Below are 108850 nucleotides of genomic sequence, written 5' to 3'. Positions count from 1 at the left end.
CACCCTGCTCGTGAAGTCGTCGGCGGCCGGCGGGACGACGGGTGGGCCCGGCTACTACGACTCGACGGGCCGGATCGTGCTCGAGACCTACCAGCCACACTTCGGCTCCTACGGCGAGTCCGTCCGCGTGCAGCTCAAGGACCCGCGCGCCAAGGGGATGCTCACGTACCAGGGGAACTGGCCGAAGCCGCACTACCCGGACGGCGACTACACCTGGCTGAAGACGCACCCGACGCAGCCGGTGACGATCGCCTGGATCGGCGCGCACTTCCTCAACAACGACGACCCGAGCAGCCTGCAGAAGAACCTCTGGCACGGGCACATCAACTTCGAGGTGCCCGACGCGAGCGGCGCCCTGCGCACCCGGCTCGAGGTCAAGATCATCGACCCGGTGACCGGGAAGATCGGCACCGACCGCTCGGCCGTGCGCACCAACATGGCGGACTTCGAGCTCCAGGTGGGCAGCGCCGAGGAGCAGCTGCGGATCGTCGGCTCGGACGCCCACCCGAAGGACCTGACGTTCTCGACGGAGGTCGGCGCGACCCAGCCCCGGTGGACCCTGCGGACCACCCGGACCGACGCGGACCTCGAGCTGCGGCGCTACAAGGCGGGAAACAGCTACCAGGACTCGCCCCTGAAGGTGGACCGCGACACCGGCCTGGTGCAGCTCGGCGGTGACGCGGGCACGTCCGCGGGCGTGAAGGTCGTCCAGCGCGGAGGCGTCGGGCTCACCGTCACCCCGCTGGTGGCGGGCGGTCAGGGCATCCTCGTCGCCGGCACCGACCCGACGGCCCGGATCGTCCAGGGCGAGGTCACCGGCGACGTCGCACGCCGGTTCGCCGCCCTCGTCGACGGGACCATGCAGTGGGGAACCGGAGCCACCGACCGCGACACGCAGCTCTACCGGCGAGCCCCCAACCAGCTGGGCACCGACGGCGGGGTGTTCCTGCGCAGCAGCGCGGTCCCGGCGACGGCCTCCACGGGCGGCGTCCTGTTCGTCGACGAGGGAGCGTTGAAGTTCCGGGGCGGCAACGGGACCGTCACGACGATCGCACCGGCCTGACGGGCCCCGGGCAGGCTACGACGTCGTGGCACCCCACAGGTCCGCGAGCGCCGGGTCGTCGTCGACGCCCTCGACCGCGGCTCTCAAGGGCCGGTGCGCTCCAGGTACGCGGCACCTCGGGGCGAGAGCCGGTAGCCGACCTCGAGGCTGTGCGTCAGCCCGAGCTCCTTGAGCCGGCGGACGTCGCGCTTGAACGGCAGCGTCTCGCGGCCGTGCGAGGCGGCCAGGTCCGGCGCGCGGGTGGCGGGCCGGTCGCGGATGAGCTCGAGCGTCTGCCGGGTCCACGGGGCGCGGGCGTCCCAGCGGGCGAGGGTCGCCGTCAGGGTGGCCAGCTGCTCGGCCGTGAACGACGTGTCCGCCGAGAGCGCGTCGCGCGGGTCGGGGCCTCCCCACGAGAGCTCGACCCGGAACAGCGGCAGCTCGGTCCGGCCGCCGACCACCTCGTCGACGGACGACGCGCCGGCCGCGAGAGCCTCGTCGAGCGTCGCGCCGGAGACCTCGTCGACGGAACCGACGCGCACGACCCCGACCGACGACAGGAAGGATCCGCCCGGGGTGACCCGAGGCGTGGCCCAGCGACGGAACGCCAGGGTGACGTCGCCCCTGCGGATCCCGTCGGCGGTGCGCTGGTTCAGGAGCACGCGACCACGCTACGCGCTGAGCGAACCCCGGGAACGAACGCTCCAGTCCGCCGGTTGAACGCCGATATGAACACCATGGAGACGCAACCGCTGACCACCGCCGACCGCTGCGACCGCTGCGGCGCGCGCGCCTACGTCCGTGTCACTCTCCCCGTCGGCGAGCTGCTCTTCTGCGGCCACCACGCCCGCGAGCACGCGGAGAAGTTCACCGAGATCGCCCTGCACGTCCAGGACGAGACCGACCGCCTGCGCACCGAGTTCGCCGGGGCGTCCCTCTAGGCGTAGGCGCCAGCACCGCCGGGCGCGTCGAGGATGGCCCGCTGCGTCTCGCTCTGACCGGGCCGGCGACCCCTGTGCCCGGGGCAAGGGCACTCACCTGGCCTGTCGGCAAGCGGACTGCCCGCTTCCCGGCCCGGGCCCGACATGATGGCTCCCATGGAGCTCGCGTTCACCGGCGGCATCGCCGCGATCGTCCTGTTCGGTGTCCTCGGTCAGCTCCTGGGCAAGGCCACGGGCATCCCGTCGATCATCCTGCTGCTGCTCCTGGGCCTCCTCGTCGGACCGGTGCTGGGCTGGGTGAACCCGGACGACATCCTCGGCGACGACCTCTTCCCGCTGGTCTCGATGGCCGTCTCGGTCCTGCTGTTCGAGGAGTCGCTCAAGCTCGACTTCCGGCGGCTGCACGGCGGGGCGCGACGGCCGGTGCTCGGGCTGGTCACGGTCGGGGCGGCACTGACGGGGATCGGCGCGTCGATCCTCACCTGGATGGTCTTCGACCTCCCGGCGGCCCGCGCCGCGGTGATCGGCGCGATCCTCATCGTGTCCGGACCGACCGTCGTCGGGCCCCTGCTCGCGGTGATCCGACCCAAGCAGCCGCTCGAGTCGGTACTCGCGTTCGAGGGCATCTTCATCGACCCGATCGGCGCGACCGTCGCCCTCGGCATCACCAACTACGCGCTCCACGAGCACCCGCAGGGGCTGTTCCAGACGGGGCTGACGGGGATCGCGACCGGCGTGCTCACGGCCGCGCTGTACGTGGTCCTGATCCGGTTCGCACGCGTGCCTGCATCCATGCACGTCGTCCTGGCACTCGCCCTCGCGCTGACCGCGTTCGCCGTGGCGGAGTCGTTCTTCGAGGAGTCGGGCCTCTGGGCGACCACCGCCCTCGGCGTCACGCTGGCCAACCAGCGGTTCGTGAAGCTGGGCGCGCTGCACGAGTTCGGCAGCCACATCGGCGCGCTGCTCATCGGCTCGTTGTTCATCGTGCTCGCCGCGCGCGTGGACCTCGATGCGCTCGTGACGTACGCGTTCGGCACGCTCGTCCTCGTCACTCTGCTGGTCCTCTTCCTGCGGCCGGCCGTGGCCTGGATCGCCACGTCGAGGACCGTGCTGTCCCGACGAGAACGCCTGATGGTCGGCTGGATGGCCCCCCGCGGCATCGTGGCGGCCTCGACCGCGAGCCTGTTCGCGCTCCAGTTCGAGAACGCTGGCAAGCCGTTCCCGCACCTGGTGCCGGTCGTGTTCGGCGTGGTGCTGGCCACCGCCGTGGTCTACGGATTCACCGGGCCGATCGTCGCCGACCGGCTCGGCGTGCGGTCCGACGTGGCGACGCCGCTCGACCAGGACGGCATCCCGGTACCGGACGCGTAGGGGGCAGCAGTTCGATCGATACCGTCCCGAGACCGGGATGTTACTCACCAGTAAGAACCTCGTCATGTCCGCAACATCGGTGTGCTACTCATAGGTAACCGAAACCAGTCGCGGGTCGTAGCACCCGCCCCGCGGCCTGACAGAAGAGGTACGTAGCGCATGACCTCCCACGCATCACGTCGTCGCGTCATCGCGGCGACCGCAGGACTTGCGGCAGCAGCCCTGGTCCTGACCGCCTGCTCCTCCGGCAACGACGACGGCGGAGACGGCGGCAGCACCTCGGGCACCAGCGGCGGCGGATCACTGACGATCGGCACGACCGACAAGGTCACCACGCTGGACCCCGCCGGCTCGTACGACAACGGCTCGTTCGCCGTGCAGAACCAGGTCTTCCCGTTCCTCCTGAACACCCCGTACGGCAGCCCGGACGTCGAGCCGGACATCGCCGAGTCGGCCGAGTTCACGGCACCGACGGAGTACACGGTCAAGCTCAAGCCCGGCCTGAAGTTCGCCAACGGCCACGACCTCACCGCGTCCGACGTGAAGTTCACGTTCGACCGCCAGGTCAAGATCGCCGACGAGAACGGCCCGTCGTCGCTGCTCTACAACCTCGACAGCACCGAGGTCGTCGACGACGCCACGGTGGTCTTCCACCTGAAGTCCCCGGACGACCAGATCTTCCCGCAGATCCTGTCCAGCCCCGTCGGCCCGATCGTCGACGAGGAGGTCTTCTCGGCCGACGCGCTCACGCCGGACGACGACATCGTCGCCGGGAACGCGTTCGCCGGGCAGTACACGATCACCGACTACGACTTCAACAACCTGATCTCGTACAAGGCGAACCCGGACTACCAGGGTCTGCTCGGCGCCGCGAAGACCGACGTGGTCAACGCGAAGTACTACGCCGACTCGTCGAACCTCAAGCTCGACGTCCAGGAGGGCAACATCGACGTCGCGTTCCGGAGCCTCTCCGCGACCGACATCGCCGACCTCAAGACGGACGACAAGGTCAAGGTCGTGGACGGCCCCGGCGGAGAGATCCGCTACATCGTCTTCAACTTCGACACGATGCCGTTCGGCGCCACGACGCCCGAGGCCGACCCGGCGAAGGCGCTCGCCGTCCGCTCGGCCGTCGCGGACCTCGTCGACCGTGACGCCCTCTCCGAGCAGGTCTACAAGGGCACCTACACGCCGCTGTACTCCTACGTCCCGGCCGGCCTGACCGGCGCCAACGAGGCGCTGAAGGGCCTCTACGGTGACGGCTCCGGCGGCCCCGACGCGGACAAGGCCAAGGCTGCTCTCGAGGACGCCGGCGTCGAGACCCCTGTCACCCTGAACCTGCAGTACTCGAGCGAGCACTACGGCCCCTCGTCGGCCGACGAGTACGCCCAGATCAAGGACCAGCTGGAGAAGGACGGCCTGTTCACCGTCAACCTGCAGACCACCGAGTGGGTGCAGTACTCCAAGGACCGCACGGCGGACGTCTACCCCGAGTACCAGCTGGGCTGGTTCCCCGACTACTCGGACGCGGACAACTACCTGACGCCGTTCTTCCTGACGAAGAACTTCCTGTCGAACCACTACGACAACCAGGCCGTCAACGACATGGTGCTGAAGCAGGCGACCACGCCCGACCCGGACGCCCGCACCAAGCTCATCGGTGACATCCAGGACGCGGTCGCCAAGGACCTGTCCACCGTCCCGCTCCTCCAGGGTGCGCAGGTCGCCGTGGTGGGCCAGGACGTCTCCGGCACCGAGGACACGCTCGACGCCTCGTTCAAGTTCCGCTACGCGGCGCTCGCGAAGGGCTGATCACAGCGCTCGGAACGGACCGGGCGGTCCGGCCCCACGACACGTGGGCGTCGGCCGCCCGGTCCGCCGCGTGATGCGGCACACTCCTCGCACCAGAGCACAGGTAGGAACCATGACGACCACCATCACCGGGGCACCCAACGACGCAGCGCCCGGCGAGACCGATCAGCTCGAGCCCGACGCACCCAGGAAGAAGCAGGGCGGGGGGCTCGGCTCGTACCTCCTGGTGCGGTTCCTGCTGATCTTCCCGACGATCTTCATCCTGGTCACCACCGTCTTCCTCCTGATGCGGACCACCGGCGACCCGATCACCGCCGCGCTGGGCGGGCGGCTGCCCCCCGACCAGCTGGCCGAGCGCGTGCACGCCGCGGGCTACGACCGGCCGCTGTTCACCCAGTACATGGAGTACCTCGGCCGCCTGGTGCGCGGTGACTTCGGCACGACGATCTCCGACAACCGACCGGTCACGGAGGTCCTCACCACCTACGGCGGCGCCACCCTCGAGCTCGCGTTCTACTCGCTGGTCGTCGCGTTCGCGATCGGCATCCCGCTCGGCCGGATCGCGGCCGCCCGCCGCGACAGGTCGGCCGACGCCGGCCTGCGGCTGGGCGCGGTCCTCGCCTACGCGACGCCCGTCTTCTTCTCCGGCATCCTGCTCAAGCTCATCTTCTCGGTCTGGCTCGACTGGCTCCCGGTCGCCGGGCGTGCGTCGACCGGCTCTGAGATCGCGATGCAGCACGAGGGCCTGCAGACCGGCCTCTACACGATCGACGCCATCAGCACCGGCGACCCGGCGATCCTGAAGGACGTGCTCCTGCACGCGATCCTGCCCGCCGTGGCGCTCGGCCTGCTCACCGGTGGCATCTTCCTGCGGCTCGTCCGCACGAACATGATCGGCACCCTGCACACGGGGTACATCGAGGCGGCGCGGTCGCGGGGTGTGAGCGAGCGACGGCTGCTCCGCAAGCACGCCTGGCGACCCGCGTTGGTCCCGATCATCACCGTCATCGGCCTGCAGATCGCCCTCCTCCTGGGTGGCGCGGTCCTCACCGAGACGACGTTCGAGTGGAAGGGCCTCGGCTTCCAGCTGATCCAGTACGTGAAGGCACGCGACTACGTGGCGGTCCAGGGGATGGTCGTCCTGCTGGCCGTGATCGTCGCCCTGTCCAACTTCGTCGTCGACGTCATCGCGGCGCTCATCGACCCCAGGATCCGGTTCTGACATGACAGCGCCCACCACAGACCCCATCGCGCCGATCCGGCCCTCCCTCTGGAGCCGGCTCCCCGTCGTGCACCAGCTCCGAGCCAGCGTCGGGCTGCAGCGCACGATGCTCGTCGGCGGCCTCGTCATCTCCGCGATCTTCGTGATCACCGCGGTGTTCGCGCCCTGGCTCGCCCCCTACGGCTTCGCCCAGATCCGCACCGGCGACCAGCTCTTCGGTTCCCAGCAGCCGCCGTCATCCGAGCACTGGTTCGGCACGACCGTCGCCGGGTACGACGTCCTGTCGCGGTGCCTGTGGGGAGCCCGACCGGCGTTGCTCGTCATGATCACCGCGGTGCTGCTCTCGATCTTCATCGGCGTCATCGGCGGCCTGCTCTCCGGGTACTTCGGCGGCCGGGTGGACCGCGTGCTCGTCGTGATCGCCGACGCCGTCTACGCGTTCCCGTCCCTGCTCCTGGCCATCGTGGTGGCCATCGTCATCAGCGGCGGGCAGTCGTCCCTGTGGGGCGGCATCATGGCCGCCGCCATCTCGATCACCGTCGTGTTCATCCCGCAGTACTTCCGGGTCATCCGGGCCGAGACCGTCCGGATCAAGTCCGAGGCGTTCGTCGAGTCGGCCCGTGTCATCGGCGCCGGGCACATCCGGATCATGACGCGGCACGTCCTGCGCAACTCCACGCGAACCCTGCCGCTGATCCTGACGCTCAACTGCTCGGAGGCCGTCCTGACCCTCGCGGGCCTCGGCTACCTCGGCTTCGGCATCGAGCCCACGGTCGCCGCGGACTGGGGCTACGACCTCAACAAGTCGCTCTCCGACGTGACCAGCGGGATCTGGTGGACGGCGACGTTCCCCGGCCTGGCCATCGTGCTGTCCGTGCTCGGCGTGACGCTCGTGGGCGAGTCGCTCAACGACCTGGCCGACCCGCGCCTGCGCCGTCGCCGTGCGGCCGCTCAGGCGGCAGGCGTCGTCGGAGCCGTCACGGTGGTGCCCGGCGGCGTGCTCAGCGCCGGCGCCGAGGGCATCGACGGCATCGACCTGCTGGAGGGCACGGGCGACGAGCTCTTCGGCGCCCCGATCGACGACGAGGACCGCACATGACCGCCACGCAGGACGCTCCCCGCACAGGGAACGTCGTCGAGATCCGCGACCTGCACATCTCGTTCGCCACCGATGCCGGCACCGTCCGCGCCGTCGAGGGCGTCTCGCTCTCGGTCGCCGCGGGCGAGGTGCTCGCGATCGTCGGCGAGTCCGGGTCGGGCAAGACCGTCACCGCCCGCGCGATCCTCGGGCTGCTCCCCGAGACCGCCCTGACCAGCGGCGCCGTGCTGCTCACCCGCAAGGACGGGTCGGACACGCACGACATCACGACGCTGACCGGCAAGGACCTGCGGGACGTCCGTGGCCGCGACGCCGCCATGGTGTTCCAGGAGCCGTCGACGGTGCTCAACCCGGTCTTCACGGTCGGGTGGCAGATCGCCGAGGGCCTGCGCGTGCACACCGGCATGTCCCGCTCCGAGGCGCGCGCGAAGGCGATCGACGTGCTGAACCGTGTCGGGATCCCGGACGCCGAGCACCGCGTGGACCACTACCCGCACCAGTTCTCCGGCGGGCAGAAGCAGCGCATCGTCATCGCCCAGGCCATCTCGCTCGACCCCGGCCTGATCATCGCCGACGAGCCCACGACGGCCCTCGACGTCACCGTGCAGGCCGAGATCCTCGACCTGCTGCGCCGGATCCCGGAGGAGTTCGGCACGGCGGTCGTCCTGATCACGCACAACATGGGTGTCGTCGCGGACCTCGCCGACACCGTCGCGGTCATGTACAAGGGCGAGATCGTCGAGCAGGCGGACGTCCTCACGCTCTTCGCGAGCCCGCAGCACGAGTACACGCGCGCGCTGCTCGACGCCGTGCCGCGCCTGGGTGGCCGACGCTTCCGGGACCGGGTCATCGTCTCGGACGAGGACGCCGCCTTCGAGTCCGTCGACGTGGACCCGTCGGCGACCCCCGTCGTCGCGGCACGCGACCTGCGGATCGTCTACCGCGGGCGCCTGCGGCAGCCGGACTTCACGGCCGTCGACGGGGTCAACCTGGAGATCCGGCCGGGCGAGGTGCTCGGCCTGGTCGGCGAGTCCGGCAGCGGGAAGACCACCATCGGCCGGGCGATCGCGGGCCTGACACCGGTCAGCCAGGGGTCGCTGAGCGTGCTCGGCGTCGAGATGCTGGGCGTCAAGGAGAAGACGTTCCGGCCGATCAGGCGCCGGATCGGGTTCGTGTTCCAGGACCCCGCCACCAGCTTCAACCCGCTGCTGACCATCGCGCAGTGCGTCGCCGAGCCCCTCGTCGTGCACGGACTCGCCCCCAACGCCCAGGCGGCTCGCGGGCGCGTGGACGAGCTGATGGAGGCGGTCCAGCTGCCCAAGGCGTTCGGGGACCGGTACCCGCACGAGCTCTCGGGCGGTCAGCGGCAGCGCGCCAGCCTGGCGCGGGCGCTCGCCCTGGACCCCGAGCTGCTCATCGCCGACGAGCCCACCTCCGCCCTCGACGTCTCGGTGCAGCGGCGCGTGCTCGACCTCTTCGCGCGTCTGCAGGCCGAGCTCGGGTTCGCGTGCCTGTTCATCAGCCACGACCTGGCCGTCGTCGACCTGCTCGCACACCGCATCGCCGTCCTGCACCGGGGCGTCCTGGTGGAGGAGGGCACGGGTGAGCAGGTGCTCGGCGCGCCCCGGCACGCGTACACGCAGCGGCTCCTGGCGTCGCTGCCCGTGGCCGACCCGGTCGAGCAGACCGCGCGCCGGGAGATCTGGCGAAACCTCCGCGCCAACGACTGAGCACCTCTAGCGTGTGCGCATGAAGCGCCTGACGCCGGTGGTCGCGACGCTCGTCGTCGTGCCCGCGGTGCTCGTCGGGCGGCTCTGGCTGCGCAGCGGGCCGAGCGGGTCGTTCGGCTGGTTCGCCTACGCGCCGCTGAGCAGCACGGTCTACTCCTCCTCGTCGGGAGGAGCGCTGTGGCGTGCCGCCCTCGGCGTGCTCACGCTGCTCCTGTGGACCGTGACCACCCTCGGACTGATCGGCCTCGTCGCGAGGATCCGGCCCGGACCCGGGTCGGTGCGGGTGCTCGCGATCGTCGCCGTGGTCCTCACCGTCCCGCTGTGGACACCGCTGCTCGGCCCGCCGAACCCGTGGTCGCTGACCACCGTCGAGGCGTCACCGGGCGTGCGCGCGATGCGAGTCGTGGCCCTCGTGCTCGTCCTGGTCATCGGCGTCGCCGTCGTCCTCGCCCGCAGCCGCGTCCCCGCGCGGGCGGCCGGCTACCTCCTGCCCGCCGCGGCGATGGCGTGGGTGGTGCTGCACACCGACGTGCGCGTCTATGCCCTGACGAGCAGCGGGCAGCCGATGCCCGGCTGGGCCGACGTTCTGCCGTTCTACGTCCCACCCCTGGCGGCCGTCGCGCTGACGGTGATCCTGTGGATCCTGGCGGCACGCGGCATCCGCGCGCTCGTCGTGCGCTACCGGCCGCCCGAGGCGCTCGTCACGCCGTGACCGGCACCGGTGCCGGCTCGTCGACGCTCGCCTCGCGGCGGGCCGAGTAGCGGTCGTAGAGGGTCACGATCAGCGCGACGATGTAGGCGAACAGCAGCACGTCGCCGAACGACAGGTCCGACGAGCCGCGCGACGCCAGCGACGCGAACACCACCATCGCGATACCGCTGATCACGGTGTTGATCGCGACCTGCACACCGAGGTGCGCGGCGCCGGACCGACCGGCCCGCGCGCGCCACACCGCGATCCCCGCGAACGCCAGGACCGTGGCCGTCACGACGAGCGCGACGCTCGTGAGCGGGGCGTCGAGCAGCGGCCAGGACAGGAACATGATCATCGTGACCAGTCCGGCGAGCGCGACCTTCTCGAGAACGTGCCCGACGCCGTGCGGGGCCACGTCGATCGTCCCGCGCGGCTCCCAGCCGACGTGGCGTGCGACCTCGTCCGAGGAGACGGTGAACGGCCAGGCGGGCGGGGGCAGCCGCTTGGCCAGCCGCATCCCGATGACGATCAGCGCCACGACCAGGACTATCAGCCCGACGACCACCCACGGCCGGTTCTGGACACCCTCAGCCCACGTCGCGTCGCCGGGCACGCCCAGGACGCGCTCCTTGAACTCGTCGGTGAAGTCGAGCTGGGCGACGTGGATCCACCACTCCTGCGGCAGCTTGATGAACACCCAGATGAGCGCGGCGGTCCAGACGAACGCGCGGTTGCGCAGGCGACCCGCGTCCCACTTTGTCCGCACGACCTCGATGGCGATGACGAAGTACTCGAACGTGTTGGGGAAGAGCATCAGCAGCCAGCGCTCGCCGGACAGCTCGAACGCCAGGACCCCGACCAGCCGGTAGTACCAGAGCGCCGCGGCGACCCCCAGGGCGAACGGGTTGCGCCAGTTCCGGATCACCGACAGGTACGCGATGGTCAGGTAGTAGATGTCCAGCGCCTTGTCGTAGGACTGGTAGTTGTCGAGCGGCAGGTCGGTGAACGTGGCGAACACCGTCTGGTCGATGCCGTCGATCACGAGGCAGGCCAGCAGCGCGGGCAGCGGGAACCGCGGGATGAACAGCGGGACCACCAGCCGGAGACTGACGATCAACAGGAAGATCGACCAGTCGTGCGCTGAGACGTTTGCCATGGCGGGCACTCTGCCAGAACTGCAGGTCAGCGCGAGTCACCTGATCAGTGCGAAGTTTGCGCCGTCGCGATCAGCAGCATCGTCACCAGGAAGCCCGTCACCAGGTTCAGCCACAGGAACGTCCGCCAGCCCGCGTTGGCCCGTTCGCAGTCGTCGTCGCGCACCGACCAGAAGCGCGCCGTGCTGATCGCGTACGGCACCGGCAGCACCGCCGCGAGCACCCCCGGCCACGGGACGAGCAGCAGGACCGCCGCGGCCAGCACGTACAGGACGGTCGACGCGACGACGGTCGCGTGCGCACCGAGCGCTGTGGCCACCGACGCGATCCCGCCCTCGCGATCCGCGCGCACGTCCTGCACGGCCCCGAACGCGTGAGACGCCATGCCCCACAGAACGAAGGCGACGAGCACCGGCCACGTCGTCCTCGTCGTCAAGGACGCCCCGACCAGCACCAACGCGTAGAGCAAGGGGCCGACGAAGTGCATCGCCGAGGTGAAGGAGTCCAGCACCGGGCGCTCCTTGAACCGCAGCACCGGGGCCGAGTAGGCGACGACGAGGAACAGGACCAGCGTGAGGACGACGTTCGCGCCGAGCGATCCCTGCAGCAGGAGGTAGACCACGAACGGCACGGTCAGGACGACGCACGACCACAGGATCCGCCGGTGGACCGAGGCGGCCCGCGACGGCTCGACCAAGCCGCCCTCGATCCCGCCCTTGCGGGGGTTGCGCAGGTCGGACGCGTAGTCGAACACGTCGTTGATCCCGTACATCAGCAGGTTGTACGGGACGAGGAAGAACAGGGTCCCGACGACGAACAGGGCGTCGACCCGACCGCCCGTGGCCAGCAGGTAGCCCGCCGCGAACGGGTACGCGGTGTTGATCCAGGAGAACGGGCGCGAGGCCGCGAGGACCTCCCTCACTCGTCGTCCCTCTTCCTGCGGCCCAGCGCCGTCCAGAGCACCGGCATGCCGATGGCGGCGGCGATCGCGTAGGCGAAGTCCTCGATCGGTGCGTCCCAGATGTAGACGCCCAGGATCTTGTCGGGGTCGTAGACGTAGAGGTCGGCGGCGATCATCAGGGTGTCGAAGACGATCGTGAGCACGCACAGGACCACGACCGTGCCGGCGACCGGCCCGGCGCGCAGGCGTCGGAGCACCGGCCAGGAGACGCCGAGCAGCACGGCCAGCACGAGGACGTTGAGGATCGCGTTGGTCATCGTCGCCGGCGCTCCAGCCCGCGCCAGGTGAGCAGGGCGGTGTAGCACAGGAGCGTGAGGAAGAACGCCTCCTCGAGCGGCAGCTCCGGGGCCAGGAGGATCCCGGTCATGTGCGGGGAGTCGCCGCGCGCGAAGATGCCGAGGCCCAGCCCGGCCAGGTCCCAGAGCAGGAAGCCGACCACGCCGAGGCCCACGGTCAGGGCGGCTCGTCGCGGGTCCGCCCAGAAGGCCAGCCGGAAGCGGCGGTCGAGGATCGCGAGGCCGCCCAGCGAGACGAGCAGGGCGCCGAGGTAGAGAAAGCTCATCGGTTGACGGCGCTCCACACACCGCGCGGCCGCGCCGACGCCAGGAAGCCCGGGCGCAGCGGTGCGGGCAGGGAGCGCGCCGACGTCTCGCCGAGCATCCGCTTCACCACGAGCTCGGCGCTGATCAGGCACATCGGCAGCCCCACACCCGGGATCGTGCCACCACCGGCGTGCAGCAGGTTCGGGACGCGCCTGGACGCGTCACCCGGGCGGAACATCGCGCTCTGCCGCAGCGTGTGCTCCATCCCCAGCGCGCTGCCGCGCCAGGCGTGGAAGTCCCGCGCGAAGTCGGCCGGCCCGACGACCCGGCGTGTGACGACGCGGGCACGCAGGTCGGGGACACCGGCCCAGGCGCCGATCTGGTCGAGGTACCGGTCGGCGTGCGCGTCGAGGTCCGCGATCGTCGGGTCGGCCGGGAACGGCACCAGGACGAAGAGGTTCTCGTGGCCCGCCGGGGCGGCGCTCGGGTCCGTCGCGGTGGTCCGCGAGACGTAGAGCGACGCCACCTCGGGCACCCTCGTCGCGCTCGACACGCGGTCGCTCCCCAGGATGTCCTCGAAGTTCGACCGCCAGTCCTGCGTGAAGAAGAGCGAGTGGTGCGCCAGCTCGGGCAGCTCACCCCGGACCCCGGCCATGATCACGAGCGCGGAGATGCCCGGTCCACGGTCCTCCCACTCCAGGGCAGGCAGGTCGCTGTACCGCGGGTCGAGCAGCTCGGTCTCGGTGTGGTGCCGGTCGGCCGCCGAGACGACGACGTCCGCGCTCACCAGCTCGCCCGTGGCAAGCCGCACCCCGCGGGCGAGGCCCGGAGGGTCGACCTCGATCGAGGCGACCGGGACCCCGGTGCGGATGCGCACGCCCTCCCGGACAGCCAGTCGTTCGAGGGCCTCGATGATCGTGTACATCCCTCCGCGGGGGAAACGTACGCCGTCGACGAGGTCGAGGTGGCTCATGAGCGAGTACAGGGCGGGCACGCGGTACGGCGAGCTGCCGAGGAACACCGCGGGGAACCCGAGAACCTGCCGCAGCACGGTGCTGCGGACGGTGGCGTCGACGCGGTCGGCGAGGGTGTGCGTCAGCAGGTCGACCAGGGTCCGGGAGCGCCGCAGCACGGAGGCGGTGAGCAGGCGGTCGGGCCGGGCGAACGTCGTGTACAGGAACGAGTCGAGGGCGTCGCGGTAGGCCTGGGTCGACTCCGCGGCGTACGCGCGCATCGCCTCGCCGGCGCCCTCCTCCAGCGCCTCGAACGCCTTCCAGTTGACCTCGGCGTCCTGCACGACGTCGAGCGGGGCGGAACCCTCCGGGAACACCCGGTACCCGGGGTCGAGCCGCACGAGGTCGACGTGGTCCTCGATCCGCTCCCCCAGCAGCGCGAACGCGTGGGCGAAGACCTCGGGCATGAAGTACCAGGACGGCCCGGTGTCGAACCGGAACCCGTCCAGCTCCAGCTGACCGGCACGTCCACCGACCCGGTCGTGCTGCTCGAGCAGGGTCACGCTCGCGCCCCCGCGCGCCAGCAGCGCGGCGGTGGTCAGCCCTGCGATCCCGCCACCGATGACGACGACTCGTCCGGTCACCGGCCCGCCCGCACCTGCGCGACGACGGCCTCGCCGACCACCACCAGCTTGGTCGGCGTCGACAGCCGGACGCGCCGCCGCAGGATCTCGTCGGGGGTGCAGCGTTCCAGGTCGTCGACGAGGCGCTGGTAGAGCGCGAGCGTCGCGGCCACGGCGTACCGGGCGCGCGGCGGCAGCTCGGGCAGGGCCGAGCGGGCCACGGCGACGTCGTCGGCGATCTCCGCGAGGATCGCCGTGAGCTGCTCGGGCGAGACGACCCCGGGCCGGGTGTCGGGGAAGTACGTGCGGTCCAGCTCGCCGTTGTCGATGCCGAGGTCGCGCAGGAAGTTGATCTTCTGGAACGCGGCGCCGAGCGCTCGGGCGCCTGCCACCTGGGTGGGAGTCGGCTGGACCACGGGGTCTCCGGGCCGGCGCGACTCGTTGAGGAACGCCCGTACGCACATCAGGCCGACCACCTCGGCGGAGCCGTACACGTACGCCTCGTAGGACGCGCGGTCGTGGGTGTGCACCGTCAGGTCGGCGCGCATCGAGGCGAAGAACGGCACCGTCTCGGCGGTCGTGATGCCCACCCGCCGGGCCGTGCGGGCGAACGCGTGCACCACGAGGTTGGTGGAGTAGCCCGTACGCAGCGCCCGGTGCGTCTGCTCCTCGAGCTCGTCGAGCTCCGCGCCGGCGTCGTCGCCGCGGTAGGTGTCCACGACCTCGTCGGCGAGGCGGACCAGCGCGTACACGGCGCGGATGTCCTGCTGGGCGCGCCGCCCGAGCAGCCGCGTGCCGAGGCCGAACGAGGTCGAGTAGACGGCCAGGACGTTGGCGCTGGTGCGCGCGGCGGTCACGTCGTACAGCCGCAGCGCCCGGTCCCTCGCCTGCCCCACGGTCTCCTCCGTCATTCAGTGACCCCGCCCGACCAGGTCGTCGACCACGCCTACCAGGTAGCCTCCCAGCGGTTCGGGCAGCGTGCCCAGCGCCAGGTCGCGCGCCTGCTGACTGGTCCGCCGCGTCAGCTCCCGCACGGACTCGAGGCCACCGCTGTCGAGCATGACCCTACGCACCCGCTCGGCACCCTCCTCGTCGAGGTCCGCCCGGCCGACGAGTCCGTCCAGCACCGCGCAGCCGTCCGCGGAGGCGAGCGCGTACGTCCGCCGCAGCAGCTCGGTGCGCTTGCCCTCACGCAGGTCCGACAGCGCGGACTTGCCCGTCACCTGCGGGTCACCGAACACGCCGAGCTCGTCGTCGGTCAGCTGGAACGCCACGCCCAGAGCGGCTCCGACGTCGCCCAGGCAGGCCACGACGCCCTCGTCGGCACCCGCCAGGATGCCGCCCGCCACGAGCGGGAGGCTGCCGGAGTAGGCCGCCGTCTTGAGCTCGGCGACGGCCAGGGCGTCGACGTCCCGGGGCGCGTCGAGTGCCGCGGCCATGTCGAGGAGCTCGCCGACGACCGTCGTCTCGATGCCCTCCGCGAGCAGCCCGATCACGCGCAGCCGCTGCTCGGGGCTCGTCGGCGCGGCGGCCACCAGCGAGAACGCGGCCGCGATCGCCAGGTCGCCGGCGAGCAGCCCCGCCGCGAGCACCTGGTCCTCGATCGCCCGACCGTCGAGCCCGCGGCCGCCCAGCCGCGCACGCGTCGCGCCGGCGACGTTCGGCCGGCCACGTCGCACCTCGTCGTGGTCGAGCAGGTCGTCGTGCACGAGCATGGCCGTGTGCAGCACCTCGACGGCCGCGGCGACGGGCGCTACGGCGGCGGGGTCGTCGCCGCCGAGGCCCAGGTACGCCGCGACCGCCAGCCTGGGTCGCATGAGCTTCCCGCCGACGACGCCCGCGAGGTCGGTCCAGAGGCGCGCGGCCACCGCGGAGCGCCCCGAGGCCACGCGAACCCGCTCGTCGACGAAGTCCGCCAGTACGCCGGCCGTCACGGTCATCGCGCCCTCGACCTGCTCGGCGAGGAGCGCACGTTCGTCCGAGGCGACCACGGTGCGCTGCCGGGAGTCCTGCCGGACACTGGTCTCGCCCTGCATCTCGTCCCTTCGGCCGTGGTGTCGGTGCTCGGGGGGAGCCGGGAATGCTCAGCATACTGAGCATTCTTCGGCCTGCCACCGCTACCCGCTCTTCGGTGTCAGGGCGCCGTTCGGATGCACCCACGTCCCGGAACCTGGGCGCGCAGGTTGCTCGCCGTCACGCCTCGGTAGGGTCGTGCCATGACATGGCTGGTCACCGGCGGTGCCGGGTACATCGGGTCCCACGTGGTTCGGGCGTTCGGGCAGGTGGGGCTCAGCACGGTGGTCCTCGACGACCTGTCCAGCGGGCACAAGGACTTCGTCCCCGGCGACGTCCCCCTGGTCCAGGGCTCGATCCTCGACACCGACCTGGTCGCGGACACGCTCAGCCAGCACGGTGTGGTGGGCGTCGTGCACCTCGCCGGCTTCAAGTACGCCGGCGTCTCGGTCACCCGGCCGCTGCACACGTACGAGCAGAACGTCACGGGCACCGTGCACCTGCTCGAGGCGATGGCCTCGCAGGGCGTCGACGCGATCGTGTTCTCCTCGTCGGCCGCCGTGTACGGCACGCCGGACGTCTCCCTGGTCACCGAGTCCACCGAGACCCACCCCGAGTCGCCCTACGGCGAGTCCAAGCTCATCGGCGAGTGGCTCCTCGCCGACCAGGCCACGGCCACCGGCCTGCGGCACACGTCCCTGCGGTACTTCAACGTGGTCGGCTCGGCCACCGACGACCTCTACGACACCAGCCCGCACAACCTCTTCCCGCTGGTGCTGGACGCCCTGACCTCCGGGCGCACCCCGCGCATCAACGGCACCGACTACCCGACGCCCGACGGCACCTGCGTCCGCGACTACATCCACGTCGCCGACCTCGCCGCCTCGCACGTCGCGGCCGCGCAGGCCCTCACCGCCGGCACCCCGCTCGAGCCCGTCTACAACCTGGGCTCCGGCGACGGCGTCTCCGTGCGCGAGATCATGACCGCGATGGCGCAGGCCACGGGCATCGCCTTCGAGCCCGAGCTGGCGCCCCGACGCCCCGGCGACCCCGCCCGCATCGTCGCCTCCGGCGAGCTGGCCGCCCGCGACCTCGACTGGCAGATGCGCCACACGCTCCTCGACATGGTCACCAGCGCCTGGTCCGCCCGCCAGGCCCACTGACCCTCAGCGCGGGGGGACCTCGAGGGCCCGCAGGTGCGGGAGCTTCGCGACGAGGGCCTCCAGGACCTTCGGTGAGCCCGCGTAGATGCCCTCGTCGCGGGGCCAGTGCACGATCACGTCGGTGAACCCGAGCGCGGCCGCACGCTCGATCCCGTCGACGACCAGCTCGGCCGACTGCATCGAGAAGATCGGCGCACCGTCGAGGCTCAGGTAGCGGCGCAGCGGCGGTGCACCCGCGGGCCGGTGGGCCGCGACGGCCTCGTCGACACGCTCCTGCATCGTCGCCAGCCCCTCCCACCACTGTGCCTGCTCGACCTCGGCGTCCCCGCCCTCGGACAGGAACGTCTGCCCGTACGTGACCCACCCCTGCCCGTACCGCGCAGCGAGCGCCATCGTGCGCGGCCCGTTGGCGGCGACGACGAACGGCGTGCGCGGTGCGGCGATCGTGCCCGGGATCATGCGGGCGCCGTCGGCCCGGTAGAACTCCCCCTGGTGCGCGGTGACCGGCGTGGTCAGCAGCGTGTCCATCAACGCGACGAACTCCTCGAACCTCCGCGTCCGCTCTCCGCGGCTGATCGGGTCGCCCGCCACCCACGAGTCGAGCCCCTCGCCGCCGGCACCGATGCCGAGCAGGAACCGGCCGCCACTGATGTCGTCGAGACCCATCACGTCCTTGGCGAACGGCACCGGGTGCCGGAAGTTCGGCGACGCGACGAGCGTCCCCAGTCCGATCCGCGACGTGACCGCCGCCGCGGCCGCGAGCAGCGGCACGGTCGCGAACCACGGCTGGTCGACGAGCGTCCGCCACGCCAGGTGGTCGTACGTCCACGCGTGGTCGAAACCCCACTCCTCGGCCTGGAGCCACTTCGCCCGTCCGACGTCCCACCGATCCTGCGGCAGCACCGCGATCCCCACAGCAACCATGCCCCGACCCTAACCACGCAACGTCCGAGCGAAAGTGCGCCAGGGCGCACATCTGCTCGGACGTCCGCAGTGGTGAGCGGTCGGGGGCCCGCACGTCACGCGTGGGAGGCGTGCTCCTCGCGCGTGGCCGACGGGGGTTCCAGCTGGAACGTGCAGTGGGCGACGTCGAAGTGGCCGGAGAGGCAGTGGCGCAGGTCGTCGAGGACGCGGCCGGCCTCGCCGCGGGCCAGCAGCTCGTCGGGCACCTCGACGTGCGCGGACAGGACCGGGACGCCCGAGGTGATGGTCCAGGCGTGCAGGTCGTGCACGCCGAGCACCCCCGGCACGCCGCAGATGTGCGAGCGGATCGCGTCGAGGTCGACTCCGCGCGGGGTGGCCTCGAGCAGCACCGCGCCGACCTCACGCAGCAGGGCCACGGCCCTCGGCACGATCATGAGGCCGATGAGCACGGACGCGATCCCGTCGGCCCGCAGGTACCCGGTCGCCATCACGACGACCGCCGCGGCGACCACCGCGACAGACCCGAGCAGGTCGCCGAGGACCTCGAGGTAGGCGCCCCGGACGGTCAGCGACTCCCCCTGCCCGCGCCGCAGCAGCGCGAGACCGACGGCATTGGCGACGAGCCCCACGCACGCGACGCCGAGCATCAGCCCCGCCTCGACGGGCTCCGGGGCGACGAGCCGGCGCACCCCGCCGACGAGCACGAGAACCCCGACGACCCCGATGACCAGCCCGTTCACCAAGGCCGCCAGGATCTCGGCACGCTGCCACCCGAACGTCCGGGCGGCGGTCGCGGGCCGCATCGCGAGCGCGGTCGCGCCGAGCGCGAGGCCTACCCCGGCGGCGTCGGTGAGCATGTGCCCCGCGTCGGCAATCAGCGCGAACGACCCGGACAGCACGCCCCCGACCACCTCGATCACGAGCACGACGAGCGTCAGGACGAGCACCGCGAGCAGCCGCCCCCGGTGCGCCTGGGCGGCCGTCGAGTGGTCGTGGTCGTGGCCCACGGGGATCAGCCCCAACCGAGGTCGTGCAGGCGCGCGTCGTCGATGCCGAAGTGGTGCGCGATCTCGTGCACGACCGTGACCGCGACCTCCTCGACCACCTCGTCGCGGTCCTCGCAGAAGCTCAGGGTGGGCAGCCGGAAGATCGTGATGCGGTCGGGCAGCGACCCGGCGGCCCAGAAGTCCCCGCGCTCGGTCAGGGGCGTGCCCTCGTAGAGGCCGAGCAGGTCGGGCTCGTCGGCCGGCGGCGTGTCCTCCACCAGCACGACGACGTTGTCCATCATCGCGGCCAGCTCGTCGGGGATCTCGTCGAGCGCGTCACGCACCGCGTCCTCGAACTCCGCGCGCGTCATCTCGACCATGCGCACCATCTTCGCAGGCGGGAGCGGTCGCCAGACGGTCGGCAGGAGCCGCTTTGGAGTTCGGGCCGATGACCCCGTATGCTCATCACCGGTCTTCCGACGCCTCGACGTCAGGGGTTGGACTAGCCCCCATCGTCTAGCGGCCTAGGACCCCGCCCTTTCACGGCGGTAGCACGGGTTCGAATCCCGTTGGGGGTACGAGCAGGACAGCAGTTGCAAGAAGGCCTTAGCACCACCAAGGCCCCGTAGCGCAGTTGGTTAGCGCGCCGCCCTGTCACGGCGGAGGTCGCGGGTTCAAGTCCCGTCGGGGTCGCTCGATTCGCCGGTCTACGGACCGGCGTTCTCGTTTCGAGGCTCTGTAGCTCAGTTGGTAGAGCGCACGACTGAAAATCGTGAGGTCACGGGATCGACGCCCGTCGGAGCCACCACAGAAACCCCGCCCGGACGCATCCGAGCGGGGTTTCTTCGTGCGGTCGCGCGAGCAGCTCGGCCGTGGCGGCCGCGAACTCGTCGTCGGCCAGCAGGCCGTCGCCGACGATGACAGCCCGCAGCCTGTCCACCACCGCCGCGGGGCACGCTGAGACCTAGGGTGGGGCCCAGCACCCGAAGCGGAGGGAAACCCATGACCAGCACTCCCGGTCCCGAGAAGTCGGAGCGTTCGAAGAGCTTCTTCGACCGCCTCACCGAGCCGTTCACGGACAAGGCGCGCGAGAAGATCGAGCAGGTCGAGGACCACGTCCGCGAGGCCATCCAGGCCGAGATCAACGCGGTGGCCAGCAGCGTCCGCACCCGTGCGGTCGAGGTGCGTCCGTCCGCGATCGCGTTCGGCATCGCCGCGCTGGTCACGTTCTTCGGGCTCGCGCTGTTCGTCACGGCGGCCGTCATGGGCCTGTCGCACGCGGTCGACCCGTGGCTGGCGGCCGTGATCATCGGCGTCGCCCTGGTGCTGATCGGCGCCGGGGCCGCGGCGTGGGGGCGTCGGCACCTGCCGAGCGGGCCGCCGATCACCGTCGTGCGCATCCACGAGTCGACCCACCCGGCCGAGGAGCAGGTCCATCCCTGGGAAGACTGACCGCAGGAAGTCCGACCGCCGCACGTCTCGCGTGGCGGTGCTGCGACCAGCACACTTGTACCTCGACGAGTCACCAGAGCGAGAGGTTGCGCCATGACCACCCAGTCGGGACCCCCAGGTGACGAGCGATCCCTGGGCCAGCTCGTCAGCGAGATCAGCGAGACGGGTGCCCGGCTCGTCCGGGCCGAGATCGAGCTGTTCAAGGCTGAGATCGCGGGCCGCGCGCAGAAGATCGGCATCGGCGCCGGCCTGCTCGCCGCTGCCGGTCTGCTCGCGCTCTACTTCCTTGCCGCCGCGATCGCCACGGCCATCATCGCGCTCGCGCTGCTCGTGGACCTCTGGCTCTCGGCGCTGATCATCACGGTGCTGCTGCTGCTCGTGGTCGTCGTGCTCGCCCTGATCGGCATCCGGAGCATCAAGAAGGGAACGCCTCCGTCGACCATCCGCGCCATCGAGACCGTGCAGGAAGACATCGACGCGATCAAGACAGGGATCCGCTCATGAGCGACGAGACGACCGACCGCCCCGCCAAGCCCGTCGAGCCGTTCAGCACGCCGCAGATGGTCGCGATCGAGGCAGACATCACCGCCACGCGCGCTGAGCTGGCGGCGACCGTCGACGAGCTCGTCGCACGGCTCGACCCGCGGGCACAGGCGGGCAGGCTGCTGGAGGGCGGACGCCGGCTGTGGGCCGATGCCACGTCCGGTGACGGCGGGCCCGAGGCCCGCAAGCGTGCGCTCACCGTGCTGGGGAGCGTCGCGGCAGGTGTCGCGGCGCTCGTCGCCCTCGTCGCCGTGGTCGCGGCGCGCCGCGGCGACTGAAGGTTCGTGGACCAGCCCGGCCGCGACGTCCGGGACGATCGGAGAAACCGAGCGCGTCCGGCGTCGTCGCTGGGCGCGCTTGCATCCCGGGCCTGCACCCGGGCGTGTGAGGCGAGAGCCTCGGTCAGCTGTCCGAACGCTGCTGCGGGATCCCGTTGAGGAGGTCCCGAACCTCGGACTCGCGGTAGCGGCGGTGCCCACCCAGGGTGCGGATCGACGAGAGCTTGCCGGCCTTGGCCCAGCGGGTGACCGTCTTGGGGTCGACGCGGAACAGCGTGGCGACCTCGGACGGAGTCAGCAGAGTCTCGGACTCCGCGGCGTGTGCGTTCACGAACTGCCTCCTGGCAATCGTCAGGCGTGTGGCACCGACGGTGTCGGTACCCGGTTTCTTCGGGTGTTCGACGTTGCGCTGGGGCGCAGCGACTTCAGGTGGACCATCGGACCGTCACCGGCCCGCAAAGCGGGACAACTCCCACCAGCATGCATGAAAGCCACACATGCCGCATAGCGGGACAGCGCTTTCTGTCCAGATCTTCACAGCACTCCCCTGCCTCGTGCACGGCCTGCCCCTCGAGGTCGTCAGACCAGACTAAACCCGACCAAACGGGCAAACCACCCGACACGCGCGGACACGGATCAACAATCTGGACGCATGTCCGGCTGAGACCGCCGTCCGGTCGGCACGGAGGGACGGCCGCGGCGCGTGCGAGCGACCGGCACCGACAACCAGGACGTCTCGGGCACGTGATCCGTATCGCCCTCTGGCGAGTGGTCGGAATACGCGGAGAGCATGTACGGTTGCCCCACGAAGAGACGAAATTCAGCACCCCGGGGCCGCACGTGCTAGCACGGAGCCGCCCCGCATCCACGTAAGAGGGGGTCGATGCCATGGGGCGCGGCCGTCAGAAGGCTAAGCAGACGAAGGTGGCCCGGGAGCTGAAGTACTTCAGCCCGGAGACCAACTACCGAGCTCTCGAGCAGGAGCTCACGTCGCACGGCCACAACGATGTCGTGACCGACAACCGCCCTCGCGCGGTTGTGGAGACTGACACTGACGACGACGACGACTACCGCCGTTGGTCGGACGACGATCGTTGACCGCCTAGGTGATCGGTGCAAGATGCCGTGCTAGCGCGCGGGATCGTCTTCGGGATGGCGCCCGGGACTGAGCCGGAAGGTCTACCGACGACGTTCGTCGTGGCCTGCGGCGTGGCGGTGCTGTTCGTCGCGTGCGGCACGGTCGTGATGCTGTGGCGCACCGGCGACCCGTCGAGGCGAGCCCGGAGTCGCGTCTGGGCCTGGAGCCTGTTCGCGTTCGCGGCGCTCGCGGCCGCCGTCGGCCTGGGGGCGATCGTGAGGTACGTGAACGAGTACCCCGTCGCCTGAGGTCAGAGTCGAGCGGTGTCGAGGCCTGGCGCGTCCGGACATGCCTTGCCCGACCGCCCTGTGTCGGCCTTCGGGTGAACGCGACTCAGATCCGGTAGGAACCCGTCAGCTGGACCGCGCCTCCGTGCACGCCCTTGGTGCCGGCCACGAAGCCCGGCGCGCCCACGACGTCCGTGGCGGGGTCGGACGCCCGCACGGTGCCCAGGGTCCATGCGGTCATGCCCAGCTCGCCCGCGTGGGCCAGGACGCCGTCCACGGCCTCGGGCGCGACGATCGCCACCATGCCCACGCCGAGGTTCAGCGTGCCCTCGAGGTCGGTCCACGGGACCTGACCCAGGCTCTGCACGAGCGAGAAGATCGGCGGCAGCTGCCAGCCGCCGCGGTCGATGTCGGCGACCAGACCCTGCGGCAGCACGCGCGCGACGTTCGACGCGAGGCCGCCGCCGGTGACGTGGCTGTAGGCGTGCACGCCGTTCGCGATGCCCGCGCGCTCGACGAGGGCGAGGCAGTCTGAGGCGTAGACGCGGGTGGGCTCGAGGAGCTCCTCGCCCAGCGTGCGTCCCAGCTCGTCGACGTGCCGGTCGAGCTGCCAGCCGGCCACCTGGACCACCTTGCGCACCAGCGAGTAGCCGTTCGAGTGCAGCCCGCTCGACCCGAGGGCGATCAGCACGTCGCCCGCACGGACGCGCTCCGGACCGAGGAGCTGGTCGGCCTCGACCACGCCGGTCGCAGCGCCGGCCACGTCGTACTCGTCGGGACCCAGCAGGCCGGGGTGCTCCGCGGTCTCGCCGCCGACGAGGGCGGTACCGGCCACCGAGCAGGCCGCCGCGATGCCGCGCACGATGCCGGCGATCCGCTCGGGGACCACGCGGCCGCACGCGATGTAGTCGGTCATGAACAGCGGCTTGGCCCCGACCACGACGATGTCGTCGACCACCATGCCGACCAGGTCGAACCCGATCGTGTCGTGGATGTCGAGGGCCTGCGCGATGGCGACCTTGGTGCCGACGCCGTCGGTCGAGGTGGCAAGGAGCGGCCTGCGGTAGGTCAGCAGCGCGCTCGCGTCGTAGAGGCCCGCGAAGCCGCCGACCCCGCCGAGCACCTGCGGACCGTGCGTCGCGCGCACGGCGTCCTTCATCAGCTCGACGGCCTTGTCACCGGCCTCGGTGTCGACCCCGGCAGCCGCGTACGTGACCTGCGCCCCGCTCACGGGTGGTCCAGGGCGGAACCGCCGCCGGCGCCGGGGACGATGGACAGCAGGCCGTCCTCGGGCGCGCCCAGCGGGAGCTCGCTCTGCTCCAGCAGGTACTTGCCCATGCGGTCGGCCGGGGGCAGCTCGATCGGGTACTGACCGGTGAAGCAGGCGGCGCACAGCTGCGACGCGGGCTGCTCGGTGGCGGCGATCATGCCCTCCGCGGAGATGTAGCCGAGCGAGTCCGCGCCGAGGGAGGCGGCGATCTCGTCGGGGGAGAGCCCGTTGGCGATGAGCTCCGCACGGGAGGCGAAGTCGATGCCGTAGAAGCACGGCCACTTGACGGGCGGGGAGCTGATCCGCACGTGCACCTCGGCGGCACCGGCCTCGCGCAGCATGCGGATCAGGGCGCGCTGGGTGTTGCCGCGGACGATCGAGTCGTCGACGACCACCAGGCGCTTGCCGCGGATGACCTCGCGCAGCGGGTTGAGCTTGAGCCGGATGCCCAGCTGCCGCAGGGTCTGCGACGGCTGGATGAAGGTGCGGCCGACGTAGGCGTTCTTGGTCAGGCCCTGGCCGAACGGGATGCCCGAGGCGGCGGCGTACCCGACCGCGGCCGGCGTGCCGGACTCCGGGACCGGGATGACCAGGTCGGCCTCGACGGGGTGCTCGACCGCGAGCCGACGACCCATCGCCACGCGCGCGGCGTGCACCGACCGGCCGGCGATCGTCGTGTCGGGCCGCGCCAGGTAGACGTACTCGAAGACGCACCCCGCGCGGTCGGGCGTCGCGAACTTGGTGCTGCGCAGCCCGTCGGCATCGATCGCGATGAACTCGCCGGGGTCGATCTCGCGGACGAACGACGCACCCACGATGTCGAGCGCCGGCGTCTCGCTGGCGACGACCCAGCCGCGCTCGAGGCGGCCCAGGACGAGCGGGCGGACACCCTGCGGGTCGCGCGCGGCGTAGAGCGTGTGCTCGTCCATGAAGACGAGGCTGAACGCGCCGCGCAGCCGCGGGAGCACTTCGAGCGCGGTGGCCTCGAGCGTGTGGTCCGGGTCGCCGGCGAGCAACGCCGTGATGAGCGCCGTGTCGGTCGTGTTGCCGCGCGCGAGCTCGCCGCGCCGCTGGCTGCCGTAGCGCTCGGCGACGAGGTCGACCAGCTCGGCCGTGTTGGTGAGGTTGCCGTTGTGCCCCAGGGCGACCGTGCCGGCTGACGTCGGCCCGAGCGTCGGCTGCGCGTTCTCCCAGGTGCTCCCGCCGGTGGTCGAGTACCGGCAGTGCCCGATCGCGATGTGCCCCTGCAGGGCGTTCAGCGCGGTCTCGTCGAAGACCTGGGAGACGAGGCCCATGTCCTTGTAGACGAGGAGCTGCTGGCCGTTGGAGGTGGCGATGCCCGCCGACTCCTGGCCGCGGTGCTGCAGGGCGTACAGCCCGAAGTACGTGAGCTTGGCGACTTCCTCGCCAGGAGCCCAGACACCGAAGACGCCACAGGCGTCCTGCGGACCTTTTTCGTTGGGGAGGAGGTCGTGGTTCAGACGTCCGTCTGCGCGGGGGGCCACTGCCTCATCGTCTCATACGAAGGCTGGTCAGCTGCCGCGCTGTCCGGCCCGTCTCACGCTCCGCCGGTCGGCGATGACCGCGAGCAGGCCGCCGACGAAGCCGCCGAGCACCGCGCCGGAGACCGCCACGACCGTGCGCACCGCGTTCTCGCCGTCGAGGAAGGGGAGGAACCCGGAGCCGTCGGACGCGAGCGGGGTCTCCGGACCGATCAGCGCGGTGAGCACCAGGCCCAGGACGAAGCCGACGATCGCGCCCGCCGTGATGAAGGCGCCGAACTTCGGGGCGTGCCGGATGACCGCGTCCGGAGCGGCTTCGAGCTCTTCCGGCGTGGGCAGCGGGGGCTCGTCGGGCGTCGTGGGCTGGGGGGCAGCCGGGTCGTCGGGCACCCCGTGATCCTAGGTCAGAAGCCGTTCAGGACCGTGCGCGGGCCGCCTGCAGCGGCAGCCACTCGCCCAGGTCCGCGCGCTCGCCGGAGGCCCGGATCCGTCCCTCGGAGATCGCGTCGTCCCACATCAGCGTGCCCGTCGCCAGCTGCAGCCAGGTCTGGGGGTCGGTCTCGACGACGTTCGGCGGGGTGCCCCGGGTGTGACGAGGTCCCTCGACGGCCTGCACGGCACCGTCGGGCGGGACGCGCACCTCGACGGCGTTCCCGGGCGCGACGTCGGCCAGCTCCTCGAGCGTGAACCGCACCGCCGTGCGACGTGGGCCTACCTGCGACGGGTCCGCGCGCCAGGCGGCCAGGGCCGATCGGCCGTCGGCGGGGTCGGTGCGGCGACGAGGAGGCATGGACCCATTCTCGTATCTGCCGGACCTCTGGGCGCTCCTCTCTGTGTCGCTTCGGAGGTGGCCTGATGACACAGACCAACAAGCTCAGGATCGCCGCGCTGCTCGTCGGCGCGGGACTGCTGGGAGCCTGCGGCGGCCCCGGCGGGCAGCCCACCTCGCAGCCGCCGGCGCAGGAGCCGGTCGTGGCACCGACGCGCGGTACAGGCACGCAGGAGGCTCCGCTGCCCCGCGGGCAGTCCCTGCCGGTCCTCACCACCGCCGTCGCCGGCACCGGGGCCGGGAACCTCGTCGCACCCGACACGGTGTGCGTCTTCTGGACCTGGGGCGGCGACGGTTCACCGCAGCTCACCGACGGGCTGTCCTTCCGCGTCGACCATCCCGTCGTCGTGCCCTCGTCGTGGACGCCGACCCGTGACGTGTGCGACGACGCCGGCGTGCCGTGGTGCGACGGCGCCCAGATCACGGTCGACGCGTCGACCTGCGCGATCGGCTTCGTGCGGTCCGGCGATCCCGAGCCGCACGCCTTCGTCGGGATGGTCGGCACGCTGCAGTGCCGCCAGCCGCTGTCGCAGGACGACTGCGTCGCGCTCGCGCACCAGGTCGACGACGCCGCCGACGTCTCCCCCGACCTCGACCTGGAGTCGGTCGCAGGGAGCGGGACGCCCTGACATGGCCGCGTCGTCCGGCCGGTCGTTGCCGCAGTGGTTGTCCACCGCGACGCAGATCGCTGCGCCGATCACGCTGGTCAGCACGCTGCTGTTCTACTTCGGCTACGTCTACACCAAGTCGCAGTACGCCTACTTCGGTGTCGACGTCGACACCATCGGCCTGACCCCGCGCGACTACGTGATGCGCAGCCCGCAGCCGCTGCTGGTCCCGCTGCTCGTGCTCGTCGTCCTGTCCGTGGCAGCCGTCGCGCTGCGCGGCCGCCTGCAGGTCGAGGCGTCCGAGCTGCGAGCCCGGTCCGACGGCGACGCGCACGTCCGTCGCATCGCGCGCCGCTGGGTGCTGGGCAGCGGCGCCGTGCTGGGCGCCGGCCTCCTGCTGCTGCTCGGGTACGCCTGGTGGGGCGCGTGGCCGTACCTGTCGCTCGTGTCCGCCTCCCTCATCGGCATCGGTGCGGGTGTCTGCGCCTCGGCACTGCCGTTCGCGACGACGAAGGCGCCGGGCACCGTCGCCGGGCTCTGGGTCATCGTGCTGGCGGCGGCGTTCTGGGCCGTGTCCATCACCGCCGACTGGTCCGGCCGCGGGCAGGCCCAGCAGGTCGCCCGCCACCTGGACCAGCTCCCGGCCGTCATCCTCGACAGCCCCGCCGACCTGCACCTGCGCAACACGGTCGCCGCGCCCGAGGACCTCTGCTGGGTCACCGGGCCCGCACCGGACGCGGACTGCGCCTCTCGTGGCGACGAGCCCCGCTACCGCTACCGCGGGCTGCGCCTGCTCGTGCAGGGACCGTCCGCCATGTTCCTGGTGCCCACCGCCTGGTCGCCGAGCGCGACGACGCTCATGGTGCCGCGCAGCTCCGACGCGCGGCTGCAGTTCCAATTCGTCAACACGCCGCCGTTCTAGCTAGCTGCGAGGACGGCCCGGGCCGCGCATGCCGCGCTGGTACTCCTTGGTGACCCGCTTCCAGCGGTCACGCTCCTCGGCGGCGAGGCGGGCGTCCGAGCGGCGGGCCTGGTAGGCGGCCTCCTTGGCCAGCCTGCGCCAGCTGTCGAACCGGCGCTCGCTGAGCTCGCCCGTCGCCAACGCCTCCTCGACCGCGCAGCCCACGTCGCCCGCGTGGTGGCAGTCGGCGAAGCGGCACCGGGCGACCAGCGCCGCCACGTCGGCGAACGTGGTGTCGAGGGCGTCCTCGTCCGCGACGACGCCGACCCCGCGGATGCCGGGGGTGTCGATGAGCATCGCCCCGCCGGCCAGCGGGACCAGCTGGCGGTGCGTGGTGGTGTGCCGGCCGCGGCCGTCGTTGCGGCGGCCACCGGTGTCCATGAGCTCGCGTCCGGCGAGCGCGTTGACGAGCGTCGACTTGCCCGCGCCGCTCGGGCCAACGACGACCAGGGTGACGCCGTCGCCGAGGAGGGCGCGCACCGGGTCGAGGCCCTCGTCGTCGCGGACGCTGATGGCGTGCACGTCGACCGCGAGCGCTACGGCGGCCACATCGGCCGCCATGCCTTCCGGGTCCGGGACCAGGTCGGCCTTGGTGAGCACGACGACCGGCTGCGCGCCGGAGCGCCAGGCCAGCGTGAGCATCCGCTCGATGCGGCCGAGGTCCGGGTCGGGGTCCAGGTGCTCGACGATCAGGACGACGTCGATGTTCGCCGCGAGCGCCTGCTCGCGGCTCGTCGCGCCCGCACTGTCGCGGACCAGGGCGGTGCGGCGCTCGTGCACGAGGACCGCGTGGTCGTCGGCGACGTCGAGCCAGTCGCCGACCGTCGGCGCGAGGCGGTCGCCGTCGGGCGTCGCGACGAGGCCGTCGCGGTCGAGCGTCACGCGGACCGGCTCGGCGTCCACCGAGGGCAGCACGAGGACCGCGCCCTTGTCGGCGCGCACGACACGGACTGCCTCGGACGTGAACACGGGTCGACGCTAGAAGCCGACCTCGTCGGCAGGCGACCGATTAACCGAGAGCTCAGCCGAAGTAGTGCGGGAGCGTCGCCTCGTGAGCGGCGCGTGCCTCGTCGAGCGGGAGCGTGAACAGTCCCTCGACCTCGACCGCCGGCCCGTGCACGTGGTCCGACTCGTCGACGGGCGTGCCGGCGCCGGGCGAGCAGGACTCCGCCGTCTCGCCGAGGCGCAGGGCCGGGACGCCGCGCGCGGTGCAGAGGTCGACCAGGCGGACCTCCTCCGTGCGCGGGACCGCGACGAGCACGCGGGCCGTCGACTCGGAGAACAGGGCCTCGAACGGGGTGATCCCGTCGCGGGCGCACAGGCCGTCGAGCGAGACCTGCACGCCGACGCCGTAGCGCAGGCTCGACTCGACGAGGGCCTGCGCGAGGCCGCCCTCGGACAGGTCGTGCGCGCTGTCGACGAGGTCGTCGCGGCTCGCGTGCGTGAGCACGAACGCCAGCCGACGCTCCGCCGCCAGGTCGACGGCCGGCGGCAGGCCGCCGAGGTGGCCGTGCACGACGTCGGCCCAGGCGGAGCCGTCCAGCTCCGGCTTCGTCGTGCCGAGCAGGTAGACCGCCTGACCGGGCTGGGTCCAGCCGGACGGGGTCGCGTCGGCGACGTCGTCGAGCACGCCGAGCACGCCGACGACGGGCGTCGGGTGGATCGCGGAGTCGATCAGTCCGGGTTCGCCGGTGCCGTTGTAGAGGGACACGTTGCCGCCGGTGACCGGGACCTCGAGGGTCTGGCACGCGTCGGCCAGGCCGCGGATCGCCTCGACGAGCTGCCACATCGAGTCGGGGTGCTCGGGCGAGCCGAAGTTGAGGCAGTCGGTCACGGCCAGCGGGCGCGCGCCCGTCGTTGCGACGTTGCGGTACGCCTCCGCGAGGGCCAGCTGCGCGCCCGTGTACGGGTCGAGCTTGGCGTAGCGACCGTTCGCGTCGGTGGCCAGCGCGACGCCCAGGCCCGTCGTCTCGTCGACGCGGATGACGCCGGAGTCGTCGGGCTGCGCCAGCGCGGTGTTGCCCTGCACGAACCGGTCGTACTGGCTGGTGACCCAGGCCTTGGAGGCGAGGTTGGGCGACGCCAGCAGCTGCAGCACCGTCGAGCGGATCTCGGCGTCGGTCGCGGGCTTCGCCAGCGACGCGGTCGTGTCCGCGTTCAGTCCGTCCTGCCACGCCGGGCGCGAGTACGGGCGGTCGTAGACGGGTCCGTCGTGCGCGACGGACCGCGGCTCGACGTCGACGATCCGCTCGCCGTGGTGGTCGATGGTCAGGCGGCCGGTGCCGGTGACCTCGCCGATCACCGCGGTCTCGACGTCCCACTTCGCGGTGATCGCGAGGAACTCGTCGAGCTGGTCGGGCCGGACGACGGCCATCATCCGCTCCTGCGACTCCGACATGAGGATCTCGCCGGCGGTCAGGGTCGGGTCGCGCAGCAGCACGTTCTCGAGGTCGACGTGCATGCCGCCGTCGCCGTTGGAGGCCAGCTCGCTGGTCGCGCAGGAGATGCCGGCGGCGCCCAGGTCCTGGATGCCCTCGACCACGCGCGCCGCGTAGAGCTCGAGGCAGCACTCGATGAGCACCTTCTCCATGAACGGGTCGCCCACCTGCACCGACGGCCGCTTGGAGGGCTTGGTGTCGTCGAAGGTCTCGGACGCCAGGATCGACGCGCCGCCGATGCCGTCGCCGCCCGTGCGCGCACCGAACAGGACGATCTTGTTGCCCGTGCCGGAGGCGTTGGCCAGGTGGATGTCCTCGTGCCGCAGGACGCCGAGGCACAGCGCGTTGACCAGCGGGTTGCCCTGGTAGGACGGGTCGAACACGAGCTCGCCGCCGATGTTGGGCAGGCCGAGGGAGTTGCCGTAGCCCCCGACGCCGGCCACCACGCCGTGCACGACGCGGGCGGTGTCGGGGTGGTCGACGGCGCCGAAGCGCAGCTGGTCCATGACCGCGACCGGTCGGGCGCCCATGGAGATGATGTCGCGCACGATGCCGCCGACGCCCGTGGCCGCGCCCTGGTACGGCTCCACGTAGGACGGGTGGTTGTGCGACTCGACCTTGAACGTCACGGCCCAGCCGTCACCGATGTCGACGACGCCCGCGTTCTCGCCGATGCCGACGAGGAGGTGCTCCTTCATGGCGTCGGTCGTCTTGTCGCCGAACTGGCGCAGGTGGTTCTTGCTCGACTTGTACGAGCAGTGCTCCGACCACATCACCGAGTACATGGCGAGCTCGGCGGCCGTGGGGCGGCGGTCGAGCAGGTCGCGGATGCGCTGGTACTCGTCCGGCTTGAGCCCGAGCTCGGCGAACGGCTGCACCAGGTCCGGGGTCGCGGCGGCGTTCTCGACGGTGTCGGAGACGTGGGCGTGGGTCGTGCTGGAGGCCATCTGATCCCTCGATCGGGGGCCGCGCGCGAGGCGGCGGCAGGGGTCGGCAGACGAGGCACAGCCTACCGGGGCGCGCGAACGGGCCTCGCGGCCGTCTCAGGCTCGCTATCGTCCGTCCATGTCCAGGGCAGGGGTGCTCGTCAGCTCGTCCGTCGCCGCGCTCGTCGCGGCCGCCCTCTGGGTGCTGAGCGGGACGGTCGCGCACTCCTGGCGTGACCACGCGGGCCCGGCGTCGTTCGTGCCGTCCACGGGCGGAGCCCTCCAGCAGGCGGGAACCAGCACGACCGCCTGGGCGGTCGGGATCCTCGTGCTCGCCGTGGTGGTCGGAGGGCTCGTGGTCCCGGTCTCGCGACCCCGGACGGGCGGGTGGCCGGTGGTCGTCCTCGCCGCGTGGTTCGCGGCCGTCGCGGGCTCGGGACTGGCCACGCTGGCGATGGCCGAGATTATCGACCGCACGGCGATCGCCGGAACGGGCCAGCGGATCTCGGCGATCGCGACGGGCGGATACTGGGGCGTGGTCTGGGGCTGGGCCGTCGGGCTCGCCGTCGTCGCCGTCCAACGACGTCCGTTGCGGACCACGGCTCCCCCGACCGGGCGCGCTGCCCGGCTGGCCGCGGTCACGGCCGCACTGGTCGGCGGCCTCGGTTGGTTCGTGGTCGGCGCGTTGCGCTCGTGGACAGACCGTTCGGTCGACCTGACCGACCCGGCGGCCGTGGCCGCCCACGCCGACGCGTGGCCCTGGGCGGCGACGCTCCTGCCGGTCCCCGGCGGTTGGTGGGCTCCCCTCATCACCGGTGGCACCCCGCGGCTGTGGCTCGGGGCTGTCGTCATCGCGCTCGTGCAGGGCGCGTTGGCGTACATGGCCGCCCGGACGATGCACCGGAGGTTCGGCCGCACCGCGTTCACGCTCGCCGTCTGGTTCTCTGCCGTCGCGGCATCCGTGGCTGCCACCGGCGCGATGTACACCGGCGCCGAAGCCCAGGAGCTCTACCAGGGCGTGTCCGTGGTGAGCTCGCTCGTGCAGGTCGGAGGCCAGTTCGGCGTGCAGTACGGGTGGGTCGGCGCCCTGCTGGCGCTCCTCGTGCTCGTCGTCGTCGACGGTCGCACGAGGGCCGCCGACGAGGTAGCCGACGAGGCTCTGATCGACGCATAGGAAGCGCTTCCGGTTGCGGGGTCCACCATCGGGTGTGACGCTCGTCATGTGAAAGCGCTTCCTATGAACCCCGGCGACGACGGCAAGACCCGTCGGACGGTGACGATCTACGACGTCGCCGAGCACGCCGGCGTCGGCATCGCCACGGTGTCCCGGGCCCTGCACGGGTCCGCGCCGGTGGCCGCCGCGACGCGCGAGAAGGTGCTGGCCGCGGTCGCCGAGCTCGGTTTCCGGCCGAGCCACGCGGGGACGTCGCTGGCCCAGCGCCGGCACGCCGCGAACGGGATCGTCTTCCCCGACCTGTCGGGGCCGTACTACGCCGAGGTGCTGCTCGGGTACGAGGAGGCCGCCTCGCAGCGGGGCCGGAGCGTCCTCGTGCTCGCGACGCGCGGCCGCAGCGACGCCGAGCTGGCCGTGAACGAGCTCGCGGGCCGGGTGGACGGCCTGGTCCTGCTCGGCCGCACGGTCGGCGACGAGTTCGTCGCCAGCCTGGCCGCCACCGGGCTGCCCGTCGTCCTGGTGGCCCGCCCCGGCATCGACGGCGCCGACTCGATCCGCACCGACGGGCGGTCGGCCGCGCGGCTGCTGGGCGAGCACCTGGCCTCGCACCGCCCGGGCCGCGCCGCGTTCGTCGGCTCGACCGGCGACTCGCCCGACGTGATCGAGCGCTGGCGCGGGGTGCACGACGCGCTCGCCGAGCACGACATCGAACTGTCCGTGGCAGCCTGCCCGCTCGACGAGAGCTCGGGCACCCGCGTCGCCACGGAGCTGCTGGGGGGCACACACCCCCCCGACGCACTCGTCTGCGCCAACGACGAGATCGCGCTCGGGGCCATCGTCGCGGCGGAGGGGCTCGGTCTGACAGTGGGCCGGGACGTCGCGATCACAGGCTGGGACGACGTGATGGCCGCGCGCCACGCCCGCCCGGCACTGACCACGGTCCGCCAGCCGATGCGCACTCTCGGGGCACTCGCCGCCGAGGCGCTCGACGAGCGGATCACCGGATCCCGTACGACCCCGCGGCACGAGTCGCTGACCACCGACCTGGTGGTGCGCGACAGCTGCGGGTCCCACGCCTGACGACCCCCACCGGGGACCGTCCGGAACCAGGAGGAAACATGAGCAGGACCACGCGCGCCACAGTCGCCGCGCTGGCAGTCGGCATCCTCGCCCTGACCGCTTGCGGTCGCAGCGACACGCCCGGCGGGTCGGAGACCAGTGCAGCACCCGTCGCCAGCGACGACCTCAGCGGAACTGTCACCGTCTGGGCGATGGGCACCGAGGGCGAGAAGCTCGGAGAGTTCTCCCAGGCCTTCACGGAGAAGTACCCGGACGTGAAGATCGACGTCACCGCGATCCCGTGGAACGCCGCGCACGACAAGATCGCGACCGCGATCGCCGCCGACGAGGTGCCGGACGTCTCGATGATCGGTACCACCTGGATGGGCGAGTTCGCCGCGACCGGCGGGCTGGACCCGACCCCGGACGTCGTCGACAGCTCCACGTTCTTCGAGGGCGCCTGGGGCTCGACCGTCGTGAACGACGTCTCCTACGGCGTCCCCTGGTACGTCGAGACCCGCGTGATCTATCTCGACACCGCGCTCGCCGAGCAGGCCGGCGTCTCGCCAACGCCTGCGAACTGGGAGGACCTGACCGCGACCGCCAAGGGGCTGCAGAGCGCCGGCGCGCAGTGGGGGATCAACCTCCAGCCCGGCGCGACCGGCGCGTGGCAGACGTTCCTGCCGTTCGCCTGGCAGGCCGGGGCCGAGCTGATGAACGACGCCGGCGAGCTCACGCTCGACACCCCGGAGATGGTCAAGGCTCTGACGTACTACCAGTCGTTCTTCACCGACGGCGTGGCGCCCAAGGAGCTGCCGGAGGGCAGCCTGGAGCCCGACTTCGTGGCCGGCAAGATCGGCTCGTTCGTCTCCGGGCCGTGGCACATCGGCCTGCTGAACGAGACGGGCGGCGAGGGCTTCATGGACAAGGTCACGCTCGCGCCGATGCCCGCCGACGAGAAGCCGGCGTCCTTCATCGGCGGCAGCAACCTCGCCGTGTTCAAGAGCAGCGAGAACCGTGACGCCGCCTGGACCTACGTGCAGTGGCTGAGCGACCCTGCGACCCAGGCCGAGTGGTACAAGACCACGAGCGACCTGCCGTCCGTGCAGTCCGCGTGGACCGAGGGCGACCTCGGCTCCGACCCGGCCCTGGCCGTGTTCGGCGACCAGCTGAAGACCGCCGTCGCCGCGCCCGCGATCCCCACGTGGGAGCAGATCGCCAGCGTCATCGACACCGAGCTGGAGAAGGTCTGCAAGACCGGCGAGGACCCGGCCGAGGCTGCGAAGACCATGCAGTCCCAGGCGGACTCCATCGGGACGGGGCTCTGAGCCATGTCCGCCACCCTCACCGGGGCCGGCGTACGTCCGGGGCGGGGTGCGGCCGACCAGGCCGTCACCCCGCCGCGGGTCCGCCGCTCCTCGCCCCTGCGCAGACGCCGCAGCCTCGCCGCCTGGGGGATGGCCGCGCCGTTCGTGGTCCTCTTCCTCGTGTTCACGGCGTGGCCCGTGCTCTCGTCGCTCTTCATGAGCTTCACGGACATCAAGAGCCGTGACCTGCAGAACCCGTTCGCGGTCAACCTCGTCGGGTTCGAGAACTTCACGAGCGTCCTGACCGACCCCACGTTCCGTACCGCCGCGTGGAACACGCTGTACTTCGTGGCGGTCGGCGTGCCGCTGACCATGGTGGTGTCCCTCGCCATCGCGATCGCCCTGAACACCGGGATCACACGGCTGGCCAGCTTCTTCCGGGTCGGCTACTACATGCCGGTGATCACGTCGATCGTCGCCGTCGCCGTCGTGTGGCGCTTCCTGCTGCAGCCCGAGAACGGCCTGGTCAACGAGGTCCTCGGCTGGTTCGGCATCCAGGGTCCCGACTGGCTCGGCAGCACCACCTGGGCCATGCCGTCGCTCATCGCGATGGCGACCTGGCGCTCGATGGGCACGCTCATCGTGATCTTCCTGGCGGGTCTGCAGTCGGTGCCCAAGGCCCTCCACGAGGCCGCCGCGCTGGACGGCGCGACCGCCTGGCAGCGGCTCACCCGGATCACGATCCCCACGCTGCGCCCGACGATGCTGTTCGCCGGCGTCATCACCGGCATCGGGTTCCTGCAGTTCTTCGAGGAGCCGTTCGTGATGACCCAGGGCGGCCCGCTCAACTCGACGCTGTCGGTGGCGTACCTGATCTACAACACCTTCGGCTTCGGCAACTACGGGGTCGCGGCCGCGATGAGCTACATCCTGTTCCTGGCCGTGGTGCTCATGACGATCCTGCAGTTCCGGCTGCTGGGCGACCGCGACGACGCCGCGGGACGCAAGCGCCGCTGGTGGCAGAAGACACCGGCCGCCGCCGTCGTGCCTGACGCCCCCATCACCACGGGAGGCCTGCGATGACCGCCGTCACGGACAAGCCGGCGACGAAGCCGCGCGGCACGATCGGCTCGCACATCGGCGAGCCGCAGCCCCGCGGGTGGCTCTACGCCGTCCTCGGGATCGGCCTCGTGCTCGTCGTGACGCCGTTCGTGTGGATGCTGCTGGGCTCCTTCAAGACGGAGGGCGAGCTGCGCGCGAACCCCCCGACCTGGTGGCCGCAGAACCCGACGCTCGACAACTTCCGGGAGCTGTTCACGCGGCTCGACTTCACGCAGTTCTTCGCCAACTCGGTCGTCGTCGCCGTCGTCGTGACGCTCGGCAACCTGGTGTTCTGCTCGATGCTCGGGTACGCGTTCGCGAAGATCGACTTCTGGGGGCGCACCTGGCTGTTCCGGCTGGTGCTGGCCACGCTGATGATCCCGGGCATGGTGACGCTGGTCCCGCTGTTCGTGCTGGTCAGCAACCTCGGGATGGTCAACACCTACTGGGGCCTGATCCTGCCGTTCCTGGCCGGACCGTTCGGCGTGTTCCTCATGCGGCAGTTCATCCAGGGCATCCCCGACGAGCTCGTCGACGCCGCCCGCGTGGACGGTGCGGGCGAGTTCCGGATCTTCCTGCGGGTCGTCCTGCCGCTGTGCAAGCCGGCGCTCGCGACGCTCGCGATCCTCACGTTCCTGGCGTCGTGGAACAACTTCCTCTGGCCGCTGGTCGTGTCCAGCACCGAAGACATGTACACGCTGCCCGTCGCGCTCGCGCTCTACAGCGTCGGTCAGAACGCGACCCAGTACGGCCTCCTGCTGGCCGGCTCCGTCGTGGTCCTGCTGCCGATCCTGATCGTCTTCTTCGCGCTCCAGCGCCACTTCGTCCAAGGGCTGGCGACCACCGGCCTGAAGTCCTGAGAGGACTCGAACCGTGAAACTCCGTACCGCTGGCTTTGCCATGCTCGCAACCGTCGGCCTCGTCGTGTCCGGCGCCACCTCGGCGACCGCCCACCGGGGCAACGAGGACCAGAGAGACCTGCGCCGCTGGGCGGCCGACACCTGGACCTCGTTCGTCGCGATGACCGACGAGAAGACCGGCCTCCCGGCCGACAACATCGACGCCTCCCTCGATCCGGCCACCCGCTCCGGCTACACCTCGCCGACGAACATCGGCGCGTACCTGTGGTCGACGGTCTCCGCCGAGGAGCTGGGCATCATCGGCAAGCGAGAGGCGAAGCAACGCCTCAAGCAGACGCTCACCACCATGTCGAAGGTCGAGCGCCACGAGCCGAGCGGGATGTTCTACAACTGGTACGACGAGGCGACGGGCGCCAAGCTCACCGTCTTCCCGACCGGCGAGACCGTCTACCCGTTCCTCTCGACCGTGGACAACGGCTGGTTCGCCGCGGCGCTCATGGTCGTCCGCACCGCCGAGCCCTCGCTCCGCCACCAGGTGGACGCCCTGCTCGAGCCCATGAACTTCGCGGCGTTCTACGACGCCGACCAGTTCGGCGGCACCAGGCCCGGCATGATGCGCGGCGGGTTCTGGGCGGACCCGCCGGCCGTCGAGACCGACCCGGGAACGGTCGCGGGGTCGCCGGTGTACTTCACCAAGAACCACTACGACATCACCAACTCCGAGCCGCGCATCGCCAGCTACATCGGCATCGCGCGCGGCCAGATCCCGCCCGAGCACTACTTCGCGACGAACCGCACGTTCCCCGCGAGCTGTGACTGGTCGTGGCTGGAGCAGCGGCCGGTCGGGGTGACCCGCACGTACGAGGGCATCGACGTCTTCGAGGGCGCGTTCACCTACCGCGGCATGCAGATCGTCCCGACGTGGGGCGGCGACATGTTCGAGGAGCTCATGCCGGACCTGTTCGTGCCGGAGTCGACGTGGGCGCCCAAGAGCTGGGGCGTCAACCACCCGCTCGCCGTCCGCGCGCACATCGAGCACGGTCTCGACGAGGCCGGCTACGGCTACTGGGGCTTCTCGCCGGCCAGCGACCCGTTCGGGTCCTACAACGTGTACGGCGTCGACGCGATCGGGATGGACCCGACCGGGTACCCCTCCGACGCGGAGAAGACGGACGTCGACGCGGGCTACGAGGGCTGTCGCGAGGCGACGAACCCGACACCCACCTTCGGCGACGGCGTCGTCACCCCCCACGCGTCCTTCCTCGCCCTGCCCTACGCACCGCGTGAGGCGATCGACAACCTGCGCAACATCGAGACCAAGCTCGGCGCGTACGGCGCCGGCGGGTTCTACGACTCGGTCGCGGTGCGCTCGAACACGCAGGCCAAGCGCTACCTCTCCCTCGACCAGGGCATGGTGCTCGGCTCGCTCGGCAACGTGCTCGGCCACGACCTGCTGCACCGCTCGTTCGCCACGCGGGACGTCGAGCGGGTGCTCCGGCCGTTGATCGGTCAGGAGGAGTTCAGCGCGGGGGTGGTCAAGTGACCAGCGACGCCCGCACCGACTGGGAGGCCCGGATCGGGCTGCCCTCCTCGGTCGACGAGCAGCGCGAGATCCCCGTGCTGCCCGCGCCGACCGGCCTGCGCGCCGAGCCGGGCGTGGGCCACGTGACCCTGCACTGGGAGCCGGTGCCCGGCGCGGTCGGCTACCAGGTCCTGCGGGGTTCCGACGACGGCCTGCAGCACCTCGACCACTCCGGCGGCGACGTCCTGGCGGTCCCGCACGGGCCGTACGCGGACACCACCGGGACGCCCGGCGTGCCGTACCGGTACTCGGTCGCGACGGTCTCCGACGTCTCGGTGACCGGCCCGGCCGGCCCGGAGGTCGTCGCGGCGTCGCTGGCCGGGGTCGCCTCCCCTGTGCGGGTGTCGGTCGACGCGTCGACCACGGTGCGCGAGCTCCCACGGCCCTGGCGGCCCATGATCGGGTCCGAGCACCTGAGCCTGCTGCTCAGCGAGGACACCGTCGGCGGGCAGCGGATCGCCGACGACCTGAGCTCGGCCCTGACCGCCGCGCACGACGAGCTCGGCGTCTCGACCGTACGGGCGCACGCGATCCTCTGCGACGACCTCGGCGTGTACCGCGAGGTCGACGGGGAGCCGGTGCACGACTTCACCGGCGTCGACGCGGTCTACGACCGGCTGCTCGCGCTCGGCCTGCGGCCCGTCGTGGAGCTGTCGTACATGCCGCGCGACCTGGCATCGGACCCGTCCGTGACGGTGTTCGCCTACGCGGCGATCGTCTCGCCGCCCCGGTCGTGGCTGCGCTGGACCGCCCTGATCCAGGACCTCGTGCAGCACCTCGTCGACCGCTACGGCCTCGACGAGGTCCGCGACCACTGGTCGTTCGAGGTCTGGAACGAGCCGAACCTCGAGGTGTTCTGGAGCGGCACGCGCGACGAGTTCTGGCGGCTCTACGACGAGACCGTCCGGGCCGTGCGGTCGGTCGACGACGGCCTGGTCGTCGGTGGACCCTCGACCGCCGCCGCGGGATGGGTCGACGGGCTGCTCGACCACGTGGCGTCGTCGGGCGCCCCGGTCGACTTCGTCTCGACGCACACCTACGGCAACGCGCCGCTGGACCTGCGCCCGACCCTCGAGCGCTACGGCCGCGGTGACGCCGCGATCTGGTGGACCGAGTGGGGCGTCACGCCCACGCACTTCGGCAACGCCAACGACGGCGTCTTCTCGGCGGCGTTCCTCGCGCGCGGGATGAAGTCGGCGGCCGGCCGGATCGACGCGCTGTCCTACTGGGTCGTCTCCGACCAGTTCGAGGAGCTCGGGCGGCCGCCGCGGCTGCTGCACGGGGGGTTCGGGCTGCGGACCGTCGGCGAGCTGCGCAAGCCCCGCTGGTGGGCGCTGTACCTCCTCGAGCAGCTGGGGCGCGACGAGGTCGCGGCGACCGTGTCCGGCGACGGCGCGGGCTCGATGGTGGAGGCGTGGGCGTCGCGCGACGAGGACCGCGTCGCGGTCGCCCTCTGGAACGGCACCCTCGACCAGACCAAGGTCGACGGCTCCGACGCGCTGGCCCGCACGGTGTCGCTGAGCCTGGACGGCCTGCCGCCCGGCGAGTGGGTGGTCCGCGAGTACCGGGTGGACGCCGACCACTCGAACATCGCGGCGGTCTGGGCGGGGTTGGGCGGAGGCGACTGGCCGTCCGACGAGCAGTGGGCCGTGCTGCGCGAGGCGGACCGTCTCGCCACGAGCGAGCACCCGCTGGACGGACCGGTGACGGTCGAGCTGCCCAGCCCCAGCGTCGTGCTCGTCGAGGCGGTGCGCGTGGGATGAACCGGCGGTGGTGGCGGACGGCGGTCGTCTACCAGGTCTACGTCCGCTCGTTCGCGGACGGGGACGGCGACGGCGTCGGCGACCTGCTGGGCCTGGTCTCGCGTCTCGACGCGCTGACCAGGCTCGGCGTCGACGCCCTGTGGCTCACGCCGATCTACCCCTCGCCGCAGGCCGACCACGGGTACGACGTGGCCGACCCGCGCGACGTCGACCCGCTGTTCGGCTCGCTGGAGGCGTTCGACCGGCTGGTCGCCGAGGCGCACTCCCGAGGTCTGCGGGTGGTGATGGACCTCGTGCCCAACCACGTCTCGGACCAGCACCCGTGGTTCCGGCAGGCCATCGCCGACGGACCCGGGGCGTCCTCCCGTGCGCGGTTCCACATCCTGCCCGGCGACCGACCGCCCACGCACTGGCGGTCGATGTTCGGCGGGTCGGCGTGGACCCGGCTGCCGGACGGCGACTGGTACCTGCACCTCTTCGCGGCCGAGCAGCCGGACCTCAACTGGGCGCACCCGGACGTCCGCGCCGACTGGGACAGGACGCTGCGGTTCTGGGTCGCGCGCGGGGTCGACGGCTTCCGGGTGGACGTCGCGGGCGGGCTTGCCAAGGACCCGTCCTACGCCGAGATCCGCCGCGGAAGCAGCGTGCACCCGCACTGGGACCGGCCCGAGGTGCACGAGATCTACCGGTCGTGGCGCAAGGTCCTCGACGACACCGCACCCGACGTCTACGCGGTCGCCGAGGTCTGGGGACCGCCGAGCCGGACCTCGTCGTTCGCGCGGCCCGACGAGCTCGGGCAGGCGTTCGCGTTCGACGTCTTCCGCACGCGGTGGTCGGCCGCGGCCCTGCGCAGGACCATCCACGAGCAGCTCGCGGGGCACCGCGCCGTCGACGCCCTGCCCGCCTGGGTCGTCGGCAACCACGACATCGCCCGCGCCGCCACCCGCCTCGGCCTCGACCGGTCCCTGGCGCTGCACCTCTTCCTGCTGGCCATGCCGGGCGCGTTCTACCTCTACGCCGGCGACGAGCTCGGCCTGCCCGAGGTCGATGTGCCGCGCGAGGCGTGGCAGGACCCGCAGTCGCTGCGCTCGCGCGGTCAGCTGCCCAACCGGGACGGCGCACGTGTCCCGCTGCCCTGGACCTCGTCGGAGCCGGCGTTCGGGTTCACCACCGGCACCCCGTGGCTGCCGGTGCCGGAGTCGTTCGGGCCCCTCGCGCGCGACCTGCAGGAGACGGACCCGACCTCGCCGTGGTCCGTGATCCATCTCGCCCTGCGGGAGCGGCAGCGCCTGTGGGCGCATGCGCCGGCGCGCGTGACCTGGCTGCCGACGCCGTCGGGGATCCTCGCGGCGCAGCGCGGCACCTCGATCGCCGTGCTCAACGCGTCGTCGCGCCCGTGGCCCCTCAACCGGCTGCTGCCCACCGGGTACGCGCAGGTCGCGACGAGCGCACCGCTCGCGGACCCGGCCGTCGTCGAGCCGTCGACGTGCGTCTGGCTGCAGGCCTGAGCCGCCGATCCGCCCTCGCGCCCACCCCGGCGTTGATACCGTTCCGCACATGCCGAGGTCACGACTGGTCGTCGCACTCGTCGCCGCCTCCGTCCTCCTCGCCGCGTGCACCGGACCGGCTGTGACCGTGGACCCGCCGTCGGACACGGCCGGCGCACCGTCCGTGGCAGCCACGCCCGCGGCTCCCCCGCCTCTCACCGTCACGGCGGGTCCGGCGACGATCACCGTGCAGCCCCTCGACCCCGCCGCCGTCCCGACCGCCACGCCCGTCGACGACGGCTCGGTGCGCATCTCCGTCTCGACGGGCGAGTCGATCCTCACGGCGCCGGCGGGGACCTCGTTCCGCGCGCTCGACGACGGGTCGGCCGTGGTCGAGGACGCCGGCGGGGCCTTCGTCGCGGGGGTCAGCACGGACGCCCCCGGCATCCGGCTCGTGCAGGAGGACCCGACCTCGGTGCGGCTCACCGGCACGGCGCCCGCCGGGCTCTGGTTCGCCGCCGCGGCCGTCCAGGACGCCGTCTGGGGCAAGGCCGAGGGCGGCACCTCGCTCGCGGTCACGCCGAGCGCCTGGGCGCGGGCGTGGTCGCAGGCCGCGAGCGTCGGGCTGTGGTCGCAGCTGGTCGCCCGGGAGCCCGACGCCGACACGCCGAGCATGCGGGCCCAGCTCGAGTGCCACCAGCTCGGCGCCCCCGACAAGGACACCTGGAACCTCGAGCCGTGGCGCCCCGACGTCAGCGCCGTCGACATGATCGCGGCGCGTTGCAACCCTGAATGACCCGGTCAGCGCCCCGGAGCGGAACAATCGAGCGACAGTCCGTCTAGCACCGGGGGTAGTCGTCCGATGTCCCAGAACACCTCGCCGACCAAGGAGAGCCCGGTCGTCGCGTTCCTCAAGCGTCGCTGGCTCGCGCTCGTCATCCTCGTCGTCGTCGTCATCCTGATCCTCGCCAACCGCGACCCGGTGACCTTCAACCTCGTGTTCACCGAGTTCGAGACGCCCGAGTGGGTCGTGATCCTCGTGACGTTCCTGCTCGGCGCCGTCGCCGGCTGGATCGGCAAGTCCCGCCGCGCGTCCCGCAAGGGCTAGAACCCGCAACGTCCGCACTCGAGGGGCGTATAGGCCTCACGAGTGCGGACGTTGCGGGTTCGACGGGGTTCAGCGGTGGTGCTTCTCCGGGACCGGGGCGTCGCCGGACGCGCGCTGGGCCTTGTAGTAGGCGCGGGCCTCGTCCTGGCGCTCCGCCTCGGCGCCCGACGCGATCGGTGCGCGCAGGTGGGCCTGCTCGTAGCCGAACGCGTCGACCAGGCTCTGCGCGTGCGGCCGCAGCCGGGCCAGCAGCCGGTCGATGTACGACGTCACGGTGCGGGCACGTCCGGCCGACAGCCGGCCGTTCAGCAGGTACCAGGTCAGGTTCCGCTCGATGAGCGAGAGCCCGAACAGGTCGCGGACCCACGTGAGGATCTGCCGCGTGCTCGGGTCCGTCACCCGCTCGAGCGCCGCCGTGAACGACTCCCACTGCACCAGCTGGGCGTGCGCACGCGCAGCCTCGACGAGCTCGTGCTGGTGGGCGTTGAAGAGGGCCGCGGCCTCGGCGGGCGAGGCCTTCTGTGACGGGCGCAGCGCCTGGGCGACCTCGGCGACCATCGTCTCGACGCGGTCCACGAGCAGCTCGCGCTGCGTCGTCGTCTCGCGCAGCTGACCGGCCGAGCGACGGGGGTCTCCCACGTCGGCGATCGTCTGGACCGCCCGCACCAGCGGGGTGCGGTAGCGGGCGGCGTCGGCGGCCCGCTCGGCCACCACGCGGGCGACCTTGGTGGCGTCGAGGTGCTTGAACGACTTCGCGTAGTCCGCCAGCAGGCGCTTCCCGACGAGCTGCAGCAGGACGGTGTTGTCGCCCTCGAACGTGGCGTAGACGTCCATGTCGGCGCGCAGCCCGGTGATCCGGTTCTCCGCGAGGAACCCGGCGCCGCCGCACGCCTCGCGCGAGACCTGCAGCGTGTTCAGGGCGTGCCACGTCGACGTCGGCTTGAGCGCCGCGGCGAGCGTCTCGAGGTCCTCGCGCGTCTGCACGGTGTCGTTGCGGCCGGAGAACACGTCGTCGAACGCCGCCAGCAGGTCCTCGTGCGCGAACCCGGCGGCGTACGTCTCCGCGAGCAGCGGGAGCAGGCGGCGCTGGTGCTCGGCGTAGTCGAGGATCACGACCTCCTCGCTCGGCGACGAGGACGCGAACTGGCGGCGCTGGTTGCCGTAGGTGATCGCGATCGTCAGCCCCAGGCGGGCGGCGACGACGGCGGCACCGTCGAGGGAGACGCGTCCCTGGACCAGCGTGCCGAGCATCGTGAAGAACCGGCGTCCGGGGCTGTCGATCGGCGACTCGTAGACACCCTCGGGCGTGACGTCGCCGTACCGGTTGAGCAGGTTGGTCCGCGGCACGCGCACGTGGTCGAACCAGAGCCTGCCGTTGTCGATGCCGTTCAGGCCGCCCTTGAGCCCGTCGTCCTCGCCGCCGACACCGGGCAGGAAGGCCAGCGACTCCTCGTCGCGGATCGGCACGTAGAACGCGTGCACCCCGTGGTCGACGCCCTGCGTGACCAGCCGCGCGAACACGACCGCAGCGGTGCCGTGGACGCCCGCGTTGCCGAGGTAGTCCTTCCACGCCGCGCGGAACGGCGTGTGGATGACGAACTCCTGCGTCGCCTCGTCGAACGTCGCCGTGGTGCCGATGGCCGCGACGTCGGAGCCGTGGCCGGTCTCCGTCATCGCGAACGCGCCCGGGACCTTGATGCTCAGGGCGTCGGCCAGGAACTCGTCGTGGTTGCGCTCGGTGCCCAGGTGGTAGATCGCCGAGGCGAACAGGCCCCACTGCACACCGGACTTGATCTGCAGCGACGGGTCGGCGTGCGTCAGCTCCTCGAACCGCGCCAGGAATCCGCCGTGGTCGTCGGCACCCCCGAACCGCGGCGGGAACGAGCGGTGCACGTCGCCCTCCTTGGCCAGCAGCCGCAGCTGCCCGAGCACGCGCTCGCGGTGCTCCGGCAGGGGCTGACCCTCGATCCGGTGGAACCGCTCGTCCGCCATCAGCGTGCGCGCGGCCAGCCGCAGGTCCGGGTAGTGACCGAGCAGGACCTCGCTCAGGTGGGCGATGTCGACCGAGACGTCGGCGTCGAGGCGCGGGTCGCCGGCCTCGTCCACCGGGGTCACGGGGCGCTGCGTGGTGGTGCTCATGCTTCCTCCGGGGTGGTGGACGTGCTGGTGGTGGTCTTGCGGTCTCGGGCCAGGAGGCCCACGGGTCCTGCCCACAGCCAGGCGCCGACCTGGGCCGTGATCTCCTCGCGGTCCGGGGTGCCGGGCTCGTCGCGGTGGGCCAGCCACCACTCGCCGGCCCCGCGCACGAAGCCGACGGCGCCGGCGGCCCACGACTCGGCCAGCGCGACGCGGGCGGTGAGGGCTGCGTCGTCGGCGGAGGCGTCCTCGGGCCGGTGCGCGCGGCCGCTGTGCTCCTCGGTCAGCCCGCGCGCGAACGGGGCGGCGACCAGGGCGGTCACCGAGTCGAGGAAGTGCCCGAGCGGTCCGCCCGACTCGACCGAGCCGTTGCGGGTCACGAACGCGTAGACGTTGGGCGACGACTCGATCATCTCGAGGTAGACCGCGACCATGGCGCGCAGACCCTCGCGCGGCGTCGGCGAGACACGGAGCACGCCCTCGAGCGCTCCCTGGATCTGCAGGACGACGGCCTCGGCGACCGCGATCTGCAGGCCGGTCTTGTCGCTGAAGTAGCGGTAGACGATCGACTTGGAGGTGCCGGCCTCGGCCGCGATCTCCTCCATCGACACGTCGGGTCCGCGATGATGGACCGTCTTGCGAGCGGTGCGCACCAGCTCGGCGCGACGGGCCTCGCGATGGTCAGCCCAACGGGTCGAGCGGCCGTCAGGTTCCGGCTGCTCGAGATGCATCGCGGTGAGGGTCGTCGTCGTCGACGGACCCGGGGGGCTCGGGCTCACGAGACCGAAGGTATCAGGTACTGTGGGTTTCGGACACCGCTTCATTGACGATGCGAGAGGAACGAGCCCTGATGGCCCGTCGCACATCCCCCGCCCCCGCTCCCAGAACCGCCTACGTCCTCGGGGGGAACCGCATCCCCTTCGCCCGCGCCGGCGGGCCCTACGCGCACGCGAGCAACCAGGACATGCTGACGGCCGCTCTCGACGGGCTGGTGGCGCGCTACGGCCTGCAAGGGATGCGGATCGGCGAGGTCGCCGCGGGCGCCGTGCTCAAGCACAGCCGCGACTTCAACCTCACGCGCGAGTCGGTGCTCGGGTCGGCCCTCTCCGCCGAGACGCCCGCGTACGACGTGCAGATGGCGTGCGCGACCGGGCTCGAGACCGTCGTCTCGCTGAGCAACAAGATCCGGCTCGGGCAGCTGGAGTCGGCGATCGCCGGCGGCGTGGACACGACGTCGGACGCCCCCATCGCGGTCAGCGACCGGCTGCGCCGACAGCTGCTCGACCTCTCGCGGGCGAAGAGCGCGGCCCAGAAGCTCACGGCCGTGGCGAAGATCCGGCCCAAGGACCTCGCCCCGTCGGCGCCCCGGACCAGCGAGCCGCGCACGCATCTGTCGATGGGCGAGCACCAGGCGATCACCACGGCGCAGTGGGGCATCACGCAGGAGGCGCAGGACGAGATCGCGCTGGCCAGCCACCGGAACCTGGCGGCCGCCTACGACGAGGGGTTCTTCGACGACCTGGTCACGCCGTTCCGCGGCCTGACGCGCGACGCGAACCTGCGCGCGGACTCCTCCCTGGAGAAGCTGGCGTCGCTGAAGCCGACGTTCGGGCTCGGGCTGGACACCCCCGCGACGATGACGGCGGGCAACTCGACGCCGCTGTCCGACGGGGCGTCGACCGTGCTGCTCGGGTCGGCCGACTGGGCCGGCGCCCACGACCTGACTCCCCTGGCCTCGATCGTCGACGCCGAGGCCGCCGCGGTCGACTTCGTGCACGGCGTCGACGGGCTGCTCATGGCGCCCGTGTTCGCGGTGCCTCGGCTGCTGGCCCGCAACGGCCTGTCGCTGGCGGACTTCGACCTCATCGAGATCCACGAGGCGTTCGCGTCGACCGTGCTGACGATCCTCGCGGCGTGGGAGTCCGAGGAGTTCGGCCGCGAACGGCTGGGGCTGGACGGCGCGTTCGGCACCGTGGACCGCTCGAAGCTGAACGTCCACGGGTCCTCGCTCGCGGCCGGGCACCCGTTCGCCGCGACCGGCGGGCGCATCGTCGCGACCGTCAGCAAGGAGCTCCACCGACGGGGACCCGGCACCCGGGCTCTCGTCTCCGTGTGCGCCGCCGGCGGGCTCGGTCTGACCGCGATCCTCGAGGCGGCCTGATGTCCACCGACACGTACCTGAACCTGGTCAACGGCGGCGTCACCGGCAACGTCGCCAAGAAGCTGGGCCTCCCGCAGCCCGCGCCGCTCCAGCGGTTCGCGCCCGGGCAGCCGCTGCTCGAGGGGCCTGTGCTGGTGCTCGGTGACGACGAGCTCGCACGCCTGCTGTCCGCCGACTGGGACCTCGACGTCCACCGGCACCCCACGCCCGACCTGCGGTACTCGGCGGTCGTCGTCGGCCTGACCGAGCTGACGCACCCGTCGGCTCTGGCCGAGCCCGTGCTGGCCCTGGCCGGGGTGCTCAAGAGGCTCGCCCGCGGCGGTCGCGTGGTCACGGTGTCGCGAGCGGCCTCGGCGGACGACGCACCCGCCGTCGCGGCGGCGCGGCAGGGCGTCGACGGGCTCCTGCGGTCGATCGCGAAGGAGCTGCGCGGCGGCGCCACCGCCAACGGCCTGGTCCTCGGCGCCGACGTGCCGGTCACCGCGCCGTCCGTGGTGGGCGCGCTGCGGTTCTTCCTGTCGACGAAGTCGGCGTTCGTGGACGGGCAGCTGCTCGCCGTCGACTCGTCGGCAGGCTCGCTCCCCTCGTCCTGGGACCGCCCGCTCGAGGGCCGCGTCGCCGTGGTCACCGGCGCCGCGCGCGGCATCGGCGAGTCGATCGCCGACACGCTCGCCCGCGACGGTGCGACGGTCGTGGCCGTCGACGTTCCCGCCGCCGGGGAACAGCTCGTCGCCGTCGCCAACCGCGTCCGCGGGACCGCCCTGCAGCTCGACGTGACGGCGCCGGACGCCGGTGCCCGGCTGCTGGAGCACGCGCTGCAGCGGCACGGGCGGCTCGACATCGTCGTGCACAACGCGGGCATCACGCGCGACAAGCTGCTGGCCAACATGACCCCCGACAAGTGGGAGTCCGTGCTGGCGGTGAACATCGCGTCGCAGCTGGCGATCAACGAGGCGCTGCTGACCTCGGGCGACTTCACCGACGCACCGCGGATCGTCTCGCTCGCGTCGACCTCGGGCATCGCGGGCAACCGCGGGCAGTCCAACTACGCGGCGTCCAAGGGCGGCGTGATCGGCATGGTCCGCGCGACCGCTCCCCTGCTCGAGGCGTTCGGCGGCACCGCGAACGCGGTCGCGCCCGGCTTCATCGAGACCGAGATGACCGCGCGCATCCCGGCGATCACGCGGCAGGTGGCCCGTCGGCTGAACTCGCTGCAGCAGGGCGGCCAGCCGGTGGACGTGGCCGAGACGGTCGCGTTCCTGGCCTCGCCCGCCGCGGGTGGGATCGTGGGTCGCGTGCTGCGGGTGTGCGGGCAGAACCTGGTCGGTCAGTGACGGTCGTCGTCCTGCCCGGCGTGCCCGGGCTCGGCGGCCTCTACGTGCGCGGCGCGGCGTCGTCGGGACGACTGTCCGTGTCTCGCCGGCTCGACCGGGCACCGACCTCGTTGCCCGACGTCGAGTACGTCGTCCGGTCGGTCCACGCCTCCGCGGACCACCTGACCGAGTACCAGCACCTGCTCGGCGAGTCGGCGAGCGACGCCCTGCCAGCCGGCTTCGTGCACGTGCTGGCGTTCCCCGTCGCGACGGCCCTCATGGCGCGCGCCGACTTCCCGCTCCCGCTCGCCGGCCTGGTCCACCTCTCCAACCGGGTGGTCCAGAGCCGCGCCCTGTCATTGGGGGACACGCTCGAGCTCCGGGCCTCGGCGACGAACCTGCGCGGTCACCGCACCGGCACGCAGGTGGACCTCGTCACGACGGTCTCCGCCGACGACGAGGTCGCTTGGCGCGGCGTCTCCACGTACCTGGCGCGCGGTGTGTTCCTGCGGGGCGAGGGTCCCGACGAACGCAGCGGGTGGACCGCCCCGACGCCCACCGGTCAGTGGGTGCTCGCCGCGGACACCGGTCGCCGGTACGCGGCCGTTTCGGGCGACCACAACCCGATCCACCTCTCGTCGCTGGCCGCCAGGGCGTTCGGGTTCCCGCGCGCGATCGCCCACGGGATGTACACGGCGTCGCGCGCGCTGGCCTCCGTGGGCGCGGCGCGGACCGACGCCTTCGACTGGTCGGTCGAGTTCGCCAAGCCGGTGCTGCTGCCGTCGACGGTGAACGTACGGATCGCCCCGTCGGACCGCGGATTCTCGTTCGCGGCCTGGACCAAGGTGCCGCACCTGACGGGTTCGGTCACGCCGCTCGGCTGAGCCGCGAGATCCGGTTGCTGACCGCCCGGAGACCGACGAACGGCCGCCGGGTCTCGGATCCCGCCGGCCGCTCGCCTTGGGGTCCATCCTGGTTCAGAGACGGTCCCGCCGCAGGGTGAAGCCCACCTGCGCGTGAGGTCGTGCGTCTGGGCCGAACTCGACTCTTTCCATGCACGACCGCGGCTACGCACGAGCTCGCGCGGCGGGTCAGGCGTTGCGGTCGCGCCGCACGAGCTCGCGCGGCGGGTCAGGCGTGACGGGTCGCGACGAACACCGCGGCAACGCTCGTGCTCGCGCGGCGGGTCAGGCGTTGCGGGTCGCGACGAACACCGCGCCGCCGACCACCGCGAACGCGATCGCGACGAGCGGCGAGATGCCGGCCAGCAGCGCGACGACCGCCGTCGCGACGAACAGCCCGGTGGCCGCGGCCGCACGGGGGCTGCCCACGAGTCGGTGGTCCGACCGCGGCGCCATCCAGCGGCTCCACACCGCGACGGCCACCACGACGAACGCGACTGCCAGGAGCAGGGACACGAGCGTGCTGCTGCCCAGCCGCCAGCCGGCGACCGCCAGCAGAGCGATCATCGCCAGCTCGACGAGGAACGCCAGCACGCCGAGCACCCCGACCTGCTGCTGCGCCACGGGATCGGTCACGCGCTCATCCTGCCGACGAACGGCCCACCGCCGCGACCCCGCTGCGCGCAGGCCGAGATCGACCCTTCGGCGCGAGATCGGCGCTCGGAACTGCCGATCTCGCGCCGAGAGGTCGCTCTCGGCGCCGCGCTCGCGCGCGGCCGGGCGCAGCGAGGTGGTCGCGAGCGCGGCAGTTCCGTGCGAACGCGGCAGCAGCAGGTGCCGCGTTCGACAGGAAGTGCCGCGTTCGCCGAGTCCGGAACGGTTACCGCCGGTGGCGCCGAGCCTGCGTCAGTCGTCCAGGGCCGGGCCGCAGGCGGCCGCGGCCGTGGCGGCCAGGTGGTCCAGGCCGTGGACGGCGACGAGCGGGCGGGTGTCCTCGACGACCGCCCAGCAGCCGTCGACGATCTCGTAGCCGGACGCGGGACCGTCGGCGAGGTACTGCGTCAGGGCGGTGACCAGCCGGTCGACGGCCTCGCTCGTCGTGCCGACGCCGACGGACGCGCGGATCGCACCGTCGGAGGCGTTCAGGTGCGCGAGGAGCGGGTGGGCGCAGAAGCGGCCGTCACGGACGCCGATCCCGTGCTCGGCCGACAGGTAGGCGGCGACCAGGCCGGGGTTGTGGCCCGGCACGGTGAAGGTCAGGACGCCGACGGGCGGGGCGGAGTCGGGCCAGATGCGCGCGATCTCGACGCCGTCGATGGCGGACAGGCCCGCGACGAGCCGGGCACGCAGGGCGTCCTCGTGGGCGTGCAGCGCACCGGGCGGGAGGGCCGCGAGCTGGTCGCACGCCTCCGCGAGCGCGATGGCGCCGATGACGTTGGGCGAGCCGGCCTCGTGCCGGGCAGGTGCGGGCTGCCACACGGTCCGGTCCGTGCGCACGTCGCGCACCGCACCTCCCCCTGCGAGGTACGGCGCACCTGCGTCGAGCCAGTCGCGACGTCCGACCAGGGCGCCGGCCCCGAACGGTGCGTACGTCTTGTGGCCCGAGAACGCGATGTAGTCGGCGTCGGAGGCCGCGAGCGAGAACCCGCGGTGCGGCACCAGCTGGGCGCCGTCGACGGCGACGCGGGTGCCCTCGGCGTGCGCGAGGGCGATGACCTCGTCGAGCGGCAGCGACTCACCGGTGACGTTGGAGGCGCCGGTGACGGTCAGGAGCGCGTAGTGCCGGCGCGCGAGCTCGTCGCGAAGCCTGGACAGCGTCTCGGCGACCGTGCGGGCGATCGGCAGGATGGTGGTCGAGTGGCCGTGCCCGTCCGCGGAGTGCACCCAGGGCAGCAGGTTGGCGTGGTGCTCGATGTCCAGCACCAGCACCCGGGACCCGCTCGGGACGACCCGGGCCAGGAGGTTGAGCGAGTCGGTGGTGTTGCGGGTGATGATCGCGACGTCGTCGGGACGCGCGTCCACGAACCGCGCGATCGTCTGGCGCGACGACTCGTACAGGGCGGTGGACACCTGCGACAGATACCCGGCGCCGCGGTGCACGGACGCGTACAGCGGCAGGACCTCGGTGACACGCGCGGCGACCGCCTCGAGGGCGGGCGCGGACGCGGCGTAGTCGAGGTTGGCGTAGACGCGCTGCGTGCCGTCGACGAGGGGCACCGTGGTGTTGCCGCCGACGACGGGGAGCAGCTCGCTCACCGCGTCGACGTCCACACACGAGAGGCGCTCGGCAGTTGTGGTCATGATGGTCCTCCGACACAGAGGGGGCACCGCCGTCGGTGGACCCCGCGCTTGCCGAGCCCCGGACGGAACTCGGCCAGGTCGTCACCCGGGGCACCCCACCGCGGAGGAGGGTTGCCGGCCAGCGAGCCGGGGCTTGACGCTGGCGCTCATGACCTGAGAAGAGGGTCCCCGTCCCGCCGCGCACGTGTCAACGCACGATCGGATTCGTCTCGGATCGCAAGACTTCGATTCCACCAGTTGGATTCCGTCCGACGCCCGCACTAGCATCACCGGCACCATCCAGAGCGGCCGAGAGATCTGGCTCGACGACGCCGCAGCAACCCGCGTGCACGACAGTGCACGGACGAGGGTGCTACCGCCAGGACCGATGGAGGCTGCGCACGTGACAGAACGACTCAGGTACCGGCTGCTCAGCGGCACCGACGACATCGCCTTCTGCGAGCGCGTCTCGGAGGCCCTGGCCGACGGCTACGTGCTGCACGGCGGCCCGGCCGCGACCTACGACGGCGAGCGTGTGATCGTCGCGCAGGCCGTCATCCTTCCGAGCAACGCGACCCACGAGACGAGGCCCGTATGAGCTACGCCGGCGACCTGACCCCCCAGCAGGCCTGGGACCTCCTGGCGTCCGACGGCGACGCGCTGCTGGTCGACGTGCGCACCGACGCTGAGTGGGCCTACGTCGGCATCCCCGACGCCGCGTCGATCGGCGGCCGCTCCGCGCTGGTCGAGTGGGTCTCGTACCCGTCGGGACGCCCGAACCCGCAGTTCCTCAAGCAGCTCGGCGAGCTCGGGCTCACTCCGGGCGACGGCCGGCCGATCGTGTTCCTGTGCCGCTCGGGCGTCCGCTCGGTGCACGCCGCGAACGCCGCGACGGCCGCGGGACTCGGTCCGGCGTACAACGTCCTCGAGGGCTTCGAGGGCGACGTGGGTGCCGACGGGCACCGCGGGCACTCGGGCTGGCGCGCGGCCGGCCTGCCGTGGCGGCAGCGGTGAGCCCCCGGGTGCCGGGTCCCGGCGACTGGGACGAGAAGCGGGTCGAGCGCGGGACGCTGCGGCCGGACACCCTCGCCGTGCGCGGCGGGCTCGTGCGCTCGCAGTTCCAGGAGATGTCCGAGGCGCTCTTCCTGACGCAGGGCTACGTCTACGACGACGCCGCTCAGGCCGAGTCCGCGTTCGCGGGCGAGTACGACCGGTTCCTGTACTCGCGCTACAACAACCCGACGGTCTCGACGTTCGAGGAGCGGCTGCGGCTGCTCGAGGGCGCCGAGGCGGCGTTCGCCACCGCCAGCGGGATGTCCGCGGTGTTCACCGCGATCGCGGCGGTCGCCAAGTCGGGCTCGCGCGTCGTCGCGGCCCGGGCCCTGTTCGGGTCCACGGTCGTGCTCTTCGAGGAGGTCTTCGCCCAGTGGGGTGTGACCACCGACTACGTCGACGGGCACGACCTCGCGCAGTGGGAGGCGGCGCTCTCGACGCCGGCCGACGTCGTGTTCTTCGAGACGCCGTCCAACCCGATGCAGGACCTGGTCGACATCGCGGCGGTCACGACGCTCGCGCACGCCGCGGGCGCGATCGTGATCGTCGACAACGTCTTCGCGACGCCCGTCCTCTCGAAGCCGCTCGACTTCGGCGCCGACGTCATCGTCTACTCGGCGACCAAGCACATCGACGGCCAGGGCCGCGTGCTCGGTGGCGCGATCCTGGGGTCGGAGGAGTACATCCACGGACCCGTGCAGACGCTCATCCGGAACACCGGCCCGTCGCTGTCGGCGTTCAACGCGTGGGTCCTGCTCAAGGGCCTCGAGACCCTCTCGATCCGGGTCAAGCACCAGACGGCGTCGGCCCTGCGGCTGGCGACCTGGCTCGAGGAGCAGCCGGGCGTCTCGCTGGTCCGCTACCCGTACCTGCCCTCCCACCCGCAGCACGCGCTCGCGCTGCAGCAGCAGAGCGGCGGCGGGACGGTCGTGACCTTCAACCTCGCGGTACCCGACGGCGCGTCGTCCGAGGTTGCCAAGAAGGCGACGTTCGGCGTGGTCGACGCGCTGCGGATCATCGACATCTCCAACAACCTGGGCGACGCGAAGTCGATCATCACGCACCCCGCCACCACGACGCACCGCAAGCTGGGCGCCGAGGGCCGGGCGGCCGTGGGGATCGGCGAGGCGACGCTCCGGCTGTCGATCGGCCTCGAGGACCCGGACGACCTGATCGACGACCTCACGCAGGCGCTGGACACGCTCGGTCGCTGACGACGTCCCGCGGGTGTCCGTGCGGCCGGTGAACACTGGCGGCATGGACACCCGGCGGCTCGTCGTCTCCCCGGCCCTGCGGCTCGGCGTCGGAGTCGTGGCCGGTCTCGTCGTCGCCGTGCTGGTCGCCTGGACGTCCGGGTTCGCCGCGTTCCTGTCCGGCTGGGCCGTCGCCGCGGCCGTCTTCGTCGTCTGGACCTGGCTCGCGTGCGCGCCGATGGGTCCCGACGAGACCGCGGCGCACGCCACCCGCGAGGAACCGACCCGGCTGGCCTCCCACGTCATCGTGATCGCGGCGGCCTTCGTCACGCTCGGCGGCGTGGTCCACGTGCTGGTGAGCTCGTCGCTGCACGCGTGGCTGCCCGCGATCGCGGTCCTGGCGAGCGTGGTCGCGTCCTGGGCCGCGATCCACACGGTGTTCGCGCTCCGGTACGCCCGCATGTACCTGACGGACGGCGCCGGCGGGATCGACTTCCACCAGGAGGAGCCGCCCGAGTACACCGACTTCGCCTACGTCGCGCTGACGGTCGGCATGAGCTTCGCCATCTCGGACACCGACCTCGGCTCGTCGCGGATGCGCCGGACCGCGCTCGCGCACGCGCTGCTGAGCTACCTGTTCGGCACCGTCATCATCGCGCTGCTGGTGAACCTCGTCGCATCTATCTGAGCTCGACCGTCTCGTTCTCGCCGCCGTCGTACCGCTCGCCGGTGACCTTGGCCTTCACCAGGCTGAACGCCGTGGTCAGCTTGCCGCCGGGCGCGTGCCAGTACTCGGCGGTCTGACCGCGCAGGGCGATGAGCACCACCCCGGGGGTCTCGGGGCCGTCCGGGAACCACGCGTCGGCCGTCGGGCCCCAGAGCTCCTTGATCTTGGCGAGGTCCCGCACCACGTCGGCCGTCCCCGACACCGACACCCACGACGTCGACTCCGCGAACGCGGCGTTCGCGGGACTGCCCGCCTCGATCTCGTGCACCTTGTGGCTGTCGGCGTCGGCGAAGAACCACAGGTCGCCGTCGTAGTCGACGTCCTGCACACCCATCGGGCGGCTGACCAGCGCCCCGCTCGGGTCCACCGTCGTGAGCATCGCGAACCTCGCGGCCTTGATCAGCTTCGCCACCGTCGCGACGTCGTCGTCGTGCGTCATGAGCACTCCCTGCGTATGGACCGCCCGGGGTGTTCTCACCGGATGGTGCGGCCACGGTAGGCAGGATCCGCACGACCCACCACTGGAACGGTGGTGGCCCTACGCGCGATGCTCGGGGCATGGACAACGAGTTCGACGCCGTCGCGGTGGACCTGGTCGCCCGCGGAGCGACCCTCGGCCAGATGATGGGCCACCCCATGCTCAAGGTCGGGTCCTCGATGTTCGCCGCGTTCACCGGCGACGAGCACCTGGCCGTCAAGCTCGGGCGCTCCACCCCCGAGCACGCCGAGGCGCTCGCGCTCCCGGGCGCCGCGGTCTGGTCGCCGGGCGGCAGCGGTCGCCTGTTCTACGACTGGGTGTCGCTGCCGCCCGAGCAGGAGGACCACTGGATGCGGTTCGCCGAGGCGGCGCGGCTCCTCGTCAGCTGATCAGCGCACCCACTGCTCCCCGGCCTCGACCGCGACGGTCAGCACGTTCTCGGCCGGCGGGACCGGGCACGTGGCGAACTCGGTCAGGCCGCAGGGCAGGTTGCTCGCGCGGTTGAAGTCGAGGGTGACGGTGCCGTCGCCGGCCACCGGGCCGAGACCGAGCGTGCGCGACGCCGGGTAGGTGGTCACGCCGCTCGTCGCGTCCCGGAACAGGACCGACAGGCCGCGCGCTCCCCCGTCGAACACCACGAGCGACTGCGGCACGCCGCCGAGCTCGAAGTGCACGGTGCCGACGGCGGTGTGGTGGTGCTCGAGGCCCTCGACGACCGCACCCGTCGTGACGGTGCGCGGCTCGTCGAACGGCGACAGCGTGCCGGTGACGAGCCACTCCTGCGACGGGGTGTAGGCGGGGATGCCCGTGAATGCGGCGAGCTGCGGCGCGCGCGGGTCGTGCACGCGGATGATCACGTGGGCCGTGCGACGGGCCACCTCGAGGATGAGGTCGCCGGAGCGGACGCGCAGGCCCGGACCGCCCTCGACCGGGTCGAGCGTCGCGGAGCCGTCGACGACGTCACCGTCGGGGAGCACGAGCCCGTCCTGCGCGGCCGCCTCGATCGTGAGCGCGTCGCCGGGTGCCGCCGTCCAGCGGCCCGGAAACTCCCCGAACGTGGCGGGCACGGCCGTGAGCCAGTGCAGCGCGGTGATGGCGACCCAGCCGTGCGGCTCCGCGAAGTAGGCCTCGCGGGACGCGTGCCAGGTCTCCCAGTCGGCGGTGAAGGTGTCGGTGATGACGGTCATGACGGGTTCCTCTCGGAGAGCGCGGGAGCGAGCGTGCGGCCGAACGCGCCGGCGGCGGGCAGGCCGAGGTTCTCCCGCAAGGTGGAGCCCTCGTAGGACGTGCGGAACGAGCCGCGCTCCTGCAGGAGCGGGACGACCTTCTCGACGAACTCGTCGAGACCGTGCGGGGTCAGGTGCGGCACGAGGATGAAGCCGTCGGAGGCGTCCTCCTGCACGTAGCGGTCGATCTCGGCGGCCACGTGCTCGGGGGTGCCGACGAAGTTCGACCGGCCGGTGACCTCGATGACCAGCTCGCGGGCGGACAGCCCCTTGGCCTCGGACAGCGCCCGCCACTGCTGCGCGATCGCGACCGGGTCCTTGAACATCGACGCGCGACCGTTGGTGATCGACGGCGCGTCGACCAGCGGGTCCTGCGCGGGCAGCGGCCCGTCGACGTCGAGGTCGGGCAGGTCGCAGTTCCACAGCTGCTCGATGAACGCCCGCGCGACGGACGGCCGGACCGTCTGCAGCTGGAGCTCGCGCAGCCGCTCCTCCGCCTCGGCGGCGGTGTCGCCGAGCACGAACGACGAGCCGGGCAGGATCAGCAGGTCCTCGGGCCGGCGCCCGTACCGCGCGAGGCGCCCCTTGACGTCCGCGAAGAACGCCTGCCCGTCCTCGAGCTTCGAGTGCCGGGAGAACACCGCGTCCGCGACCTGCGCCGCGAGCTCGCGGCCCCCGTCGGAGTCGCCGGCCTGGATGATCACGGGGTGGCCCTGGGGCGGGCGCGGGAGAGTCGGCGTGGCCTCGATGTCGACGAGCCGGCCGTCCGTGCGCACGCTGCCGAGCGACCCCGGCCGCACGAAGTGCTCGCCCTGCGCGACGATCGCGTCCGGCGCCCACGCGTCCCACAGGGCCCGGGCGGCCTCGACCACCTCGCGCGCGCGCTCGTACCGGTCGGGGTATGCCAGGTAGCCGCCGCGGCGGAAGTTGGCGCCGTGGAACGCGTCGGACGAGGTGACGACGTTCCAGGCCGCCCGGCCGGCGGACAGGTGGTCCAGGGTGGCGAACTGACGGGCCAGCTCGTACGGGTCGTTGAACGTGGCGTTGATGGTGCCGGCGAGCCCGACGTGCGTGGTGACGCCCGCGAGCGCGGCCAGGACGGCGTAGGTGTCGGGCCGGCCGACGACGTCCTGGTCGACCAGCTGACCGCGGTGCTCGCGCAGGCGCAGGCCCTCGGCCAGGAACACGAAGTCGAAGAACCCGCGCTCGGCCGTGGCGGCCAGGTGCTGGAACGACGCGAACGCCGACTGGGTCTGCGACTCGTGGCTCGGGTCCGTCCAGACGGTGTGGTGGTTGACGCCCGGGAAGTGGGCGCCGAGGTGGATCTGCTTCTTGGCGGTCATCTCGGGTCCTTCAGCGGGTGGCCGCGTAGCGGCTGGCGGGACGGGGCAGGCCGAACGTCTCGCGCAGGGTCGCGAACGTCTCGGCGACGGGCAGGTGGCCCGCGAGCAGTGCGACCCCGCCGGCGACCGGGCGGACGGTGACGCCGTCGACGTCCTGCGCGAGGCGCGTGAGCTCGGCCGCGACGGTGGCGGGGCCGCCGACGACGACGCCGTCCCACGACCACGGCTCGAACGCGTCGAGCGCCTCCCGCAGGGCGGCCGCGGCGGCGTCGGTCTCGGCGACCAGCACCGCGACGTCCAGCAGGACGATCGCGTCCGGCGCCTCGGCGCGGACCGCGTCCGCGGCCTCGAGCGTGCGGACCCGGACCACGTCCGCCCGCCGGACGGCGACCTCGCGCTCGAGCGCCTCGTCACCGCGGATGACGACGACCGGCTGCCCCTGCGGCGACCGTGGCGTGATCGAGGCACCGTGCACCGAGAAGAACTCGCCCGAGAACTCGATCGCGTGGATCTTGTCCCGGTCGATGTACCGGTCGGTGGCCTCGTCGAGGACGATCGCGTCGTCCTCCCAGCTGTCCCAGAGGCGGGTGATCACCTCGATCGTCTCGTCGGCCTCGCGCCACAGGGCGGGCAGCTCGCGCGGCACGCGCTCGTCGTAGCGCAGCGCCTCCGCACCGGAGCGCGGGTCCAGGGCCGGGGCGGCCACGTCGACCTGGACGGCGCCGCGACCGAGGCTCACGTGGTCGAGCGTCTGGATCTCCTTGCCCACGTGGAAGGGCTCGCGGTAGGTGACCGGGACGACCGGCGCCAGTCCGATCCCGCTGGTCAGCGGGCCGAGCAGGGCCGTGACCCCGAGCGCGTCGAGGCTCCCGACGAACCGGCCGGCGCGCTCGACGGGCGGCGCCGCCGAGTCGTCGACGATCACGAGGGAGGCGCCCGCGCGCTCGGCGTCGCGGGCGCGATCGATCCAGTGCTGGGCGGTGAAGGCGCCAGGCGCGTCCTGCGACGGCAGGCGCCAGGCGGCGGGGTGCAGACCGGCGGGCGTGAGCTCGACGGCGAGATGGATCTGGGTCATGGGCGCAGACCGTAGGGCTGCGGCGCCGGTTGACCAGGGGTTCGTCGGAAAGTCCCGCGATGCGAGACGGCTGCTCAGAGGGCCTTTCCGAAGAGCAGCGACAGGTTGTCGTCCGTGTACGGGCCGAACGGCGCGATCGGCCGGTAGCCGGCCGTGAGGTAGAGCGTGACCGCCTCGGGCTGCCGGATGCCGGTCTGCAGGACGACACTGGTCAGGCCGGCCGCGCGCGCGTCGTCCTCGATCGCGGCGAGAAGCGCGCGGGCGGCGCCGGCGCCGCGGGCCTCGTTGTCGACCCAGACCTTCTTGAGCTCACCGGAACCCTCGGGGTAGCCGTCGCGGGCCGCGCGCAGCGACGCACAGCCGACGGGCACGCCGTCCAGGTCGGCGACGACCGAGCTGATCGTGCCGATGCCCTGCAAGGGGTCGTCCGCCACGAACCCGCCCGGCGTGACCGCGACGATCTCCGGGTAGCGGACCTCGATGTCGAGCCACATCGCGTAGCGCAGCGCGACGGCGTCGGGGTGGTCCCAGGCGACGCGGCGCAGCGTCAGGGCGCCCGGGTTCTTGGGCCCCTTGCGACGAGGCTCCGCGTGCAGGTCCTTGGCGAAGCACCGGGAGGAGGTCTCCGCCGCGTACACCCCGAAGTTCGGGATCGAGCGGTAGCCGGCCGACAGGTACAGCCCCATCGCCTGGACCTGCAGGACGCCGGTCTCCAGGACCAGCCGGTCGAAGCCCTGGTCCGTCGCGATCCGCTCGAGCTCGGCCACCACGAGCCGGGACAGCCCGCGACCGCGCGCCTGCGGCACCACGTACATCCGCTTGAGCTCGCCGACGCCGTCGCCCAGGTCGCGGATCGCACCGCAGGCGACGGGCTCGTCGTCGTCCCTGTCGCCGTCACGAAGCACCACCATCGCGACGATGTCGTCGCCGACCATGTCGTGCTCGATGTCGTCCTCGCCGTACAGGGCACGCAGCTCGGCCTGCTGGGCGTCGCGCAGCTTCCCCGCCACGGGGTCGTCCCAGGGGACGAGGCTGACGTGCGTCATGCGGCTCAGCCGACGAGGGTCTTCAGGACCGAGGTGAAGAAGCGCAGGCCGTCGACGCCCGTGCGGGGGCCCTTGGCGCCGTCCGGCCCGAAGCCCGCCTCGACCGCGTGCTCGGGGTGCGGCATGAGCCCGACCACGTTGCCCGCGGCGTTCGAGATGCCGGCGATGCCTCGTCGCGACCCGTTGGGGTTCCAGCCCTGGTAGCGGAAGACCACGCGGCCCTCGCCCTCGAGCTCGTCGAGCGTGTGCTCGTCGGCGACGTACTGGCCGTCCTGGTTCTTCAGCGGGATCGTGATGTGCTCGCCGGGAGCGTAGTCGCGCGTCCATGCCGTGTCGGCGTTCTCCACGGAGAGCACCTGCTCGCGGCAGACGAAGTGCAGGTGGTCGTTCTTGATCATCGAGCCGGGCAGCAGGTGGGCCTCGGTGAGCACCTGGAAGCCGTTGCAGATGCCGAGGACCGGCAGGCCCTTGTTCGCGCCGTCGATGATCGAGCCCATGACCGGTGCGAACCGGCTGATGGCGCCCGCGCGCAGGTAGTCGCCGTAGGAGAAGCCGCCGGGCAGGACCACCGCGTCGACCCCGTGCAGGTCGGCGTCCGCGTGCCACAGGCTCACGGCCTCGGCGCCGGCCAGCCGGACCGCGCGCGAGGCGTCGCGGTCGTCGAGGGTGCCGGGGAAGGTGACGACGCCGACGCGAGTCACTTCTGGATGTCCTCGTAGACCGCGACCACGTCCTCGATCACCGGGTTGGACAGGACCTGCTCGCCGGCCGCGCGGGCTGCCGCGAGGATCTCCTCGGTCACCGGCCCGTCGACCTCGAGCTCGAACCGCTTGCCCTGACGGACAGAGGCGAACTGCCCGAACCCGAGTCGCGGCAGGGCGCCGGCGACGGCCTTGCCCTGCGGGTCGAGGATCTCGGGCTTCGGCATGACATCGACGACGACTCGTCCCACGAAAGGGCTCCAGGTGTTCGCGCGGCGGTGGGGGGTCGCGGCGATTCTAGCGAGTCGCTCCGGGGACTCAGCGCCGTGTCCACGAGCCAGCGCCACCTACCGTGCAGTTCCCGCCAGATCGCAGCCCGGGGCGCGCACGGTGGCGGCTCGTGTCGGTGGCTCGGGTGAGGATGTCTGCCATGGGGTCCTCCGGTTCGTCGACGCGTGGGTGGCTCGGGGCGTACCTGCTGCTCGCGGTCCTGTGGGGCTGCAGCTTCCTGTTCATCGCCACCGCGCTGCAGTCGTTCGCGCCCACGCAGGTGGCGTTCGGGCGGATCGCGGTCGGCCTGGCGCTGCTGGGCGTCGTGCTGCTCGTCCGACGCGAACGCGTGCGCGTGCAGCGGCGGCACATCGGGGACTTCGTGCTCGTCGGCGCCGTGATGACGGCCATCCCGTTCGTGCTCTTCGGGCTCGCCGAGCAGCGGGTCAGCTCGGTGCTGGCGGGCCTGGTGAACGCGACCACCCCCCTGTTCACCGCGCTGTTCGTGGCCCTGCTGATCCCGGCGGAGCGGCCCGACCGGGTCCAGCTCGGCGGCCTCGTGGTCGGCTTCGGCGGCATCGCGGTGCTCCTGGGCATCTGGGACGCGGGCGCGATCGACCTCGTCGGCGGGCTCATGCTCCTGGGCGCGACGTTCTGCTACGGCCTCGGCAACGCCTGGGCACGGTTCCGGCTGACGGGCAGCGGCCTGTCCACCGTGGGCGCCCCGACGGTCCAGCTGGTGGTGGGTGCGCTCGTCGTGCTCCCGTTCGCGGTCGCGGTGCCCCGGCCCGGACCGCTGGAGCCGATGCCCGCCCTGGCCCTGCTCGCGCTCGGGCTCGGCGGCACCGGGCTCGCCTACGTGCTGTTCTGGCGGGTCATGTCGACGGCCGGCGCGACCGTCGCCGCCAGCGTCACCTACGTGATCCCGATCGTCTCGACGACCCTCGGCGTGATCGTGCTGCACGAGGGGCTGCACTGGTTCCAGGTGGTCGGCGGGGTGATCGTGCTCGGCGGTGTCGCCCTGACGCAGTGGGGGGCGGCCCGGCGCCGGCGGCGGGTGACCGTGTCGGCGCAGGCCGCGGCGCTGGCCACCTAGCCGGGGACGATCACCGTCATCCCGGACCCGCCGGTGCCCGACCCGAGTGCGGCGAGGGCGGCTGGCGCCTCGTCGAGCCCGATCGTCCGGCCGACCAGCCGGGAGGGGTCGAGGTCGCCCGAGGCGATCCGGTCGAGCATGGCGGGGTACTCGTGCGCAGCCATCCCGTGGCTGCCGTAGACCTCGAGCTCCCAGGCGATCACGCGTCCCATCGGCAGGGCCCGCGCGGCGTCGGGACCGAGCAGGAGACCGACCTGGACGTGCCGGCCGCGACGACGCAGCGACAGGATCGAGGCGGTCGCGGTCGCCGTGCTGCCGAGGGCGTCGAGCGAGACGTGGGCGCCGCCGCCGGTCACCCCGTGGATGGCCGCCGCGCTGTCGGACGTGGCGTCGAGGACGACGCTCGCGCCCATCGCGAGCGCGGCGTCGCGGGCCGCGGGCGAGATGTCCGTCGCCACGACCTGCGCGCCCGCGGCGACCGCGATCATCACGGCGGACAGGCCGACCCCGCCGCAGCCGTGCACCGCGACCCAGTCGCCGGGCCCGACCCGGCCGTGCACGGTCAGCGCCCGGTAGGCCGTCGCGAACCGGCAGCCGAGGCCTGCGGCGATCACCGGCGACATGCCCTCGGGCAGCCGGACGAGGTTCACGTCGGCGTGGTGCAGGGCCACGAGCTCGGCGTAGGAGCCGTCGTCGGTGAACCCCGGCTGCCGCTGGTTCTCGCACACCTGCTGCTCGCCCGCGAGGCAGGCCGCGCAGGACCCGCACGCGCAGACGAACGGCACGGTGACCGCGTCGCCGACGGCCCACCGCGTCACGCGAGGTCCGACCGCGACCACCGCCCCCGCGAGCTCGTGGCCGGGGACGTGCGGGAGCGTGACGTCGGAGTCGTGGCCTTGCCAGGCGTGCCAGTCGCTGCGGCACACGCCCGTCGCGGTGACGCGCAGGACGACGCCGTCGTCGGGGCAGGCGGGTTCCGGGACGTCGCGGACGGTGGGCAGGACGCCGAACGACTCGATGACGACGGCGCGCATCACAGCCCCCCTCGGTGCGTCCAGCGGCCCGCGACGAGCGTCCCGGCGACGGGCAGCTCCCGCAGCGGTGCCGTCAGCGGGTCCGCGTCGAGCACGACCAGGTCGGCCGGCTGCCCCACGACGGGCACGAGGCCGCGTCCGTCGACGGACGACTCGAGCGCCACCCGCCGTTCGAGCGCCTGCTCGGGGTGCCACGGCGGCCGACCGTCGCGGGAGCGGGTCACCGCGGCGTCGAGCGCGACCCACGGGTCCAGCGGCGCGACGGGAGCGTCGGAGCCGAGCGCGAGCAGCACGCCGGCCCGGTGCAGGTCGGCCAGGGGGAACGACCGGTCGGTGCGCCCGGCCCAGTGCCGCTCGGCGACGTCCCGGTCGTCCATGGCGTGCTCGGGCTGCACGCTCGCCGTGACGGCGAGCGCGGCGAACCGCTCGACGGCGGCGGGAGACAGCAGCTGCGCGTGCTCGATCGACCCGGACGCCCGCGATGACTCGAAGGCGTCGAGCGCCAGGTCGTTCGCGGCGTCGCCGATCGCGTGGATGGCGCACCGCAGCCCGTGCCGGGTGGCGTGCGCCATGAGCGGGACGAGCCGGTCCGGGGCGACCGACAGGATCCCGCGCGACGACGTGCCCGGGTACGCCTCGTGGCAGAAGGCCGTCCGCGTGTTCAGGGAGCCGTCGGTGATGACCTTCAGGGGACCCTGCTCGACCAGCGGGGCAACGGTGTCGAACGTGTGCAGGTCCTCGCGCACGACCCGGTCGAGGTAGTCCTCCCAGACCCCCGCCCGCACGCGCACCCCCGGGACGCGGGCCGCGGCGCGGCGGCGCCAGACCGCGAGGTTGTCGGCGATCTCGTAGTCGACGACGCCCACGACCCCGCGGGCTGCGGCGGCCCGCACGGCGTCGTGCACCAGCTCGTCGGCGACGTCGTCCGGCACGTGGTCGACGGCGCCCTGCAGCGGCAGCCACTCGGCCTCGCGCAGCAGGCCGGTCGGGTGGGACGCGACGCCGAGGAACCGCAGACCTGCCGTCGACACCCAGGCGCAGTGCAGGTCGCCCGAGACGAGGACCACCGGCACGTCGCCCACGACCTCGTCGAGGAGCGCGGAGGTCGGCTCGTCCGGCCAGAGGCCGTCGCGGAACCCGAAGCCCACGAGCGCGGTCACGGGCGCCGGCGGGTCGACCGACAGACGCGAGGCGACGAGCGAGACGGCGTGCGCCGCCGACGTGGCCGACGAGACGTCGAGCCGGCGTCGGGCGAGCGCCCACTGCGTCAGGTGCACGTGCGCGTCCCAGAGCCCGGGCATCAGCCAGCGCCCGTCGAGCCGTTGCTCGGTGGCCGCGGCGGGGAGGGATGGTGCGACCGCCGCGACCCGGCCGTCGCGGAGGTGCACGTCGAGCAGGACGGAGGACGGCGAGCCCACGAGTCGCGCGCCGCGCAGGACGACGTCGGTAGTGCCGGTCGATACGGGCGACATGTGAGCACGGTAGAGCCGGGACACGACCCGGCGTTCCCCGGCCCGCCGGTGCCCCTCCCGGTTGTCGGTCGAGCGGGGCACCGCTGCGCGCGCTCGTGCCTGTCGGAGTGCGGACCTCAGCCCTGCGAGGAGGCGATGAGCGCCCGGATCTCGCGGGCGAAGCCGGCGACCGTGAATCCGTCGGGAACAGCGTCGATGAAGACCAGGTCGGAGATCGCGTTCCTGACGCGCAGCGGCAGGATGGCCTGGTACTCGGGCGACTCGTACCACGCCCGAGCAGCGGCACGATCGGGGAACTCCATCAGCACGACCGACCCCGGCCACGCGCCCTCGACGGTGTCAGGATCGCCCTGAGCGAGCCAGCGACCGCCATGCGGAGCGACCGTCGCCTCGACGTGCTCGAGGTAGCGCAACGCGTCCTCGTTCGGAACACCGCCGGGGATCCGGAGATGGTTGATCAGATACGTGGGCATCGGAGGTCCTTCCTCAGGTGGATCCGGTGATGGGGGGAGCACTCAGGACAGTTCGTCGTGGGCTTGGCGGATGAGGCCGGCGACGGTGTCCGCCTGGGAGACCATCACGGAGTGGGAGGCGCCCTCGATCTCGACGGTCTTCCGCGACCCCGCGCGCTCGGCCATGAAGCGGTGGGCCTCGACGGGGATGTTCTTGTCGCCCGACCCGAACACGAACCACGACGGCAAGGTCTTCCATGCGGCCGTGTCGCCGGGCAGCCCCTCGTTGAGAGCGAAGTCGCGGATGGGTCGCTGCGTCGCGGCTGCGACGCGGGCGTCGGCGAGCGGCACGTCGCCGGCGAACTGGTTGGGGAAGAGCTCCCGGTCGACGAACAGGTCGTTGGTGCCGTCGCCCAAGGGGATCGGCCGCACGGTGTCGCCGAGGGTGCTTCCCGGGAACTGGGCGGTCAGCCCGAGCGCTGTCTCACCGGGCTCCGGGGCGAACGCGGCGACGTAGACCAGACCCCTGACCTTGTCGCCGACAGCGGCGGCCGTGATGACCGGTCCGCCGTAGGAGTGGCCGACCAGCAGCACGGGGCCGTCGATCGCGTCGACGGCGCGGCGCACGTTCTCGGCGTCGGAGGTGACGCTCCGGAGCTGGTTGGGCGTGGCGATCGCGGTGATCCCCTGGTGCTGCAGCGCGGCGATGACGCCGTTCCAGCTCGCGGACTCGGCGAACGCGCCGTGCACCAGGACGACGGTGATGGTGTTCATGGTTCCTCTTTCCGGTGGGTTGTGCGCTGTCGGAGGGATGGACTTGGGCGGGAGGTCAGGCGAACTCGACGATGAGCTCGACCTCGACGGGGGAGTCCAGGGGCAGCACGGCGACGCCGACCGCGCTGCGTGCGTGCACGCCCACGTCGCCGAAGAGGTCGCCCAGCAGCTGGGAGGCGCCGTTGAGCACCGCCGGCTGGGGGATGGTGATCCCCGCCGCTGCGAGGCGATCCTGGATGGTCGACACGGCGTCCTCCGTTCTGTTGTGCGGTGGGATCCGGGCCGCTCAGCGGTGCGCCAAGTCCTCGGACATCGGGAAGATTGCCGTCGCCGCACCCCAGAGCGACCCGATGTTGCGCCGCTCGGGCTGCCGCTCGAGCATCCGGTCGTAGAAGTCGAGAGCATCCGTCGCGGTGCGTTCGACATCCGCGACATCGCGCAGGTACTGGATGGTCGCGTCGATGTCGGACGGCGAATCGGGGCGACGAGCATCTTTGTGGGCGCAGACGACGGTGGTCGGACGCAGCGCCTTCAGTCGCTGGAGGGCGTCGATCCACGACAGCCGCGTCGACGCGGTCCCGGTCGACAGGTAGGGGTAGGTGTTGTTGTAGACGACGTCGCCGGCCGCGATCACCCCGGCCTGCGGCATCCACAGCACCGTCGTGTCGGGACTGTCGGTGTAGCCCGTCTCGATGACGTGCGCCTGGTGCCCGCCGATGTCGAACGAGGTGCCCTCCAGCACCTCCGGGAGAACCACCGGGGGGATCTGCCCCGGGAACAGTCGTTCCCAGAACCCCGCGTACATCGCAGGAGCGGCCTGCTTCCGCAGGTTCTCGATCGTGGCGGCGGTGGCCAGGAACCGAGCATCGGGGAACGCCTCCCGCAGCTGCCCGATCCCGAAGGCATGATCGCCGTGGCCGTGCGTGACGTACACCGCCGCCAGGCGCTTGCCTCGGCCGCGGATCCACTCGATGAGCGCTGCGTTCTCATCGAGGGTGAGCAGCGTGTCGACGAGGACCGCCTCGTCGCCGGCCCAGATCAGGGTGGACGTGTTGGACACTCCCCGCTGTTCCTCGTGGCCGGCGGGGAGGTCACGCACCAGGCCATCACGCGACGCCGTGAAGGTGGCGTACGGCATGCGCTTCTCCGCTCTCTCTTGGGTGGGCGATTGGTCCGACCGTAGGATTGCCAGTCCCACGAGGCCTCAGACGAACCGACTTAACTGCGGGGGATCACGACTGAGATTGGCGGGATCATGACGCGAGCCGCCGACCAGGTGAGCCCACTCCTCGGGCGAGAACGCGAGCTCGGGGTCCTGGACGCGGCCATGGACCGGGCGTTCGAGTCGGGGACGGTCGTGCTCCTCGAGGGCGACCCCGGCGTGGGCAAGACGGCGGTGCTCGATCACCTCGAAGCAGGCGCTCGCTCGCGCGGATTCGGCGTGCTGCGGGGTACGGGCGTGGAGGCGGAGGCCGACGTCCCGGCAGCCGCGCTGCACCAGGTGGTCCATGGAGTCCGCGACACCATCGCCGCGCTGCCGGGGCCGCAGCGGGAGGCCCTCGAGGTGGCGTTCGGGGAACGGGAGGGCGCGCCGCCGACCGTGTTCCTCCTCGGTCTCGCGACGCTGACGCTGGTGTCGGAGCGCGCGGTCGGCTCCGGCCTGGTGGTCATCGTGGACGACCTCCAGTGGGTGGATGCGGTCAGCGCGGCCGCCTTGGCCGTCGTCGCCCGGAGAATCGCCAACGAAGCCGTCGTGCTCGTCGTGAGCGCGCGCACGGGGACCGTCTCGCCGGAGTGGAGCGGTCCCCAGGTCATGAGGCTCCCCCTCGCCCCCCTGGCCCCCGCCGACTCGGCGACGTTGATCGACACGGTCGCCCCGTCGCTCCCACCCGCCGCGCGCGACCTCGTCCTGGAGTGGGCGCAGGGGAACCCTCTGGCGCTCATCGAGCTGTGCGAGTCGCGCGGACTCCGCGAGGGGATGACGTCGGATGCCGTGACGCTCACGACGCGTCTCGAGCAGGCGTTCTCGCACAAGCTCGACTCCCTCGACGAGGTCTCGCGCACGGTCCTGCTCGTTGCGGCGGTGAGTCGCGACGACGACCAGCGCGCCATCCTCGACGCCGCGGGCGCCATGCTCGCGAGAAGTCTCGCCACCTCCGACCTCGAGGCGGTCCTCGGGCGGGGGCTGATCTCGGCGGCCGGCGGTCGCGTGTGGTTCCCGCACCCCCTGCTCCGGTCGGCCGTGCTGCAGCGCGCCACGCCGCAGGAGCGCACCCACGCGCACCGGGCCGTGGCCGCGATCCTGCCGGAGGGGTCCAACCGTGCGCTGTGGCACCTCGCGGTCGTCGCCGACGAGCCCGACGAGGGGCTCGCTCTCGCGATCACCGCCAGCGCCGGGCGGCTGTCGGCCATGGGGGCGATCGACTCGGCCATCGATGCCTACATTCGCGCCGCCGAGCTGAGCACCGCCCCAGACGACCGGGCGCGACGACTGCTGCTGGCGGCGGAGACCGCGTGGACGGCTTTCCGCACGGAGCGCGCGATGTCCCTGCTGTCGGAGACCGAACGGGTGACGAGCGATTCGGCGCTGCTCGCCCGCGTCGCCTGGATCCGACAGCTCCTGCCAGGGGGCACGGTGCGCGCAGGGGAGTGGGGCGATGCCCTCGCGGCCATCGACAGGATGCACCGGGCCGGTAGCAGCGATGACGCGCTGACGGCGCTGTCGACCCTGGCATTCCACGGGGCGACATCGATCCCGCGCCCGGTCTGGGAGCGGATGCTCAGCGCCGCCGACGAGTACGGCGCCCATCCCTCGGATCCCCGCAGGCTCCAGATCCGTGCCTACGGAGCCCCGGAGGACGCATCGCAGGTCGAGGCGATGCTCGCACCCATCCTGATCTCGGACGTCGACGACACGAAAGCCCTGTGCCTGCTGTCGCTGGCGGCGATGGTCGCCGGCTCGACGGCCCAGACGTCGCGATTCTGCGGACCGGCGATCGACCGGCTGAAGTCCAGGGGCGGACTCAGCGGGCTCGGCCATCAGCTCGTGCACGCAGCCCTGAACCACCTTCCCCTCGGGGAGTTCGACGAGGCTCGCCGCGCGGCGCAGGAGGCCGGCGCCTACGGCTCGGAGACGCGCGAGCCGCTCCTGACGCTGACCGCCCGACTCGTCGAGCTGCAGGTCCTCGCGGTCAACGGCTTCCCGGTCGACGAACGCGTGCTGAGGCAGGAGCACCCCGATGCGGCGGTCGGCCTCGACGCGGGCCCGATCCGCATGTGCTACCTCCTCGCCCGAGGCGTCTCCGAGGCGGCGAACGGCCGCTACGACGACGCATTCGCCACGCTCTCCGAGGTCGTCGATGCGGACGGCGACACACACCACTGGCACTACGGGTCGTGGGGGATCGCCGAGCTGGTCGACGCGGCCGCGAGGTGCGGGCGGCTCACGGAGGCTGCCGCGACGGTGTCGCAGTACCGCGCGCTGGGCTCGTACGCGGACTCGGAGCGCGTGGCCGGCCAGCTGCGATTCGCCGAGGCGGTGCTCGCCACCGCCGACCGGGAGGACGCGCTCCGGCGCGCATGCGATCCCGTCGAGAACCCGCTGCCGTACGTGCGAGCTCGCGCCTCACTGTCCTACGGCGAGTGGCTGCGCAGGCAGGGCCGTGTTACCGACGCCAGACCATGGCTGCGCCAGGCTCGGGAGGCGCTCGACGCGTTCGGCGCGCACCGGTGGGCGGACATCGCGCGAGCCGAGCTCGCGGCGACCGGCGAGCGCAGCCCGAGACCCAGGCCGGACGCGGGCCGGTCGCTCACGCCCCAGGAGGAGCGCATCGTGCGGCTCGCCGCCGACGGGCGCAGCAATCGCGAGATCGCCGAGGCGCTGTTCCTGTCGCCGCGCACGGTCGGAGCGCACCTCTACTCGGCGTTCCCGAAGCTCGGGGTGTCGTCGCGAGGGGAGCTCCGCTCGAAGCTCTGACCGCGGGCGCATACGGTCGACGTGTGAGCACCGTAGAGCCGGGATACGACCCGGCGTTCCTCGGCCCGGCGGTGCCCCTGCCGGTTGTCGGTCGGACCGTGCGCGAGCTGCCGTCGATCCACTTCACCGTGCTGCTGGACCCCGTCCGCAGGCTGGCGGCCGCGACGGCGGTGAACATCGACGGATCCGCCCTGCAGGACCTGCCCCGCGGCGACGACTGGCACCTGGACCCGCGCGTCCCGCCGAGCGAGCAGGCCGGACCGGAGCTCTACGCGAACAACGACCTGGACCGCGGGCACCTCGTCCGTCGTCGCGACCCCGTGTGGGGCCTTGCGGCCGCCGCGGCGAACAACCAGACCTTCGCCTATCCGAACGCGGCGCCCCAGGCCTCGGCGTTCAACCAGGGCGAGCGCCTGTGGGTCGGCCTGGAGGACCACGTGCTGACCTATGCGAGCACGTACCGGCTGCGCCTGTCGGTGTTCACGGGACCGGTCCTGGCCGACGACGACCCGGTCTACCGCGGCGTCGGCATCCCGCGCCGGTTCTGGAAGGTGGCCGCCTGGGCCGCGGGCGGCGCGGACCTGCGCGCGGCGGCGTTCGTCCTGGACCAGTCGACGATGATCACGAAGCTCGACGCCGCGCCGCCGCTCGGGCCGTTCCTGACGTACCAGGTGCCGGTCGCGGACGTCGAGACGCTCACGGGCCTCGACCTGGGTCCGCTCGTCGAGGCCGACGTCCTCGCCCCCGTCGCCGCGGTCGCCGAGGGCCTGCGCTGGATCGAGCTCGCCCGGCCGGACGACATCGTCCTGGACCCGACCGACGAGCTCGACCGGAGCAGCCGGGGCTAGAGGAGCAGCGCCGACCCCGTCAGCCGTTCGTAGGCCTCGAGGTACCGGTCGCGCGTACGGAGCACGACGTCCTGCGGCAGCGCGGGCGGAGGCGTGTCCGAGCGGCGGTCCCAGCCCGAGGCCGGCGACGTCAGCCAGTCGCGGACGAACTGCTTGTCGAACGACGGCTGCGCCTGGCCGGGCTCCCAGGCGTCGGCGGGCCAGAACCGCGAGGAGTCGGGCGTGAGGACCTCGTCGCCGAGGGTGATCGCACCGGTCACGGGGTCGGTGCCGAACTCGAGCTTGGTGTCCGCGAGGATCACGCCGCGGGCGCGGGCGATCTGCTCGGCGCGCTCGTACACGGCCAGCGTCAGGTCCCGCAGGGCGGCCGCGTTCTCGGCGCCGACCCTCCCGACGACCGCCTCGAACGGCACGTTCTCGTCGTGCTCGCCGAGCTCCGCCTTGGTGGCCGGCGTGAAGATCGGCGTCGGCAGTCGCGACCCGTCCACGAGCCCGGGCGGCAGGTCGATCCCGGTGACCGACCCGGACACCTCGTACTCGGCGAGGCCCGACCCGGTGAGGTAACCGCGGACGACGCACTCCACGGGGAACATCTCGAGGCGTCGGCAGATCATGGCCCGCCCGGCCACCTCGGCGGGGACGTCGGTCGAGACGACGTGGTTGGGCACGAGGTCGGCCAGCTGGTCGAACCACCACAGGCTCAGCGTGGTGAGCACGATCCCCTTGCCCGGGATCCCCGGGCTGAGCACGTGGTCGTAGGCCGAGACGCGGTCGCTGGCGACGACGAGCACGACGTCGCCGAGTTCGTCCGACCCGACGGTCGGGACGTACAGGTCGCGGACCTTGCCGGAGTACGTGTGGGTCCAGCCGGGCAGCTCAGAAGTCACGGGGACAAGTGTGGCGTACCGGGACCCCTCACCCGAACGGTCCATCACCACGGCCGCGCGGGATGCCGTTGCTAGAGCATGCGCTCTACGCGGCTCCTGCGTACCGCCGCCGGCCTGGTCGGCGTGCTGGTGCTGCTCGCCGCGTGCGCGGGCCCGCCCACCGCGGACGGGCCGCCGATGCCCGGCATGACACCGGTCCCGGTGGCCGTCACCAACAGCGGCGTCACGCTCACTGCCGAGCAGATCGCGGCGGCGGTCCTGGCGCCGGCGGACGTGCCCGCCGACTGGCAGCCCGAGACGGGCACCCCGCAGGACCTGCCCACGACGAGCCTCGGGTTCTACTCGCCGGACGCCACCGCCGTGGACCCCGCGCCATGCGTCGACCTGGGGACCGCAGGCGGTCCGAAGGCTCCGCAGACCGCCTTCTTGCGCGTCGGCTTCTTCACCACCGGGTACGGGTACGTCGCCGAGGACGTCACGACGTGGCCGGAGCCTGACGCGGGCGCCCGCATGGTCGCCGCCGCACGCGCGTGGGTGGCCGCGTGCCCGCAGTTCACGGTGACGTCCGCCGACGGGTCGGTCTCGACCTTCACCCTGACGCTGCTCGAGTCTCCCGACGTCGGCGACCAGGCGATCAGCGTCCGGATCTCGTCGGAGAGCTCCACGCCGGGCAGCACCGAGAAGGTCGCATTCACGGCCGACGAGACGATCGTCGTCGTCGGGAACGTCGTCATCGCCCTCGTCGCGGGAGGCGAGGAGACGATCGACCCCGCCCTGTTCGCCCAGCTGACCACCACCGCGGCCGCGAAGGTCCTGGCCGCGGCGGCCTGACCTCAGAGCAGGTCGGCGCCGCCCTCGAGACCCTCCGGGATCGGCAGCCCGACCAGCCGGACCAGCCGCTCGACGGTCTCCTCGACGAACGTGTCCTCGGGCTCCTCCACGTGCTCCTCGGCGAGCAGCCGTCGCACGTGCTTGGCCTCGACGTCCACGGCGCCCACCAGCAGCGACCACTCGGCGAACGCCTCGGCCTCCGCGGCGAGGTCGACCGGCTCGGACTCGGCCGGGTCGTCAAAGAAGTCCCGCGGCTGGAAGCCCAGGTAGAACCGGCCCAGCCCGGGCGGCGCCGGCGCGTACTCGACGGTCGCGATGTCGCCGTCCTGCACCTCGATACGCAGGCTCGGCGTGACCGCCGCGTCGCCGCCCCAGGACCCGTCCCCGTACACGTAGCCGCCCATGAGGCGATACTGCCGCACATGACCGCCGCACCCCTCCTCCTGGTCCTCGGCGGGTTGCCGGGGACCGGCAAGACGACGCTCGCCCGGCTGCTCGCCCGCGACCTGGGCGCCGTCCACCTGCGGATCGACACGATCGAGCAGGCCGTCGTACGGTCGTCGCTGCCCGTGACCGAGGCCGCCGAGGCGGGCTACACGGCGGCCGCCGGCGTGGCGCGTGACAACTTGGCGCTCGGGCTGCCGGTCGTCGCCGACTGCGTCAACCCGGTGGCGGACAGCCAGGCCGGCTGGCACGCGGTGGCGTCGGCGACGGGCGCCCGGCTCGTCGAGATCCGGCTCGTCTGCTCCGACCGCGGCGAGCACCGGCGCCGGGTCGAGGACCGCGTCGCCGACATCCCCGGGCACGTCCAGCCGACCTGGGCGGACGTCTCGACGACGACGCTGGCGCCCTGGCCGACGGCGGCCGAGATCGACACCGCCGGACGCGATCCCGAGACCGTGGCCCGCGACGCGCACGACGTCATCGGCGCCGGAACATGACAGGGCAGGCCGAAGGGGCCATCCTGCGACCATGAGCGTGGACTACCAGTACTTCGGCGCCGCATCCGTGAAGGCAGCCGCCGAGGTCGCCCACCGCAGCGACGGACCGGCCTCGCCGCCGGCGAAGCGCAAGGGCAAGAAGAAGGTCAGCAAGAAGGACCGCGAGTCGGCGCCGACGTTCTCGGTGGTCCACGCCCCGATGATCGATCCCTACGTCGTCGCCGGGACGCTGACGTCTCTGCTGACCGGCAGGAAGTACGACGACGTCGTCGACGACCTCGACTGGGGTGACGTGGTCGCCGAGGGGCCGACCGGCCACCTCGTGATCGCGACGACGGACGCGTTCGTCAAGGCACTCGCAGCCTGCGACGACGCCACGCTGGCCGCCGTCGCCGAGCCGTGGTCGCACACCGAGGAGCTCGAGGGCACCCCGGTCGGCGACCTCGTCGCGAAGCTCGGGGAGCTCGCGGCACTCGCCCGCGCGGCCCGGGCCGACAAGGCCCGCATCTACTGCTGGGTCGGGAACGTCCTCGAGCCGACGACGAAGGCCAAGCGCTAGCCGCTAGACCAGCAGGCCGTCTGCCGCGGAGGCCGCGATGTCGTTGCGGTGGTGCGAGTGCGGCAGCTCGATCTGCTCGACGCCGGCGTAGGCGGCGGCCCGCGCGAGGGCGAGGCTCGACCCGACCCCGACGACGGACAGCACACGACCGCCGGCGGAGACGAGGTGCGCACCGTCGATCGCGTCGTCGTCGTCGGAGGCGCTGTTCTGCTGCAGGGCGGTGCCCGCGTGCAGCACGTGCACGCCCGGCAGCGCCTCGGCGTCCTCGATCCCCGTGATCGGGTCGCCGGACCGGACCGCCCCCGGGTAGCCGCCGGACGCGATCACGACGGTCACCGCAGCGGCGTCGCGCCACTCGAGCGGCGGCAGCGCGCCGAGCGCACCGGTGGCCGCCGCGTACAGGACGCCCGCCAGCGGGGTGGCCAGGCGGGCCAGCACGACCTGCGTCTCGGGGTCGCCGAAGCGCGCGTTGAACTCGACGACCTTCATGCCCGTGCTGGTCATGGCGAGGCCGACGTACAGGACGCCCGCGAACGGCGTGCCGCGGCGCGCCATCTCGGCGATGGTCGGTCTGGCCACCTGCTCCACGACGTTGTCGACGAGGTCCAGCGGCGCCCAGGGCAGGGGCGAGTAGGCGCCCATGCCCCCGGTGTTGGGGCCTTCGTCGCCGTCGTACACGCGCTTGAAGTCCTGCGCGGGCACCAGCGGCACCACGTCGACGCCGTCCGACAGGACGAACAGCGACACCTCAGGGCCGTCGAGGTAGTCCTCGATCACCACCCGGCTGCCAGGCTTGGCCAGGCACTCGGCGGCGTGCGCGAGCGCCTCGGCGCGGTCCTGGGTGACGACGACGCCCTTGCCCGCCGCGAGGCCGTCGTCCTTGACCACGTAGGGCGCGCCGAACGCGTCCAGGCCCGCCGCCGCCTCGTCGATCGTCGTCGCGACGCGCGGCTCGGCGGTCGGGACGCCCGCGGCGGCCATGACCTCCTTGGCGAACGCCTTGGAGCCTTCGAGCTGCGCTGCGGCGGCCGACGGTCCGAAGACCGCGATCCCGGCGGCACGCACCGCGTCGGCCACCCCGGCGACGAGCGGCGCCTCGGGCCCGACGACGACGAGGTCGGCGCCCAGGGTCGTGGCCAGCGAAGCGACCGCCGCGCCGTCGAGCTGGTCGACCGGGTGCAGCTGCGCGATGAGGCCGATGCCGGGGTTGCCGGGGGCGGCGTGCAGCTCGGTCACCGCGGGGTCGAGGGAGAGCGCGCGCGCGAGGGCGTGCTCACGGGCACCGGTGCCGACGACGAGGATCTTCACGGTCCGTGAGCCTACCCAGCCGCGAGGTCGTCGCCGGGCGTCTGATCGTCAGGTGGGAGCGGCAGCGCGTCCAGGTAGATGCGCGTCCGTCGTCGACCGTCCGTGTCGCCGGCCTCGCGCCGCGCCTTGGCCCGGTCCAGGTGCTCCTGCATCACCGTCTGCATCGCCAGCACGACGTCGTGGAGCTCGTCGGCGGTCAGGTCGGCGGTCGAGCGGTCGTTCATCGACGCCGCGCGCCACCGCGGGTCCGGCTCGGGTGCGGCCATCCACCGGCTGAGCACCTGGGCCCGCTCGGCGACGACCCCCTGCAGCAGCGCCCGGGCGGCCTCGGCCGTGCGGGGGTCGGCGAGCATGTCGCGCCCCTCGACGCTGAACCCGACGGCGCGCCACCAGCGGTCCCGTCCGCGTGGGTGGGACGGGTCGTCCTCGACGAACCCGTGGCGCTCGAGCTGACGCAGGTGGTAGCTCGTCTGCCCGCTGCTCTCGCCGAGGTGCCGGGCGAGCTGGCTGGCCGTCGCCGCGCCCTGCTCGGACAGGTAGTTGTACATCGCCATCCGCAATGGGTGCGCGAACGCCTTGAGTGCCTCGGGACCGATCTCGTGCTCGCGCAGGAGCGGCGTGAGCTCGTCCTTGCTCTCCGTCATTTGCAGAGATACCTTTGCAGAGTTGTCTTTGCAGAACTTTCTCTTCAATCGTAGCGGGAGCACGTCATGTCCGAGCCTCTGGGTCGCCGGTTCACGGCTCACCTGACCGCCACCGGCCTGGCCAACCTCGGTGACGGGATCGTCCAGGTCGGCGTCCCGCTCTACGCGCTGACGCTCACGCGCTCCCCCGGGCAGATCGCGCTCCTGACCGCCGCAGCCTGGCTGCCGTGGCTGCTGCTCGGGCTCGTCGCGGGCGTCCTGGTGGACCGCACGGACCGCCGACGGACCGAGATCGCCGCCCTCGGCGCCCGCGCAGTCCTGTTCGCGGCCGCCGCCTGGCTGGTGGTCGCCGGGCACATGTCGATCCCGGCGCTCGTCGCGCTGGTGCTCGCGTACGGCGTCACCGACGTGTTCGTCGACCTCGCCGCGACCGCGCTCGTCCCGGACCTCGTCCCACGCTCGCGGCTGGAGGCCGCCAACGGGCGCACCCTGGCCGCGCAGCAGGTCGCCGCCGCGTTCGTCGGCGCCCCGGTCGCCGGCGCCGTCCTCGCGCTCGGGGCGGGCTGGGTGTTCGCGCTCCCCGCGGGGCTCGCGGTCGGCGCTCTGGCGCTCCTGGCCACCCGCGTCCCCGGCGCCTATCGCCATGCGGCCGTCGAGCGCCGCCCCGCCATGGTCGAGGTCCGCGAGGGCGTTCACTTCCTGGTGCGGCACCCGGTGCTGCGGCCGCTGCTGGTCTGCGGGTCCGTGATGAACCTGGCGAACGCCGGGTACTTCGCGGTCTTCGTGCTCTGGATGGTCGGGCCGGGCTCGCGCGTCGGGCTGACGCCGTCGCAGTACCCGCTGGTCATCGCGTTCCTGGCGGTCGGCGCGGTCGTGGGGTCCGTGCTCACCGAGCCGATCGGACGGCACGTCGGCGAGGTCCGGCTGCTGCTCGGCTGCTGGACGGTCAACGCGGCGCTGCTCATCGTGCCGGTGCTCGTGCCGACCGCACCCGCTGTCGCGGCGGCGTTCCTCGCCCTGGGGTTCACCAACACGATCGGCAACGTGCTCTCCCAGGCGATGCGGCAGCGGATGGTCGCGCCGGGGATGCTCGGCCGGGTCACCGGCGCGGGACGCACGATCGGGTACGGGCTCATGCCCGTCGGCGCGCTGCTGGGCGGCCTCGTCGCGGAGCACTGGGGGCTGCCTGCGGTCTTCGTCGGCGCGACCGTCCTGTGCCTGCTCGCGGTCGCATACCCGCTCGCCGTCGTCCGCCAGCACCTGGTCGCCGAACGCGAGCTGCCCGTCGTCGTCCCTGTCTAGGCTGGCAGCCGTGCCCCGGACGACCACCGACGCCGTACCGCACGGGCTGCTGAGCTCACTGACCCAGCCCGTCCTCGAGGCCGGCGAGCTTCGGCTGCGGCCGTGGCGCGCGAGCGACCACGACCTGGTGATGACGGCCTTCGCGGACCCGGACATCCAGCACTGGCACACGCGCTCGACGACGCCCGACGAGGCCTCCGCGTGGATCGCGCAGTGGCCGGCTCGGTGGGCCGGCGAGACCGGAGCGGGCTGGGCGCTCGAGGTCGGCGGCCAGGCCGTCGGGCAGATCAGCCTGCGGAGCCTCGACCACGCGGACGGAATCGCCGAGGTCTCCTACTGGGTGGTCCCCGACGGACGCGGGCGCGGCAACGCGACCTCGGCACTGCGCACCCTGGCCCGCTGGTCGTTCGGCGTACTCGGCGTGCACCGGGTCGTCGTCGACCACTCGACCCGGAACACCGCGTCGTGCGCGGTCGCGACGAAGGCGGGCTTCGCCCTGGAGGGCACGCACCGAGACGGCTTCCTGCAGACCGACGGCTGGCACGACGTGCACCGGCACGCGCGCCTCTCGTCGGACCCCGTCTGACGCCCCGGGCCCCGGGGCGCGCGACCGTCGAGGGCGCCCGGTCCTCGCGACCGCGCCACGTGCAGGTGGCGCCGTCGGGAGCACGGGGCGCCGTCGGCGAGCGCCCTAGCTGAGGAGCTCGTGCCGGATGATCGTCGCCTCGCGGCCCGGGCCGACGCCGATCGACGAGATCCGCGCACCGGAGATCTCCTCGAGCCGCTCCAGGTAGCGCTGTGCGTTGACGGGCAGGTCGTCGAACTCGCGGGCGCCGCTGATGTCCTCGGACCAGCCGTCCAGGTACTCGTAGATCGGCGTGGCGTGGTGGAAGTCCGACTGGTCGTCGGGCATCTCGTCGAAACGCCGGCCGTTCACGTCGTACGCGACGGCGACGGGGATCTTGTCGCGGCCGGTGAGCACGTCGAGCTTGGTCACGACGAGGTCCGTGAGGCCGTTGATGCGGCTCGCGTAGCGCACCACGACGGCGTCGTACCAGCCGCACCGGCGCGGGCGGCCGGTCGTCGTGCCGAACTCGCCGCCGGTCTGCCGCAGCCACTCGCCGTCGTCGTCGAGCAGCTCGGTGGGGAACGGGCCCTCGCCCACACGTGTCGTGTACGCCTTGGCGACGGCGACGACCCGGTCGATCCTCGTCGGCCCCACGCCCGAGCCCGTGCACGCACCGCCGGCGGTGGCCGACGACGACGTCACGAACGGGTACGTGCCGTGGTCGACGTCGAGCATCGTGGCCTGGCCGGCCTCGAACACGAGCGTCTTGCCCTCGTCCAGGGCCGTGTTGAGCAGCAGCGGGGTGTCGCCGACGAGCGGCTTGAGGCGGTCGGCGTGGCGCAGCAGGTCCTCGAGCGTCTCCTCGACGGTGATCGCGCGGCGGTTGTAGACCTTCACCAGCAGGTGGTTCTTCTGGTCGAGGGCGCCCTCGATCTTCTCCGCCAGGATCTTCTCGTCGAACAGGTCCTGGATGCGGATGCCGACACGGTTGATCTTGTCCGAGTACGCCGGACCGATCCCGCGGCCGGTCGTGCCGATGCGGCGCTTGCCCAGGAACCGCTCCGTGACCTTGTCGAGCGTGCGGTTGTACGGCGCGATGACGTGCGCGGCCGACGAGACGACGAGCTGCGACGTGTCGTGACCGCGCGCCTCCAGGGCGTCGATCTCCTGGAACAGCACGTCGATGTCGACGACCACGCCGTTGCCGATGACGGGGACGACTCCGGGCGACAGGATCCCCGACGGCAGCAGGTGCAGCGCGTACTTCTCGCCGTTGATCACCACGGTGTGCCCGGCGTTGTTGCCGCCGTTGAACTTCACCACGATGTCGGTGCGCGCACCGAGCTGGTCGGTCGCCTTGCCCTTGCCCTCGTCGCCCCACTGGGCTCCGAGCACCACGACGGCCGGCATCTGAATCAACTCCCACCTGCCTGTGCTGCGGGCGGCACGGCGGAGACCACGTCACATGCTTGGACGCGGCGCTTGCACGGGGCCCGGGCACCGGGCGGCAGGGACCCAGTACCTCCGAGAGGGTACCGGACCGTCAAGAACTGGTCATGCCCGGTCCGCCCGCTGACCTCAGCGCAGGGCTGCGACCTCGTCGTCGGAGGTGCCGCAGTCCACGAGGAACTGCAGGCAGCGCTCGGACTCCCCGGACTCCTCGATGGCCTCGGCGGCCTCGGCGAGCGCGAGCAGGGCGCGCAGGAAGCCCTGGTTGGGCAGATGGTCGACGGGAACCGGGCCGCGCCCGCGCCAGCCGGCACGTCGCAGGGCGTCCAGACCGCGGTGGTAGCCCGTCCGGGCGTAGGCGTACGCAGCCACCGGGTCCCCCTCGTCGGCGAGCGCGTGCTCGGCCAGCAGCGCCCACACCAGCGACGACGCCGGCGCCGCGGGAACGGCCTCGCGCGGGGAGGAGCCCGAGGTCAGCGCGGCGCGCGCGTCCGCGTCGGCACCGTCTACGGGCAGGAGGGTGGGCGCGGGTCCGTCCAGCAGGTTCTCGTGGCTCATGCCGCCAGTCTCCCATTCCGGGTGCACGCACGTGGGAGCGCGATTACAGTCGACCCGCCGACCTGGACCGATGTTCGGCAAGCAGGGGCGAGCACCGCCTGAACCACCCTCCCGACGACGGGCGGACCCGATGATCGAGATCTCGACCTCCTCGACGACGACGACACTCACCGTCGCCGGGGACCTGGACCTGGCCGAACGCGACCACTTCCCGGAGATCGCCGCGCGCGTGGTCGGTCTGCGCCACCAGCTGCTCGTCGTCGACATGTGCGAGGTCAGCTTCATGGACTCGACGGGTGCGGCGTTCCTCATCTCGCTCGCCGACGCCAACCGCAAGCGCGGCGGTGCGACCGTCCTGCGCGGCGCCGACCAGCGCGACCTGTTCGTCATCGAGATCTGCGGCGCGCTCGACCTCTTCCGGATCGACACGGAGCACAACTGCGAGAAGGGGTCGTCCGACTCGGGCTTCCGCCGCCCGGACGGCGCCGCGGCCCCCTCCTAGGCCTCCGGCAGCGACGCCGGCCGCACCTTCGCCCAGACGAGCTTGCCGCCGCGCGACTGCCGCCAGCCCCAGTCGGCCAGCCGCTCCACGATCTGCATCCCGAACCCGCCCACGCGCCCCGGGTGACCGTCGGTGGTCACGGGCGGCGTCGGGTTGGCGTCCTCGACCTCGATGCGCAGGCCGTCGCCCGTGTCGTAGAGCTGCAGCGAGACGTGGCCGTAACCGTGCAGGACAGCATTCGCGACGAGCTCCGAGACGACCAGCTCGGCATTGGCGGACTCGGGGATCCCCCACGCCTGGCAGGTGCGTACGACCGCGTGCCGGGCGCGACCGATCGATGCCGGCTCGCTGGGCAGCGACCAGCGCCGACGCCGCGGGCTGCGGGCCTGCGACGAGCTGTCCTTCGCCGACGGCACGCGCACGACCACGACCGCGACGTCGTCCTCGGGGTGGTCGGCCAGCCGCGACAGGAGCTCCTCGCCCACCCCGGCGGCGTCGAGCGCGGTGATCCCGGCGGCCACCGACGAGAGCGCCGCGAGCCCGTCGCGAAGCCCACGATCACGGCGCTCGATGAGGCCGTCGGTGTAGTAGAGCAGCACGTCGCCGGGCCGAAGCTGGGCGGAGTCGGTGGTGCGCGGCTTGCCGCCGAAGCCGATGAGCGAGCCGGCCGAGCCGTCCAGGGCGGTCACCACACCGTCGCGCACGAGCAGCGCCGGCAGATGGCCCGCGCGCGAGTACTGGACCTCCCAGAGGTCACCCGTCCTAGTGAGCGTCGACAGGACCAGCCCCGCCGGGCGCGGGACGCGCATGCCGGCCACGAGCTGATCGACCCGCTCCAGCACCGGGCCCGGGGTGGTGATGTCGAACATGTACGAGCGGACGACCGAGCGCAGCTGGCCCATCGCGGCGGCGGCCTCGACGTCGTGGCCGACGACGTCCCCGATCACGACGCCGACCACGTCCGACGACACCTGGAGCACGTCGTACCAGTCGCCGCCGACCTGGGCGTTCTCCGAGTTCGGCGCGTAGTACGTCCACACGTCCAGCCCGTCGACCTCGGCCTGCTCGGGGAGCATCGCGCGCTGCAGCGTCTCGGCCAACCGGTGCTCGCGGTCGTAGAGGCGTGCGTTGTCGACGACGAGTCCCACGCGCCGCGCGGTCAGCTCCAGGACCGTGCGCGCCTGGGGCTCGAGCCCGCGCAGGCCACCGACGACGACCACGACGAGCACCCCGAGCACGCGGCGCCGGCCGGGCACGGGAAACACGACGACGTCCCCGTCCGGGCGCGTGTGCGCGGCGTCGGCCGCGAGCGCGTCGAGCTGCTCGACGACGTGCCGCGCGAGCCAGGCCGACGCGGTGCCGACCGTGGACGAGCCGTCGACGGCCAGGTCGAACGGCCGGTCGTTCTGCCCGTCGAGCAGGAGCTGGACCGCATCGTGCTCGCGCGGCCGCAGGACGTTGCGGTGGCGGGGCGTGCGACCCGTCAGCACCTGCCCGGACACGATCCCGTCCGTCGGTCGCAGCCCGCCGTCGTCGAGGTAGAACTGCGCCCAGCCGACCACCGAGCGGCGCAGGATCGAGGCGATCTCGCGCAGCGCGTGCGGGTCGTCCACGTCCATGAGCAGGTCGGACACCTGCGCGATGAGGCCCAGGCTCCGCCGCTCCCGGCGCTCGGACTCGACGAGGGCGGCCTGCTCCGCGTCGTGCGTCAGCTGCTCGGTGAGGTCCTGGAGCGCGACGACCCAGTGCGTGAGCGTGCCGTCGGCCGCGCGCACCGGCGAGAGCACCGCCCGGCACGTCAGTCGCGACCCGTCGGCGCGGCGCAGCGTGAGCGTCTGCGAGACCGCACGTCCCGCCGCGATGGCGTCCTGGATCTCGCTGAGGTCCGGCGGCCCGAGGGCCGAGTCCTCGACGACCGCGTCCTGCCGCCGCCGGGCCTCCGCGACGCCGTACCCGGTGACCTTCTCGAACGCGTCGTTGACCCAGACGACAGGCATCCCCGGCGGGGTCGCATCCAGCAGGGCCATCGGCACCGAAGTAGCACTCAGAGCCCGATCCCGCAGGTCGGCGAGGGCCCGATCGGGTATCGGTGGCTCAGGGGGATTGACCACCACCACCTCCGATCGTCTAGCGTTCCGGACAGGCCAGTCGTCGAGAATGCGGCGTTCTGTCCGCCGCCCGACACCGAAGGAGCGCCGTGCGCGACGGTAACAGCACGATCCCCGATGGGCCCGCCGAGGCCCAGACGCCCGGGATCGTCGGCGAGCCGGGAGCGGTGCACGTCATCGTGGGTTCCGAGTCCACCCGCATCGTGCTCTCGGGCGAGGTCGACGCCGACCTCGGCGCCGAGCTGCAGGAGGCGACGGCCGAGGCCGAGCAGATCGGCCTGCCGATCGAGGTCGACGCCCACCACGTCACGTTCATGGACTCGTCGGGCGTGGCGTTCCTCGCGCGCCTGTCCATCCGCTCCCAGCACCGGGTCCGCATGATCCGGGTGCCCCCGCACGTGCGGTTCCTGCTCGACGTCACGCGGATCGGCGAGCTGCTCGACGTGGTCGAGTCCGACGACGAGGCCGACTTCCAGCCCGTCGGGGAATGACGAAGGGCCCCTCGCGGACGAGGGGCCCTTCGCACGTCAGACGCGGGGATCAGGCGCTGAGCGACTGCCCGGCCGAGCGGAGCTGGCGGCTCGCCTCGGCGATGCGGGCGGCCATGCCGGCCTCGGCCAGCTTGCCCCAGGCGCGCGGGTCGTAGGCCTTCTTGTTGCCCACCTCGCCGTCGACCTTGAGCACGCCGTCGTAGTTGCGGAAGAAGTGGTCCGCCACGGGACGGCTGAACGCGTACTGCGTGTCCGTGTCGATGTTCATCTTGATGACGCCGTTGTCGACAGCCTCGGAGATCTCGGCCTCGGTGGAGCCGGAGCCGCCGTGGAACACCAGGTCGAACGGGTTCTCGACGCCGATCGCGTCGCCGACGGCCTTCTGGATCTCGGCGAGGATCGACGGGCGCAGCTTGACCGCACCGGGCTTGTAGACGCCGTGCACGTTGCCGAACGTCAGGGCCGTCAGGTAGCGGCCCTTCTCGCCCGAGCCGAGCGCCTTGACCGTGGCCAGGCCGTCCTCGACGGTCGTGTACAGCTTGTCGTTGATCTCGGCCGTGTGGCCGTCCTCCTCGCCACCGACGACGCCGACCTCGATCTCGAGGATCGTGCGGGCGGCGACCGAGAGCTCGAGGAGCTCCTCGGCGATGACCAGGTTCTCGTCCAGCGGGACCGACGAGCCGTCCCACATGTGCGACTGGAACGTGGGGAGCTTGCCGGCCTTGACCTGCTCGATCTCGAGGGCCAGCAGCGGGCGGACCCAGGAGTCCAGGTTCTGCTTGGCGCAGTGGTCCGTGTGCAGCGCCACGGTGATCGGGTAGCCCTTGGCCACCTCGGTCGCGTAGGCCGCGAGGGCCAGCGAGCCCGAGACGCGGTCCTTGACCGTCGAGCCTGCCGCGTACTCGGCGCCGCCGACGGAGACCTGGATGATCCCGTCGGAACCGGCCTCCGCGAAGCCCTGCAGCGCAGCCGTGACGGACTGGGACGACGTGATGTTCACGGCCGGGTAGGCGAACTTGCCCGCCTTCGCCCGGTCGATCATCTCGGCGTAGACCTCGGGGGTGGCGATGGCCATCTGCAGCATCTCCTGCGAGCTAGAGGGGGGTTATCGCAGCGATTCTGGCACGATTCCCGACGCCGCCGCCGGGGCCATTGGTCCCGTGGACACCTCTGTTCGTCACACCGACGGGGGTGGACCGGCGTGCTGGGCGATCCACGCGTGCATGGCGATCGCCGCCGCGGCGCCTGCGTTGATGGAGCGCGTCGAGCCGAACTGGGCGATGTGCAGGACGTCGACGGCGGCCGCGCGGGCCTCGTCGGAGAGCCCCACCGACTCCTGCCCGAACAGCAGCACGCACTCCCGCGGCAGCGCGTAGCCCTCCAGCGGGACGGATCCGGGCAGGTTGTCGATGCCGAGCACCGGGATCCCCGACGACGAGGCCCAGGCCAGAAGGTCGTCGACCGTCGGATGGTGCCGCACGTGCTGGTAGCGGTCGGTGACCATGGCCCCGCGACGGTTCCAGCGGCGGTTGCCGACGATGTGCACCTCGGCCGCCAGGAACGCGTTGGCGGTGCGGACGACCGAGCCGATGTTGAGGTCGTGCGCCCAGTTCTCGATGGCCACGTGGAACGGGTGCCGGCGGGTGTCGAGGTCGGCGACGATCGCCTCCAGCGACCAGTACCGGTAGCGGTCGACGACGTTGCGCCGGTCCCCCTCGGCCAGCAGCACCGGGTCGAACCGGTCGTCCGACGGCCACTCCCCCGGCCACGGCCCGACCCCGACCTCCACGCGCTCCTGGTCCACGCCGCCACCGTAGACGGCGCACACGGTCCGCACAGGCCACCCACGGGGCACGCACGAGCCGCCCCGTACGCTGGGCACATGCTGACTGACGCCCTCGCCACCGCCCTGCCTGCCCTGGGCCCGGTGCACGCGTCCATCACCGACTACCTCGACGCCCAGCACCTCATCGACTCGTTCGGCAAGTGGGTGCTGCTCGGCATCATGGCCGTGATCTTCGTCGAGGTCGGCCTGCTGTTCCCGATCCTGCCCGGCGACTCCCTGCTGTTCACCGCGGGTGCGCTGGTGGCGCAGGACCAGCTCGACGTGAAGATCAGCATCTGGGCGCTGATGGGCCTGCTGATCGTCGCGGCCTACGCGGGGACGCAGACGGGGTACCTCATCGGGCGGACCGCCGGACCGAAGGTGTTCGCCAAGGAGGACTCCCGGTTCTTCAAGCAGAAGTACATCGACCAGACCTACGCCTACTTCGACAGGTACGGCGGCCGCACGCTGATCGTGGCGCAGTTCATCCCGTTCGTGCGCACGTACGCGTCGGTCGCGGCCGGCGTCGGCAAGATGAAGTACCGCCAGTTCGCCCTCTGGAACCTCATCGGCGTGGTGCTCTGGGCCGGTGGCGTGACGTTCCTCGGCTACCTGCTGGGCAACATCGGCTTCATCAAGGACAACATCGAGGCGCTGCTCGTCCTCGTGGTCTTCTTCTCGGTGCTGCCGATCATCGTCGAGGTGTGGCGCAAGCGTCGTCGGGCCAAGAAGGGGCTGGGCGTCGCCGAGGAGCGCGACGAGCGGTACGACGAGCAGGCGGAGCGCGACGCCGTCGAGAAGAAGGCCTTCGGCGCATGACGCACCACGGTCCGCGCGAGATCCGCTCCTGGCTCTCGGACATGGACGGCGTGCTCGTGCACGAGGGGACCGCGATCCCGGGTGCCGCCGAGTTCGTGCGCGCCCTGCGCGACGGCGGCCGCCCGTTCCTGGTGCTCACCAACAACTCCATCTTCACGCCGCGCGACCTGCGGGCGCGCCTGGCGAGCTCGGGGATCGACCTGCCCGAGGACGCCATCTGGACCTCGGCGCTGGCGACCGCCCAGTTCCTCACCGACCAGATGCCCGGCGGCTCGGCCTACGTGATCGGCGAGGCCGGGCTGACCACCGCGCTGTACGAGGCCGGCTACACCCTCACCGGGACGCAGCCCGACTTCGTGGTGCTGGGCGAGACGCGCACCTACTCGTTCGAGGCCATCACGCAGGCCGTCCGGCTGATCCAGGGCGGTGCGCGGTTCATCGCGACGAACCCCGACGTGACGGGCCCGAGCCGTGAGGGCGACCTGCCGGCCACGGGTGCGGTCGCGGCGATGATCTCCGCAGCGACCGGGCGGCAGCCGTACTTCGTCGGCAAGCCGAACCCGATGATGATTCGCAGCGCGCTCAACCGGATCGACGCCCACTCCGAGACCACGGTCATGGTCGGCGACCGGATGGACACCGATGTGGTCGCCGGGATCGAGGCGGGCCTGCGTACGTTCCTCGTGCTCTCGGGCTCGACCGGGGTCGCCGACATCGAGCGCTTCCCGTTCCGGCCCAGCGAGGTCGTCGACTCGGTCGCGGACCTCGTCGCCCGGATCTGAACGTTTGGTCCATTAGGTAAACCTGTCCTAACCTTCGGTCGTATCCCGCCCAAGGTTAGGACGCCCTATGTCGCTCAAGCCCGCCCGTCTGCTCGTCGTCGCTGCGGCGGCGCTCACCCTGGCGCTCTCCGGGTGCAGCTCCGACTCGACACCGTCGGACGAGAGCACCGGCACCGCCGACGCTGACACCGGCGCGTTCCCCGTCACCCTGACGGACGCCCTGGGCGAGGCGACGATCGAGGCGAAGCCGGAGCGCATCGTCACGATCGGCTGGGCGGCACAGGACGTCGTCGCCGCGCTGGGCACCGTGCCCGTCGGGACCACCGACTTCACGTGGGGCACCGTCGACAAGTATCTGCCGTGGTTCGTCGACACGGTGGACGAGCTGGGCGGCGAGCTGCCGGAGATCGTGACGTACACCGACGCCGACGAGGTCGACTTCGACCAGGTCCTGGGCCTCGAGCCGGACCTGATCCTGGCGCCGCACTCGGGCATCACGGAGAACGAGTACAAGCGTCTGTCCGACATCGCGCCGACCGTCGCGTACGCCGACGCGCCGTGGACGTCGGACTGGAAGGAGCTGACCCTCACGGTCGGCAAGGCGATGGGCCAGGAGTCGCAGGCGCAGACGCTCATCGACTCGACCGACGCCGCGATCAAGGCCCAGGCCGACCTGCACCCCGAGTTCCAGGGCGTCACGTTCACCTACGGCTGGTACCTCGCCGACGGCGCGACCGCGTTCGACTTCTACTTCCCGCAGGACCCTCGCGTGCAGGTGATCGAGCAGCTCGGGTTCGTCCCGTCGCCGCAGGTCGCGGACCTGGGCAAGGCCTCGCCCGACCAGTTCTACGGCTCGGTCAGCCTCGAGGAGCTCAGCACCGTCGAGTCCCAGTTCCACCTCGCGTGGATCGACCAGCCGGGCGACGAGGCACGGACAGTCGAGAACCCGCTCGTCGCGTCGTGGGGCCCGATCAAGGACGGCTCGTACTACTTCATGGACGACCAGGCGCTCGCGTGGGCCTCGTCCGCGCCGACCGTCCTGAGCATCCCGTGGCAGCTGGACAAGATCGTCCCGGAGATCGCGTCGCACCTGAAGACGTCGTCCTGACCCGTTGAGCACGACCACCGACACCCGCAGCAGCGCCGGCATCTCGCACGGCGCTGCTGCGCGCACCCTCGGGCTGGTGCTGGCGGTGGTCGTGCTCGCGGTCGTCTGCGTGCTGAGCATCATGATCGGCGCCAAGGCGATCTCGGTGCCCGACGTCCTGTCGGCCCTCGTCGGCAACGACGGGTCCGAGAACCACCTGATCATCTGGGAGCTGCGGATCCCGCGCACGGCCGTCGGGCTCGTCGCGGGTGCCGCCCTGGGCGTGTGCGGCGCGCTCATCCAGGCGTACACGCGCAACCCGCTGGCCGACCCCGGGATCCTCGGCGTGAACGCGGGCGCGGGGCTCGCCATCACGGTCGCGATCGCGTTCTTCGGCCTGACCTCGGCCGCCGGCTACGTGTGGTTCGCGTTCGCCGGGGCCGCCGTGGCGACGATGCTCGTCTACGTCATCGGCGCCTCGGGCCGCGGCCAGGCGACCCCCGAGAAGCTCACGCTCGCCGGTGTCGCGCTCGCCGCCGTCGCCGGGGGCATCAGCCAGATCCTCCAGCTGCGCGACCAGCAGCTGTTCGCCAACACCCTCGCCTGGAGCATCGGCAGCATCGGCGGCAGGTCGCTCGCTCTGCTCGGCACGATCGCCCCGTTCATCGTCGTCGGCCTGGTCCTCGCCCTGGTCCTGGCCCGCCAGCTCAACGCGCTCGCGCTCGGCGACGAGCTGGGTCGCTCGCTCGGTGCGAGCATCGGGCCGACCCGGATCCTGACGATCGTCGCCGTGACGCTCCTGGCCGGCGGGGCGACCGCGCTCGCCGGGCCCATCGCGTTCGTCGGGCTGATGGTCCCCCACGCGGTCCGCTGGTTCACCGGCCCCGACCAGCGCTGGATCATCCCGTACTCGATGGTCGGCGCGTCCATCCTGCTGCTCGTCTCGGACATCGTCGGCCGCGTGATCCTGCCCAGCGGCGAGCTGCGGGTCGGGCTGGTCACGGCGTTCATCGGCGCCCCGGTGCTCATCGTGCTGGCCCGGCGACGGACGGCGAGCGGGCTGTGAGCCTCGACCTCGGACGCCCGGTCGTCGTCCTGCGCCGAGGGCGGCGGTCCGCCCGCATCGACCGCCACGCGCTCGTCGTCTCCGCCGTCCTCGTCGCGGTCCTCCTGGTCCTCGGCGTCGCCAGCCTCGCGGTCGGCACCTACCACCTGAGCATCGGCGAGGTGGTGAGCGCGCTGACCGGCGGGGGCAGCCGGCGCGCGCACACGCTCGTCGTCGAGTGGCGGTTGCCTCGGTTGCTGTTCGCGATCGGCTGCGGCATCGCGCTCGCCCTGGCGGGCGCGGTCTTCCAGTCGCTGACCCGCAACCCCCTCGGCAGCCCGGACGTCATCGGGCTCGACGCCGGCTCGTACACGGGCGCGCTCTGCGTGATGCTCGTCGTCGGCAGCACGTCGTACGCCACCATCGCGCTCGGCTCGATCGTCGGCGGGCTGGTCACCGCGGCCGCGGTCTACCTGCTGGCGTACCGACGAGGCGCGCAGGGCTTCCGGCTGATCATCGTCGGCATCGCCGTCGCGGCCATGCTCAGCTCGTTCAACTACTACCTGATGACGCGCGTGAGCACCGAGGCCGCCATGCTCGTGTCCGCCTGGGGCGCCGGTTCGCTGTCCGCGCTCGGCTGGTCCCAGCTCGTCCCGTTCGCGATCGTGCTGGTCGTCCTGCTGCCGCTGCTCGCCCTGGTGAGCCGTCCGCTGGGCCAGCTCGAGCTCGGCGACGACGCCGCCCGCGCCCACGGGATCCGGGCCGAGCGCGTGCGCCTGACGGCCGTGATCCTCGGCGTCGCGTTCGCCGCCCTGGTCACCGCGGCGGCCGGTCCCATCGCGTTCATCGCGCTCGTCGCGCCCCAGATCGCCCACCGCCTGGCCCGCACGCCAGGGCCGTCGCTCGTGGTCTCGGCACTCATGGGCGCCGTCCTGCTGACGACCGCCGACTTCATCGCGCAACGGGTCGGCGTCGCCACCGGCCTGGTCACCGTCACGCTCGGCGGCCTCTACCTCATCTGGCTTCTGATCCGGGAGTACCGACGCTCATGACCACCCTCGAGGCCCACGGCCTGACGCTCGCGTACGACAAGCGCGTCATCAGCTCCGACCTGACCGCCCACGTGCCCGCGGGGTCGTTCACCGCGATCATCGGCCCCAACGCCTGCGGCAAGTCGACCCTGCTGCGCGCGATGGCCCGCCTCCTCAAGCCCCGCGACGGCTCGGTGCTCCTGGACGGCCGCGACATCGCCGAGCGCAACCCCAAAGAGCTGGCCCGCGAGCTGGGGCTGCTCCCCCAGACGTCGCTGGCGCCCGACGGCATCCGCGTCGCCGACCTCGTCGCGCGCGGCCGCTTCCCGCACCAGCGCGTGTTCGACCGCTGGTCCCCCGAGGACGAGGCCGCGGTCCTGCGGGCCATGACCGCGACCGACATCCTCGACCTCTCGGGACGGCTGGTCGATGAGCTCTCCGGCGGTCAGCGGCAGCGCGTCTGGGTCGCCATGGCCCTCGCCCAGGAGACCGGCACGCTCCTTCTCGACGAGCCGACGACCTTCCTCGACATCGCGCACCAGATCGACGTGCTGGAGCTGTTCCGGCGCATCAACGAGGCTGATGGCCGCACCCTGGTCGCCGTCCTGCACGACCTCAACCAGGCCGCCCGCTACGCGACGCACATCATCGCGATGAAGGACGGCCGGGTCGTCGCCTCGGGCGCCCCGTCCGACGTGATCACGCCCGCGATCGTCGAGGACGTCTTCGACGTCCCGTGCCGGGTCATCGAGGACCCGGAGTCGCACACCCCGCTGGTGATCCCGCTGCTGCGGCGCAGCTAGCGGACCCGTCTAGGCGCTCATGCGAACGGCCTGCCCGCACCGCGCTCGAAGGCCACGCACCCGTCGTGCTCGAACGTCACCCTTCCGTCGAGCGGCGAGTTCGCGCCCGAGCACGCACCCCAGTCGTCGCCGAGCGGGCCGTCGAGCGGGAACCAGTACCGGCATCCGCCGCACTGCTCGGCGTACCAGCGCTCGAGGTATCCAGGGTCGGAGGTGTTGCGGTGGAGCGGCAGGGTGCTCACCCAGTGCGCGTGGGCGGCGTCGACCTCGGCGCGGGCGACTCTGTCGAGTGGATCGTCGGCCATCTGTGCCCCCTCTTGCCGACGCGGACCCTACGGGGCGCCGGCCTCCCGGCCCACGGGATTCACTCGCACGGCCGCGTGCTAGCGCAGGTTGTCGATCATTGCCTGGAGCGTGGCGACCGTCCGGTCGTACTCGCCCTCCGCGAGCCCGCGCACGGTCAGCTCCCTGATCGCGCCGACCGCGAGCGCGAGCTCGTCGACGAACGAGCGGCCGGCCTCGGTCAGGGCGTAGGCTCCCTCGACGTAGCCACGCGCGACGAGCGGATCGAGGTGCTCCTGCACGGTGTCGTCGCCGAGGAAGACCGCCACCCGCTCGCTCAGGACGTCCGCCGACGCCGGACCCTCGGTGAGGGTCCGCAGCAGCTGCCACTGCCGACGGGACACGTCCCGTTCGCCGAGCACCTGCTCGAACCGCTGGTCGATGAGGCCGTCGAGCGTCCGCAGCAGCAACCCGATCGGAGCCTGGGGCTTTGCCATGACCACGTTCTAGCACTGACGCCCGCGACGCAGCAGGGTTCCCGGAGCACGATGGCCTGCTCCGTGCGGAACTGGTCCGTACGCGACCGTCAGCTCGCGCCGACGGCGCCCGCTCGCGCCGACGGCGCCCTGTGCTGCTGGCGCCGTCGCGAACAGTGGGCGCCGTCGGCTGCACGACCGCGGCTCACGCGGCGAACAGCGGTGCGACCTCGTCGAAACCCGGCCGCGCCGCGAAGCTGCCGTTCGGCAGGCTCAGAAGCTGACGGTCGGCGCCTGGCGGACCTGCGGGTCCTCGACCTCGAAGTACTCGGCGCGCTCGAAGTGGAACATGTTGGCGACGATGTTCGACGGGAACGACTCGACCTTGGTGTTCAGCGAGCGCACGTTGGCGTTGTAGAACCGGCGGCCGGCGGCGATGCGGTCCTCGGTGTTGGTCAGCTCGGCCTGCAGCTGCTGGAAGTTCTCGCTCGCGCGCAGGACCGGGTAGGCCTCGGCGACCGCGAACAGGCGACCGAGCGCCTGGGTCAGCTGGTTCTCCTGCTGCGCCTGCTCGGCCGGGCCGGACCCGGGAGCGGCGGCGGCGGCGCGTGCGCGCGCGACCTCGTCGAAGACCCCACGCTCGTGGGCCGCATAGCCCTTCACGGACTCGACGAGGTTGGGGATCAGGTCGTGGCGACGGTTCAGCTCGACGTCGATCTGGCGCCACGCCTCCTGCACCAGGTTCCGCAGCCGGACCAGGCCGTTGTACATCCCGACGGCCCAGAGCAGCAGGATGACGACGATCACGACGATGATGATCAGGACGATGAGACCAGACACGTGTTTTCCTCCGTGGATGAGGTCGGTCAGGGCAGCGTATCGGTCAGACGGTCGAGGTCAGAGGGTCGAATCCGTGGTCGAGCCACACGTGCCGCGGGACGGAACGCACGACCGCGCTGAGCAGGGCAAGCCGGGACGCGAGCCGGTCGAGGTCGGTCGAGCCCGTGGCCCAGGTCAGGATCCATGTCCCCTCGATGCGCCAGCAGGACCCGCGGGCATCGGCGCGCAGCATCCGTTCCATCAAGCGCGGGTGCACGATCGCGTGGGCCACCTGGGGGTCCGACGAGGCCACGCGGAACGCCTTGTTGAAGTCCTCGGACTCGAACTGGATGTCCTGGGCGCCGACCATCTTGGCCAGCTTGGCGCCGAGCCCGTCGGGCGTGACCTCGACGGTCGGCAGGAAGGCCGGGAGCACCACGCCGACGACGTGCGCCGTGTGCGTCGAGGCCTCCTTGCCGCTGCCCGTGGTCCACCGGTAGGTGAACGACAGCGCCGAGTGACCGTCGTACCGGCCCGCCAGCACCTCGGTGGCCTTCTTGGAGTGGCCGACGCCGAACGGCTGGGCGCGGGAGAAGTCGACGAGGGAACGGTCGCTCGACGTGAACGTCCAGCCGTTGACCTGGGCCCATCTCTGCAGCCGTTCGCGTCGCTTGACCGACGCCCACCAGCCGACGGCGACGAACCCGATCAGGCCGACGGCGAAGAGGACGAACAGCACCCCGACGCCCATGCGTGCGTCCTTCCTCAGGCCAGGCCGAGGTCGGACAGGCTGAACAGGTAGTGGTACGGCACGCCGAGCGCCTCGATCTTGGCCTGCGCCCCGGTGGCCCGGTCGACGATCACCGCGACGCCCCGCACGTCCGCGCCGACCGCCCGCGCGGCCTCGACGGCCTGGATCGGCGACCCGCCCGTGGTCGAGGTGTCCTCGAGGACGACCACGCGCCGGCCCGCGATGTCGGGGCCCTCGATCTGCCGCTGCATGCCGTGCGCCTTGGCCTCCTTGCGCACGACGAACGCGTCGAGCTCCTGGCCGCGCGACGCAGCCGCGTGCAGCAGCGAGGTCGCGACGGGGTCGGCACCGAGCGTGAGCCCGCCGACGGCATCGATCTCGGCGGTGCCGAGGCCGACCTCCTCGAGCAGGTCGAGCATCAGGTGCCCGATCAGCGGCGCGGCCGCGTGGTGCAGCGTCACGCGGCGCAGGTCCACGTAGTAGTCGGCCTCGCGGCCCGACGAGAGCGTGACCTTCCCGTGCACGACGGCGAGGTCCTTGATCAGTTCGAGCAGCTGCTCGCGAGGCGTGGAGGTCACGGCGGTCAGGCTACCGGTGGACGCGCCGGCTCAGGCGCCCTCGATGGCCTTGCGGTAGCGCCCGAACCGGCGGATCGCGAACCGCGGGCTCATCCGGGCTGCCGCCGACGCCATGCGGTACCGGACGCTCGGCGTGGAGATCACGACCCCGCGGCGGACGTCGGAAAGCCCCTTGGCGACCACGTCCTCGGCGTTCAGCCACGCGATCTCCGGGTACGCGGACACGTCGATGGCGCCGCGCGCGTGGAACTCGGTGTGCACGAACCCGGGGCACAGGGCGGTCGCGGTGACGCCGGTGCCGTCGAGCTCGACGGCCAGCCCCTCGGTGAACGAGCGCACCCAGGCCTTGTGCGCGGAGTAGGTGCCGGACGCGAGCAGGGCGGCGACCGAGGCGATGTTGAGGATCGCCCCGCGCCCGCGCGCCACCATCGCCCCGGCGGCGGCGTGCGACAGCACGAGCACCGCGGAGACCATGACCGCGAGCGCCGCCTCCTCACGCGCGAGGTCACCGCCGACGAACCGCTGGTTCAGCCCGAGGCCCGCGTTGTTCACCAGCAGGCCGACGGGCTTCTCGTCGGAACGCAGCCGCTCGGCGACGCGCTCGACGTCCTCCCGGACCGAGAGGTCGGCGACGAGCACCTCGGCGCGGATGCCCGCGGCCGCCTCCAGCTGTCCGGCCAGGCGCTGCAGACGTTCCTCGTCGCGGGCCACCAGGACGACGTCGTGCTTGGCGGTGGCCAGCTGCCAGGCGAACTCGAGGCCGAGCCCCGCGGACGCGCCGGTGATCAGTGCGGTTCCCATGGGCACCACCCTACGGAGCGGTCCGGAGACCCGCGTTCTGTGGACGGCACGGGCCGGGTTGTCGGCGCGGGAACGTAGGGTGTGCGCGTGACGGAGGCGTGGGATGGCGGCGGGGAATGGCCGCTCGACGACGAACCACCGTTCGACCCGTTCTACGACGCCCCACCGCCGGACCTCGAGGAGCCGTACGTCCCCGGGCCCGAGCCGCGCGGGGCGGGCGGTTCGCCCTCTCCTCGTCGCGACCGTCCCGCGCCTCCCCCGCGCCCCGACATCCCGCGAGCCGTCGCGCAGGTGCTCTCGCCCGAGGAGGCCGTCGCCGCGGCTGCGACCGTGCTGCACGACGTCTGGGGGTACGACGACTTCCGCGGCGAGCAGGCGGACATCGTCGAGACCGTCATCCGGGGCGGCGACGCGCTCGTCCTGATGCCCACGGGCGGCGGCAAGTCGCTGTGCTACCAGGTGCCGTCGCTGGTCCGCGAGGGCACCGGCGTCGTCATCTCGCCGCTCATCGCCCTGATGCAGGACCAGGTGGACGCCCTGTCCGCGCTCGGGGTGCGCGCGGGCTTCCTCAACTCCACGCAGCAGTCGTTCGAGCGGCGGAAGGTCGAGGACGCTTACCTCGCCGGCGAGCTGGACCTGCTCTACCTCGCGCCCGAGCGGCTGCGCGTGCGCGAGACCGTCGAGCTGCTGGACCGCGGCACGGTCGCCCTGTTCGCCATCGACGAGGCGCACTGCGTGTCTCAGTGGGGCCACGACTTCCGGCCGGACTACCTGCAGCTGTCGATGCTGCACGAGCGCTGGCCCGAGGTCCCGCGGATCGCGCTGACTGCCACGGCGACCGACCAGACGCACGCCGAGATCGCGCAGCGGCTGCAGCTCGGGGACGCCCGGCACTTCGTCGCGAGCTTCGACCGGCCCAACATCCAGTACCGGATCGCGCCCAAGGACAAGCCGCGCGACCAGCTGCTCAACCTCCTGCGCACCCAGCACGAGGGCGATGCGGGCATCGTCTACTGTCTGTCGAGGAACTCGGTCGAGCAGACCGCCCAGTTCCTCGTCGAGCGAGGCGTGACCGCCCTGCCGTACCACGCGGGCCTCGACCGGCAGGTGCGCGCGCGCAACCAGTCGCGGTTCCTGCGCGAGGACGGCGTCGTGATGGTCGCGACGATCGCGTTCGGCATGGGGATCGACAAGCCGGACGTGCGGTTCGTCGCGCACCTCGACCTGCCCAAGTCCGTCGAGGGCTATTACCAGGAGACCGGCCGCGCCGGACGCGACGGGCTGCCGTCGACCGCCTGGCTCGCCTACGGGCTGGCGGACGTGGTCCAGCAGCGCCGGATGATCGACACCTCCGAGGGCGATGCCGCGCACAAGCGCCGGCTGACGGCACACCTGGACGCGATGCTCGCGCTGTGCGAGACCGTCGAGTGCCGTCGCGTGCAGCTGCTCAACTACTTCGGGCAGGCCTCCCAGCCGTGCGGCAACTGCGACACGTGCCTGACCCCGCCGGAGTCGTGGGACGGGACCGTCGCCGCGCAGAAGCTGCTGTCGACCGTGGTCCGCCTGGAGCAGCGCAACCAGCGGTACGGCGCAGGCCACTTGATCGACATCCTGCGCGGCAAGGTGACGCCGCGGATCACATCGCTCGGCCACGAGTCGCTGAGCACGTTCGGTCTGGGCGCGGACGTGTCGGAGGCCGAGTGGCGCGGCGTGGTCCGCCAGCTGCTCGCGCTCGAGCTGCTGGGCGTCGACTCCGACGGCTACGGCACCATCCGGCTCGCGCCCGAGAGCGCGTCCGTGCTGCGGGGCGAGCGCGAGGTGCGGCTGCGTCGCGAGACGGAGAAGATCGTGCGTTCACGCGGCACGCGCGGCAAGGCCGCGGCTACCGCAGACCTGTCCGACGAGGGTGTCGCCGTGTTCGAGGCCCTGCGGGCGTGGCGCGCGGTCGTCGCGAAGGAGCAGGGCGTGCCTGCCTACGTGGTGTTCCACGACGCGACGCTGCGCGAGGTGGTTTCCCAGCGACCGACGTCGTTGGAGGCACTGGGCACCATCAGCGGGATCGGCGCCGCCAAACTCGAGCGGCACGGACCGGGACTGCTCGCGGTGCTGGCCGAGGTGGCCGCACCCGCCTAGAACGTCAGCGCTGGTCCTCGTCGTCGTGCCGGACCCGCACAGGAACGCGCTGCGGCCTGGTGAGCACCGCGCCGGCTGCGACAAGAACGGCGCCGATCGCGCCGGAGACCACGAGGACATCGACTGGACTCATGCCTCGACCATAACCCCGCTCCCTGAGGGCCCGGCAAGCCGTTCGCTCAGGGCGTTCCGCGCTCGAACGACCGCCGCTGCAGCTCCTTGACCTCGTCCTCGAGGCTCGGTTCCGGCCCGTCGACGACGAGTCCCGGTGCGATGGCCTGGATCGGCAGCGCAGCGACGGGGCTCGGCTGGCCGCCCCACGACGCCCGCCACCCGCTGATCTGCTCGGACGACGCCGCGTACGCGATGCGCCCGAGGCCGACCCACGCGTGCGCGGCCGAGCACATCGGGCAGTGCTCGCCGGACGTGTAGACGGTCGCTGTCGCGCGCTCGTCGGGGGTCAGGTTGTCGGCGGCCCAGCGGGCGATCTCGAACTCCGGGTGGCGGGTCTGGTCGCCGTCCTTCGTGCGGTTGCGGTCCTCGAACCGGACGACCCCGTCCGCGTCGACGAGCACGCTGCCGAACGGCTCGTCCCCGTCGAGGAGCGCCTCCCGCGCGAGGACGACGGCGCGGGCGAGATGGGCACGATCGATGTCGTCGAGACTCATGGAGCCGTTCTACCGTGCCGGCGCCCACTGCGCGGAGCGCCGGGCACGGTGAATCGGTCCGCTACCGCTTTCCGGTGCCGTCGACGGCCAGCGGCTCGATCGCGGCGATCTCGTCGGCGGTCAGCGCCGGGGCCGACAGCGCGGCGACGTTGTCCTCGAGCTGCTTGGGCGACGAGGCGCCGATGAGCGCGGACGTGATGCGGTCGTCGCGCAGGACCCACGACAGCGCGAGCTGCGCCAGTGTCTGGCCGCGGCCGAGCGCGATCTCGTTCAGCGCGTTCGCGCGCGAGAGGTACGTCTCGGACAGCTGGGTCGGCTTGAGGAAGTGCCCGACGGCCGCGCGGGAGTCGGCCGGAACGTCACCGGAGAGGTAGCGGTCGGTGAGCATGCCCTGCGCGAGCGGAGAGAAGACGATCGTCCCGATGCCGAGGTCGCCGACGACGTCGAGAAGGTTCTCGGCCTGCCCGTCGGCGACCTGCTCGACGTGCCGGTTGAACATCGAGTACGACGGCTGGTGGATGAGCAGCGGCGTGCCGAGGTCCTTGAGGATCTGGTGCGCGGCCCGCGTGTCCGACGGCGAGTAGTTCGAGATGCCCGCGTACAGCGCCCGACCGCTGGTCACCGCTGTGTGCAGCGCGCCCATCGTCTCCTCGAGCGGCACCGAGGGGTCGGGCCGGTGGGAGTAGAAGATGTCGACGTAGTCCAGGCCGAGGCGCGCGAGCGACTGGTCCAGCGACGAGAGCAGGTACTTGCGCGAGCCGCCGTCGCCGTAGGGACCGGGCCACATGTCGTAGCCGGCCTTGGAGGAGATGACGAGCTCGTCGCGGTACGGGCGCAGGTCCTGCGCGAACAGCCGCCCGAAATTCTCCTCGGCGGAGCCGTACGGCGGGCCGTAGTTGTTGGCCAGGTCGAAGTGCGTGACGCCGAGGTCGAACGCACGACGCAGCACCGCCCGCTGCGTCTCGAGCGGGGTCGTGTCACCGAAGTTGTGCCACAGACCCAGCGACAGTCCCGGCAGCGACAGGCCGCTACGGCCGGTCCTGCGGTAGGTCATCGCGTCGTAGCGGGAATCGGCAGCCTGGTACATGGGGTCCTCTCGAATGGGCGAACGGAACACGCTAACCCGGCGGTGCGACAATTCGGCCCGTGCTGCACATCGTCTTCTTCGAGCCGCGGATCCCCGGCAACACCGGCGCCGCGATCCGCCTCTCGGCCGGGACCGGCGCCGCCCTCCACCTGGTCGAGCCGCTCGGCTTCGACCTCTCGGAGGCCAAGCTGAGACGCGCTGGCCTGGACTACCACGACCTCGCGCACGTCGTCGTCCATCCGTCCCTGGACGCGCTCTGGGGGGCATTGCCGACGAACGACGTCTACGCCTTCACCACGCAGGCCACCCGCTTCCACACCGACGTGCGGTACACGCCCGACGACGTCCTGCTGTTCGGCCCTGAGCCCACCGGGCTCCCCGACGAGGTCCTGTCCGACCCCCGCGTCACCGACCAGCTGCGCATCCCGATGGTGCCGGGCCGTCGGTCGATGAACCTCTCCAACGCCGCGTCGGTCGGGATCTACGAGGCGTGGCGTCAGCTCGGCTTCCCGGGCGGCGCCTGAAGCGCGGCGCGCGACTCCTTGGCGAGCCGCAGTCGGGCCTGAGCGGCGCGGAAGAGCTCGTCGGGGTGCGCCGACCCTGGTGCCGAGCAGACGACCGCTGCGTGCAGGGCCGGCCACCCTTCGGCGGTGATCCCCGCGGGCGGCTCGGAGGCCACGGCAAGCACGGTCCGACGAAGGTCGTCGGCGAGCCGGACGGCGTGCTCCTGCGACGCGGCCGCGGGCATGGTGGCGAGCACCGCGAACTCGTCGCCGGCCGTGCGGGCGACCTCGCACCCGGCAGGGACACCGCTGCGCAGCCGCGCCGCGAGCGCCGTCAGCACGACGTCCCCGAACTGCTGGCCGTGAGCCGCGTTCAGCCGGGCGAATCCCGCGACGTCGAGCAGCAGGACGACGACGCGGGACGACGAGCCCAGGGTCGACGCGCACCGAAGGCCCAGCGCGTGCACGAACATCGAGCGGTGCGGCAGACCGGTGAGCGCATCGTGCAGCGACCGGACCGCGAGGAGCGTCGACAGCGACCGCACGAGGTCTGCGGTCGACACGATCCGCCAGACGTCGTCGGCCACCAGGACGTCGTCGTAGCGACGGTCGTCGTAGCGCGCCATCGCGCGGACGGCGACCTCCGAGACGGGGGCGGCAGGCTCGACGACCATCGGAGCCCAGTCGGCGATCTCGGACGTCTCGCGACGCGCGTAGACCGCCCGCCCGAAGCCGAGCCGGCCCGTCATCGCGGCCGTGAACCGGGGTCGGGTGACCAGCCCGACCCGGTGAGGATCGGTGAGGTCCCGGACCGCCACGCTCGCCACGTGCGCGGACCGGAAGACGACCTCGAGCTGCGCGACCGGCAGCGTCGCGTCGACGACCTCGACGGGGTGCGCCAGGTCGGCGATCGTCGTGGCCGCGGCCGACCGGTAGTCGCCGACCGCAGCGGAGAGGCGTTGGGTCAGCACGGTCAGCTCGGAATCCACCAGAGGAGTATCGATGCAGGTCAGCGGGCAATTCGGGCATCGGCCGGAGCGTTCGCCCAGGATTTCACCGAGCATTCACGAACGGGTCCGGGCACTCAGCGTGCCGATCGCCCGGCCCGGTCGTCATCATGGAGCCGATTCGACGCGCGAGCGGTGCTACCCCGTCGGGTTGAGGCAGTATCGGAGGGTGTTCACCACACGCCCCGTGCTGTCGGGGACCCTGGGCATGGTCGCCTCGACGCACTGGCTGGCGTCGGGCGTCGGGATGCGGGTGCTCGAGGCTGGTGGCAACGCGTTCGATGCCGCCGCTGCGGCCGGGTTCACGCTGACCGTCGTCGAACCCCACATGAACGGCCTCGGGGGCGACGCCCCCCTGCTCGGCCACCGCGCGTCCGACGGGCACACGTTCGTGATCTGTGGGCAGGGCACGGCACCGGCCTTGGCGACGATCGAGGCGTACCACGACCTCGGGCTCGACCTCGTCCCCGGGACCGGTCACCTGGCCGCCGTCGTGCCCGGTGCGTTCGGCGCCTGGCTCGACCTCCTGGCCCGGTACGGCACGCTCCCGCTGGCCGACGTGCTCGCGCCCGCCATCGCCTACGCCCGGGACGGGTTCCCCCTGGTCCCCGACGCGACCGACACGATCAGCGCCGTCGCCGACCTGTTCACTGACCACTGGCCCTCGTCGGCCGAGGTCTACCTCCCGGTCCCGTCCCCCGGCACGCGGTTCAGCAACCCGGTCCTGGCGGACACGCTCTCCCGGCTGGCCTCGCAGTCGGGGACTCGCGAGCAGCAGATCGAGGCCGCCCGGCGCGCGTTCTACGAGGGTTTCGTCGCCGACGCCATCGACTCGTTCGTGTCGGGCACCCCGGTGCTGGACTCGTCGGGCCGCGAGCACACCGGGTTCCTGCGGGCCGACGACCTGGCGGCCTGGCGGGCCACGGAGGAACCCACGGCGAGCGTCCGGTTCGCCGGGCGGACCGTCCACAAGACCGCCGCCTGGGGCCAGGGGCCGGTGCTGCTGCAGCAGCTGGCCATCCTCGAGGCCCTCGGCATCACGCCCGACGTCGACCCCGTCGACCTCGTGCACACCGTCGTCGAGGTGGCCAAGCTCGCGTTCGCCGACCGCGAGGCCTGGTACGGCGACGCGCCCGACGTCCCGCTGGCCACGCTCCTGTCCTCGTCGTACGCCGCCGACCGCGCCCTGCTCGTCGGCGCCACGGCGGCCGAGGGTCTGCTGCCAGGCTCCCCCGAGGGCCGAACCCCGCACCTCGCCGCGAGCCTGTGGGGGTCGGCGCACGTCGTCGGCTCCGCCCCCGGGGTCGGAGAACCCGTGACCACCGCCCGCCCCCCGAGCGGCGACACCTGCCACATCGACGTCGTCGACCGCTGGGGCAACCGCGTCTCGGCCACCCCGTCCGGCGGCTGGCTCCAGTCGAGCCCGGTCGTTCCCGGCCTCGGGTTCTCGCTGCCCACGCGCGCGCAGATGTTCTGGCTCGAGCCCGGCCTGCCCGGTTCCCTTGCCCCTGGCCGTCGCCCCCGCACCACCCTGAGCCCCGGCATGCTTCTCGACGACGACGGCACGGGCATCGCGTTCGGCACCCCCGGCGGTGACCAGCAGGACCAGTGGACCGTCCCGTTCCTGCTTCGGCTGCTGCTCGGCGGCCTCGACCTGCAGGCCGCGATCGACGCGCCCACCTGGCACTCCACCCACATCCCGAGCTCGTTCTACCCGCGCACTCACACGCCCCGCGGAGTCGTCGCCGAGTCCCGCCTGGGCGCCCGCGTCCTGACCGCCCTGGCCGGCCGCGGCCATGCCGTCCACGACGCCGGCCCCTGGTCGCTCGGCCGCCTGAGCGCTGCGGGCATCCGCCCCGACGGCCTCCTGGTCGCCGCCGCCAACCCCCGAGGCATGCAGGGCTACGCCGCCGGCCGCTGAGGTTGCTGGTCTGTGCGCGCCGGAACGCCCGAGTGCGTCGAACGGTCCGCGCGGCGAGTGCTGCGCGCCCGACCGATGGAGTTCCCGAACGCCGACGTTGCCCCTGACCGCTCACGTTGGGGCTCGGACGCGTTCTCGTCTGCCAGATGTGCGGATCTAGCCGCTCTAGTGACGGATGTGCACGGATGTGGCAGCTCCGACGCCCCAGCAGTTCACTCCTGTCGCAAGCGCGGCTAGGTCGACGCATTCCGCGAGTCGAGACCAGACCGGAGGTCGGTCTGGTCCGCGCTAGCAGGCCAGGCGATCGAGATGCGGGATTGTGGAGAACGCCGGACGGACGGTGTCCGGTTTCGGTAGGTTCACCGCATGCTCAGGGGGAGTAGGACTCGTCGATCGCTCGCGTCAGTGGCGCTCGTGGGAGCGTTGATGCTCACCGCGGCCTGCACCAGCAACGCTGAGAAGGACCCGGATCCGACGACGGCGACGTCGCCAGCCCCCACCCCGGCGCCCACGCCAACCCCAACGCCCGATGCGGTCGACGTGACCGTGAAGCCAGAGCGCCCGTCGGCAATGGATGGGCCGCCGACTGCTGATGGCGCCGCGGTTGTCGCCGAGTACTTCCTCGGTCTCTATCCGTACGTCTATGCGACGGGTGACCTCGAAGCCTGGGACGCGGTCAGCGATGATGCGTGCGTCTTCTGCGGGAGCGTCAGCGATGGCGCTGCGACGATGCACGCTGCGGGCCACCGCCAAACGGGCGGCGTCGTCGCCATTCACGAGATGCACGGGACCGAGGTAAATCCACAGGCCTTCTACACAGTGGATGTTCGCGCCACTCAGGGTGAGTTGTTCGAGCACGACGACTCCGATGCGATCGTCGACACGGGACCCGCCCAAGACTTCACTCTGCTCATCGGGCTCGGCTGGGACGGAGCCGCCTGGTCTGTTCGAGAGGTCGACGTCCACCCGGCCGGCTCATGAAGCTGAGACGTGGGATCGTCGCAGTCACCTCATGCGCGCTCATTCTGGTTTCTGCCGGTGGTGCCCTTGCCGAGACGGAAGGGATCACGGGCCAGACGTCAGCAACCGCCGACAAGTCTGTGGTCAGGCTTTCGGCGTTCGAGGGCGAGCGGGCCTTGCGCGCGCAGAATGCCGGCGCTCGACCCGAAGAGCGACTGTTCGAGTATCGGCGCGGGCTTGCGTGTCAGCCGCCGGGGCCGGCGGGGTTGCAGGATCAGGCGGCGACGTTGACCGACACGGAGCTCAACGGACCCTGCGCCGGACCGACGGTGCCGTTGAACGACTGTGCGGGCGACCCGCCGGTCATGCCGCTGTGGCGGCACACGCGCACGGCGGTCACGGCGGAGTGGGAGCCCTACGTCTACGCGGCGCCCGGCGGGTGTCCCGGTGAGCTGCTCCCGCAGCTGAGTGCCGCGGACTTCCGGGTGCTGCCGATCGCGCCGTCGACGATCCAGGTGCAGCCCGACCGGGGGTGGGTGCTGGTCAACATGGACACGATCGTGCTCACCGACCCGGCCGAGCAGACGTTCCGCACGACGCTGCTCGGGTACGGCGTCGACGTCGTCGCGACCCCGACGCAGTTCACGTGGGATTTCGGCGACGGCGCCCAGCACCTCACGACGACGAGCCCCGGCCACGCCTACCCGAACCAGGACGTCGTCCACGCGTACCGGGAGCTCGGGACGGCCGCGGTCACGCTCACCACGACGTGGTCGGGGCGTTATCGCGTGGACGGTGACGACGACTGGCACGACGTCGTCGGGACGGCCCAGACGACGAGCACCGCGGCACCGTTCGAGATCGTGGAGCGGCGCTCGCACCTCGTCGCGAAGGACTGCAACGAGGACCCGCGGCAGGTCGGCTGCTGAAGAACGAGGCTCAGCGCAGGCGCGGGGTGGTGTCGCGGAGGATGACCTCGGTGAGGACTGTCCGGATCTCGGGCTCCTCGGCGGGCTCTGCGAGGGCGAGCTCGGTGGCCAATCGGCCGAGGTCCCGCAGAGGGATGCGTACGGTCGTCAGGGCCGGGGAGACGTCCCGCAGGGTCGGAAGGTCGGTGAAGCCGGCGAGGGCGACGTCCTGGGGGACGCGGATGCCGGCCTTCCGCATCACGGCCATGGCACCGAGCGCCAGCATGTCGGCGACGGCGAACACCAGCTCGGGCAGCGGCCCCCGCGCTATCAGGGTGTTCATCCCCTCTTCGCCGCCCTCGCGGGAGAACGGAGTGTGGACGATCGCGTCGTGGGGAATCTCGGTACCGCGCTCGCGCAGGGCGAAGGCGAATGCCTCGCGAAGGTCGCGCGACGGAAGGTGCTCCTCGGGGCCTGCGATGATCGCGAACCGGCGGTAGCCGAGGTCGTGCAGCGTCCGCGCGAGCTGCGTGGCGCCGTGTGCATTGTTCACGACGACGGTGTTCACGCCGAGGATGGGCTGCCCGATGAGCGCGGCGGTGCCGCCGGTCGCGCGGTAGTCGGCGAGCGCCAGGCGGAGCTGGTCGTTGATCTCGACGTCGGCGCTGCGACCGCCGGAGACGATGATCGCGCGGGTGCGCTGACGACGCATCAGGTGGATGAGGTCGATCTCGCGCGCGGCGTCGTTCCGGCTGCTCGCGAGGGTCATCTGCAAGCCGGCGGCGTCGGCGGCCTCGGCGACACCGGCGGCGATCGCGGAGAAGTACGGGTCGGCGATGTCATGGACCAGCAGGCCGAGCGAGGTCGTCCGGCCGCGTGCCATGGCCTGAGCGTTCGCGTCAGGCGTGTAGCGCAGTCGCAGGGCGGCGGCCAGGACACGGTCGCGCAGCTCGGCGCCGACGGTGCGGCTCGCGGAGCCATTGATCGCCCGCGACGCGGTGGCGAGCGAGACGCCAGCCTCGCGCGCCACGTCGCTCAGCGTCACAGTCATGATCGGAGGGTAGGGGGCAAACGCTTCCACGTCTGCCAGATCCGCAGATTCGTACCGATCAGTACGATGTTGTGTCACGAATTTCATCCGCGAAAGTGGACGCTCGTCCATCTGGTCGAGCGCGCCGCAGCGCGGGGGGCCTCAGCGAAGGGTGCGCTTCGCGGCCAGGACGCGCAGCACGGCCTCGTCGACGAGGCCGGCGAACGTCGGGTCCGACGAGGCCTTCTCCGTGAGCGCCTGGACCATCTCGGGCAGCACCGTCGGGTCCTTGGACGCGAGCACGATGTCGCACCCCGCGCTGATCGCGTCGACGGCCCGGTCGCCGGGGCTCCACGCTGCGACCTGCTCGGCCGCGGAGACGTCGTCGGTGATGACGACGCCGGCGAAGCCGAGGGTGTTGCGCAGGAGCTGGCCGACGACGACCGGCGAGAAGGCTGCCGGCGCGGAGGGGTCGATCTGCGTGTAGATCGCCGTCGAGACCATGATCATCGACGTCCCGCGCTGGATGGCGTGCGTGAACGAGTCGATCTGCACCGAGCCCGGCCCGGTGGTGGTGTCGGTGACGTTCGCGGTCGTGTCGGTGTTCCCGGTGACCTCGCCCAGACCGGGAAAGTGCTTCACGGCGGTCTCGACGCCGGACGCCTCCATCCCTGTCGCGAACGCGTCGGCGTGCGGGCCGACCGTCTCGAGCGTGTACCCGAACTCCCGGTCGTAGTGGCCGATCGGCGCGTTCTGGTCGGCCGTGGCCTCCGAGGGGATGTCGACGACGGGAGCCATGTTCAGGTTCACGCCCGCCGCAGCCAGCTCGGCGCCCCAGGTCGTCGCCGCAGCGTGCAGGTCGGCGGGCGACATCGCGCCCTGGTCGAGCGCCGAGGGCATCGTGCTGAACCCAGGCCCGGTGAGCGTCTGGACCTGCCCGCCCTCCTGGTCGACGCCGACGAAGAGCGGGGTGTCGTGCGACGTCGGCTGCTCGGTGAGCTGGTGCACGAGGTCGAGCACGGGCTGCGTGCCGGCCGACGAGCGGTTCTGCAGGAACACGTTGCCCACGTGCAGGTCCGTGACGGAGCTGATGCTGGCCGGCTGCGGGTCCGCGAGGTTCACGCCGACCATGACGAGCTGGCCGATCTTCTCCTCGAGCGTCCAGCCCGCGAGCGGGTCGGGCTCGGCGGTCGTCGTCGGATCCGGGTCTGCCGTCCCGGTGCACGCGGCCAGCGCGCAGACGAGGACAAGGACAACCGGGAGGGCACGACGACGCATAGGCGCATCCTGCCTTCTCCACCTTTGGTCCGAGGCGCGTGTCGGACTCGTCTGATTCGATGGAAGCCATGAGTGCGCTCACGATGACGTCCCTCAACAAGAGCTACGGCACCGTCCAGGCGCTGCGCGACCTCTCTCTGGAGGTCCGCGCAGGCGAGATCGTCGGCTTCGTCGGCTCCAACGGTGCCGGCAAGTCCACGGCCATGCGGATCACGCTCGGGGTGCTCGAGGCCGACTCGGGCGAGGTCCGCTGGGATGGCCGTCCCATCGACCTCGACGTCCGACGACGCATCGGCTACATGCCCGAGGAGCGCGGCCTGTACCCGCGCATGCGCGTCGGCGAGCAGCTGACCTACCTCGCGCGGCTGCACGGGCTCGACGCCTCGTCGGCAACCTCCGCCATGGAGCACTGGACCGAGGTGCTGGGGATCGCGGAGAGGCGTGGCGACGAGGTGCTCAAGCTGTCGCTGGGCAACCAGCAGCGAGTGCAGCTCGCTGCGGCGCTGGTCCACCACCCCGAGATCCTGGTGCTGGACGAGCCGTTCTCCGGTCTGGACCCCGTCGCGGTCGACGTGATGAGCGGCGTGCTGCGCGACCAGGCCGCGGCCGGCGTGCCGGTGCTGTTCTCGTCGCACCAGCTCGAGCTCGTCGAGGCGTTGTGCGACCGCGTCGGCATCATCAAGAGCGGGTCGCTCGTGGCGTTCGGGGACATCGAGGAGCTGCGCCGGACGGACACGCGGCGCTGGGTGGTCGACGGGCCGCCATCACCGACCTGGCTCCCCTCCGTGCCGGCGGCGTCGCTGGTCTCGTCGGAAGGCACGCGGACGGTCGTCGAGGTCCGGGACTCGTCTCTGAGCGCGGTCGACCAGGAGCTGCTGAGAGCAGCCCTCACCGTCGGGCCGGTGCGTGAGTTCGCGCGCCAGAGGCCGTCGCTGACCGAGCTCTACCGGCACGTGGTGAGCACCCCGGAGACGGCCCCCGCGACCGCGCAGGAGGTGAACGCATGAGCGCCACGTTCCATCCCGTGAGCTCCTGGGAGGCGGTCCGCATGATCGCGGGCCGCGAGATCACCACCCGGACGCGCTCCAAGGCCTTCATCTGGACGACGATCGCCCTCGTCGCCGGCGTCATCCTCGGCGGCGTCGTCATCCACCTCGCGACGTCGGGCGGTGACGACGGACAGACCGTGGGCCTGACCCCCGAGGCGGCTTCCGTCTCCGAGATCCTCGTGGGCACCGCACAGGTCTCCGGCGTCACGGTCACGACGCAGGACGTGCCGGACCAGGCAGCGGGCGAGCAGCTGCTCCGCGACGGGGACATCGACGCCCTCGTCACGTCCACCGACCCGTTCACGGTGATCGTCCACGAGACCGAGCCCGCGTCGCTCACACCGGTCTTCACGTCGGTCGCGCAGCAGGCCGCCCTGACCTCGGCGATCACCGACCTGGGTGGCAACCCGGCATCCGTGAGCTCCGAGATCGCCTCGGCGACCCCGACGGTCACCGCGCTGGAGCCGCCGCCCGAGCGCGATGCGGCGCAGATCACCGCCGGGTTCGTCTCCGGGATCCTGCTGTTCATCACGCTCATCTCCGCCGGTCAGCTCGTCGCGCAGGGCGTCGTCGAGGAGAAGTCGAGCCGCGTGGTCGAGCTGCTGCTGGCCACCGTCCGGCCCTGGCAGCTGATGGCCGGCAAGGTGCTCGGCATCGGCTTCATCGGGCTGGCCCAGATCGTGCTCGTCGTCGGCGCCGGTGCGGGGACGGCGGCCGCGCTGGGTCTCGTCGACGCCTCGAACCTCAACGTCGGCCTGACCGCCCTGTGGGTGGTGATCTGGTTCATCATCGGGTTCACCACGTACGCGCTGGCGCTGGGAGCCTTGGCGGCGCTGGTCTCGCGGCAGGAGGACGTCGCCTCGGTGACCGCGCCGGTGATGACGCTGATGATGGTCCCGTACATCATCGGCGTGAGCATCGCGCCGTGGGACCCGACCAACCCGCTCGTGGTCGCGCTGTCGTTCATCCCGTTCTGCGCGCCGCTGATCATGCCCATCCGGATCGCCCTGGGCGAGGTCGCACCGTGGGAGGTGGCCGTGTCGCTAGGCCTCTCGATCGCCGTGATCCCGGTGCTCATCTGGCTCGCCGGACGCGTCTACTCCAACGCCGTGCTGCGCAGCGGGGGCCGGATCAAGCTGAAGGACGCACTTTCGGCGGGGTGATTCCGCTGGTCAAAAGGGCTGTAACCGTTGCATCTGGACATCTGTCACAGAGAGACTGCCGGACATGTCGGCATCCTTGGGCGGAGTCCCCTTGCGCCCGCTTCCCGACGAGACCGTGCCGCTGCGCCCCGCGGACATCGACTCGGCCGCCCGAGTCCTTGCCGCGGCGCTCGCCGACGATCCCGGGTTCGTCCACCTCTTCCCCGTCCGCGCCCGCCGCCAGCAGGAGCTGCGCGCCCTGTACCGGATGACGTTGCACGACGCACTGGAGCACGGCCACGCCTTCGTCACCCGGCTCAACGGGGCTGTGACCGGCGCAATCGCTCTCTACCCACCCGGTACGTACCCCATGACGCCGCGCCGTTGGTGGGCCCAGGGGCTGCGGATCGCGCGCATCGCGATGCATACGCGGGAGCACTCGCTGGGTCTGATCAAGTTCGGCGACGTCACCGCATCGGGCGTCCAGACCGACTGCTGGTACGTCGAAGCGCTCGGCGTGCACCCCTCGCTGCAGCGCTCGGGGCGCGGAAAACGGCTCATGGCGGAGGTCTTCCGGCTCATCGACGCACCCGGTGAGCCCTCCTACCTGGAGACCACGAAGCCCGACAACGTGGCCTACTACGAGGCTCTCGGCTATGACTCCGTGCGCGATCCGGTGGTCCTGGGCGACGAGTCCGCGGGTCCATGGGTGTTCCCCATGCGGCGCGCAGCCGTGCCCACCTAGTTAAGGTTTGAACCATGGAGCTGGTGGACTACGTCTCGACCTTCATCTGCGTCGCGCCGGACTCGGCCGCGGTCGGCGGCACCGTCCCCGCCGCCGAGGGCACGGTGGCGTCGGCCATGTACGAGATGCTCTCGTCGGCCCCGCCCTACACCTACCGCAGCTCCGACGTGATCTTCACTGTCTGGGCGGACCGCAACGACGTGCCCGCCGAGACCCGCCCCGAGGTGTGGCCCACGTTCTTCCAGGGGCCGCACGCCTGCCTGCGGTCGTCGGACCTGGGCAAGAAGTTCGGGTGGGGCATCCACGCCGACGCCGACGGCCGGCTCGCCGTCTACGCGCTCGGCACGCCCGAGTACGCCGCCCTGGCCGCGGGGTTCTCCCGCGACGGGTCGCCGGTGAAGGTGACCCGGGCGTTCCGGTCCGGCCGCTGACCTCTCGTGAGCGAGCCCGACGACTTCGTCCCTCGGGGGCACCCGCTGTCGCGACGGATCGTCGCGGGCCTCGTGATCGTGGCGCTGGTGCTCTCGGCGATCGCCGTGGGTGTCGCGATCGCGCACGCGCAGTGGGGCCAGCCCGACCCGGTGGAGCAGCAGGACGTCGTCCCGGCGTGAGGCCTAGGAGGCCAGCTCGGCAGGCTCCGGCCGGCTGATCTCCTCCCACACCTCGTCGAGCGAGAGCCCGAGGACCTCGGCGATCGCAGCGATGGTCGGGAAGGCCGGGGTCGCGACGCGGCCCGTCTCGATCTTGCGGAGGGTCTCCGGGGAGATGCCCGC

Annotated in this window: 116 protein-coding genes, 3 tRNA genes, 2 pseudogenes and 2 riboswitches (2 of these 123 only partly in view); of the genes and pseudogenes, 63 read left to right on the top strand and 58 right to left on the bottom strand. The window is 72.1% G+C overall.

Annotation, left to right across the window (positions count from 1 at the left end; all coding sequences use genetic code 11):
• Positions 1-1063: the 3' portion of a hypothetical protein gene (locus AC1DZC_RS08960; protein ID WP_477043002.1), read on the top strand. Its footprint begins 512 nt before the window's first position; only the last 1063 of its 1575 coding nucleotides appear in the window; its start codon lies beyond the left edge, outside the window; its stop codon occupies positions 1061-1063.
• 83 nt (positions 1064-1146) lie between these two features.
• Here the strand turns inward: AC1DZC_RS08960 and AC1DZC_RS08955 are convergent, their stop codons facing one another.
• Positions 1147-1704, bottom strand: a complete 558-nt coding sequence (locus AC1DZC_RS08955; RefSeq protein WP_477043001.1) for a hypothetical protein — start codon at positions 1702-1704, stop codon at positions 1147-1149.
• 66 nt (positions 1705-1770) lie between these two features.
• Between AC1DZC_RS08955 and AC1DZC_RS08950 the strand changes: the two genes are divergently transcribed.
• The 7 genes from AC1DZC_RS08950 (at position 1771) to AC1DZC_RS08920 (ending at position 9929) form a co-directional block, all read left to right on the top strand.
• Positions 1771-1983 (top strand): DUF7455 domain-containing protein, encoded by a 213-nt coding sequence (locus AC1DZC_RS08950; protein WP_477038320.1) that lies wholly within the window; start codon positions 1771-1773, stop codon positions 1981-1983.
• Positions 1984-2139: 156 nt separating this feature from the next.
• The gene (locus AC1DZC_RS08945; protein WP_477038321.1) at positions 2140-3354 is read left to right on the top strand and encodes a cation:proton antiporter; all 1215 of its coding nucleotides are present in this window, start codon (positions 2140-2142) and stop codon (positions 3352-3354) included.
• 159 nt (positions 3355-3513) lie between these two features.
• Positions 3514-5166 carry an ABC transporter substrate-binding protein gene (locus tag AC1DZC_RS08940; RefSeq protein ID WP_477038322.1) on the top strand — a complete coding sequence of 551 codons (1653 nt, stop codon included), beginning with the start codon at positions 3514-3516 and terminating at the stop codon, positions 5164-5166.
• Between the two features lie 112 nt (positions 5167-5278).
• Positions 5279-6388 (top strand): ABC transporter permease, encoded by a 1110-nt coding sequence (locus tag AC1DZC_RS08935; RefSeq protein ID WP_477038323.1) that lies wholly within the window; start codon positions 5279-5281, stop codon positions 6386-6388.
• A gap of 1 nt (position 6389) precedes the next feature.
• Positions 6390-7487: an ABC transporter permease gene (locus tag AC1DZC_RS08930; protein WP_477038324.1), complete on the top strand. Its 1098-nt coding sequence runs from the start codon at positions 6390-6392 to the stop codon at positions 7485-7487.
• Positions 7484-9217 carry an ABC transporter ATP-binding protein gene (locus AC1DZC_RS08925; RefSeq protein ID WP_477043000.1) on the top strand — a complete coding sequence of 578 codons (1734 nt, stop codon included), beginning with the start codon at positions 7484-7486 and terminating at the stop codon, positions 9215-9217. The genes AC1DZC_RS08930 and AC1DZC_RS08925 overlap by 4 nt, the downstream gene beginning before the upstream one ends.
• 19 nt (positions 9218-9236) lie before the next feature.
• Positions 9237-9929: a hypothetical protein gene (locus AC1DZC_RS08920; RefSeq protein WP_477042999.1), complete on the top strand. Its 693-nt coding sequence runs from the start codon at positions 9237-9239 to the stop codon at positions 9927-9929.
• Here the strand turns inward: AC1DZC_RS08920 and AC1DZC_RS08915 are convergent.
• The 7 genes from AC1DZC_RS08915 to AC1DZC_RS08885 are packed head-to-tail and all read right to left on the bottom strand — an operon-like array spanning position 9919 to position 16180.
• Positions 9919-11067 (bottom strand): hypothetical protein, encoded by a 1149-nt coding sequence (locus AC1DZC_RS08915; protein WP_477042998.1) that lies wholly within the window; start codon positions 11065-11067, stop codon positions 9919-9921. The genes AC1DZC_RS08920 and AC1DZC_RS08915 overlap by 11 nt on opposite strands.
• Before the next feature lie 44 nt (positions 11068-11111).
• Positions 11112-11987: a prenyltransferase gene (locus AC1DZC_RS08910; RefSeq protein ID WP_477042997.1), complete on the bottom strand. Its 876-nt coding sequence runs from the start codon at positions 11985-11987 to the stop codon at positions 11112-11114.
• Positions 11984-12283 carry a lycopene cyclase domain-containing protein gene (locus AC1DZC_RS08905; RefSeq protein WP_477042996.1) on the bottom strand — a complete coding sequence of 100 codons (300 nt, stop codon included), beginning with the start codon at positions 12281-12283 and terminating at the stop codon, positions 11984-11986. Before AC1DZC_RS08905 ends, AC1DZC_RS08910 begins: the two co-directional genes overlap by 4 nt.
• Entirely contained in the window at positions 12280-12588 is a 309-nt protein-coding gene (locus AC1DZC_RS08900; RefSeq protein WP_477042995.1) for a lycopene cyclase domain-containing protein, read from the bottom strand. Before AC1DZC_RS08900 ends, AC1DZC_RS08905 begins: the two co-directional genes overlap by 4 nt.
• Positions 12585-14165 carry a phytoene desaturase family protein gene (gene crtI, locus AC1DZC_RS08895; protein WP_477042994.1) on the bottom strand — a complete coding sequence of 527 codons (1581 nt, stop codon included), beginning with the start codon at positions 14163-14165 and terminating at the stop codon, positions 12585-12587. The genes AC1DZC_RS08900 and crtI overlap by 4 nt, the downstream gene beginning before the upstream one ends.
• On the bottom strand, positions 14162-15055 hold the full coding sequence (locus tag AC1DZC_RS08890; protein ID WP_477042993.1) for a phytoene/squalene synthase family protein: 894 nt from the start codon (positions 15053-15055) through the stop codon (positions 14162-14164). The genes crtI and AC1DZC_RS08890 overlap by 4 nt, the downstream gene beginning before the upstream one ends.
• The gene (locus AC1DZC_RS08885; protein ID WP_477042992.1) at positions 15056-16180 is read right to left on the bottom strand and encodes a polyprenyl synthetase family protein; all 1125 of its coding nucleotides are present in this window, start codon (positions 16178-16180) and stop codon (positions 15056-15058) included.
• A 180-nt stretch (positions 16181-16360) separates the two neighbouring features.
• Here AC1DZC_RS08885 and galE point away from each other — a divergent pair, with 180 nt between their 5' ends.
• On the top strand, positions 16361-17320 hold the full coding sequence (gene galE / locus AC1DZC_RS08880; RefSeq protein ID WP_477038334.1) for a UDP-glucose 4-epimerase GalE: 960 nt from the start codon (positions 16361-16363) through the stop codon (positions 17318-17320).
• Positions 17321-17323: 3 nt separating this feature from the next.
• On the opposite strand, the gene AC1DZC_RS08875 is transcribed toward galE, so the two are convergent.
• The 3 genes from AC1DZC_RS08875 to AC1DZC_RS08865 form a co-directional block, all read right to left on the bottom strand.
• Entirely contained in the window at positions 17324-18244 is a 921-nt protein-coding gene (locus AC1DZC_RS08875; protein ID WP_477042991.1) for an LLM class flavin-dependent oxidoreductase, read from the bottom strand.
• Between the two features lie 95 nt (positions 18245-18339).
• Entirely contained in the window at positions 18340-19251 is a 912-nt protein-coding gene (locus AC1DZC_RS08870; protein WP_477042990.1) for a cation diffusion facilitator family transporter, read from the bottom strand.
• 5 nt (positions 19252-19256) lie between these two features.
• A complete protein-coding gene (locus tag AC1DZC_RS08865) occupies positions 19257-19610 on the bottom strand; it encodes a metallopeptidase family protein (protein ID WP_477038337.1) in 354 nt (117 codons plus the stop codon).
• 125 nt (positions 19611-19735) lie between these two features.
• On the opposite strand from AC1DZC_RS08865, the gene AC1DZC_RS08860 reads away from it, so the two are divergent.
• From AC1DZC_RS08860 to AC1DZC_RS08850, 3 genes are all read left to right on the top strand, one after another.
• Positions 19736-19808, top strand: a tRNA-Glu gene (locus AC1DZC_RS08860).
• Between the two features lie 41 nt (positions 19809-19849).
• Positions 19850-19923 (top strand) — tRNA-Asp (locus tag AC1DZC_RS08855).
• Between the two features lie 39 nt (positions 19924-19962).
• Positions 19963-20038, top strand: a tRNA-Phe gene (locus AC1DZC_RS08850).
• Here the strand turns inward: AC1DZC_RS08850 and AC1DZC_RS08845 are convergent.
• Entirely contained in the window at positions 20009-20173 is a 165-nt protein-coding gene (locus AC1DZC_RS08845; protein ID WP_477042989.1) for a hypothetical protein, read from the bottom strand. The two genes, AC1DZC_RS08850 and AC1DZC_RS08845, sit on opposite strands and share 30 nt — an antisense overlap.
• A 59-nt stretch (positions 20174-20232) precedes the next feature.
• Between AC1DZC_RS08845 and AC1DZC_RS08840 the strand changes: the two genes are divergently transcribed.
• From AC1DZC_RS08840 to AC1DZC_RS08830, 3 genes are all read left to right on the top strand, one after another.
• Entirely contained in the window at positions 20233-20682 is a 450-nt protein-coding gene (locus tag AC1DZC_RS08840; RefSeq protein WP_477038338.1) for a phage holin family protein, read from the top strand.
• A 93-nt stretch (positions 20683-20775) separates the two neighbouring features.
• Positions 20776-21186: a phage holin family protein gene (locus AC1DZC_RS08835; RefSeq protein ID WP_477038339.1), complete on the top strand. Its 411-nt coding sequence runs from the start codon at positions 20776-20778 to the stop codon at positions 21184-21186.
• Positions 21183-21503 (top strand): DUF3618 domain-containing protein, encoded by a 321-nt coding sequence (locus AC1DZC_RS08830; RefSeq protein WP_477038340.1) that lies wholly within the window; start codon positions 21183-21185, stop codon positions 21501-21503. The genes AC1DZC_RS08835 and AC1DZC_RS08830 overlap by 4 nt, the downstream gene beginning before the upstream one ends.
• A gap of 124 nt (positions 21504-21627) precedes the next feature.
• Here the strand turns inward: AC1DZC_RS08830 and AC1DZC_RS08825 are convergent, their stop codons facing one another.
• Complete coding sequence (locus AC1DZC_RS08825) at positions 21628-21834, bottom strand: BldC family transcriptional regulator (RefSeq protein ID WP_477038341.1); 207 nt, start codon at positions 21832-21834, stop codon at positions 21628-21630.
• A gap of 557 nt (positions 21835-22391) precedes the next feature.
• Between AC1DZC_RS08825 and AC1DZC_RS08820 the strand changes: the two genes are divergently transcribed.
• Together AC1DZC_RS08820 and AC1DZC_RS08815 are read left to right on the top strand one after the other, a co-directional pair.
• A complete protein-coding gene (locus AC1DZC_RS08820) occupies positions 22392-22601 on the top strand; it encodes a DUF3073 domain-containing protein (RefSeq protein WP_477038342.1) in 210 nt (69 codons plus the stop codon).
• Between the two features lie 54 nt (positions 22602-22655).
• On the top strand, positions 22656-22889 hold the full coding sequence (locus AC1DZC_RS08815; protein WP_477042988.1) for a hypothetical protein: 234 nt from the start codon (positions 22656-22658) through the stop codon (positions 22887-22889).
• 85 nt (positions 22890-22974) lie between these two features.
• Here AC1DZC_RS08815 and purM read toward each other — a convergent pair whose 3' ends face one another.
• The 4 genes from purM to AC1DZC_RS08795 are packed head-to-tail and all read right to left on the bottom strand — an operon-like array spanning position 22975 to position 26430.
• Positions 22975-24099, bottom strand: coding sequence for a phosphoribosylformylglycinamidine cyclo-ligase (gene purM / locus AC1DZC_RS08810; protein ID WP_477042987.1), 1125 nt, complete (start codon positions 24097-24099; stop codon positions 22975-22977).
• Complete coding sequence (purF, locus tag AC1DZC_RS08805) at positions 24096-25643, bottom strand: amidophosphoribosyltransferase (RefSeq protein ID WP_477042986.1); 1548 nt, start codon at positions 25641-25643, stop codon at positions 24096-24098. Before purF ends, purM begins: the two co-directional genes overlap by 4 nt.
• A 27-nt stretch (positions 25644-25670) precedes the next feature.
• Positions 25671-26030: a histidine kinase gene (locus AC1DZC_RS08800; protein ID WP_477042985.1), complete on the bottom strand. Its 360-nt coding sequence runs from the start codon at positions 26028-26030 to the stop codon at positions 25671-25673.
• Between the two features lie 25 nt (positions 26031-26055).
• On the bottom strand, positions 26056-26430 hold the full coding sequence (locus AC1DZC_RS08795) for a sterol carrier family protein (RefSeq protein WP_477042984.1): 375 nt from the start codon (positions 26428-26430) through the stop codon (positions 26056-26058).
• A gap of 65 nt (positions 26431-26495) precedes the next feature.
• Here AC1DZC_RS08795 and AC1DZC_RS08790 point away from each other — a divergent pair, with 65 nt between their 5' ends.
• Both AC1DZC_RS08790 and AC1DZC_RS08785 read left to right on the top strand, forming a co-directional pair.
• Complete coding sequence (locus tag AC1DZC_RS08790) at positions 26496-27098, top strand: hypothetical protein (protein ID WP_477038349.1); 603 nt, start codon at positions 26496-26498, stop codon at positions 27096-27098.
• Between the two features lies 1 nt (position 27099).
• Positions 27100-27999 carry a hypothetical protein gene (locus tag AC1DZC_RS08785; protein WP_477038350.1) on the top strand — a complete coding sequence of 300 codons (900 nt, stop codon included), beginning with the start codon at positions 27100-27102 and terminating at the stop codon, positions 27997-27999.
• Here AC1DZC_RS08785 and rsgA read toward each other — a convergent pair whose 3' ends face one another.
• Both rsgA and purL read right to left on the bottom strand, forming a co-directional pair.
• Positions 28000-29007, bottom strand: coding sequence for a ribosome small subunit-dependent GTPase A (rsgA, locus tag AC1DZC_RS08780; RefSeq protein WP_477038351.1), 1008 nt, complete (start codon positions 29005-29007; stop codon positions 28000-28002). It lies immediately after the preceding gene.
• 52 nt (positions 29008-29059) lie between these two features.
• Positions 29060-31423 (bottom strand): phosphoribosylformylglycinamidine synthase subunit PurL, encoded by a 2364-nt coding sequence (purL, locus tag AC1DZC_RS08775; protein WP_477042983.1) that lies wholly within the window; start codon positions 31421-31423, stop codon positions 29060-29062.
• A 118-nt stretch (positions 31424-31541) separates the two neighbouring features.
• On the opposite strand from purL, the gene AC1DZC_RS08770 reads away from it, so the two are divergent.
• From AC1DZC_RS08770 to AC1DZC_RS08725, 10 genes are all read left to right on the top strand, one after another.
• Positions 31542-32576: a hypothetical protein gene (locus tag AC1DZC_RS08770; protein WP_477042982.1), complete on the top strand. Its 1035-nt coding sequence runs from the start codon at positions 31542-31544 to the stop codon at positions 32574-32576.
• A 48-nt stretch (positions 32577-32624) separates the two neighbouring features.
• The gene (locus AC1DZC_RS08765) at positions 32625-33656 is read left to right on the top strand and encodes a LacI family DNA-binding transcriptional regulator (protein ID WP_477042981.1); all 1032 of its coding nucleotides are present in this window, start codon (positions 32625-32627) and stop codon (positions 33654-33656) included.
• Positions 33657-33694: 38 nt separating this feature from the next.
• Positions 33695-34963 (top strand): sugar ABC transporter substrate-binding protein, encoded by a 1269-nt coding sequence (locus tag AC1DZC_RS08760; protein WP_477042980.1) that lies wholly within the window; start codon positions 33695-33697, stop codon positions 34961-34963.
• Positions 34964-34966: 3 nt separating this feature from the next.
• Positions 34967-36025 carry a carbohydrate ABC transporter permease gene (locus tag AC1DZC_RS08755; RefSeq protein ID WP_477038356.1) on the top strand — a complete coding sequence of 353 codons (1059 nt, stop codon included), beginning with the start codon at positions 34967-34969 and terminating at the stop codon, positions 36023-36025.
• Positions 36022-36903 carry a carbohydrate ABC transporter permease gene (locus AC1DZC_RS08750; protein ID WP_477042979.1) on the top strand — a complete coding sequence of 294 codons (882 nt, stop codon included), beginning with the start codon at positions 36022-36024 and terminating at the stop codon, positions 36901-36903. The genes AC1DZC_RS08755 and AC1DZC_RS08750 overlap by 4 nt, the downstream gene beginning before the upstream one ends.
• A 40-nt stretch (positions 36904-36943) precedes the next feature.
• Positions 36944-38446, top strand: a complete 1503-nt coding sequence (locus AC1DZC_RS08745) for a glucoamylase family protein (protein ID WP_477042978.1) — start codon at positions 36944-36946, stop codon at positions 38444-38446.
• Positions 38443-40248, top strand: coding sequence for a GH39 family glycosyl hydrolase (locus tag AC1DZC_RS08740; protein WP_477042977.1), 1806 nt, complete (start codon positions 38443-38445; stop codon positions 40246-40248). The genes AC1DZC_RS08745 and AC1DZC_RS08740 overlap by 4 nt, the downstream gene beginning before the upstream one ends.
• Positions 40245-41756 carry an alpha-amylase family glycosyl hydrolase gene (locus AC1DZC_RS08735; protein ID WP_477042976.1) on the top strand — a complete coding sequence of 504 codons (1512 nt, stop codon included), beginning with the start codon at positions 40245-40247 and terminating at the stop codon, positions 41754-41756. Before AC1DZC_RS08740 ends, AC1DZC_RS08735 begins: the two co-directional genes overlap by 4 nt.
• 49 nt (positions 41757-41805) lie before the next feature.
• A complete protein-coding gene (locus tag AC1DZC_RS08730; protein ID WP_477042975.1) occupies positions 41806-42531 on the top strand; it encodes a DUF2599 domain-containing protein in 726 nt (241 codons plus the stop codon).
• Positions 42532-42597: 66 nt separating this feature from the next.
• Complete coding sequence (locus tag AC1DZC_RS08725) at positions 42598-42843, top strand: LapA family protein (protein ID WP_477042974.1); 246 nt, start codon at positions 42598-42600, stop codon at positions 42841-42843.
• 69 nt (positions 42844-42912) lie between these two features.
• On the opposite strand, the gene AC1DZC_RS08720 is transcribed toward AC1DZC_RS08725, so the two are convergent.
• Positions 42913-44982 carry an acyl-CoA dehydrogenase family protein gene (locus AC1DZC_RS08720; RefSeq protein ID WP_477042973.1) on the bottom strand — a complete coding sequence of 690 codons (2070 nt, stop codon included), beginning with the start codon at positions 44980-44982 and terminating at the stop codon, positions 42913-42915.
• Complete coding sequence (locus tag AC1DZC_RS08715; protein WP_477038364.1) at positions 44979-45758, bottom strand: TetR/AcrR family transcriptional regulator; 780 nt, start codon at positions 45756-45758, stop codon at positions 44979-44981. The genes AC1DZC_RS08720 and AC1DZC_RS08715 overlap by 4 nt, the downstream gene beginning before the upstream one ends.
• A 71-nt stretch (positions 45759-45829) precedes the next feature.
• On the opposite strand from AC1DZC_RS08715, the gene AC1DZC_RS08710 reads away from it, so the two are divergent.
• Genes AC1DZC_RS08710 through AC1DZC_RS08700 form a run of 3 tightly spaced genes read left to right on the top strand, consistent with a single transcriptional unit; the run spans position 45830 to position 49337 of the window.
• Positions 45830-47140 (top strand): acetyl-CoA C-acetyltransferase, encoded by a 1311-nt coding sequence (locus AC1DZC_RS08710; RefSeq protein WP_477042972.1) that lies wholly within the window; start codon positions 45830-45832, stop codon positions 47138-47140.
• Positions 47140-48474: a 3-oxoacyl-ACP reductase gene (locus AC1DZC_RS08705; protein ID WP_477042971.1), complete on the top strand. Its 1335-nt coding sequence runs from the start codon at positions 47140-47142 to the stop codon at positions 48472-48474. Before AC1DZC_RS08710 ends, AC1DZC_RS08705 begins: the two co-directional genes overlap by 1 nt.
• Positions 48471-49337, top strand: a complete 867-nt coding sequence (locus AC1DZC_RS08700; RefSeq protein WP_477042970.1) for a MaoC/PaaZ C-terminal domain-containing protein — start codon at positions 48471-48473, stop codon at positions 49335-49337. Before AC1DZC_RS08705 ends, AC1DZC_RS08700 begins: the two co-directional genes overlap by 4 nt.
• Before the next feature lie 303 nt (positions 49338-49640).
• Here AC1DZC_RS08700 and AC1DZC_RS08695 read toward each other — a convergent pair whose 3' ends face one another.
• Together AC1DZC_RS08695 and AC1DZC_RS08690 are read right to left on the bottom strand one after the other, a co-directional pair.
• Complete coding sequence (locus tag AC1DZC_RS08695) at positions 49641-49991, bottom strand: YrdB family protein (protein WP_477042969.1); 351 nt, start codon at positions 49989-49991, stop codon at positions 49641-49643.
• A 270-nt stretch (positions 49992-50261) separates the two neighbouring features.
• Entirely contained in the window at positions 50262-51656 is a 1395-nt protein-coding gene (locus AC1DZC_RS08690; protein WP_477042968.1) for an aminotransferase class V-fold PLP-dependent enzyme, read from the bottom strand.
• Between the two features lie 39 nt (positions 51657-51695).
• Positions 51696-51810: riboswitch (SAM riboswitch) on the bottom strand.
• A 118-nt stretch (positions 51811-51928) separates the two neighbouring features.
• Positions 51929-52030: riboswitch (SAM riboswitch) on the top strand.
• Between AC1DZC_RS08690 and AC1DZC_RS08685 the strand changes: the two are divergent.
• From AC1DZC_RS08685 to AC1DZC_RS08670, 4 genes and pseudogenes are all read left to right on the top strand, one after another.
• A pseudogene (locus tag AC1DZC_RS08685) lies at positions 52024-52203 on the top strand (DUF1737 domain-containing protein); the annotation flags it as partial. Its footprint overlaps the riboswitch before it by 7 nt.
• Before the next feature lie 26 nt (positions 52204-52229).
• Complete coding sequence (locus AC1DZC_RS08680) at positions 52230-52649, top strand: rhodanese-like domain-containing protein (RefSeq protein ID WP_477042967.1); 420 nt, start codon at positions 52230-52232, stop codon at positions 52647-52649.
• A complete protein-coding gene (locus AC1DZC_RS08675) occupies positions 52646-53902 on the top strand; it encodes an O-succinylhomoserine sulfhydrylase (protein WP_477042966.1) in 1257 nt (418 codons plus the stop codon). The genes AC1DZC_RS08680 and AC1DZC_RS08675 overlap by 4 nt, the downstream gene beginning before the upstream one ends.
• 43 nt (positions 53903-53945) lie before the next feature.
• Entirely contained in the window at positions 53946-54569 is a 624-nt protein-coding gene (locus tag AC1DZC_RS08670) for a DUF1345 domain-containing protein (protein WP_477038372.1), read from the top strand.
• Here AC1DZC_RS08670 and AC1DZC_RS08665 read toward each other — a convergent pair.
• Positions 54562-55047, bottom strand: coding sequence for a pyridoxamine 5'-phosphate oxidase family protein (locus AC1DZC_RS08665; RefSeq protein WP_477038373.1), 486 nt, complete (start codon positions 55045-55047; stop codon positions 54562-54564). The two genes, AC1DZC_RS08670 and AC1DZC_RS08665, sit on opposite strands and share 8 nt — an antisense overlap.
• A 119-nt stretch (positions 55048-55166) precedes the next feature.
• On the opposite strand from AC1DZC_RS08665, the gene AC1DZC_RS08660 reads away from it, so the two are divergent.
• Entirely contained in the window at positions 55167-55475 is a 309-nt protein-coding gene (locus AC1DZC_RS08660) for a hypothetical protein (protein WP_477038374.1), read from the top strand.
• On the opposite strand, the gene AC1DZC_RS08655 is transcribed toward AC1DZC_RS08660, so the two are convergent.
• From AC1DZC_RS08655 to purS, 6 genes are all read right to left on the bottom strand, one after another.
• Entirely contained in the window at positions 55476-56273 is a 798-nt protein-coding gene (locus tag AC1DZC_RS08655; protein WP_477038375.1) for a DUF1684 domain-containing protein, read from the bottom strand. It lies immediately after the preceding gene.
• Positions 56270-57655, bottom strand: a complete 1386-nt coding sequence (locus AC1DZC_RS08650) for an NtaA/DmoA family FMN-dependent monooxygenase (RefSeq protein WP_477042965.1) — start codon at positions 57653-57655, stop codon at positions 56270-56272. Before AC1DZC_RS08650 ends, AC1DZC_RS08655 begins: the two co-directional genes overlap by 4 nt.
• A 10-nt stretch (positions 57656-57665) precedes the next feature.
• On the bottom strand, positions 57666-58730 hold the full coding sequence (locus tag AC1DZC_RS08645; RefSeq protein WP_477042964.1) for an LLM class flavin-dependent oxidoreductase: 1065 nt from the start codon (positions 58728-58730) through the stop codon (positions 57666-57668).
• 74 nt (positions 58731-58804) lie between these two features.
• Positions 58805-59776, bottom strand: a complete 972-nt coding sequence (locus AC1DZC_RS08640; protein ID WP_477042963.1) for a GNAT family N-acetyltransferase — start codon at positions 59774-59776, stop codon at positions 58805-58807.
• A 5-nt stretch (positions 59777-59781) separates the two neighbouring features.
• Entirely contained in the window at positions 59782-60477 is a 696-nt protein-coding gene (gene purQ / locus AC1DZC_RS08635) for a phosphoribosylformylglycinamidine synthase subunit PurQ (protein ID WP_477038379.1), read from the bottom strand.
• Positions 60474-60728 carry a phosphoribosylformylglycinamidine synthase subunit PurS gene (gene purS, locus AC1DZC_RS08630; RefSeq protein ID WP_477038380.1) on the bottom strand — a complete coding sequence of 85 codons (255 nt, stop codon included), beginning with the start codon at positions 60726-60728 and terminating at the stop codon, positions 60474-60476. The genes purQ and purS overlap by 4 nt, the downstream gene beginning before the upstream one ends.
• Before the next feature lie 179 nt (positions 60729-60907).
• Between purS and AC1DZC_RS08625 the strand changes: the two genes are divergently transcribed.
• Positions 60908-61843: a DMT family transporter gene (locus tag AC1DZC_RS08625; RefSeq protein WP_477042962.1), complete on the top strand. Its 936-nt coding sequence runs from the start codon at positions 60908-60910 to the stop codon at positions 61841-61843.
• On the opposite strand, the gene AC1DZC_RS08620 is transcribed toward AC1DZC_RS08625, so the two are convergent.
• The 6 genes and pseudogenes from AC1DZC_RS08620 to AC1DZC_RS08595 form a co-directional block, all read right to left on the bottom strand.
• Complete coding sequence (locus AC1DZC_RS08620; protein WP_477042961.1) at positions 61840-62877, bottom strand: zinc-dependent alcohol dehydrogenase family protein; 1038 nt, start codon at positions 62875-62877, stop codon at positions 61840-61842. The genes AC1DZC_RS08625 and AC1DZC_RS08620 overlap by 4 nt on opposite strands.
• Positions 62877-64349, bottom strand: coding sequence for an amidohydrolase (locus AC1DZC_RS08615; protein WP_477042960.1), 1473 nt, complete (start codon positions 64347-64349; stop codon positions 62877-62879). The genes AC1DZC_RS08620 and AC1DZC_RS08615 overlap by 1 nt, the downstream gene beginning before the upstream one ends.
• Before the next feature lie 116 nt (positions 64350-64465).
• Complete coding sequence (locus AC1DZC_RS08610) at positions 64466-64822, bottom strand: DUF1330 domain-containing protein (protein WP_477042959.1); 357 nt, start codon at positions 64820-64822, stop codon at positions 64466-64468.
• A gap of 42 nt (positions 64823-64864) precedes the next feature.
• Positions 64865-65575, bottom strand: a complete 711-nt coding sequence (locus AC1DZC_RS08605) for an alpha/beta fold hydrolase (RefSeq protein ID WP_477042958.1) — start codon at positions 65573-65575, stop codon at positions 64865-64867.
• A gap of 55 nt (positions 65576-65630) precedes the next feature.
• A pseudogene (locus AC1DZC_RS08600) lies at positions 65631-65774 on the bottom strand (RidA family protein); the annotation flags it as partial.
• Positions 65775-65861: 87 nt separating this feature from the next.
• Entirely contained in the window at positions 65862-66713 is an 852-nt protein-coding gene (locus tag AC1DZC_RS08595) for an MBL fold metallo-hydrolase (RefSeq protein ID WP_477042957.1), read from the bottom strand.
• 117 nt (positions 66714-66830) lie between these two features.
• On the opposite strand from AC1DZC_RS08595, the gene AC1DZC_RS08590 reads away from it, so the two are divergent.
• Together AC1DZC_RS08590 and AC1DZC_RS08585 are read left to right on the top strand one after the other, a co-directional pair.
• A complete protein-coding gene (locus AC1DZC_RS08590) occupies positions 66831-69551 on the top strand; it encodes a helix-turn-helix transcriptional regulator (protein WP_477042956.1) in 2721 nt (906 codons plus the stop codon).
• A 23-nt stretch (positions 69552-69574) separates the two neighbouring features.
• Entirely contained in the window at positions 69575-70399 is an 825-nt protein-coding gene (locus AC1DZC_RS08585) for a DNA/RNA non-specific endonuclease (protein WP_477042955.1), read from the top strand.
• Here the strand turns inward: AC1DZC_RS08585 and AC1DZC_RS08580 are convergent.
• On the bottom strand, positions 70396-71331 hold the full coding sequence (locus AC1DZC_RS08580; protein WP_477042954.1) for a phosphoribosylaminoimidazolesuccinocarboxamide synthase: 936 nt from the start codon (positions 71329-71331) through the stop codon (positions 70396-70398). The two genes, AC1DZC_RS08585 and AC1DZC_RS08580, sit on opposite strands and share 4 nt — an antisense overlap.
• 33 nt (positions 71332-71364) lie before the next feature.
• Here AC1DZC_RS08580 and AC1DZC_RS08575 point away from each other — a divergent pair, with 33 nt between their 5' ends.
• Complete coding sequence (locus tag AC1DZC_RS08575; RefSeq protein ID WP_477042953.1) at positions 71365-72117, top strand: hypothetical protein; 753 nt, start codon at positions 71365-71367, stop codon at positions 72115-72117.
• 2 nt (positions 72118-72119) lie between these two features.
• Here the strand turns inward: AC1DZC_RS08575 and AC1DZC_RS08570 are convergent, their stop codons facing one another.
• A complete protein-coding gene (locus AC1DZC_RS08570) occupies positions 72120-72521 on the bottom strand; it encodes a hypothetical protein (RefSeq protein ID WP_477042952.1) in 402 nt (133 codons plus the stop codon).
• Between the two features lie 18 nt (positions 72522-72539).
• Here AC1DZC_RS08570 and AC1DZC_RS08565 point away from each other — a divergent pair, with 18 nt between their 5' ends.
• Positions 72540-73058 carry a P-loop nucleotide/nucleoside kinase family protein gene (locus tag AC1DZC_RS08565; protein ID WP_477038392.1) on the top strand — a complete coding sequence of 173 codons (519 nt, stop codon included), beginning with the start codon at positions 72540-72542 and terminating at the stop codon, positions 73056-73058.
• A 31-nt stretch (positions 73059-73089) separates the two neighbouring features.
• Positions 73090-73617, top strand: coding sequence for a hypothetical protein (locus tag AC1DZC_RS08560; protein ID WP_477038393.1), 528 nt, complete (start codon positions 73090-73092; stop codon positions 73615-73617).
• A gap of 3 nt (positions 73618-73620) precedes the next feature.
• On the opposite strand, the gene purD is transcribed toward AC1DZC_RS08560, so the two are convergent.
• Together purD and AC1DZC_RS08550 are read right to left on the bottom strand one after the other, a co-directional pair.
• The gene (purD, locus tag AC1DZC_RS08555; protein ID WP_477042951.1) at positions 73621-74925 is read right to left on the bottom strand and encodes a phosphoribosylamine--glycine ligase; all 1305 of its coding nucleotides are present in this window, start codon (positions 74923-74925) and stop codon (positions 73621-73623) included.
• An 11-nt stretch (positions 74926-74936) separates the two neighbouring features.
• Complete coding sequence (locus AC1DZC_RS08550) at positions 74937-75569, bottom strand: ArsR family transcriptional regulator (protein WP_477042950.1); 633 nt, start codon at positions 75567-75569, stop codon at positions 74937-74939.
• Between the two features lie 66 nt (positions 75570-75635).
• Here AC1DZC_RS08550 and AC1DZC_RS08545 point away from each other — a divergent pair, with 66 nt between their 5' ends.
• Both AC1DZC_RS08545 and AC1DZC_RS08540 read left to right on the top strand, forming a co-directional pair.
• Positions 75636-76871: an MFS transporter gene (locus tag AC1DZC_RS08545; RefSeq protein WP_477042949.1), complete on the top strand. Its 1236-nt coding sequence runs from the start codon at positions 75636-75638 to the stop codon at positions 76869-76871.
• A 10-nt stretch (positions 76872-76881) separates the two neighbouring features.
• The gene (locus AC1DZC_RS08540; protein WP_477042948.1) at positions 76882-77457 is read left to right on the top strand and encodes a GNAT family N-acetyltransferase; all 576 of its coding nucleotides are present in this window, start codon (positions 76882-76884) and stop codon (positions 77455-77457) included.
• A 105-nt stretch (positions 77458-77562) separates the two neighbouring features.
• Here AC1DZC_RS08540 and AC1DZC_RS08535 read toward each other — a convergent pair whose 3' ends face one another.
• A complete protein-coding gene (locus AC1DZC_RS08535) occupies positions 77563-78849 on the bottom strand; it encodes an adenylosuccinate synthase (protein WP_477038398.1) in 1287 nt (428 codons plus the stop codon).
• Between the two features lie 168 nt (positions 78850-79017).
• Positions 79018-79446, bottom strand: coding sequence for a DUF3151 domain-containing protein (locus AC1DZC_RS08530; protein WP_477042947.1), 429 nt, complete (start codon positions 79444-79446; stop codon positions 79018-79020).
• Positions 79447-79576: 130 nt separating this feature from the next.
• Here AC1DZC_RS08530 and AC1DZC_RS08525 point away from each other — a divergent pair, with 130 nt between their 5' ends.
• Complete coding sequence (locus tag AC1DZC_RS08525) at positions 79577-79948, top strand: STAS domain-containing protein (RefSeq protein ID WP_477038400.1); 372 nt, start codon at positions 79577-79579, stop codon at positions 79946-79948.
• On the opposite strand, the gene AC1DZC_RS08520 is transcribed toward AC1DZC_RS08525, so the two are convergent.
• Positions 79945-81975 (bottom strand): SpoIIE family protein phosphatase, encoded by a 2031-nt coding sequence (locus tag AC1DZC_RS08520; RefSeq protein WP_477042946.1) that lies wholly within the window; start codon positions 81973-81975, stop codon positions 79945-79947. The genes AC1DZC_RS08525 and AC1DZC_RS08520 overlap by 4 nt on opposite strands.
• A 170-nt stretch (positions 81976-82145) precedes the next feature.
• Here AC1DZC_RS08520 and AC1DZC_RS08515 point away from each other — a divergent pair, with 170 nt between their 5' ends.
• Positions 82146-82547 (top strand): STAS domain-containing protein, encoded by a 402-nt coding sequence (locus AC1DZC_RS08515; RefSeq protein WP_477038402.1) that lies wholly within the window; start codon positions 82146-82148, stop codon positions 82545-82547.
• Positions 82548-82596: 49 nt separating this feature from the next.
• Here the strand turns inward: AC1DZC_RS08515 and fbaA are convergent, their stop codons facing one another.
• Complete coding sequence (fbaA, locus tag AC1DZC_RS08510) at positions 82597-83631, bottom strand: class II fructose-bisphosphate aldolase (RefSeq protein ID WP_477042945.1); 1035 nt, start codon at positions 83629-83631, stop codon at positions 82597-82599.
• Positions 83632-83724: 93 nt separating this feature from the next.
• Positions 83725-84351 carry a TrmH family RNA methyltransferase gene (locus tag AC1DZC_RS08505; protein WP_477042944.1) on the bottom strand — a complete coding sequence of 209 codons (627 nt, stop codon included), beginning with the start codon at positions 84349-84351 and terminating at the stop codon, positions 83725-83727.
• A gap of 78 nt (positions 84352-84429) precedes the next feature.
• On the opposite strand from AC1DZC_RS08505, the gene AC1DZC_RS08500 reads away from it, so the two are divergent.
• The 6 genes from AC1DZC_RS08500 (at position 84430) to AC1DZC_RS08475 (ending at position 89939) form a co-directional block, all read left to right on the top strand.
• On the top strand, positions 84430-85191 hold the full coding sequence (locus AC1DZC_RS08500) for a VTT domain-containing protein (protein WP_477038405.1): 762 nt from the start codon (positions 84430-84432) through the stop codon (positions 85189-85191).
• Positions 85188-85973, top strand: a complete 786-nt coding sequence (locus AC1DZC_RS08495) for an HAD-IIA family hydrolase (RefSeq protein WP_477042943.1) — start codon at positions 85188-85190, stop codon at positions 85971-85973. The genes AC1DZC_RS08500 and AC1DZC_RS08495 overlap by 4 nt, the downstream gene beginning before the upstream one ends.
• Before the next feature lie 67 nt (positions 85974-86040).
• Positions 86041-87081 carry an ABC transporter substrate-binding protein gene (locus AC1DZC_RS08490; RefSeq protein ID WP_477042942.1) on the top strand — a complete coding sequence of 347 codons (1041 nt, stop codon included), beginning with the start codon at positions 86041-86043 and terminating at the stop codon, positions 87079-87081.
• A 4-nt stretch (positions 87082-87085) separates the two neighbouring features.
• Entirely contained in the window at positions 87086-88126 is a 1041-nt protein-coding gene (locus AC1DZC_RS08485) for a FecCD family ABC transporter permease (RefSeq protein WP_477042941.1), read from the top strand.
• Positions 88123-89157 carry a FecCD family ABC transporter permease gene (locus AC1DZC_RS08480; RefSeq protein WP_477042940.1) on the top strand — a complete coding sequence of 345 codons (1035 nt, stop codon included), beginning with the start codon at positions 88123-88125 and terminating at the stop codon, positions 89155-89157. Before AC1DZC_RS08485 ends, AC1DZC_RS08480 begins: the two co-directional genes overlap by 4 nt.
• Positions 89154-89939 (top strand): ABC transporter ATP-binding protein, encoded by a 786-nt coding sequence (locus AC1DZC_RS08475; protein ID WP_477038410.1) that lies wholly within the window; start codon positions 89154-89156, stop codon positions 89937-89939. Before AC1DZC_RS08480 ends, AC1DZC_RS08475 begins: the two co-directional genes overlap by 4 nt.
• Positions 89940-89956: 17 nt before the next feature.
• Here the strand turns inward: AC1DZC_RS08475 and AC1DZC_RS08470 are convergent, their stop codons facing one another.
• The 6 genes from AC1DZC_RS08470 to AC1DZC_RS08445 all read right to left on the bottom strand — a co-directional run bounded on the left by AC1DZC_RS08470 (position 89957) and on the right by AC1DZC_RS08445 (position 93646).
• Positions 89957-90244 carry a DUF3027 domain-containing protein gene (locus tag AC1DZC_RS08470; RefSeq protein WP_477042939.1) on the bottom strand — a complete coding sequence of 96 codons (288 nt, stop codon included), beginning with the start codon at positions 90242-90244 and terminating at the stop codon, positions 89957-89959.
• Positions 90245-90322: 78 nt separating this feature from the next.
• Positions 90323-90718 carry a MarR family winged helix-turn-helix transcriptional regulator gene (locus AC1DZC_RS08465; RefSeq protein ID WP_477042938.1) on the bottom strand — a complete coding sequence of 132 codons (396 nt, stop codon included), beginning with the start codon at positions 90716-90718 and terminating at the stop codon, positions 90323-90325.
• 252 nt (positions 90719-90970) lie between these two features.
• The gene (locus AC1DZC_RS08460) at positions 90971-91537 is read right to left on the bottom strand and encodes a LemA family protein (protein WP_477038413.1); all 567 of its coding nucleotides are present in this window, start codon (positions 91535-91537) and stop codon (positions 90971-90973) included.
• Between the two features lie 43 nt (positions 91538-91580).
• Entirely contained in the window at positions 91581-92267 is a 687-nt protein-coding gene (locus tag AC1DZC_RS08455) for a DUF3137 domain-containing protein (RefSeq protein ID WP_477042937.1), read from the bottom strand.
• A 14-nt stretch (positions 92268-92281) separates the two neighbouring features.
• Positions 92282-92845 (bottom strand): orotate phosphoribosyltransferase, encoded by a 564-nt coding sequence (gene pyrE / locus AC1DZC_RS08450; protein ID WP_477042936.1) that lies wholly within the window; start codon positions 92843-92845, stop codon positions 92282-92284.
• 30 nt (positions 92846-92875) lie between these two features.
• Positions 92876-93646: an SDR family NAD(P)-dependent oxidoreductase gene (locus tag AC1DZC_RS08445; protein ID WP_477038416.1), complete on the bottom strand. Its 771-nt coding sequence runs from the start codon at positions 93644-93646 to the stop codon at positions 92876-92878.
• A gap of 87 nt (positions 93647-93733) precedes the next feature.
• On the opposite strand from AC1DZC_RS08445, the gene recQ reads away from it, so the two are divergent.
• The gene (gene recQ / locus AC1DZC_RS08440) at positions 93734-95779 is read left to right on the top strand and encodes a DNA helicase RecQ (protein WP_477042935.1); all 2046 of its coding nucleotides are present in this window, start codon (positions 93734-93736) and stop codon (positions 95777-95779) included.
• A gap of 4 nt (positions 95780-95783) precedes the next feature.
• Here the strand turns inward: recQ and AC1DZC_RS08435 are convergent, their stop codons facing one another.
• The 3 genes from AC1DZC_RS08435 to AC1DZC_RS08425 form a co-directional block, all read right to left on the bottom strand.
• The gene (locus AC1DZC_RS08435) at positions 95784-95912 is read right to left on the bottom strand and encodes a hypothetical protein (RefSeq protein ID WP_477038418.1); all 129 of its coding nucleotides are present in this window, start codon (positions 95910-95912) and stop codon (positions 95784-95786) included.
• Between the two features lie 46 nt (positions 95913-95958).
• Positions 95959-96447 (bottom strand): nucleoside deaminase, encoded by a 489-nt coding sequence (locus AC1DZC_RS08430; protein ID WP_477038419.1) that lies wholly within the window; start codon positions 96445-96447, stop codon positions 95959-95961.
• A gap of 61 nt (positions 96448-96508) precedes the next feature.
• Positions 96509-97534, bottom strand: a complete 1026-nt coding sequence (locus AC1DZC_RS08425; RefSeq protein WP_477042934.1) for an aldo/keto reductase — start codon at positions 97532-97534, stop codon at positions 96509-96511.
• Between the two features lie 59 nt (positions 97535-97593).
• On the opposite strand from AC1DZC_RS08425, the gene AC1DZC_RS08420 reads away from it, so the two are divergent.
• Entirely contained in the window at positions 97594-98058 is a 465-nt protein-coding gene (locus AC1DZC_RS08420) for a tRNA (cytidine(34)-2'-O)-methyltransferase (RefSeq protein ID WP_477042933.1), read from the top strand.
• Here the strand turns inward: AC1DZC_RS08420 and AC1DZC_RS08415 are convergent.
• Entirely contained in the window at positions 98031-99026 is a 996-nt protein-coding gene (locus tag AC1DZC_RS08415) for a GGDEF domain-containing protein (RefSeq protein WP_477038422.1), read from the bottom strand. The two genes, AC1DZC_RS08420 and AC1DZC_RS08415, sit on opposite strands and share 28 nt — an antisense overlap.
• A 226-nt stretch (positions 99027-99252) precedes the next feature.
• On the opposite strand from AC1DZC_RS08415, the gene AC1DZC_RS08410 reads away from it, so the two are divergent.
• The 3 genes from AC1DZC_RS08410 to AC1DZC_RS08400 all read left to right on the top strand — a co-directional run bounded on the left by AC1DZC_RS08410 (position 99253) and on the right by AC1DZC_RS08400 (position 102854).
• On the top strand, positions 99253-100965 hold the full coding sequence (locus AC1DZC_RS08410; protein WP_477043056.1) for a gamma-glutamyltransferase family protein: 1713 nt from the start codon (positions 99253-99255) through the stop codon (positions 100963-100965).
• Positions 100966-101391: 426 nt separating this feature from the next.
• Positions 101392-101946, top strand: a complete 555-nt coding sequence (locus AC1DZC_RS08405) for a DUF6318 family protein (protein ID WP_477042932.1) — start codon at positions 101392-101394, stop codon at positions 101944-101946.
• A 266-nt stretch (positions 101947-102212) separates the two neighbouring features.
• Positions 102213-102854 carry a hypothetical protein gene (locus AC1DZC_RS08400; RefSeq protein ID WP_477042931.1) on the top strand — a complete coding sequence of 214 codons (642 nt, stop codon included), beginning with the start codon at positions 102213-102215 and terminating at the stop codon, positions 102852-102854.
• Positions 102855-102864: 10 nt separating this feature from the next.
• Here AC1DZC_RS08400 and AC1DZC_RS08395 read toward each other — a convergent pair whose 3' ends face one another.
• Both AC1DZC_RS08395 and AC1DZC_RS08390 read right to left on the bottom strand, forming a co-directional pair.
• The gene (locus tag AC1DZC_RS08395) at positions 102865-103995 is read right to left on the bottom strand and encodes a LacI family DNA-binding transcriptional regulator (RefSeq protein WP_477042930.1); all 1131 of its coding nucleotides are present in this window, start codon (positions 103993-103995) and stop codon (positions 102865-102867) included.
• Between the two features lie 30 nt (positions 103996-104025).
• Positions 104026-105141, bottom strand: a complete 1116-nt coding sequence (locus AC1DZC_RS08390; protein ID WP_477042929.1) for a glycoside hydrolase family 3 N-terminal domain-containing protein — start codon at positions 105139-105141, stop codon at positions 104026-104028.
• 68 nt (positions 105142-105209) lie between these two features.
• On the opposite strand from AC1DZC_RS08390, the gene AC1DZC_RS08385 reads away from it, so the two are divergent.
• The 5 genes from AC1DZC_RS08385 (at position 105210) to AC1DZC_RS08365 (ending at position 108688) form a co-directional block, all read left to right on the top strand.
• Complete coding sequence (locus AC1DZC_RS08385) at positions 105210-106148, top strand: ABC transporter ATP-binding protein (protein WP_477042928.1); 939 nt, start codon at positions 105210-105212, stop codon at positions 106146-106148.
• Positions 106145-107353: an ABC transporter permease gene (locus AC1DZC_RS08380; protein WP_477042927.1), complete on the top strand. Its 1209-nt coding sequence runs from the start codon at positions 106145-106147 to the stop codon at positions 107351-107353. The genes AC1DZC_RS08385 and AC1DZC_RS08380 overlap by 4 nt, the downstream gene beginning before the upstream one ends.
• A gap of 64 nt (positions 107354-107417) precedes the next feature.
• Entirely contained in the window at positions 107418-108077 is a 660-nt protein-coding gene (locus tag AC1DZC_RS08375) for a GNAT family N-acetyltransferase (RefSeq protein WP_477038429.1), read from the top strand.
• 14 nt (positions 108078-108091) lie between these two features.
• Positions 108092-108508, top strand: coding sequence for a DUF6157 family protein (locus tag AC1DZC_RS08370; RefSeq protein ID WP_477038430.1), 417 nt, complete (start codon positions 108092-108094; stop codon positions 108506-108508).
• A 6-nt stretch (positions 108509-108514) separates the two neighbouring features.
• Positions 108515-108688 (top strand): hypothetical protein, encoded by a 174-nt coding sequence (locus AC1DZC_RS08365; protein ID WP_477038431.1) that lies wholly within the window; start codon positions 108515-108517, stop codon positions 108686-108688.
• Positions 108689-108691: 3 nt separating this feature from the next.
• Here AC1DZC_RS08365 and AC1DZC_RS08360 read toward each other — a convergent pair whose 3' ends face one another.
• Positions 108692-108850, bottom strand: partial view of a helix-turn-helix domain-containing protein gene (locus AC1DZC_RS08360; RefSeq protein WP_477042926.1) — the 3' portion only. The gene runs 108 nt beyond the window's last position; the window shows 159 of its 267 coding nt (coding positions 109-267); the start codon falls outside the window, past its right edge; its stop codon occupies positions 108692-108694.

Source organism: Cellulomonas sp. P2_B4 (genome assembly GCF_056404795.1).
This window is presented reverse-complemented; position numbering and strand designations above follow the sequence as displayed.

Excerpts from the sequence above, each read along its gene's own strand:
- AC1DZC_RS08465 (WP_477042938.1), bottom strand. The coding sequence starts at position 90,718 with ATGGCAAAGCCCCAGGCTCCGATCGGGTTGCTGCTGCGGACGCTCGAC.
- AC1DZC_RS08930 (WP_477038324.1), top strand. The coding sequence starts at position 6,390 with ATGACAGCGCCCACCACAGACCCCATCGCGCCGATCCGGCCCTCCCTC.
- AC1DZC_RS08790 (WP_477038349.1), top strand. The coding sequence starts at position 26,496 with ATGACACAGACCAACAAGCTCAGGATCGCCGCGCTGCTCGTCGGCGCG.
- AC1DZC_RS08575 (WP_477042953.1), top strand. The coding sequence starts at position 71,365 with ATGCGCTCTACGCGGCTCCTGCGTACCGCCGCCGGCCTGGTCGGCGTG.
- AC1DZC_RS08570 (WP_477042952.1), bottom strand. The coding sequence starts at position 72,521 with ATGGGCGGCTACGTGTACGGGGACGGGTCCTGGGGCGGCGACGCGGCG.
- AC1DZC_RS08745 (WP_477042978.1), top strand. The coding sequence starts at position 36,944 with ATGCTCGCAACCGTCGGCCTCGTCGTGTCCGGCGCCACCTCGGCGACC.
- galE (WP_477038334.1), top strand. The coding sequence starts at position 16,361 with ATGACATGGCTGGTCACCGGCGGTGCCGGGTACATCGGGTCCCACGTG.
- purL (WP_477042983.1), bottom strand. The coding sequence starts at position 31,423 with ATGGCCTCCAGCACGACCCACGCCCACGTCTCCGACACCGTCGAGAAC.
- AC1DZC_RS08395 (WP_477042930.1), bottom strand. The coding sequence starts at position 103,995 with ATGGACGAGCGTCCACTTTCGCGGATGAAATTCGTGACACAACATCGT.
- AC1DZC_RS08865 (WP_477038337.1), bottom strand. The coding sequence starts at position 19,610 with ATGGTCGAGATGACGCGCGCGGAGTTCGAGGACGCGGTGCGTGACGCG.
- AC1DZC_RS08770 (WP_477042982.1), top strand. The coding sequence starts at position 31,542 with ATGTCCAGGGCAGGGGTGCTCGTCAGCTCGTCCGTCGCCGCGCTCGTC.
- AC1DZC_RS08580 (WP_477042954.1), bottom strand. The coding sequence starts at position 71,331 with ATGGACCGTTCGGGTGAGGGGTCCCGGTACGCCACACTTGTCCCCGTG.
- AC1DZC_RS08645 (WP_477042964.1), bottom strand. The coding sequence starts at position 58,730 with ATGACCCAGATCCATCTCGCCGTCGAGCTCACGCCCGCCGGTCTGCAC.
- AC1DZC_RS08560 (WP_477038393.1), top strand. The coding sequence starts at position 73,090 with ATGAGCGTGGACTACCAGTACTTCGGCGCCGCATCCGTGAAGGCAGCC.
- AC1DZC_RS08735 (WP_477042976.1), top strand. The coding sequence starts at position 40,245 with ATGAACCGGCGGTGGTGGCGGACGGCGGTCGTCTACCAGGTCTACGTC.
- AC1DZC_RS08590 (WP_477042956.1), top strand. The coding sequence starts at position 66,831 with ATGACGCGAGCCGCCGACCAGGTGAGCCCACTCCTCGGGCGAGAACGC.
- AC1DZC_RS08690 (WP_477042968.1), bottom strand. The coding sequence starts at position 51,656 with ATGACCACAACTGCCGAGCGCCTCTCGTGTGTGGACGTCGACGCGGTG.
- AC1DZC_RS08885 (WP_477042992.1), bottom strand. The coding sequence starts at position 16,180 with ATGCAGGGCGAGACCAGTGTCCGGCAGGACTCCCGGCAGCGCACCGTG.
- AC1DZC_RS08835 (WP_477038339.1), top strand. The coding sequence starts at position 20,776 with ATGACCACCCAGTCGGGACCCCCAGGTGACGAGCGATCCCTGGGCCAG.
- AC1DZC_RS08615 (WP_477042960.1), bottom strand. The coding sequence starts at position 64,349 with ATGTCGCCCGTATCGACCGGCACTACCGACGTCGTCCTGCGCGGCGCG.
- AC1DZC_RS08815 (WP_477042988.1), top strand. The coding sequence starts at position 22,656 with ATGGCGCCCGGGACTGAGCCGGAAGGTCTACCGACGACGTTCGTCGTG.
- AC1DZC_RS08875 (WP_477042991.1), bottom strand. The coding sequence starts at position 18,244 with ATGGTTGCTGTGGGGATCGCGGTGCTGCCGCAGGATCGGTGGGACGTC.
- AC1DZC_RS08500 (WP_477038405.1), top strand. The coding sequence starts at position 84,430 with ATGCTGACTGACGCCCTCGCCACCGCCCTGCCTGCCCTGGGCCCGGTG.
- AC1DZC_RS08830 (WP_477038340.1), top strand. The coding sequence starts at position 21,183 with ATGAGCGACGAGACGACCGACCGCCCCGCCAAGCCCGTCGAGCCGTTC.
- AC1DZC_RS08665 (WP_477038373.1), bottom strand. The coding sequence starts at position 55,047 with ATGACGCACGACGACGACGTCGCGACGGTGGCGAAGCTGATCAAGGCC.
- AC1DZC_RS08370 (WP_477038430.1), top strand. The coding sequence starts at position 108,092 with ATGGAGCTGGTGGACTACGTCTCGACCTTCATCTGCGTCGCGCCGGAC.
- AC1DZC_RS08760 (WP_477042980.1), top strand. The coding sequence starts at position 33,695 with ATGAGCAGGACCACGCGCGCCACAGTCGCCGCGCTGGCAGTCGGCATC.
- AC1DZC_RS08410 (WP_477043056.1), top strand. The coding sequence starts at position 99,253 with ATGGTCGCCTCGACGCACTGGCTGGCGTCGGGCGTCGGGATGCGGGTG.
- AC1DZC_RS08425 (WP_477042934.1), bottom strand. The coding sequence starts at position 97,534 with ATGTACCAGGCTGCCGATTCCCGCTACGACGCGATGACCTACCGCAGG.
- AC1DZC_RS08565 (WP_477038392.1), top strand. The coding sequence starts at position 72,540 with ATGACCGCCGCACCCCTCCTCCTGGTCCTCGGCGGGTTGCCGGGGACC.
- AC1DZC_RS08785 (WP_477038350.1), top strand. The coding sequence starts at position 27,100 with ATGGCCGCGTCGTCCGGCCGGTCGTTGCCGCAGTGGTTGTCCACCGCG.
- AC1DZC_RS08795 (WP_477042984.1), bottom strand. The coding sequence starts at position 26,430 with ATGCCTCCTCGTCGCCGCACCGACCCCGCCGACGGCCGATCGGCCCTG.
- AC1DZC_RS08475 (WP_477038410.1), top strand. The coding sequence starts at position 89,154 with ATGACCACCCTCGAGGCCCACGGCCTGACGCTCGCGTACGACAAGCGC.
- AC1DZC_RS08640 (WP_477042963.1), bottom strand. The coding sequence starts at position 59,776 with ATGACGCACGTCAGCCTCGTCCCCTGGGACGACCCCGTGGCGGGGAAG.
- AC1DZC_RS08430 (WP_477038419.1), bottom strand. The coding sequence starts at position 96,447 with ATGAGTCTCGACGACATCGATCGTGCCCATCTCGCCCGCGCCGTCGTC.
- AC1DZC_RS08610 (WP_477042959.1), bottom strand. The coding sequence starts at position 64,822 with ATGCCCACGTATCTGATCAACCATCTCCGGATCCCCGGCGGTGTTCCG.
- AC1DZC_RS08820 (WP_477038342.1), top strand. The coding sequence starts at position 22,392 with ATGGGGCGCGGCCGTCAGAAGGCTAAGCAGACGAAGGTGGCCCGGGAG.
- AC1DZC_RS08670 (WP_477038372.1), top strand. The coding sequence starts at position 53,946 with ATGGACACCCGGCGGCTCGTCGTCTCCCCGGCCCTGCGGCTCGGCGTC.
- AC1DZC_RS08535 (WP_477038398.1), bottom strand. The coding sequence starts at position 78,849 with ATGCCGGCCGTCGTGGTGCTCGGAGCCCAGTGGGGCGACGAGGGCAAG.
- AC1DZC_RS08625 (WP_477042962.1), top strand. The coding sequence starts at position 60,908 with ATGGGGTCCTCCGGTTCGTCGACGCGTGGGTGGCTCGGGGCGTACCTG.
- AC1DZC_RS08890 (WP_477042993.1), bottom strand. The coding sequence starts at position 15,055 with ATGACGGAGGAGACCGTGGGGCAGGCGAGGGACCGGGCGCTGCGGCTG.
- AC1DZC_RS08595 (WP_477042957.1), bottom strand. The coding sequence starts at position 66,713 with ATGCCGTACGCCACCTTCACGGCGTCGCGTGATGGCCTGGTGCGTGAC.
- AC1DZC_RS08840 (WP_477038338.1), top strand. The coding sequence starts at position 20,233 with ATGACCAGCACTCCCGGTCCCGAGAAGTCGGAGCGTTCGAAGAGCTTC.
- AC1DZC_RS08445 (WP_477038416.1), bottom strand. The coding sequence starts at position 93,646 with ATGGGAACCGCACTGATCACCGGCGCGTCCGCGGGGCTCGGCCTCGAG.
- AC1DZC_RS08375 (WP_477038429.1), top strand. The coding sequence starts at position 107,418 with ATGTCGGCATCCTTGGGCGGAGTCCCCTTGCGCCCGCTTCCCGACGAG.
- AC1DZC_RS08730 (WP_477042975.1), top strand. The coding sequence starts at position 41,806 with ATGCCGAGGTCACGACTGGTCGTCGCACTCGTCGCCGCCTCCGTCCTC.
- AC1DZC_RS08755 (WP_477038356.1), top strand. The coding sequence starts at position 34,967 with ATGTCCGCCACCCTCACCGGGGCCGGCGTACGTCCGGGGCGGGGTGCG.
- AC1DZC_RS08935 (WP_477038323.1), top strand. The coding sequence starts at position 5,279 with ATGACGACCACCATCACCGGGGCACCCAACGACGCAGCGCCCGGCGAG.
- AC1DZC_RS08915 (WP_477042998.1), bottom strand. The coding sequence starts at position 11,067 with ATGGCAAACGTCTCAGCGCACGACTGGTCGATCTTCCTGTTGATCGTC.
- AC1DZC_RS08455 (WP_477042937.1), bottom strand. The coding sequence starts at position 92,267 with ATGGGCGTCGGGGTGCTGTTCGTCCTCTTCGCCGTCGGCCTGATCGGG.
- AC1DZC_RS08900 (WP_477042995.1), bottom strand. The coding sequence starts at position 12,588 with ATGAGCTTTCTCTACCTCGGCGCCCTGCTCGTCTCGCTGGGCGGCCTC.
- AC1DZC_RS08920 (WP_477042999.1), top strand. The coding sequence starts at position 9,237 with ATGAAGCGCCTGACGCCGGTGGTCGCGACGCTCGTCGTCGTGCCCGCG.
- AC1DZC_RS08940 (WP_477038322.1), top strand. The coding sequence starts at position 3,514 with ATGACCTCCCACGCATCACGTCGTCGCGTCATCGCGGCGACCGCAGGA.
- AC1DZC_RS08750 (WP_477042979.1), top strand. The coding sequence starts at position 36,022 with ATGACCGCCGTCACGGACAAGCCGGCGACGAAGCCGCGCGGCACGATC.
- AC1DZC_RS08470 (WP_477042939.1), bottom strand. The coding sequence starts at position 90,244 with ATGGCCGACGATCCACTCGACAGAGTCGCCCGCGCCGAGGTCGACGCC.
- AC1DZC_RS08725 (WP_477042974.1), top strand. The coding sequence starts at position 42,598 with ATGTCCCAGAACACCTCGCCGACCAAGGAGAGCCCGGTCGTCGCGTTC.
- AC1DZC_RS08390 (WP_477042929.1), bottom strand. The coding sequence starts at position 105,141 with ATGCGTCGTCGTGCCCTCCCGGTTGTCCTTGTCCTCGTCTGCGCGCTG.
- AC1DZC_RS08490 (WP_477042942.1), top strand. The coding sequence starts at position 86,041 with ATGTCGCTCAAGCCCGCCCGTCTGCTCGTCGTCGCTGCGGCGGCGCTC.
- AC1DZC_RS08435 (WP_477038418.1), bottom strand. The coding sequence starts at position 95,912 with ATGAGTCCAGTCGATGTCCTCGTGGTCTCCGGCGCGATCGGCGCCGTT.
- AC1DZC_RS08950 (WP_477038320.1), top strand. The coding sequence starts at position 1,771 with ATGAACACCATGGAGACGCAACCGCTGACCACCGCCGACCGCTGCGAC.
- AC1DZC_RS08905 (WP_477042996.1), bottom strand. The coding sequence starts at position 12,283 with ATGACCAACGCGATCCTCAACGTCCTCGTGCTGGCCGTGCTGCTCGGC.
- AC1DZC_RS08545 (WP_477042949.1), top strand. The coding sequence starts at position 75,636 with ATGTCCGAGCCTCTGGGTCGCCGGTTCACGGCTCACCTGACCGCCACC.
- AC1DZC_RS08655 (WP_477038375.1), bottom strand. The coding sequence starts at position 56,273 with ATGACCGTCATCACCGACACCTTCACCGCCGACTGGGAGACCTGGCAC.
- AC1DZC_RS08620 (WP_477042961.1), bottom strand. The coding sequence starts at position 62,877 with ATGCGCGCCGTCGTCATCGAGTCGTTCGGCGTCCTGCCCACCGTCCGC.
- AC1DZC_RS08680 (WP_477042967.1), top strand. The coding sequence starts at position 52,230 with ATGAGCTACGCCGGCGACCTGACCCCCCAGCAGGCCTGGGACCTCCTG.
- AC1DZC_RS08660 (WP_477038374.1), top strand. The coding sequence starts at position 55,167 with ATGGACAACGAGTTCGACGCCGTCGCGGTGGACCTGGTCGCCCGCGGA.
- AC1DZC_RS08405 (WP_477042932.1), top strand. The coding sequence starts at position 101,392 with ATGCTCACCGCGGCCTGCACCAGCAACGCTGAGAAGGACCCGGATCCG.
- AC1DZC_RS08720 (WP_477042973.1), bottom strand. The coding sequence starts at position 44,982 with ATGAGCACCACCACGCAGCGCCCCGTGACCCCGGTGGACGAGGCCGGC.
- AC1DZC_RS08925 (WP_477043000.1), top strand. The coding sequence starts at position 7,484 with ATGACCGCCACGCAGGACGCTCCCCGCACAGGGAACGTCGTCGAGATC.
- AC1DZC_RS08380 (WP_477042927.1), top strand. The coding sequence starts at position 106,145 with ATGAGCGCCACGTTCCATCCCGTGAGCTCCTGGGAGGCGGTCCGCATG.
- AC1DZC_RS08550 (WP_477042950.1), bottom strand. The coding sequence starts at position 75,569 with ATGACGGAGAGCAAGGACGAGCTCACGCCGCTCCTGCGCGAGCACGAG.
- AC1DZC_RS08650 (WP_477042965.1), bottom strand. The coding sequence starts at position 57,655 with ATGACCGCCAAGAAGCAGATCCACCTCGGCGCCCACTTCCCGGGCGTC.
- AC1DZC_RS08710 (WP_477042972.1), top strand. The coding sequence starts at position 45,830 with ATGGCCCGTCGCACATCCCCCGCCCCCGCTCCCAGAACCGCCTACGTC.
- AC1DZC_RS08945 (WP_477038321.1), top strand. The coding sequence starts at position 2,140 with ATGGAGCTCGCGTTCACCGGCGGCATCGCCGCGATCGTCCTGTTCGGT.
- AC1DZC_RS08385 (WP_477042928.1), top strand. The coding sequence starts at position 105,210 with ATGAGTGCGCTCACGATGACGTCCCTCAACAAGAGCTACGGCACCGTC.
- AC1DZC_RS08705 (WP_477042971.1), top strand. The coding sequence starts at position 47,140 with ATGTCCACCGACACGTACCTGAACCTGGTCAACGGCGGCGTCACCGGC.
- fbaA (WP_477042945.1), bottom strand. The coding sequence starts at position 83,631 with ATGCTGCAGATGGCCATCGCCACCCCCGAGGTCTACGCCGAGATGATC.
- AC1DZC_RS08525 (WP_477038400.1), top strand. The coding sequence starts at position 79,577 with ATGATCGAGATCTCGACCTCCTCGACGACGACGACACTCACCGTCGCC.
- AC1DZC_RS08605 (WP_477042958.1), bottom strand. The coding sequence starts at position 65,575 with ATGAACACCATCACCGTCGTCCTGGTGCACGGCGCGTTCGCCGAGTCC.
- AC1DZC_RS08530 (WP_477042947.1), bottom strand. The coding sequence starts at position 79,446 with ATGAGCCACGAGAACCTGCTGGACGGACCCGCGCCCACCCTCCTGCCC.
- AC1DZC_RS08520 (WP_477042946.1), bottom strand. The coding sequence starts at position 81,975 with ATGGCCCTGCTGGATGCGACCCCGCCGGGGATGCCTGTCGTCTGGGTC.
- AC1DZC_RS08495 (WP_477042943.1), top strand. The coding sequence starts at position 85,188 with ATGACGCACCACGGTCCGCGCGAGATCCGCTCCTGGCTCTCGGACATG.